The organism is Comamonas sp. JUb58 (assembly GCF_004364775.1).
GTDB lineage: Bacteria > Pseudomonadota > Gammaproteobacteria > Burkholderiales > Burkholderiaceae_C > Comamonas.
On record NZ_SOAL01000004.1, the window covers coordinates 171,342 to 282,188 of the forward strand.

Annotated in this window: 99 protein-coding genes and 3 pseudogenes (1 of these 102 cut by a window edge); 68 read left to right on the top strand and 34 right to left on the bottom strand. The window is 62.0% G+C overall.

From position 1 onward, the window contains the following. Positions 1 to 502: the 3' portion of a FecR family protein gene (locus EDF71_RS05730; RefSeq protein ID WP_166656457.1), read on the top strand. It extends 470 nt beyond the left edge of the window; 502 of the gene's 972 nt are visible here — the last part of the coding sequence; its start codon lies off the left edge, out of view; its stop codon occupies positions 500 to 502. 96 nt (positions 503 to 598) lie between these two features. Then, positions 599 to 3,067 carry a TonB-dependent siderophore receptor gene (locus EDF71_RS05735; RefSeq protein ID WP_133855636.1) on the top strand — a complete coding sequence of 823 codons (2,469 nt, stop codon included), beginning with the start codon at positions 599 to 601 and terminating at the stop codon, positions 3,065 to 3,067. A gap of 84 nt (positions 3,068 to 3,151) precedes the next feature. Here EDF71_RS05735 and EDF71_RS05740 read toward each other — a convergent pair whose 3' ends face one another. Continuing rightward, entirely contained in the window at positions 3,152 to 4,090 is a 939-nt protein-coding gene (locus tag EDF71_RS05740) for a LysR family transcriptional regulator (protein WP_133855637.1), read from the bottom strand. 104 nt (positions 4,091 to 4,194) lie between these two features. Here EDF71_RS05740 and EDF71_RS05745 point away from each other — a divergent pair, with 104 nt between their 5' ends. From EDF71_RS05745 to EDF71_RS05755, 3 genes are read left to right on the top strand one after another with little or no spacing between them, the layout of a single operon-like run. Beyond that, positions 4,195 to 5,259 (top strand): LLM class flavin-dependent oxidoreductase, encoded by a 1,065-nt coding sequence (locus EDF71_RS05745; protein ID WP_133855638.1) that lies wholly within the window; start codon positions 4,195 to 4,197, stop codon positions 5,257 to 5,259. 12 nt (positions 5,260 to 5,271) lie between these two features. Then, positions 5,272 to 6,066 carry a flavin reductase family protein gene (locus EDF71_RS05750; RefSeq protein WP_133855639.1) on the top strand — a complete coding sequence of 265 codons (795 nt, stop codon included), beginning with the start codon at positions 5,272 to 5,274 and terminating at the stop codon, positions 6,064 to 6,066. Positions 6,067 to 6,093: 27 nt separating this feature from the next. Further along, the gene (locus EDF71_RS05755) at positions 6,094 to 6,915 is read left to right on the top strand and encodes an SDR family oxidoreductase (protein WP_133855640.1); all 822 of its coding nucleotides are present in this window, start codon (positions 6,094 to 6,096) and stop codon (positions 6,913 to 6,915) included. A gap of 98 nt (positions 6,916 to 7,013) precedes the next feature. On the opposite strand, the gene EDF71_RS05760 is transcribed toward EDF71_RS05755, so the two are convergent. The 5 genes from EDF71_RS05760 to EDF71_RS05775 all read right to left on the bottom strand — a co-directional run bounded on the left by EDF71_RS05760 (position 7,014) and on the right by EDF71_RS05775 (position 11,592). Continuing rightward, complete coding sequence (locus EDF71_RS05760; RefSeq protein WP_133855641.1) at positions 7,014 to 8,096, bottom strand: asparaginase; 1,083 nt, start codon at positions 8,094 to 8,096, stop codon at positions 7,014 to 7,016. Positions 8,097 to 8,194: 98 nt separating this feature from the next. Further along, on the bottom strand, positions 8,195 to 9,127 hold the full coding sequence (locus tag EDF71_RS05765; protein WP_243854189.1) for an N-carbamoyl-D-amino-acid hydrolase: 933 nt from the start codon (positions 9,125 to 9,127) through the stop codon (positions 8,195 to 8,197). Continuing rightward, on the bottom strand, positions 9,124 to 10,560 hold the full coding sequence (locus EDF71_RS05770; protein ID WP_133855735.1) for a D-aminoacylase: 1,437 nt from the start codon (positions 10,558 to 10,560) through the stop codon (positions 9,124 to 9,126). The genes EDF71_RS05765 and EDF71_RS05770 overlap by 4 nt, the downstream gene beginning before the upstream one ends. A 46-nt stretch (positions 10,561 to 10,606) precedes the next feature. Continuing rightward, positions 10,607 to 10,804 (bottom strand): tripartite tricarboxylate transporter substrate-binding protein, encoded by a 198-nt coding sequence (locus EDF71_RS25620; RefSeq protein WP_347876662.1) that lies wholly within the window; start codon positions 10,802 to 10,804, stop codon positions 10,607 to 10,609. Next, complete coding sequence (locus EDF71_RS05775; RefSeq protein ID WP_347876663.1) at positions 10,801 to 11,592, bottom strand: tripartite tricarboxylate transporter substrate binding protein; 792 nt, start codon at positions 11,590 to 11,592, stop codon at positions 10,801 to 10,803. Before EDF71_RS05775 ends, EDF71_RS25620 begins: the two co-directional genes overlap by 4 nt. A 122-nt stretch (positions 11,593 to 11,714) precedes the next feature. Here EDF71_RS05775 and EDF71_RS05780 point away from each other — a divergent pair, with 122 nt between their 5' ends. After that, positions 11,715 to 12,692, top strand: coding sequence for a LysR substrate-binding domain-containing protein (locus tag EDF71_RS05780; RefSeq protein ID WP_133855643.1), 978 nt, complete (start codon positions 11,715 to 11,717; stop codon positions 12,690 to 12,692). A 17-nt stretch (positions 12,693 to 12,709) separates the two neighbouring features. On the opposite strand, the gene EDF71_RS05785 is transcribed toward EDF71_RS05780, so the two are convergent. Beyond that, positions 12,710 to 12,940: a hypothetical protein gene (locus tag EDF71_RS05785; RefSeq protein WP_133855644.1), complete on the bottom strand. Its 231-nt coding sequence runs from the start codon at positions 12,938 to 12,940 to the stop codon at positions 12,710 to 12,712. A gap of 172 nt (positions 12,941 to 13,112) precedes the next feature. Here EDF71_RS05785 and EDF71_RS05790 point away from each other — a divergent pair, with 172 nt between their 5' ends. The 4 genes from EDF71_RS05790 (at position 13,113) to EDF71_RS05805 (ending at position 18,800) form a co-directional block, all read left to right on the top strand. Beyond that, positions 13,113 to 14,504, top strand: coding sequence for a PLP-dependent aminotransferase family protein (locus EDF71_RS05790; protein WP_133855645.1), 1,392 nt, complete (start codon positions 13,113 to 13,115; stop codon positions 14,502 to 14,504). Between the two features lie 54 nt (positions 14,505 to 14,558). Beyond that, positions 14,559 to 15,098 carry an AAA family ATPase gene (locus EDF71_RS05795; RefSeq protein WP_133855646.1) on the top strand — a complete coding sequence of 180 codons (540 nt, stop codon included), beginning with the start codon at positions 14,559 to 14,561 and terminating at the stop codon, positions 15,096 to 15,098. A 703-nt stretch (positions 15,099 to 15,801) separates the two neighbouring features. Next, on the top strand, positions 15,802 to 16,803 hold the full coding sequence (locus EDF71_RS05800) for an IPTL-CTERM sorting domain-containing protein (RefSeq protein WP_166656458.1): 1,002 nt from the start codon (positions 15,802 to 15,804) through the stop codon (positions 16,801 to 16,803). A 464-nt stretch (positions 16,804 to 17,267) separates the two neighbouring features. After that, entirely contained in the window at positions 17,268 to 18,800 is a 1,533-nt protein-coding gene (locus tag EDF71_RS05805; RefSeq protein ID WP_133855648.1) for an FAD-dependent monooxygenase, read from the top strand. A gap of 22 nt (positions 18,801 to 18,822) precedes the next feature. Here EDF71_RS05805 and EDF71_RS05810 read toward each other — a convergent pair whose 3' ends face one another. After that, complete coding sequence (locus EDF71_RS05810; protein ID WP_133855649.1) at positions 18,823 to 19,221, bottom strand: hypothetical protein; 399 nt, start codon at positions 19,219 to 19,221, stop codon at positions 18,823 to 18,825. 35 nt (positions 19,222 to 19,256) lie between these two features. Further along, complete coding sequence (locus EDF71_RS05815; RefSeq protein ID WP_133855650.1) at positions 19,257 to 19,775, bottom strand: O-acetyl-ADP-ribose deacetylase; 519 nt, start codon at positions 19,773 to 19,775, stop codon at positions 19,257 to 19,259. 597 nt (positions 19,776 to 20,372) lie between these two features. On the opposite strand from EDF71_RS05815, the gene cobW reads away from it, so the two are divergent. The 4 genes from cobW to EDF71_RS05835 all read left to right on the top strand — a co-directional run bounded on the left by cobW (position 20,373) and on the right by EDF71_RS05835 (position 26,993). After that, positions 20,373 to 21,449 carry a cobalamin biosynthesis protein CobW gene (gene cobW / locus EDF71_RS05820; protein ID WP_133855651.1) on the top strand — a complete coding sequence of 359 codons (1,077 nt, stop codon included), beginning with the start codon at positions 20,373 to 20,375 and terminating at the stop codon, positions 21,447 to 21,449. Beyond that, a complete protein-coding gene (gene cobN / locus EDF71_RS05825; RefSeq protein WP_133855652.1) occupies positions 21,449 to 25,267 on the top strand; it encodes a cobaltochelatase subunit CobN in 3,819 nt (1,272 codons plus the stop codon). The genes cobW and cobN overlap by 1 nt, the downstream gene beginning before the upstream one ends. After that, the gene (locus EDF71_RS05830; protein ID WP_133855653.1) at positions 25,264 to 26,355 is read left to right on the top strand and encodes an AAA family ATPase; all 1,092 of its coding nucleotides are present in this window, start codon (positions 25,264 to 25,266) and stop codon (positions 26,353 to 26,355) included. Before cobN ends, EDF71_RS05830 begins: the two co-directional genes overlap by 4 nt. Positions 26,356 to 26,486: 131 nt before the next feature. After that, complete coding sequence (locus tag EDF71_RS05835) at positions 26,487 to 26,993, top strand: VWA domain-containing protein (RefSeq protein WP_208300995.1); 507 nt, start codon at positions 26,487 to 26,489, stop codon at positions 26,991 to 26,993. A gap of 491 nt (positions 26,994 to 27,484) precedes the next feature. Here EDF71_RS05835 and EDF71_RS05840 read toward each other — a convergent pair whose 3' ends face one another. Further along, the gene (locus EDF71_RS05840; RefSeq protein WP_133855654.1) at positions 27,485 to 28,366 is read right to left on the bottom strand and encodes an AraC family transcriptional regulator; all 882 of its coding nucleotides are present in this window, start codon (positions 28,364 to 28,366) and stop codon (positions 27,485 to 27,487) included. Positions 28,367 to 28,500: 134 nt separating this feature from the next. Between EDF71_RS05840 and EDF71_RS05845 the strand changes: the two genes are divergently transcribed. The 8 genes from EDF71_RS05845 to EDF71_RS05880 all read left to right on the top strand — a co-directional run bounded on the left by EDF71_RS05845 (position 28,501) and on the right by EDF71_RS05880 (position 39,407). Further along, complete coding sequence (locus EDF71_RS05845) at positions 28,501 to 29,244, top strand: SDR family oxidoreductase (RefSeq protein WP_133855655.1); 744 nt, start codon at positions 28,501 to 28,503, stop codon at positions 29,242 to 29,244. A 12-nt stretch (positions 29,245 to 29,256) separates the two neighbouring features. Next, entirely contained in the window at positions 29,257 to 29,661 is a 405-nt protein-coding gene (locus EDF71_RS05850; RefSeq protein ID WP_133855656.1) for a VOC family protein, read from the top strand. After that, on the top strand, positions 29,661 to 30,008 hold the full coding sequence (locus EDF71_RS05855; RefSeq protein ID WP_133855657.1) for a nuclear transport factor 2 family protein: 348 nt from the start codon (positions 29,661 to 29,663) through the stop codon (positions 30,006 to 30,008). Before EDF71_RS05850 ends, EDF71_RS05855 begins: the two co-directional genes overlap by 1 nt. 140 nt (positions 30,009 to 30,148) lie before the next feature. Then, positions 30,149 to 31,153 carry a saccharopine dehydrogenase NADP-binding domain-containing protein gene (locus tag EDF71_RS05860; protein ID WP_133855658.1) on the top strand — a complete coding sequence of 335 codons (1,005 nt, stop codon included), beginning with the start codon at positions 30,149 to 30,151 and terminating at the stop codon, positions 31,151 to 31,153. A gap of 436 nt (positions 31,154 to 31,589) precedes the next feature. Beyond that, entirely contained in the window at positions 31,590 to 31,925 is a 336-nt protein-coding gene (locus EDF71_RS05865; protein WP_133855659.1) for a hypothetical protein, read from the top strand. A gap of 368 nt (positions 31,926 to 32,293) precedes the next feature. Next, complete coding sequence (locus EDF71_RS05870; protein ID WP_133855660.1) at positions 32,294 to 34,441, top strand: TonB-dependent siderophore receptor; 2,148 nt, start codon at positions 32,294 to 32,296, stop codon at positions 34,439 to 34,441. 91 nt (positions 34,442 to 34,532) lie between these two features. After that, positions 34,533 to 36,692: a TonB-dependent siderophore receptor gene (locus EDF71_RS05875; protein ID WP_133855661.1), complete on the top strand. Its 2,160-nt coding sequence runs from the start codon at positions 34,533 to 34,535 to the stop codon at positions 36,690 to 36,692. Positions 36,693 to 36,734: 42 nt separating this feature from the next. After that, a complete protein-coding gene (locus tag EDF71_RS05880) occupies positions 36,735 to 39,407 on the top strand; it encodes a PepSY domain-containing protein (RefSeq protein ID WP_133855662.1) in 2,673 nt (890 codons plus the stop codon). Positions 39,408 to 39,569: 162 nt separating this feature from the next. Here the strand turns inward: EDF71_RS05880 and EDF71_RS24935 are convergent, their stop codons facing one another. Next, entirely contained in the window at positions 39,570 to 39,944 is a 375-nt protein-coding gene (locus EDF71_RS24935; RefSeq protein ID WP_166656459.1) for a hypothetical protein, read from the bottom strand. Next, a complete protein-coding gene (locus EDF71_RS05885; protein ID WP_133855663.1) occupies positions 39,941 to 40,894 on the bottom strand; it encodes a DUF6402 family protein in 954 nt (317 codons plus the stop codon). Before EDF71_RS05885 ends, EDF71_RS24935 begins: the two co-directional genes overlap by 4 nt. Positions 40,895 to 41,025: 131 nt before the next feature. Between EDF71_RS05885 and EDF71_RS05890 the strand changes: the two genes are divergently transcribed. Both EDF71_RS05890 and EDF71_RS05895 read left to right on the top strand, forming a co-directional pair. After that, positions 41,026 to 41,493, top strand: a complete 468-nt coding sequence (locus tag EDF71_RS05890) for a GNAT family N-acetyltransferase (protein WP_133855664.1) — start codon at positions 41,026 to 41,028, stop codon at positions 41,491 to 41,493. Next, a complete protein-coding gene (locus EDF71_RS05895; protein WP_133855665.1) occupies positions 41,490 to 42,014 on the top strand; it encodes a hypothetical protein in 525 nt (174 codons plus the stop codon). The genes EDF71_RS05890 and EDF71_RS05895 overlap by 4 nt, the downstream gene beginning before the upstream one ends. Positions 42,015 to 42,173: 159 nt before the next feature. On the opposite strand, the gene EDF71_RS05900 is transcribed toward EDF71_RS05895, so the two are convergent. The 3 genes from EDF71_RS05900 to EDF71_RS25260 form a co-directional block, all read right to left on the bottom strand. Beyond that, positions 42,174 to 44,537 carry a TonB-dependent siderophore receptor gene (locus tag EDF71_RS05900; protein ID WP_133855666.1) on the bottom strand — a complete coding sequence of 788 codons (2,364 nt, stop codon included), beginning with the start codon at positions 44,535 to 44,537 and terminating at the stop codon, positions 42,174 to 42,176. Between the two features lie 326 nt (positions 44,538 to 44,863). Further along, positions 44,864 to 45,403, bottom strand: a complete 540-nt coding sequence (locus EDF71_RS05905; protein ID WP_133855667.1) for an Ig domain-containing protein — start codon at positions 45,401 to 45,403, stop codon at positions 44,864 to 44,866. Positions 45,404 to 45,418: 15 nt separating this feature from the next. Further along, the gene (locus EDF71_RS25260) at positions 45,419 to 46,411 is read right to left on the bottom strand and encodes a collagen-like protein (RefSeq protein ID WP_208300996.1); all 993 of its coding nucleotides are present in this window, start codon (positions 46,409 to 46,411) and stop codon (positions 45,419 to 45,421) included. Positions 46,412 to 46,829: 418 nt separating this feature from the next. On the opposite strand from EDF71_RS25260, the pseudogene EDF71_RS25365 reads away from it, so the two are divergent. The 4 genes and pseudogenes from EDF71_RS25365 to EDF71_RS05920 form a co-directional block, all read left to right on the top strand. Beyond that, a pseudogene (locus tag EDF71_RS25365) lies at positions 46,830 to 47,026 on the top strand (transposase); the annotation flags it as partial. Between the two features lie 196 nt (positions 47,027 to 47,222). Further along, entirely contained in the window at positions 47,223 to 47,354 is a 132-nt protein-coding gene (locus EDF71_RS25540) for a hypothetical protein (protein ID WP_279586278.1), read from the top strand. A gap of 142 nt (positions 47,355 to 47,496) precedes the next feature. Next, a complete protein-coding gene (locus EDF71_RS05915; protein WP_133855668.1) occupies positions 47,497 to 47,970 on the top strand; it encodes a hypothetical protein in 474 nt (157 codons plus the stop codon). 24 nt (positions 47,971 to 47,994) lie between these two features. Continuing rightward, on the top strand, positions 47,995 to 48,504 hold the full coding sequence (locus tag EDF71_RS05920) for a hypothetical protein (RefSeq protein WP_133855669.1): 510 nt from the start codon (positions 47,995 to 47,997) through the stop codon (positions 48,502 to 48,504). A gap of 138 nt (positions 48,505 to 48,642) precedes the next feature. Here EDF71_RS05920 and EDF71_RS05925 read toward each other — a convergent pair whose 3' ends face one another. Continuing rightward, positions 48,643 to 48,837, bottom strand: coding sequence for a hypothetical protein (locus EDF71_RS05925; RefSeq protein ID WP_133855670.1), 195 nt, complete (start codon positions 48,835 to 48,837; stop codon positions 48,643 to 48,645). A 296-nt stretch (positions 48,838 to 49,133) separates the two neighbouring features. Here EDF71_RS05925 and EDF71_RS05930 point away from each other — a divergent pair, with 296 nt between their 5' ends. Both EDF71_RS05930 and EDF71_RS05935 read left to right on the top strand, forming a co-directional pair. Continuing rightward, on the top strand, positions 49,134 to 49,322 hold the full coding sequence (locus EDF71_RS05930; RefSeq protein WP_133855671.1) for a DUF3606 domain-containing protein: 189 nt from the start codon (positions 49,134 to 49,136) through the stop codon (positions 49,320 to 49,322). A 16-nt stretch (positions 49,323 to 49,338) separates the two neighbouring features. Then, entirely contained in the window at positions 49,339 to 49,590 is a 252-nt protein-coding gene (locus EDF71_RS05935) for a hypothetical protein (RefSeq protein WP_133855672.1), read from the top strand. A gap of 67 nt (positions 49,591 to 49,657) precedes the next feature. On the opposite strand, the gene EDF71_RS05940 is transcribed toward EDF71_RS05935, so the two are convergent. Beyond that, entirely contained in the window at positions 49,658 to 50,509 is an 852-nt protein-coding gene (locus tag EDF71_RS05940) for an oxidoreductase (protein ID WP_133855673.1), read from the bottom strand. Positions 50,510 to 50,604: 95 nt separating this feature from the next. On the opposite strand from EDF71_RS05940, the gene EDF71_RS05945 reads away from it, so the two are divergent. Together EDF71_RS05945 and EDF71_RS05950 are read left to right on the top strand one after the other, a co-directional pair. Beyond that, positions 50,605 to 51,564 (top strand): AraC family transcriptional regulator, encoded by a 960-nt coding sequence (locus tag EDF71_RS05945; protein ID WP_243854190.1) that lies wholly within the window; start codon positions 50,605 to 50,607, stop codon positions 51,562 to 51,564. A gap of 92 nt (positions 51,565 to 51,656) precedes the next feature. Further along, complete coding sequence (locus EDF71_RS05950; protein ID WP_133855674.1) at positions 51,657 to 51,983, top strand: DUF5713 family protein; 327 nt, start codon at positions 51,657 to 51,659, stop codon at positions 51,981 to 51,983. A gap of 443 nt (positions 51,984 to 52,426) precedes the next feature. Here the strand turns inward: EDF71_RS05950 and EDF71_RS25545 are convergent, their stop codons facing one another. Both EDF71_RS25545 and EDF71_RS05960 read right to left on the bottom strand, forming a co-directional pair. Further along, positions 52,427 to 53,629, bottom strand: a complete 1,203-nt coding sequence (locus EDF71_RS25545) for a FecR domain-containing protein (RefSeq protein WP_133855675.1) — start codon at positions 53,627 to 53,629, stop codon at positions 52,427 to 52,429. 26 nt (positions 53,630 to 53,655) lie between these two features. Then, the gene (locus tag EDF71_RS05960) at positions 53,656 to 54,198 is read right to left on the bottom strand and encodes an RNA polymerase sigma factor (protein ID WP_208300997.1); all 543 of its coding nucleotides are present in this window, start codon (positions 54,196 to 54,198) and stop codon (positions 53,656 to 53,658) included. A gap of 126 nt (positions 54,199 to 54,324) precedes the next feature. On the opposite strand from EDF71_RS05960, the gene EDF71_RS05965 reads away from it, so the two are divergent. From EDF71_RS05965 to EDF71_RS05975, 3 genes are all read left to right on the top strand, one after another. Beyond that, on the top strand, positions 54,325 to 54,852 hold the full coding sequence (locus EDF71_RS05965; protein ID WP_133855677.1) for a sigma-70 family RNA polymerase sigma factor: 528 nt from the start codon (positions 54,325 to 54,327) through the stop codon (positions 54,850 to 54,852). A gap of 1 nt (position 54,853) precedes the next feature. After that, positions 54,854 to 55,903 carry a FecR domain-containing protein gene (locus EDF71_RS05970; RefSeq protein WP_133855678.1) on the top strand — a complete coding sequence of 350 codons (1,050 nt, stop codon included), beginning with the start codon at positions 54,854 to 54,856 and terminating at the stop codon, positions 55,901 to 55,903. 135 nt (positions 55,904 to 56,038) lie between these two features. After that, positions 56,039 to 58,522 (top strand): TonB-dependent receptor, encoded by a 2,484-nt coding sequence (locus EDF71_RS05975; protein WP_133855679.1) that lies wholly within the window; start codon positions 56,039 to 56,041, stop codon positions 58,520 to 58,522. Between the two features lie 244 nt (positions 58,523 to 58,766). Here the strand turns inward: EDF71_RS05975 and EDF71_RS05980 are convergent, their stop codons facing one another. Next, a complete protein-coding gene (locus tag EDF71_RS05980; RefSeq protein WP_133855680.1) occupies positions 58,767 to 59,123 on the bottom strand; it encodes a PRC-barrel domain-containing protein in 357 nt (118 codons plus the stop codon). A 636-nt stretch (positions 59,124 to 59,759) separates the two neighbouring features. On the opposite strand from EDF71_RS05980, the gene EDF71_RS05985 reads away from it, so the two are divergent. After that, positions 59,760 to 60,074, top strand: coding sequence for a hypothetical protein (locus tag EDF71_RS05985; protein ID WP_133855681.1), 315 nt, complete (start codon positions 59,760 to 59,762; stop codon positions 60,072 to 60,074). Between the two features lie 241 nt (positions 60,075 to 60,315). Here the strand turns inward: EDF71_RS05985 and EDF71_RS24940 are convergent, their stop codons facing one another. Beyond that, positions 60,316 to 60,453 (bottom strand): hypothetical protein, encoded by a 138-nt coding sequence (locus EDF71_RS24940; protein WP_166656460.1) that lies wholly within the window; start codon positions 60,451 to 60,453, stop codon positions 60,316 to 60,318. 124 nt (positions 60,454 to 60,577) lie between these two features. Here EDF71_RS24940 and EDF71_RS05990 point away from each other — a divergent pair, with 124 nt between their 5' ends. Then, positions 60,578 to 61,003, top strand: coding sequence for a hypothetical protein (locus tag EDF71_RS05990; RefSeq protein WP_133855682.1), 426 nt, complete (start codon positions 60,578 to 60,580; stop codon positions 61,001 to 61,003). Positions 61,004 to 61,844: 841 nt separating this feature from the next. Continuing rightward, on the top strand, positions 61,845 to 62,588 hold the full coding sequence (locus EDF71_RS05995; protein WP_166656461.1) for an IPTL-CTERM sorting domain-containing protein: 744 nt from the start codon (positions 61,845 to 61,847) through the stop codon (positions 62,586 to 62,588). A 9-nt stretch (positions 62,589 to 62,597) separates the two neighbouring features. On the opposite strand, the pseudogene EDF71_RS25265 reads toward EDF71_RS05995, so the two are convergent. Continuing rightward, a pseudogene (locus tag EDF71_RS25265) lies at positions 62,598 to 63,285 on the bottom strand (IS5 family transposase); the annotation flags it as partial. Then, positions 63,285 to 63,632 (bottom strand): annotated as a pseudogene (locus EDF71_RS25380) (transposase); the annotation flags it as partial. The pseudogenes EDF71_RS25265 and EDF71_RS25380, both read right to left, overlap by 1 nt. 530 nt (positions 63,633 to 64,162) lie before the next feature. On the opposite strand from EDF71_RS25380, the gene EDF71_RS06015 reads away from it, so the two are divergent. The 5 genes from EDF71_RS06015 (at position 64,163) to EDF71_RS06035 (ending at position 72,527) form a co-directional block, all read left to right on the top strand. Next, entirely contained in the window at positions 64,163 to 64,735 is a 573-nt protein-coding gene (locus EDF71_RS06015) for a hypothetical protein (RefSeq protein ID WP_133855685.1), read from the top strand. A gap of 250 nt (positions 64,736 to 64,985) precedes the next feature. After that, positions 64,986 to 66,536, top strand: a complete 1,551-nt coding sequence (locus EDF71_RS06020) for an Ig domain-containing protein (RefSeq protein ID WP_133855686.1) — start codon at positions 64,986 to 64,988, stop codon at positions 66,534 to 66,536. Positions 66,537 to 66,921: 385 nt separating this feature from the next. Then, the gene (locus EDF71_RS06025; protein ID WP_133855687.1) at positions 66,922 to 70,473 is read left to right on the top strand and encodes a response regulator; all 3,552 of its coding nucleotides are present in this window, start codon (positions 66,922 to 66,924) and stop codon (positions 70,471 to 70,473) included. 6 nt (positions 70,474 to 70,479) lie between these two features. Next, complete coding sequence (locus EDF71_RS06030; protein ID WP_133855688.1) at positions 70,480 to 71,322, top strand: CheR family methyltransferase; 843 nt, start codon at positions 70,480 to 70,482, stop codon at positions 71,320 to 71,322. A gap of 74 nt (positions 71,323 to 71,396) precedes the next feature. Next, on the top strand, positions 71,397 to 72,527 hold the full coding sequence (locus tag EDF71_RS06035; RefSeq protein ID WP_133855689.1) for a hybrid sensor histidine kinase/response regulator: 1,131 nt from the start codon (positions 71,397 to 71,399) through the stop codon (positions 72,525 to 72,527). Between the two features lie 202 nt (positions 72,528 to 72,729). On the opposite strand, the gene EDF71_RS06040 is transcribed toward EDF71_RS06035, so the two are convergent. After that, positions 72,730 to 73,098 (bottom strand): response regulator, encoded by a 369-nt coding sequence (locus EDF71_RS06040; RefSeq protein WP_133855690.1) that lies wholly within the window; start codon positions 73,096 to 73,098, stop codon positions 72,730 to 72,732. Between the two features lie 514 nt (positions 73,099 to 73,612). On the opposite strand from EDF71_RS06040, the gene EDF71_RS06045 reads away from it, so the two are divergent. The 7 genes from EDF71_RS06045 (at position 73,613) to EDF71_RS24950 (ending at position 82,050) form a co-directional block, all read left to right on the top strand. Beyond that, entirely contained in the window at positions 73,613 to 74,245 is a 633-nt protein-coding gene (locus EDF71_RS06045) for a response regulator transcription factor (RefSeq protein WP_133855691.1), read from the top strand. A gap of 133 nt (positions 74,246 to 74,378) precedes the next feature. Next, positions 74,379 to 74,891: a sigma-70 family RNA polymerase sigma factor gene (locus EDF71_RS06050; RefSeq protein WP_166656463.1), complete on the top strand. Its 513-nt coding sequence runs from the start codon at positions 74,379 to 74,381 to the stop codon at positions 74,889 to 74,891. Between the two features lie 4 nt (positions 74,892 to 74,895). Beyond that, positions 74,896 to 75,915 (top strand): FecR domain-containing protein, encoded by a 1,020-nt coding sequence (locus EDF71_RS06055; protein ID WP_133855692.1) that lies wholly within the window; start codon positions 74,896 to 74,898, stop codon positions 75,913 to 75,915. Positions 75,916 to 76,010: 95 nt separating this feature from the next. Then, on the top strand, positions 76,011 to 78,605 hold the full coding sequence (locus tag EDF71_RS06060) for a TonB-dependent siderophore receptor (RefSeq protein ID WP_133855693.1): 2,595 nt from the start codon (positions 76,011 to 76,013) through the stop codon (positions 78,603 to 78,605). Between the two features lie 36 nt (positions 78,606 to 78,641). Beyond that, entirely contained in the window at positions 78,642 to 79,445 is an 804-nt protein-coding gene (locus EDF71_RS06065) for a nucleotidyltransferase domain-containing protein (RefSeq protein ID WP_133855694.1), read from the top strand. A 386-nt stretch (positions 79,446 to 79,831) separates the two neighbouring features. Beyond that, entirely contained in the window at positions 79,832 to 81,688 is a 1,857-nt protein-coding gene (locus tag EDF71_RS06070; RefSeq protein WP_166656464.1) for an IPTL-CTERM sorting domain-containing protein, read from the top strand. Positions 81,689 to 81,909: 221 nt separating this feature from the next. Continuing rightward, the gene (locus EDF71_RS24950; RefSeq protein ID WP_166656465.1) at positions 81,910 to 82,050 is read left to right on the top strand and encodes a hypothetical protein; all 141 of its coding nucleotides are present in this window, start codon (positions 81,910 to 81,912) and stop codon (positions 82,048 to 82,050) included. A 74-nt stretch (positions 82,051 to 82,124) separates the two neighbouring features. Here the strand turns inward: EDF71_RS24950 and EDF71_RS06075 are convergent, their stop codons facing one another. Both EDF71_RS06075 and EDF71_RS06080 read right to left on the bottom strand, forming a co-directional pair. Then, on the bottom strand, positions 82,125 to 82,454 hold the full coding sequence (locus tag EDF71_RS06075) for a DHCW motif cupin fold protein (protein ID WP_133855696.1): 330 nt from the start codon (positions 82,452 to 82,454) through the stop codon (positions 82,125 to 82,127). 14 nt (positions 82,455 to 82,468) lie between these two features. Then, on the bottom strand, positions 82,469 to 82,993 hold the full coding sequence (locus tag EDF71_RS06080; RefSeq protein ID WP_133855697.1) for a GNAT family N-acetyltransferase: 525 nt from the start codon (positions 82,991 to 82,993) through the stop codon (positions 82,469 to 82,471). Between the two features lie 90 nt (positions 82,994 to 83,083). On the opposite strand from EDF71_RS06080, the gene EDF71_RS06085 reads away from it, so the two are divergent. Beyond that, positions 83,084 to 84,004 (top strand): LysR family transcriptional regulator, encoded by a 921-nt coding sequence (locus tag EDF71_RS06085; RefSeq protein WP_133855698.1) that lies wholly within the window; start codon positions 83,084 to 83,086, stop codon positions 84,002 to 84,004. Positions 84,005 to 84,067: 63 nt separating this feature from the next. Here EDF71_RS06085 and gcvA read toward each other — a convergent pair whose 3' ends face one another. Next, entirely contained in the window at positions 84,068 to 85,057 is a 990-nt protein-coding gene (gene gcvA, locus EDF71_RS06090; RefSeq protein WP_133855699.1) for a transcriptional regulator GcvA, read from the bottom strand. Positions 85,058 to 85,244: 187 nt separating this feature from the next. Here gcvA and EDF71_RS06095 point away from each other — a divergent pair, with 187 nt between their 5' ends. From EDF71_RS06095 to EDF71_RS06115, 5 genes are all read left to right on the top strand, one after another. Beyond that, entirely contained in the window at positions 85,245 to 85,919 is a 675-nt protein-coding gene (locus tag EDF71_RS06095; protein ID WP_133855700.1) for a cupin domain-containing protein, read from the top strand. After that, positions 85,913 to 87,052 carry an FAD-dependent oxidoreductase gene (locus EDF71_RS06100; protein ID WP_347876664.1) on the top strand — a complete coding sequence of 380 codons (1,140 nt, stop codon included), beginning with the start codon at positions 85,913 to 85,915 and terminating at the stop codon, positions 87,050 to 87,052. Before EDF71_RS06095 ends, EDF71_RS06100 begins: the two co-directional genes overlap by 7 nt. Continuing rightward, a complete protein-coding gene (locus tag EDF71_RS06105; protein ID WP_133855701.1) occupies positions 87,049 to 88,074 on the top strand; it encodes an alcohol dehydrogenase catalytic domain-containing protein in 1,026 nt (341 codons plus the stop codon). The genes EDF71_RS06100 and EDF71_RS06105 overlap by 4 nt, the downstream gene beginning before the upstream one ends. Continuing rightward, on the top strand, positions 88,071 to 89,240 hold the full coding sequence (locus EDF71_RS06110) for an MFS transporter (RefSeq protein ID WP_133855702.1): 1,170 nt from the start codon (positions 88,071 to 88,073) through the stop codon (positions 89,238 to 89,240). The genes EDF71_RS06105 and EDF71_RS06110 overlap by 4 nt, the downstream gene beginning before the upstream one ends. 107 nt (positions 89,241 to 89,347) lie before the next feature. Continuing rightward, a complete protein-coding gene (locus EDF71_RS06115; protein WP_133855703.1) occupies positions 89,348 to 90,016 on the top strand; it encodes a DUF4375 domain-containing protein in 669 nt (222 codons plus the stop codon). A 63-nt stretch (positions 90,017 to 90,079) separates the two neighbouring features. Here the strand turns inward: EDF71_RS06115 and EDF71_RS06120 are convergent, their stop codons facing one another. Next, on the bottom strand, positions 90,080 to 90,601 hold the full coding sequence (locus EDF71_RS06120; RefSeq protein ID WP_133855704.1) for a cytochrome C5: 522 nt from the start codon (positions 90,599 to 90,601) through the stop codon (positions 90,080 to 90,082). A gap of 204 nt (positions 90,602 to 90,805) precedes the next feature. Between EDF71_RS06120 and EDF71_RS06125 the strand changes: the two genes are divergently transcribed. Both EDF71_RS06125 and EDF71_RS06130 read left to right on the top strand, forming a co-directional pair. Then, positions 90,806 to 92,053 (top strand): MFS transporter, encoded by a 1,248-nt coding sequence (locus EDF71_RS06125; protein WP_133855705.1) that lies wholly within the window; start codon positions 90,806 to 90,808, stop codon positions 92,051 to 92,053. Between the two features lie 415 nt (positions 92,054 to 92,468). Next, positions 92,469 to 94,613: a TonB-dependent siderophore receptor gene (locus EDF71_RS06130; RefSeq protein ID WP_243854191.1), complete on the top strand. Its 2,145-nt coding sequence runs from the start codon at positions 92,469 to 92,471 to the stop codon at positions 94,611 to 94,613. Positions 94,614 to 94,713: 100 nt separating this feature from the next. On the opposite strand, the gene EDF71_RS25385 is transcribed toward EDF71_RS06130, so the two are convergent. Further along, a complete protein-coding gene (locus EDF71_RS25385; RefSeq protein ID WP_243854196.1) occupies positions 94,714 to 95,010 on the bottom strand; it encodes a hemin uptake protein HemP in 297 nt (98 codons plus the stop codon). A 251-nt stretch (positions 95,011 to 95,261) separates the two neighbouring features. Between EDF71_RS25385 and EDF71_RS06140 the strand changes: the two genes are divergently transcribed. Next, positions 95,262 to 96,518, top strand: a complete 1,257-nt coding sequence (locus tag EDF71_RS06140; RefSeq protein WP_133855707.1) for an MFS transporter — start codon at positions 95,262 to 95,264, stop codon at positions 96,516 to 96,518. Positions 96,519 to 96,544: 26 nt separating this feature from the next. On the opposite strand, the gene EDF71_RS06145 is transcribed toward EDF71_RS06140, so the two are convergent. Beyond that, positions 96,545 to 96,808 carry a YlcI/YnfO family protein gene (locus EDF71_RS06145; protein WP_166656466.1) on the bottom strand — a complete coding sequence of 88 codons (264 nt, stop codon included), beginning with the start codon at positions 96,806 to 96,808 and terminating at the stop codon, positions 96,545 to 96,547. A 389-nt stretch (positions 96,809 to 97,197) separates the two neighbouring features. On the opposite strand from EDF71_RS06145, the gene EDF71_RS06150 reads away from it, so the two are divergent. From EDF71_RS06150 to EDF71_RS06160, 3 genes are all read left to right on the top strand, one after another. Next, a complete protein-coding gene (locus EDF71_RS06150) occupies positions 97,198 to 97,602 on the top strand; it encodes a nitroreductase family protein (protein ID WP_133855709.1) in 405 nt (134 codons plus the stop codon). 367 nt (positions 97,603 to 97,969) lie between these two features. Then, on the top strand, positions 97,970 to 99,235 hold the full coding sequence (locus tag EDF71_RS06155) for an FAD-dependent oxidoreductase (protein ID WP_208300998.1): 1,266 nt from the start codon (positions 97,970 to 97,972) through the stop codon (positions 99,233 to 99,235). A gap of 9 nt (positions 99,236 to 99,244) precedes the next feature. Continuing rightward, positions 99,245 to 99,559: a UBP-type zinc finger domain-containing protein gene (locus EDF71_RS06160; RefSeq protein WP_133855711.1), complete on the top strand. Its 315-nt coding sequence runs from the start codon at positions 99,245 to 99,247 to the stop codon at positions 99,557 to 99,559. Between the two features lie 61 nt (positions 99,560 to 99,620). Here EDF71_RS06160 and EDF71_RS06165 read toward each other — a convergent pair whose 3' ends face one another. From EDF71_RS06165 to EDF71_RS06175, 3 genes are all read right to left on the bottom strand, one after another. Next, positions 99,621 to 101,918: an FdhF/YdeP family oxidoreductase gene (locus tag EDF71_RS06165; RefSeq protein ID WP_133855712.1), complete on the bottom strand. Its 2,298-nt coding sequence runs from the start codon at positions 101,916 to 101,918 to the stop codon at positions 99,621 to 99,623. 19 nt (positions 101,919 to 101,937) lie between these two features. Further along, on the bottom strand, positions 101,938 to 102,384 hold the full coding sequence (locus tag EDF71_RS06170) for an antitoxin Xre/MbcA/ParS toxin-binding domain-containing protein (RefSeq protein ID WP_133855713.1): 447 nt from the start codon (positions 102,382 to 102,384) through the stop codon (positions 101,938 to 101,940). 114 nt (positions 102,385 to 102,498) lie between these two features. Next, complete coding sequence (locus EDF71_RS06175; RefSeq protein ID WP_133855714.1) at positions 102,499 to 103,539, bottom strand: cupin domain-containing protein; 1,041 nt, start codon at positions 103,537 to 103,539, stop codon at positions 102,499 to 102,501. 216 nt (positions 103,540 to 103,755) lie between these two features. Here EDF71_RS06175 and EDF71_RS06180 point away from each other — a divergent pair, with 216 nt between their 5' ends. After that, complete coding sequence (locus tag EDF71_RS06180; protein WP_133855715.1) at positions 103,756 to 104,271, top strand: DNA starvation/stationary phase protection protein; 516 nt, start codon at positions 103,756 to 103,758, stop codon at positions 104,269 to 104,271. A gap of 57 nt (positions 104,272 to 104,328) precedes the next feature. On the opposite strand, the gene EDF71_RS06185 is transcribed toward EDF71_RS06180, so the two are convergent. Continuing rightward, positions 104,329 to 105,063 (bottom strand): response regulator, encoded by a 735-nt coding sequence (locus EDF71_RS06185; RefSeq protein ID WP_166656467.1) that lies wholly within the window; start codon positions 105,061 to 105,063, stop codon positions 104,329 to 104,331. Between the two features lie 155 nt (positions 105,064 to 105,218). Between EDF71_RS06185 and EDF71_RS06190 the strand changes: the two genes are divergently transcribed. From EDF71_RS06190 to EDF71_RS06210, 5 genes are all read left to right on the top strand, one after another. After that, positions 105,219 to 105,599, top strand: coding sequence for a response regulator (locus EDF71_RS06190; RefSeq protein WP_133855717.1), 381 nt, complete (start codon positions 105,219 to 105,221; stop codon positions 105,597 to 105,599). Continuing rightward, positions 105,599 to 107,713, top strand: a complete 2,115-nt coding sequence (locus EDF71_RS06195) for an ATP-binding protein (protein WP_166656468.1) — start codon at positions 105,599 to 105,601, stop codon at positions 107,711 to 107,713. Before EDF71_RS06190 ends, EDF71_RS06195 begins: the two co-directional genes overlap by 1 nt. A 111-nt stretch (positions 107,714 to 107,824) precedes the next feature. Further along, positions 107,825 to 108,646 carry an alpha/beta hydrolase gene (locus EDF71_RS06200; RefSeq protein WP_133855719.1) on the top strand — a complete coding sequence of 274 codons (822 nt, stop codon included), beginning with the start codon at positions 107,825 to 107,827 and terminating at the stop codon, positions 108,644 to 108,646. A gap of 385 nt (positions 108,647 to 109,031) precedes the next feature. Then, complete coding sequence (locus EDF71_RS06205) at positions 109,032 to 109,247, top strand: hypothetical protein (RefSeq protein ID WP_133855720.1); 216 nt, start codon at positions 109,032 to 109,034, stop codon at positions 109,245 to 109,247. Between the two features lie 12 nt (positions 109,248 to 109,259). Further along, on the top strand, positions 109,260 to 110,465 hold the full coding sequence (locus EDF71_RS06210; RefSeq protein WP_133855721.1) for an MFS transporter: 1,206 nt from the start codon (positions 109,260 to 109,262) through the stop codon (positions 110,463 to 110,465). The last annotated feature ends 382 nt before the right edge of the window (positions 110,466 to 110,847 follow it).

Here is a 110,847-nt window from a genome sequence, read left to right on the forward strand (position 1 = left end):
CGGCGAGCTGCTGCTGAGCACCGGCCGCGACCCGGTTCAGCCCGCGCGGCCGATGGTCGTCGATGTGGCCCCTGGCCGGCTGCAAGCCCTGGGCACCCGGTTTGGGGTGCGGTATGCGGACAGCGGCGCCGTACACCTGGCCGTGTTCGAAGGCCGGGTGGCTGCGCAGCCGCGTGCCGGCAGCAGCTTGGTGGTGGCGGCCGGTCAGCAGGCCCTCGTCTGGCCACACCGAGTAGAGGCCCTGGGCAGCGTTGCCGCACAGGCCGATGGCTGGACCCGCGGCATGCTGGTGGCCGACAACATGCGCCTGGACGACTTTCTGGCTGAGCTGTCGCGCTACCGGCGCGGCTTGCTCAGTTGCGCAGCCGAGGTGGCCGACCTGCGCATCGTTGGCGCCTACCCCTTGGCCGATACCGACCAGGTCTTGCAGGCGCTGGCCTCTAGCCTCAACATCCGCGTGCGCCAGCCCTTCCCCTGGTGGGTGTCGGTCGAGGGCCTATAGAAATCTTTTCTAGAAAATAGCGCCCCGAGGTTCCCTTTGTGGTGATTGGATTGGCATGGGAAGTAACCAATCCGGTTTTCTTCCATCCAGCCATTCATGAACCGACTTACCGACCCGGCCAGCCTTGCCCAACGCCATCTCGTTCGCGCCCTGCGGGGGCGCCCCATTGCCATCGCCGTGGCCAGCTTGCTGGGAGCATCTGGCGTGTATGCGCAGACGCTGCACAGCTTCTCCATCCCACCAGGCCCCTTGGGCACCGTGCTCAGCCAGACGGCGGCCACCGCCGGGGTGCTGTTGTCGGTCGATGCCAAGTTGACCCAGGGCATCCACAGCCCCGGCGTGCAAGGCCGGTTCAGCGCTGAAGAAGGGCTAGCCCGGGCGCTGGCAGGCAGCGGACTGGCAGCGGTGCCCAACGCGGGTGGCGGCTACACCTTGCGCGCCGCACCTACCGCCGCCCCCGCACCCGCCAACCCGGCAGCCACCGCCGACAATAGCACCACTTTGAGCACAGTGGTGGTCAGCGCTGCGGCCCAGGCGCCAGCCACCACCGAAGGCTCGGGCGCCTACAGCGCGCGTGCCGCCACCATCGGCAAGACAGCGCAAGCCCTCAAGGACATTCCCCAATCGGTCAGTGTGGTGACGCGCCAGCGCATGGATGACCAGAACCTCAGCTCGGTCAGCGATGTTCTGGAAAACACCACCGGCATCATGATCAGCGAGGTTGCCGATGGTGGCCGCAACTACTATTCGCGCGGCTTCAAGATTGCCAATGTGCAGTACGACGGCGTGCCCTTGTCACGCGGCAATTACGGGGTGGGCAACAGCTTCACCGGCAATGCCGCCTACCTGGACCGGGTGGAGGTGTTCCGGGGTGCCCAGGGCTTGTTCGAAGGGGCGGGCCAGCCGTCAGGCTCCATCAACCTGGTGCGCAAGCGCCCCACCGCCGACAAGCAGCTCCTGGTCGAGGCCCGCGCCGGCTCCTGGAGCCACTATGGCGGCATGCTGGATGCCAGCGGTCCGCTCAACGACGAGGGCAGCCTGCGTGCCCGCGCCGTGCTCGATTACGACGACAAGGGCGGCTTCATCGACCACACCGATGAGAAGAACCTCAACGCCTACCTGGCGCTCGACTACGACCTGTCGGCCGACACCACGCTGGGCCTGGGCCTGGGGGTCTCGCGCCTGCGCTCCACGCCCTTCTTTGGCGGCTTGCCACGTTACAGCGATGGCCGCTCGCTGAACCTGAGCCGCTCCACCTTCCTGGGCGCGGACTGGAACCGCTGGGACCGCGACGAAACCCAGCTCTTTGCCGACCTGTCGCACCGCCTCAATGCGGACTGGCAGTTCAAGGTCGCGGCGGCCTATTCCCGCGAGACCAGCCTCACCACCGTGCGAGATTCCACCGGCGCCGTCGACCCCGTCAGCTTGACGGGCCCGGAAGGCGCGGCCTGGAACTACGACAAGCTGTCCAAGAACGCCGGCATCGACATGCACCTCAATGGCCGCTTCGCGCTGCTGGGCATGCCCCAGCAACTGACCGTAGGCGCCAGCCTGTCGCGGCTGCGCAGCAATGACCGCATCGCCTATGCCTACAACCTGGGCGCGATCGATGTGTTCAACCCCAATCCCCACGTGCCCAAGCCCCAGGACTTCCCCGATTCGCAGCGCCTGTCGCGCTATGAGCCGCATCTGCAAAAAGGCATCTACGCCCAGCTGCGCACGGAAATCGCACCCGCCTGGACCTTGGTCAGCGGCGGCCGTGTCAGCTGGTTTGAGAGTGTCTTCAGCACCCAGGCCGCCACCTGGGACAGCAAGAGCGAGCAGAAGAAGTCCGGCGAATTCACGCCCTTCCTCGGCCTGATCTACAAGCTGACGCCGCAATGGTCGGCCTACGCCAGCTATGCCGATGTCTTCATGCCCCAGACCACCACCGCCCAGGATGGCAGCACGCTCAAGCCCGTGATCGGCGCCAACTACGAGGCGGGTATCAAGGGCGAGTTGCTCGATGGCAGGCTCAATGCCTCGCTAGCCGTTTACCGCGTTGATGAAACCAACCGTGCCGTGGAAGACACCGCCGCCGGTCGGCTCTGCAACGGCAACTACTGCTACCGCGCCGCCGGCAAGGTGCGCAGCCAGGGCTTTGAGGCCGAACTGCAGGGCGCTGTCGCCCCCGGTTGGCAAGTGGCTGCCGGCTACACCTTCAACCGCAACAAGTACCTGTCCGATCCGGTCAACGAGGGCCTGACCTTCAACGAAGACACGCCGCGCCACCTGCTGCGTCTGTGGAGCGACTACCGGTTTAAGGGTGACTGGAGCGGGCTGAGCCTGGGCGCTGGCGTCAGTGCGCAAAGCGCGATGAGCAACAGCGTCTCAGGCGTGCGCCGCCCATCCTATGGAGTCTGGAACACGCGCATCGCCTACGACCTGAACCGCCAGTGGACCTTGGCGCTCAATGTGAACAACGTCTTTGACAAGGTCTACTACGAGTACGCCAGCTACATCGAGAACCGCAACAACTACGGTACGCCGCGCAACTTCCTGGTGACCCTGCGCGGCCGCTTCTGATCAGCGCTGGCCAGCGCGAAGTGCATCGGGCGGCCTCTCTGCGCAGAGGCCGCCAGATGCACTGTTGGCCGGCCGCTGCCCCCGTCAGTGCGGCGCGTTGGCGGCCGGCAGCGCAAAGCGCTGCGCCTCCCCCGCCACCTGGCTGGCGACAAAATCCAGAAACAGCTTGACCTTGGCCGGGATAATCGCCGAATCCACAATCGTGGCAAACATGCCCTCTTCAAAGGTGGTATTGCTCACCACATAATCGGGCAAGAGCCGCACCAGATTGCCCGCCGCCAAATCCGGATAGACGGTGTAATCATCAAGCAATGCAATACCTTCGCCCAATTTGGCCAACTCCAATAAGGCAATGCCATTATTGGTCAAATGACGCGGCGAGAATCTAATATCTTCCACCCCTGCATCATTCTTGAAATGCCAGATATGGTCTTTACCGGGCAAATAATAGGCCAGGCATTGGGCCTGCAATAAATCAGCGGGCTTGTGGATGGCTGGCATTTTATCGACATAAGCCGGTGATGCCACCAAATAGCGCTGGCTGTGGAACAGCATGCGCCGCTTGACCCCCGCCTCGACCGGCGGCGATATTCTGAAATCAATATCGATATTGTTCTTGACCAGGTCGACCTTGGTCTCGGACAGCAGCAGCTCCACCAGGATCTCCGGGTGGGCCTGGCGGAAGCGGGCTATCAGGCCGGGGAGCACGCGCTGGCCGAACATGGTGCGGGCATGCACACGCAGGCGCCCTTGCGGCGCGGAGCTGATGGCGGTGATGCTGGTGTGCGCCTGGTTGATGGTCCAGAGAATGCCTTCCAACTGGGCCGCGTACTCCTGGCCCGATTCGGTCAGCGACACCTGGCGCGTGGAGCGCAGCAAAAGCTTGACCTGCAGCCCATCTTCAAACTCGGTGATCATTCTCGACACGGCGGTGGCCGAGATGCCAAACAGCCGCGCCGTCTCTGAAAAACTGCGGGTCTGCGACACCGACAGGAACAGCTCCATCGCTCTCAGACGGTCCATGATTCCTCCAGATTGCGCAGTACTGAATCTCGAATTTCACGCATACAGATCTCCTGACCCCACCCCTAGAATGATTCCATATTGCCCATCATCAAGGAGACATCATGGAATTTGGCGTATTCATTCTGGCGCAGCAGCGCGGCTACCACCAGCGCTCTCAGGACGTTATCAACAACTCCATCGAACAAACCGTGGTGGCAGAACAAGCGGGTTTCAATACCGCCTGGTATGCCGAACACCATTTCAATAATTATTCGCTGTCGCCATCGCCATTAATGACCGTGGCCCATGCAGCAGCTAAAACCAAAACCATTCGCCTGGGCACGGCGGTGTGTATTTTGCCACTCTACCACCCCGCTCGCTTCCTGGCCGAGGTCGGCTTTGTCGACACCGTGTCCAATGGGCGACTCGAACTGGGCGTGGGCTCGGGCTACCAGCAATTTGAATTTGAACGCTTTGGCGTCGAGATCGCCAATTCCGGCGCGATCTTCAATGAGTTTCTCGACATTATTCCCAAGGCCCTGACCCAGAAAATATTCGAATACCAGGGCGAGTTCCTGAATATGCCACCCAGCTCCATCGCCGTGCGCTGCGTGCAAGACCCGATGCCACCGCTCTGGGTCACCTCGGGCAACCCGGTCACCCTGGGCCGGGGCGTGCGCGAAGGCCACAACCTGTTTGTCACCGCCCTGCTCAACGGCAACGAGGCCATTGCCGGCCTGCGCACCAAGCTGGAGAGCATTGCCACGGCCGAGGGCAAGGACCTGGACAACGATGTGAAGTTCGGCTTTCTGCGCTGCGGCTATGCCTCGGACAATGCATCGGAAATCAACGCCTACCTGGATTGCGCACGCTTTCAGCGCCGCATCTCGGAGAGCCTCAAGTTCCGCCGCGCCCAGTCCGAAGACGGCTACATGGTCAAGGAAGTGCCGACCGAAACCGACCCGACCTTCGAGCAGCTGCGCAAGAACCTGCCCGTCGGCTCGGTCAACGAAGTGATCGACAAGCTGCTCGAAGAGATCAGCATCCTCAAGCCCAAGCACATTGCGCTGCAAACCCAGCTGGGCGACTTCGACCAGAAGACCATGCTCAAGCAGATCGAGCTCTGGGGCGACAAGATCATTCCCGCCGTGAAAAAAGAAGTGGGCCAGGCCGTAGCGCTGGCTTAAGGAGACAGGGCCATGCGCGTTCACCTCAGCAACTGCGGCTCCATCAGCCTGATGGATGCCCACAATTTTCGGGCACTCGATGTGCTGATCGAACCCCAGCCCGAGCCCCAGCTCGCGCAGGCCCTAACCCGCATCGGCACGCGTGACGGCGACAGCCATGTCTGGCTCTTCCCCCAGGTGCTACGCTTTCTGGCCTGCCAGGCCGCAGACAGCGAATGGGACGCAGGCTTTGCCGCCATGCTGGCCTATGCGCAGCAGCACGGCTGGGTCAACGACCAAGGACAGGTGCGCGCGCACATCACCTTGGCCGCGGAAGACCAGGTCGTTTCGGTTGCCGACTTCAAGGCCGCGATGCGTGCCCTGCCGGCCGGCATCAGCGCCGTGACCACTGGCCAGGGCAAGGATGTCGCCGGCATGATCGTCTCCAGCCTCACCTCCATCTCGGCCGAGCCGCCGATGGTCGGCTTCTTTGCGCACAGCGCCTCGTCAATGGGCGATACCTTGCTGCAAACCGGCAAGTTTGTGGCCAATGTGCTGGGTGAGGAACACAGCCAGATCATCGCCAGCTTTCTGAGCCAGCCGCAGGGCGAGGCCCGCTTCAAGGAAGGCCGCTGGCACAGCAGCGAACACCAGTTGCCCGTGCTGAGCGATGCGCTGGCCAGCATGGAATGCGACATCGTCTGCACCCACACCCTGGGCACGCACAAGCTGGTGGTCGGCAAGATCCGCAAGTCCTCCTGCAACAGCGCGAGCCCGGTGGTCAACTTCAACGCCAGCACGCACAAGCTGGTGCCCTTGGCAGCCTGATTGCAGACCAGAAAGGGGCTTCGAAACATGGACTGGTTGCAATTGGACCAACGCATCTGCGTCGTCACCGGCGGCGCCAAAGGCCTGGGCGCCGGCATCGTGCAAGCGCTGCTGGCCAGCGGCTGCCGCGTGGCGGTGCTGGACCACGACAGCGATGCGCTGGCACAGCTCGCAGCCACCCATCCCGATGCCCAGCGCCTGCTGCCCATCCGCGCCGATGTCTCATCGCCCACTGCGGTAGAGTCCGCCTTTCAAACTTTGCAACAGCACTGGGGCGCGGGCCCCAGCGTGCTGGTCAACAACGCCGCCATCACCAGCGCCGCGCCACTGGCCGAGCTGGACCCTGCCGTTTGGGAGCGCCAGCTGCAGATCAACCTGGGCGGCTACCTGCGCATGGGCCAGGCCTTCTACCGCCATTCCGACGCCAGCCTGCCGCGCGCCATTGTCAACATCGCCTCGATCTCCGCTCAGAACGCCCAACCGCTGAGCGGCGGCTACAGCATGAGCAAGGCCGCCATTCGCATGCTCACCGCCCAGATGTGCCTGGAATGGGGCCCGGAAGGCATCCGCTGCAACACCGTCAGCCCCGGCCTGTTTGTGACCCCGCTGAGCGAGCGCTTCTACCGCAACCCCGACGACCGCGCCCGCCGCGAACAGGTCGTGCCGCTGCGCCGCATTGGCCAAATCGAAGAACTCGCCGAGGCGGTGGTCTTCCTCGCCAGCCCCCGGGCCAGCTATGTCCATGGCGCGGATCTGGTGGTCGATGGCGGTTTCAGCCATTCGCTGATGACGCATATTCCTCAGGCTTATGGGCAGGGGGAGTTGGGTGGCAGCCAGACGCCGTCTTGACTGGCTGGCCGAGCGCGGCGGCCGCCACTGCGAAGTCTGGTTGGTCACCAAGTAAGAGTGGCCCCTGAACAGGCCTGGTGCCAGGCAGCCAATGCCATTCAATACGCGTCAAAGATGCGTTGCAGCTCTTTCGGGTCTTGGGTTTTGGTGAGGGCTAGCATCAGTAGAATTCGCGCCTTCTGGGGCGAATGCATCATCGACGAAACAAAGCCCGCCTTGCTGAACTCCCCAGTGGGAGTCACGATACCGGTGGGCACGCGAGAGCCTACAACGACAGCGACGCCTTTCTTTTGCGCCGCCACCAAGCTCTCCATGATGGCAACCGGCATGTTGGCGTGGCCCGTGCCTGCATTGACAATGCCCCGCGCGCCAGCAGCCACGGCTGCATCCACCAGCACCCCGTCCGATCCCAGGGTCGTGTAGTTGATATCCACCCGAGGCAGACTGTCGATCTGCCGGATATCAAACTCGCTGTTGGACGTATGCCTCTTGGCCGGGCTGGAGATAAAGAATGGCTGCGAATTTTGCATATAGCCCAGTTCGCCACCATCGGGACTCTTGAATGTGCCTGTATTGGTGGTGTTGGTCTTCATCACGCCAAACGCGCTGCTGATTCTGTCGTTCATGCTGACCAGAACCCCTTTGCTCTGTGCCGCTGGGCTAGCTGCCAAAGCGACTGCATTGACCAGGTTCAGAGGGCCGTCAGCACTGATGCCGGTACTGGGCCGCATCGATCCCACCAAGACCACGGGCTTGTTAGTCTTCAACACCAGGTTCAAAAAGTAGGCGGTCTCTTCCAGCGTGTCCGTGCCATGGGTGATGACCACGCCGTCCACACCATCCGACGCCAATAGCTCGTGGGTGCGCTTGGCCAGTGTGAGCCAGTTGGCCATGCTGATCTTGGAGCTTCCCACGTTGAAAATCTGCTCGCCAGAGACATTGGCAAACTTCTCAATTTCTGGAACCGCAGACACCAGTGATTGGATACCCACCTGCTTCATGCCTGCACCGGGACCGTAGTCTGTCAATGCCAAGGTATCGGCACCTCGGCTGGCGATCGTACCGCCGGTCGCGAGGATCGCGACATTGGCTTTGGCAGCCTGCTGGGCAAGTGCAGGGGCAGCAGCCAGGGCGAATGCTGCGGCACTCAATACGCTTGTTGTGAATGTCTTGAGGTTCATAGTGAGAGTTGTGTGCGAGCGTTGAAGAAAAGGCATGGGCGCAGCCGTGCCTGGCGCAGGCCGTCAGGCCATGCGCCGGCAATAACGGCGATATGAGGCTAGGGCAGCGGATCGCCCGCGCCCACCCGGTCCACAATCAAGCGGTAGTGCTCAGGCCTGCGGTGCTTGGCGAAGTTGAAGACATGCTGGCGGAAATGCTCACCCAGCGTGAGGTCGGCGCTGACGCAGATGACCTCGTCCTCTTCGGTCAGCGTACGCGCCACGATCTCACCGGTGGGAGCAACGATCACAGAGCTGCCAATCATGTGGTGTCCATCTTCCGAGCCGCATTTGGCGGCGGCCGCCACCCAAATTCCATTCTGGTAGGCATTGGCCTGCAATGAAACCAAATGGGTAGTTGTGCGCAAATGCACCGGCTCATTCCAATGGATATTGAGCGACGGCGTGTTGTAGCCCAGCATGACCACCTCTGCACTTTGCAAAGCCATCACGCGGTAGGTCTCCGGCCAGCGGCGGTCATTGCACAGGCACATGCCGTACTTGACTGCATCGGACTCGAACACCCTGAACCCCAGGTCGCCAACATCGAAGTACTTTTTCTCCAGATGCTGGAATGGCGCCTCCGGCTTGTGCTCCACATGGCCAGGCAAATGGATCTTGCGGTACTTGCCGGCAATGTCGCCCCTCTGGTTGACCAGCACTGCTGTGTTATAGGGTCGCCCATCTTCCGCTAGCTCGGCATAGCCCAGATAAAAGCCCACGCCCAACTCCCGCGCTGCATCGAACAGGGGCTGAACATCGGCATTGGGCATCTGCGCTTCGAAGAATCTCGCTTGTGCTTCAGCTTCCTCCATCCAGTAGCGTGGGAAGAAGGTCGTCAGTGCCAGTTCAGGAAATACCACCATCTCAGCGCCTCTTGCCTTGGCTTCGCGCAGCATGGCTACCAAGCGGCGGACCACAGCGCCCCGGCTGTCCGATAGATGAACCGGCCCCATCTGGGCCACGGCCAAACCTAGTTTTCGTGTTGTCATTTTTCGCATTCCTTGTCTGCATATTGCTGGGGCGCTGGTCGGCGCAGCACTTGCCCTGGACGCGCTCCGGTGGGCTGATGGCCATCCCAGACCTGCCGCCCATTGACCCAGACTTGCTCGATGCCCTCGCTGGCCTGCACAGGCTCTTCGAACGTGGCCTTGTCCGATACCCGCTGGGGATCAAACACCACCAGATCGGCAAACCAGCCCGGCGTCAAGCGGCCGCGTTGGTCCAATCCATACTGCTCCGCAGCCAGGCCAGTCATCCGGTGGATGCCCTCTTCCAGCGACAGCAATCCACATTCACGCACCATGCGCCGCAGCACCCGCGTGAAGGTGCCCCACTGGCGTGGATGGGGGTGGGGATCAAAGGGCAGGCCATCAGAACCCACCATGGTCAGAGGGAAGCTGAAGATGCGGTCCACATCGCCCTGGTCCATCAAGAAGTAGATGGCACCCGCCGGTGACAGCCGCGCCAGCAGCGCTTCATCGTCCAAACCCCATTCCTTTTGCAGGTCGGCGAAATCCCGACCTTTGGCCTCGGGGCAGGCGCTCGACCAGGTGATCATGGTGCGGCTTGCCAGGCGCACGCGGTCGAGCCGCAGCATGGTGGACGTGGCCGGGTAAGGGTGGCAGTCCACACACACCGGTTGCATGCGGCTGGCCTCCTCGATCAGCGCCAGCGTCTCCGCCGAACGACCGTGGTTGCGCTCTCCCGCCAGTTTGTGGTGCGAGAAAACCACCCGGCAGTCTGCGTCGCGCCCCACGGCCAGCGCCTCTTGCATGGCAGGGACAATCGCATCCGCCTCATCGCGCAGATGGGTGGCATACACGGCCTGGCGGCCTCGCAAAGGCTGGCAGACTTGCAGCAGTTCCTGTGTGGACGCATGGCGTGCAGGCGGGTAAAAAGTACCGGTCGAGATGCCAAAGGCTCCGTCGTCCAACGCTTCGGTCAGCAAATCCCGCATCTGCGCACACTCTTCATCGCTGGCTTCACGCTGGTGGTCAGCCATCACCTTGACGCGCAAGGTCGTATGGCCCACCAGCGGAATCACGTTGACTGCCGCTGGCTTCGCCTGCAAGGCTTGCAACCAGTCGCCAAAGCGCTCAAAGCGAAACAGCTCGGGAGGCCCCAGCAGGTCCAGCGGCTGCGGCACGCTTTGTTGCACCAGCGGCGCCAGACTGATGCCGCAGTTGCCGGTGACCACCGTGGTAATCCCTTGAGAGACTTTGGGCACCATGTCGCGATGCACCAGCAGGTAGCCGTCATCGTGGGTGTGCGAGTCGATGAAGCCCGGTGCAATGGCCAGACCCTGGAGGTCAATGACGGTATCACCGGCTTGGGGCAGCACATCGCCTATCTGGGCAATGCGCTCGCCTTCCACCGCCACATCAGCACTGAACGCGCCTTGGCCAGTACCATCGATGACCATTGCATTCTTGAATATCAGCACGGTTGTCTTCTCTTTCCTGCGCTGATCAGTTCAGCTTTTCGATCTTGCTGGACTGGATGATCTCGGTCCATTTCTTGGTCTCGCGGGCGATCAATTGCTTGAAATCCTCCGGCGTGCCGCCTACGGGCTGGGCACCCAGGCCAAGGAGGCTTTCCCGCACGTTGGGGGTCTTCAGCACCTTGTCCAGATCGGCTGCCAGTGTCTTGGCTTGATCGGGCGTCATCTTGCGGTTGCCCACCACCCCCCCCCCCAGGAAACGATCTCGTAGCCCTTCACACCCGCCTCGTCCATGGTCGGCACATTCGGCAGCTGATCGATACGCTTGCCCAGTTGGGTCACGGCCAATGCACGCACCTTGCCGGACTTGATAAGCGGCACGGCTTCAGAGCTGTTGATGAACATATAGTCCAAGCGCCCGCCCATCAGATCCTGCAAAGCAGCTGGCCCGCCTTGGTAGGGAACAAAAACGGTGTCCAGCTTTTCCAGGTGGTTGAGCAGCTCCCCACTCATGTGGCCGGTGGTGCCAACGCCTGAAGCGCCATAGGAGAGCTTGCCGGGATTCTTGCGCGCTTCGGCCAGCAAATCCTTGACGGATTGCACGCTGGATGCGGCAGGAACGATCAGCACGTTGTAGAGGTTGAAGAGGTGCGACACCGGCACCAGGTCCTTGTCCACGTCATAAGGCAGGGTAGAAAACAGCGCGCGATTGACCGCCAGGGTGTTGATGTTTCCATAGCCCACGGTGAGCTCGTTACCCCGGATCACCTGCACCATGCCGATATTGCCCGCCGCGCCGGGCTTGTTTTCTACAATCACTGGACGGTGGGCGTTTTGCGCCCATTGGTTGGTGATGATGCGGCTCAGCACGTCAGGGGAGCCACCGGCGGCCGACGGCACCACAAAGTTAATGGCTTGGCTGGCGTTGCCCTGTGCAGCAGCCGGAACCGCTTGGGCAGCAAGCAGTGCAAGAGGCAACAGGAGGGCAAAACGGTTCAGAAGGCGGCGGTTCATGGCTTGGATCTTTCATGGGTCTAAATATTGCTTGCAGCGTAAGGGACAAGCCGAACTCACCCAAATTGAAAAATGTCGGTGCATTCACAAACAAAGTTATATCGACCACGGGTTAACACCAAATGCCAAGCCACTCACCGGACACCAGCCCAGCCGCCATTCGCCCCCGCGCACTGAACATGCGCCAGCTGGAGGTCTTCCACGCCATCATGACCACGGGCAGCATCAGCGGCGCAGCCTTGGCCTTGCATGTATCGCAGCCGGCGCTGAGCCGCGCGCTGGCGCACTGCGAAGCCCGCCTGGGCTATCCCTTGTTTGAGCGACTGGGAAGGAGACTGCAGCCCACGCCCGAAGCCCAGCGACTGCATGAAGAAGCACGTGATCTGTACCGAGGACTGGACCGGTTCAACAGCCTGGCCCAGCGCATCGGCCATGCTGGCGTGGACACCTTGCACCTGGCCTGCAGTGCCACCTTTGCCAACACCTTGATACCGCAGGCGCTGCAGCAGCTGATGCGTTACAGCCCACAGCTGCGCGTGGACTTTCGCACCGCCACCTATGACGAACTGCCGGAGTACCTGCTGTCTGCGCAAGCCGATGTCGGCGTCTCTTTGGTGGAATCGAACCACCCGGGCTTGAAATCACGCTTGCTGGGCCGCCAGCAGCTGCTATGCGTGCTGCCCCCGCAGCACCCGCTGGCAAACCGGCCTCTCATTGATCCGCTGGAGCTGTGCGACACCGCATGGATCGGCTACCCACCAGACACCCCGTTGGGACGCCTTTGCAGCGCAGCGCTAGGGATTGATGCCAGCTCCGCCAGCATCCAGGTGCGCTCGCCAGCCATTGCCCTCAGCTGTGTGCAGACAGGCTTGGGGGCCGCGATTGTCGATGCCTCATGCATCCCCCATCTCCCCCGTGGGGACATCGTCGTCAGGCCATTGACGAGCGATGTGTATTCCGACATCTGGACCATCACCTCGGCCCGGCAGCCCTGCTCGGCAGCGGGCCAGCAGTTCATCGATGCACTGCATGTGGTGCTGAAACAGCTGAATGTTTCCCAAGCTCAGCCGCCCAGAACCCAAAGCGCCGGCAACGCTTGAACCCCGAGGGTTCCGTCCTAAAACGCCAAATCCAAACCCATGGTTCTGACCAAGGTGAAAGTCAGCAGCCCCAGCAGCAGCAGCGCCAGCACAAAAATCGCCGCAACCTTGCCGCCTGCGCGCAGCACGGCACGCGGGTTGCCGCCCTTTTTGCCCTGGTCGTAATGCCACTTGATGGCAAAGAACATGCAGGTGCTGAACATGCTCAGCTTGAAGATGACGAAGACTACGGGGATCCAATCGATCATTTTGAGAATTTCCAGCCAATGACTTGGCACTGTCCGAGCCCCAGCAAAGCATGAGGCCACCACGCCAGCGATTGCCATACAAGCATGGGCCGCTGCACGTTCTGGTGCATATTACGCAAAAGCAATTTCCATACATGCGGACAAATTGTCCTAGCCATATCCATACATCACTATGCAAGAAGACGACACCCTCCCCTGGTTGCCGCGATTGGCCGCGCGGGGCGGGCCGCGCTTTTTGCAAATTGCCGATGCCTTGCAACGCGCTGTGGCCGATGGGCTGCTGAACCCGGGAGATCGCCTGCCAACCCAGCGCCACCTGGCCGCCCTGTTGGAGGTCGACCTGACAACCATCACCCGCGCCTACGACGAGGCCCGGCGCCGCAACCTGCTTGAAGGGCGTGGTGCACGGGGAAGCTATGTGGCGGCGCCCAAGGTGGAGCTGACGGCCGTGCTCGATTTGGGCATGAACACTCCGCCACCGCCGGCGGGCCTGGATTTTGATGACTTGCTCAAGCAAGGCCTGGCCCAGGTGTTGATGGGCGCCGACGCGGCCCTGTTGATGACCTACCACCTGGGCGGCGGCAGCGATGTCGACCGCCAGGCCGGCGCCCAATGGCTCAAGCCGATGTTTGGGCCGGTTGATGCCGAACAGCTGGTCGTCTGCCCCGGGGCGCAGGCGGCGATTGCCGCATCCATCCTGGCACTGACCGCACCTGGCGATGTGATCCTGGCCGAGCCGATGGGCTACCCCGGCCTGCGGTCTGCAGCGCTCCAGTTGGGGCGGCAGGTGATCGCCGTGCCAACCGACGAGCATGGCATGCTGCCCGACCGCCTGGAGCAGGCCTGCCGCCAGCACCAGCCGGCCTTGCTCTACCTCAACCCCACCTTGCAGAACCCCACCGCCATCACCATGCCGCTGGCCCGGCGCCGGGCGCTGCTCGCCATCGCACAACGCTGCAACATCCGCATCGTTGAAGATGACCCCTATTGGCTGTTGGCCGAAGCGCCACCGCCACCACTGGCCAGCTTGGCACCAGCGCAGGTGCTCTATATCTCCACCCTGTCCAAATGCCTGACACCCGGCCTGCGCGTCGCCTTTGTGTTGGTGCGTGACCCTGCCTTGCGCGAGCGCTTCCAGACCGCCCTGCGCGCCTTTGCGCTGATGGTCTCGCCGCTGTCGGCCGCACTGGCCACGCAGTGGATCTTGGGCGGCTCGGCCTATGGGCTGATGGAGGAGGTACGCAAAGAGGCCCGCCTGCGCCACCGCATGGCGCGCGATCTGCTGGCGGGCCGCTACAGCGGCGCGGGCGATGGCCTGCATGTCTGGCTCGAATTGCCCAGTTATTGGCGTTCCACCCAACTGGCGCGTACTGCAGAGCAAGAGGGCATTGCCGTCACCCCCGCCGAGGCTTTCGCCAGCGATGCGCCGGGCAGCAACCCGGTCAACGCGATTCGCATCTCCCTGGGCAGCATCAAGGACCGGGGACGCTTGCAGGCGGGGTTGCAGCGGCTGTCCGATCTGCTGGCCCGGCGGCCAGATGCCTTCACGGCGGCAGTGGTATGAAGCGGCAGCCAGACCTCGGCATGGCTCCGCGTGGCAAAAATACGAGGACATGACATGCGCTATTTGGTGATTGGCACCAGCGGGGCGGGCAAATCCACCTTTGCAGAAAAGCTCGCCGCCGCAACCCAGTGCCCCTGCGTCGAGCTGGATGCGCACTACTGGGGCGCAGACTGGCAAGCGGTGCCGCCCGAACAGTTCAGGCAGTCGGTGCGGCATGCCACGCAGGGCGAACGTTGGGTGGCAGATGGCAATTACAGCGCCGTGCGTGACATCCTCTGGTTGCGCGCCAGCCATGTGGTCTGGCTCAATTACGGGCGGCCTACCGTCTTCTCTCGCGTGCTCTGGCGCACGCTCAGCCGGGGGCTCATGCGTACGCGTCTGTCCCATGGCAACCGGGAATCGCTGCGCATGGCGTTTCTGTCCAAGGACTCGATCCTGCTGTGGTCGCTGACCACCTATGCCAAGAACCAAGCCAAGTTCAAGGCTCTGCGCGAGCAAGATACGTTCTCGCATCTGCAGTGGACGGAATGCACCCGGCCGGCGCAGGCGGATGCGTTTGTCAAGCGCGTCGCTGCGGCTTCAGACCACCGATAGTGCGCCCTGCCATCCTCGGCACCCAAGTCAAGCTGAACGGTTCACGACGACCCATGGATAGCGGCCCGATCCCGCACAAGATCTGCTGCTGATACATATTGAGATTTTTTATATTGATATTAATTATTCAATAAAACTACACAATGTGATTGATAGTCAATACAAGGGTCCTAGCACTGATTTTGTTCAACAAAAAAGCCGAAGGTAGAACAAACTGCGAGCACCTCTAACTGGGTGATCGATGATGAAAAATTCTATTGCTTTTGGCCTCACCGTTGCTTCTGTATGCATAGCTGCCCAATCCCATGCTGCACAGAACGAAGTCATCATGGACTTCGCAGGACAGGCGAACAACCTTCCTGCCTACACATCTGCCCTTGGAACCATGTCAGTGAGTCCCCCCGGTGGTGGCGGCTTTAGTGTTCCCGCAGGACATACCGCTTTTGTTACGTCGCCGGGCGGCGGTGTAACAACCGTATTCACGCCTTCCAGCACAGCAGTTCCGACGCGTATCGCCTTCTATGACCAACGCGCTTCGACCTATCGCAATATCAGTGCGAAGTGCCTCAACCCCGCAACCCTGGCGCTCGAAGCCTGCGATCTCGGAGACACTGCGACTTTCCCTCGGACAAACAATCCGGTATCTGCGGCACCTTATACGCAGACGACGGCCTATGTCTGGAATCCGGCACCGGACTACATTTTGCAGCCCTATACCCCGGGCTCGGGCAACATACAAAGCAATGGCGGCTACATCACCCTTCCGCCTTACGTGCGGGAAATTACCGTGACCGCTAAAGGCTCGGGGAATAACGATTTCTCCGGCACGGATATCTACTTTGCAGACGCACCCAGCGTCAGCAAGGCCTTTGCACCCGCTGCCGTCAACCCTGGCGGCCAGACCACCCTGACCATCACGCTCAAAAACCCGGACTTGGGTGCACCCATCCCCGGCATGAACGTGACGGATCTGCTGCCATCGCCCTTGAAAATCGTCAGCGCATCGCACACCTGTACCGGTGGCTCATTGAGCGCAGCTGCGGGCTCCAGCAGCTTGTCGCTGACGGGCGCCACCCTGCCTACCGCAGGCTGTGCCATCACCGCCGTGCTGGAGTGGCCCAGCGACTCTGCCAGCATCTCTGCCTGCTTTGCCACACCCACGTTGACCAACCGCATCACGCCACCAGCGCAGTTCAACACCGCCATCGGTCAGCTCAATACCGAAGCTGACGCCGAGCTGAGCTGCTCCTACACCTCACCGGTGGTCAACGTAGCCTGCACACCCAACGAATTGTTTGACTCGGCCAACCAGGTGTCCGTATGCACCATTTCTTCGAACGCACCAGCAGGCACATCTGGCTTGAATGTGAACTTAACACTGCCCGCCAGCAATCCACGCTACAGCTCGACCTGCGCCAGCCCCATCACCATCCCAGCAGGGCAAACCTCTGCCACCTGCAACATCGCAGCCACAGCCAATACCGTCGCGGGTGATGGCGAAGTCACTGCCAGCCTGGCCATTGCCGCGCCCAGCGATGTGAACGACTACACGATCGGCATCACTCCCGCCCAAGTCGTCATCAAGGACGATGACCAATCCGGGGGCAGCGTGGCCAAGGCCGTGCCCACCCTGAAAGAATGGGCGTTGATCGCCATGGCCGCACTGCTGGCCCTGTTCGGCGCCAGCCGCCTGCGCCGGCGTTAACCGCCAAAATCACACCCAAGGCCACCGCTGTGTGGCCTTATTTATGCCCGCTCCCTCTAGGGACCCTCTGCAAAACTCCCTGCCGTGGTCTGAACGCGGGCTCGGGCGATCCGCTGTGTTGTCTTTCTTGTCAATAGCGCGCTATTGACTGCAAAAGACGCCTTGCGCCTCATCCCGATCCGCGTCCATCCCGCTTGGCGAGGGTTTTGCAGAGGATCCCTAGGCTTGCCATTCGAACGCTCAGCAACAACGCAGCCGCCTCCAGCGCTATAATCCGCCCGTCGAAAAAGGCAGACTTGGTTTGGTAAGCCCAAGTCCTTCCCCACGGAAGCGCTGACTCTGCCCGCGCATGGGTCCCCACGACGAACTTGCACCGCATCTCCATGCGGCCATCGGTTCGTCCCAGGGGTTCTCAAGACAAAGAATCACTCCGGCCGAACGGTCAAACGAGAGAGGACATGTCCATGCCTACGATCCCCCCTTACGACGTCATCATTGTTGGTGCAGGCCCCGTGGGTCTGCTGCTCAGTTGCGAGCTGCGGCTCGCCCATTGTTCCGTGCTGGTGCTGGAGCAAGCCCCCGATCCGCATTCCCCCCTCAAGCAAGCGCCGTTTGGCATTCGCGGCCTCAACATCCCCTCACTGGAGGCGCTGCAGCGCCGGGGCTTGCTGGATGCCGTTACCGCCCCCGTGCACAGCGACAGCGCCCCTGCCGCATCGCGCCCCCACTGGATGCAGCATGCGCGCCGGCCCAGCGGGCATTTTGCGGGCATGCGGTTCTTCCAGGACCAGATCGACACCACCGCCTGGCCCTACCGCCTGCCCAGCCCCGCCAGCGAAAGCATGCCCACGACGATGGAGCGCCTCGAATCGGTGCTGGCACAGCGTGCGGCAGACCTGGGCGTGGAGCTGCGCCGTGGCGTTCGTGTGACAGATATTGCGCAGTGGCCCGACAGCGTGAAGCTGCAAGCCGCTCATGCGCAGCTACAAGCCAGCTGGCTGGTGGGCTGCGACGGTGGCCGCAGCCAGATCCGCAAAGCAGCGGGTTTTGACTTTGCCGGCACCGAGCCCGAGTTCACCGGCTACTCGGTAGAGGCCACGCTGGACGGCAGCGCCAACCTCAGGCCCGGCCGCCATTACACCGACACGGGCATGTACACCTTCCAGCCACCGGGCACGATTGCGATGGTGGATTTTGATGGTGGCGCGTTCCACGGCAGCACTCCCATCAGCGCCGAGCATGTGCAAACGGTGCTGCGCCGGGTCAGCGGCACTGATGCGACGGTTCAATCACTGCAACTCGCATCCACCTGGACCGACCGTGCCCGCCAGGCCACGAGATACCGCCAGGGCCGCGTACTGTTGGCAGGAGACGCCGCCCATATCCACTCGCCCTTGGGTGGCCAGGGCCTCAACCTCGGTATTGGCGATGCGATGAACCTGGGCTGGAAGCTGGCCGCCACCATCCACGGCAAAGCGCCAGCAGGCCTGCTCGACAGCTACACCGCCGAGCGCCACCCCGTTGGTGCCCAGGTGCTGGACTGGTCCCGCGCCCAGCTCGCCCTGATGCGCCCCAGCCCCGCCACGCGCGCCCTCGCCCACGTTGTGCGCGACCTGATCGCCACCCGCGATGGCGCCACCTATTTTGCCAACTGCGTCTGGGGCGCCACCCTGCGCTATGACCTGGGCGACCCCCACCCCTTGGTCGGCCGCAGCGCGCCAGACTTTGCATTGGCCGATGGCTCGACCCTTGCGAGCCAACTGCAGACCGGCCAGGGGCTGCTGCTGGACTTTGATACCGCGGCGCCTTGGCGCGATTTGGCGATGGGATGGCAGGGCCGTCTCCGCTATATGGCCAGCCGTGCCGCTGATGAACTGGGGTTGGCATCGCTGCTGGTCCGCCCGGACGGCATTGTGGCCTGGGTGGCTGACGGTGTGGCGCCGCCGGAGCCGGCCGCAGCAGCTATCCAGCGCTGGTTTGGACCGCCCCAGCGCTAAAGGGAAGTAGCTGAGCCGGATCTCAATCCGGCTCCGGCCAAAACATCTTTCTGACCTTGTCGTTGAAGTAAGGCAGCATCAAGGTCAACCCACCCATGGCATTGGCCAGAAAGTCCAGCACCTGCGCCCAGGAGGACTCGACCGACAGCCAGTTGTTGCCGACGATGAACAGCAGCCCACATGCGGTAGTGACCAGATTGAGCGCAGGTGCCCAGGGGCGAAAGCGCATGCAACCATAAAAGCCGGCGCTCCAGCCCAGGAGGATGAGGCACAGCAGCACGACCATCTCGCCCTCCAGCGCCATTGGATAGCGCAGCGGATGTTGTGACGACAGCAGCTCGGTCCTGAAATCCATGCGGATGGAGAGTACTAAAAGGAGGACGGTGGCGATGACGAGCAGGCGGTAGCGATTTTTGGTCATGGGGAGCAAGCAGAGGGAGCAGACTGGCCGGAGCCTCAGGCCGTGGGCGCATTCAATACCGCCTCATACTGCAGCAGATCCGCTGGCGAGAAGCAGCAAAAGACCACCTCCTCGATGGAGCTGTGCGGCGACAGGCTTTCCCGAACCGTGCGCACGGCCACCTGCACAGCCAGGGCCACGGGATAGCCATAGATGCCCGTGCTGATGCTTGGAAAAGCGATGGAAGTCACCCGCTTCTCCTCGGCCAGCGCGATGCAACGGCGGTAGCAAGCAGCCAGCATTTCCGGCTCGCCGTGGTCACCGCCCCGCCACACGGGCCCCACGGTGTGGATGATGTAGTCCGCATGCAGCCGGTAGGCCTGGGTCAGCTTGGCATCCCCCGTTTTGCAACCACCCAGCAGCCGGCATTCGTGCACCAGGTCCGGGCCTGCCGCACGGTGGATGGCGCCGTCCACCCCGCCACCTCCCAGCAGCGATGAGTTGGCGGCGTTCACAATCGCTCCCACATGGAGCTGGGTGATATCGGATTGGACGGCGTACAGACGTGTGGACATGGGCTGGCAACTCAATGGTGGAAACAAGCAATGGCCTGGCAAAGGACAGGAGGCCCTGCAACAGGACAAGCCTCTTTTATAGCAATAGACAAGGGCTTGTTGGCGCTTCGTGTCAGCCAGTGTCACAGATCAGCGAGAAGCCATGCCAGCCACCATGCTGGCGGCCGCAGTCCAGGCCCTATACGCAGTAGAATGGCCCGCACTTGTTCGCAAAGAAGCCGGTGACAATCCGGCACGGTCGCGCCACTGTATCGCTGCCGCAGGCCCCGGGCTCGCCCCGCTCCCTGCGCTGCCAAGTCAGACCTTTGTGCCAAGCCACCCCCGAACCAGCTCCCACCGGCATCCGCCCGCTGGTTTGCCTAGGACGCGCTTTTCCTGGAGTTCCCATGCAGACACCTGCCCCCAGCCGCCGCTTGGCGCTGCCCTTCCTCCCTGCTCTTTGGCGCACAGGCTCAGCCTTGCCGTTGGCCCAGGCCTGCGGCCGCTAGTCCGTTCGCGCATCCCCCGTTTGTTCCAGACTGCCGAGCGCAACGCGCCTTGCGGCCCAGCCCCAGGCTTGCCCGGCAGCCCCGCCCCTTTTTATTTGGAGACACCCCCATGAGCACTAGCCAGAAGATCCCAGCCACCATCGTCACCGGCTTTCTGGGCAGCGGCAAAACCACCTTGCTGCGCCACATCCTGTCCAACGCCAACGGCCGCCGCATTGCGGTGATCGTCAATGAGTTTGGCGAGCTGGGCATTGATGGCGAGATTCTGCGCGGCTGCGGCATTGGCTGCGATGACGACGGCGTCGAACAAGCCGGCCAGCTCTATGAACTGGCCAACGGCTGCATGTGCTGCACCGTGCAGGAAGAGTTCTACCCCGTGATGCGCAAGCTGATCGAGCGCCGTGGCGATATCGACCACATCCTCATCGAGACCAGCGGCCTGGCCCTGCCCAAGCCCCTGGTGCAGGCCTTCAACTGGCCCGAGATCAAGAACGCCTGCACGGTCGATGCGGTGATCACCGTGGTCGATGTGCCCGCCGCCGCTGCCGGCCAGTTTGCCGCCAACCCCGCTGCGGTCGATCTGCAGCGCAAGCAGGACCCCAACCTCGACCACGAATCGCCACTGCACGAGCTGTTTGAAGACCAGCTCATCTCCGCCGACCTGGTGGTGCTGAGCAAGCTCGACCAGGCCAGCGCCGCTGACCGCGCTGCCGTCGAGGCGCTGGTGCGCGAAGACATTCCGCCTGCCGTCAAGATTGTTGCCGCCGACCATGGCCGCATCGACCTGGATGTGGTGCTGGGCCTGTCCAGCGCGTCCGAAGAAAGCATCGAATCGCGCAAGGGCCACCACGAGCACGAAGCCGGCCATGTGCATGACGAACACGACCACGACGATTTTGACTCCGTCGTCGTGCAGCTGGGCGAAGTGGACCGCGAAGCACTGCTGGCCCAGCTGGCCGATGTGGTCGCGCAGCAGACCGTCTACCGCATCAAGGGCTTTGTGGCCCTGCCCGGCAAGCCCATGCGCCTGGTGGTGCATGGCGTGGGCAAGCGCTTTGACAGCTACTTTGACCGCCCATGGCGCGCCGATGAAAAGCGCGGAACCCACCTGGTCTTCATCGGTCATGACCTGGACGAGGCCGCCATCCGCGCCCAGCTCGCCGCCAGCCCGGTCGGAGCGCTCTGATGCATTTGCTCGCCGTCCAGCCCGGTGGTTTTGTCGACGACGAGGCCTTTGTCTCCAGCCTGGGGCAAAGCCCGGCCGACATCGTGATCCTGAGCGCCGCAGACACCACCCTGGCCCTGCTCGCTCAAGCCTATGAGCAGCTGCGGGCCGGCATGGACGGCGAGCAACTGCCCAGCGTGCGGCTGGCCAATCTGATGTACCTGCGCCAGCCCGCATCGGTCGATCTGTATGCCGATGAGGTGCTGCAGCATGCCAAGCTCATCATCATCGACCACCTCGGCGGCGAAAGCTACTGGCCCTATGGCACCGAGCGGGTCATGTCGCTGTGCCGCGCTCACAAGATTGCGCTGGCCATGTTCTCGGGCGACAGCAGCGAGGACCTGAACCTGCTGCAAAAAAGCACGGTGCCGCAGCAAGACTGCCGCAGCTTGTGGCGCTACCTGCGCGAAGGCGGCCTGGCCAATGCGCGCGAGCTGTTCCGCTTTGTCTGGCACGGCCTGCTGGGTGGCCCGCATGCGGCACTGCCGCCGCGCCCTCTGCCAGCAGTGGCTGTGTACCACCCCAGCAGTGATGAGGCCACGGTCGCGACTTGGCAGCAGCCGGGCCCGCTGCAGTGGCAGCCCGGCGCGCCGGTGGTCATGCTGCTGTTCTACAAGGCACACCTGCAGTCGGGCAACACCCAGGTGTTTGCCGACCTCTGCCAGGCCTTGCTGGACAAAGGTATGAACCCGCTGCCGCTGGCCTTGCAATCGCTCAAGGATGCCGGTTGCCTGGCGGCCTTGCAGGCGCTGTGCGCCAGCGAAGAGGTCGCACTGATCCTCAACACCACCGCCTTCTCGCAGGCCTCGCTGGATACGCCTGGCGACCATGCACTGGCGGGCGATATTCCCGTGCTGCAGCTGATCCTGTCGGGCAGCAACGAGCAAACCTGGCTGGACAGCACCCATGGCCTGCAGCCGCGCGATATTGCGATGCATGTAGCGATGCCCGAGGTCGATGGCCGCATCATCACGCGGGCGATCAGCTTCAAGGGCCTGTCGCACCGCAGCGATCTGACGCAGTCCGATGTGGTGCAGTACCAGGCCCACCCCGAGCGCATGGGCTTTGTCGTGGCGCTGGCCCAGCGCTGGTGCCAGCTGCGCCGTAAGCCCAATGCCGACAAGCGCCTGGCCCTGGTGCTGGCCAACTACCCCAGCAGCGAGGGCCGCATCGGCAATGGCGTGGGGCTGGATACCCCCGCCTCCGTGATCGAAATCCTGCGCGCGCTGGCGGCCGATGGCTATGCCGTCGATGCCATGCCGGCCGACAGCCAGGCGCTGATGGACTTGCTGCAGCAAGGCATCACCAATGCGCCCGATTCCTGGGCCACGCGCACCGCCTGGCAAAGCCTGAGCCTGGACGACTACCTGCAATACTTTGGCACCCTGCCAGCCGCCAACCAGCAGGCCATCACCGAGCGCTGGGGCGCGCCCGCGCAAGACCCGATGCTGCGTGAGGGCCGCTTTATGGTGTCCGGCCTGCGCCTGGGCCAGGTCTTTGTCGGCGTGCAGCCGGCACGGGGCTACCAGCTCGATGCGCTGGCCGCCTACCACGACCCGGACTTGGTGCCTCCGCACTACTACCTGGCCTTCTACCACTGGCTGCGCAGCCAATGGCAGGCCGATGCGATGGTGCATGTCGGCAAGCACGGCAACCTCGAATGGCTGCCCGGCAAGAGCGTGGCGCTGTCGGCCAACTGCTGGCCCGATCTGGTGCTGGGCCCCCTGCCCCACCTCTACCCCTTTATCGTCAATGACCCCGGCGAAGGCACGCAGGCCAAGCGCCGCGCCCAGGCCGTGATCATTGACCACCTGATGCCCCCGCTCACCCGCGCCGAGAGCTATGGGCCCACGCGCGATCTGGAGCGCATGGTGGACGAGTACTACGAGGCCGCCACCCTGGACCACAAGCGCGCGCAAATCCTGCGCAAGCAGATCCTGGCCCACATCGTGCAGCACGATCTGCACCAGGATCTGGGCCTGCAGGCCCCCGGCAGTGAAGAGGAAGAGCAGCAGCTGCTCAACCGCACCGATGCCTACCTCTGCGAGCTCAAGGAAAGCCAGATCCGCGACGGCCTGCATATCTTCGGCGTCTCGCCCGCCGGCCGGCTGGAGACCGACACCTTGCTCGCCTTGGCGCGCCACCCGGTGGGCGGTGGCAAGGGTGTGAACCAAAGCCTGGTGCGCGCACTGGCCCGCGACCTGGGCCTGGACTTTGACCCGCTGGACGCCGACTGGGCCGCTGCCTGGACTGGGCTGCGCCCCGCCGTACTTCAAGACCTTCAAGACCTGCAAGACCAGCCCTGGCGCCACCACGGCGACACGCGCGAGCGCCTGGAGCTGCTGGCCTTGCAGATCCTAGCCCCCGACGCCGCCCTGCCGCCCGCACTGGCCGAGCTGGCCGACGGCCACACCCAGGCCGTGCTGCGCCGGGTGCAGCAGGATCTGCGCCCGCGCCTGGCCGCCTGTGGCCCGCAAGAGCTGCAGCAACTGCTGCGCGGCCTGGCGGGGCGCTTTGTGCCAGCGGGCCCCAGCGGCGCGCCTACGCGTGGCCGGCCCGATGTGCTGCCCACCGGCCGCAATTTCTTCTCGGTCGATACCCGGGCCATCCCCACGCAAACCAGCTGGGGCATGGGCTTCAAATCTGCGCAATTGCTGGTGGAGCGCTATACCCAGGAGCATGGCGAATACCCCGTCACCATTGGCCTGTCGGTGTGGGGCACGGCCACCATGCGCACCGGCGGCGACGATATCTCGCAGGCCTTTGCACTGATGGGCGTGCGCCCCACCTGGGCCGATGGCAGCTGGCGGGTCAGCGATTTTGAAGTGCTGCCGCTGCATGTGCTGGGCCGCCCCCGGGTGGATGTGACCTTGCGCGTCTCGGGCTTTTTCCGGGATGCGTTCAGCAATGTGATCCGCCTGTTTGATGCAGCCGTGCAAAAAGTGGCGGCGCTGGAAGACGAAGACGCCGCGCAAAACCCGATCCGCGCCCGCGTGCTGGCCGAGGCCGCGCAGCTGCAGCAGCAGGGGCTGGACGCCAAGGCGGCGCGCCACCAGGCGGGCCTGCGCGTGTTTGGCGCCAAGCCCGGCAGCTATGGCGCCGGCCTGCAAGGCCTGATCGACAGCGGCCAGTGGCAAAGCGACGAAGACCTGGCCACCGCCTACCGCAACTGGGGCGCCTATGCCTACGGCCAGCACGATGAAGGCAGCCAGGTACCCGAGACCTTTGTGCGCCGCCTGTCCGAGATGCAGCTGGTGCTGCACAACCAGGACAACCGCGAACACGATGTGCTCGACTCCGGCGACTACTACCAGTTCCAGGGCGGCATGGCCGCTGCCGTGCGCCACTACAGCGGCCAGCAACCGGCCATGTACTTTGGCGACCACAGCAACCCCGAGTCGCCACGCATGCGCAGCCTGCAAGAAGAGATCAGCCGGGTGGTGCGCTCGCGTGCCACCAACCCCAAGTGGATCGAGGGCGTGCAGCGCCATGGCTACAAGGGCGCGTTCGAGATTGCCGCAACGGTGGACTACCTCTTCGCCTTTGATGCCACCGCCCGCGTGGTGCGCGATGACCAATACGCCCGCGTCACCGATGCCTTTGTCGCCGATGACACGACGCGCGCCTTTATGCAGCAGCACAATCCGCAGGCCTTCCACGGCATGTGCGAGCGCCTGCTTGAAGCCATACAGCGCGGCCTGTGGCAGGAGCCTGGCGACTACCCCCAATTGCTGGAGACCCATTTGCTCGACACCGAACACCTGCTGGAGATGCGATGAGCGCCCCCAACGATCTGCATTTTCCCTTCAGTGCCATTGAGGGCCAGGCCGCGCTGCAGCAGGCCTTGCTGCTGCTGGCGGTCGATCCGCAACTGGGCGGCGTGCTGGTGGAAGGCCCACGCGGCACCGCCAAATCCACCAGCGCCCGCGCGCTGGCCGAGCTGCTGCCCAGCGGCCATTTTGTGAACCTGCCCCTGGGCACGACCGAGGAGCAATTGCAAGGCGCGCTGGATCTGGAAGCTGCGCTGCAATCGTCTGCCGTGCAGTTCCGCCCCGGCCTGCTGGCCCAGGCCCACCAGGGCATCCTGTATGTGGACGAGGTCAACCTGCTGCCCGATGGCCTGGTGGACTTGCTGCTCGATGTCAGCGCCAGCGGCACCAACCGCATCGAGCGCGATGGCGTATCGCACCAGCATGCCGCGCGCATTGCACTGATCGGCACGATGAACCCCGAAGAAGGCCAGCTGCGCCCGCAGCTGCTGGACCGCTTTGGCCTGTTTGTGCGCCTGCCCAATGTGCCCGATGTGGAAACGCGCAAACGCATCGTGCGTGCCCGCATGGCCTTTGATGCGGACCCAGCGCAGTTCTGCGCCCAGCAAGCTGAGGCACAAGCCCGGCTGCGCGAGCAGATTGCCGCCGCACGCACGCAGTTGGCCAGCGTCGTCTGGCCCGATGCCGTGTTTGATGCCGTCGCACAGCTGTGCCAGCAATCCGGTGCCGAAGGCGTGCGTGCCGACCTGGTAATGCTGCGCGCCGCCCGCGCCCAGGCAGCGCTGGCGTGCCATGCCGAGGTGAGCCTGGCGGATGTGCAAGCCGTGGCTGAACTGGCACTGGCCCACCGCCGCAGTGCCGATGCGGCGCAGCCACCATCGCCCAGCGGCCAGGCCAATGATCCCAACGATCAACAAGACCAACATCAGCAACCGCAGCAGCAACCGCCCAACCAGGCACAAGCCAGCAAGGCCGACGCCCCCAGCAGCAACGCCAACCACAGCCAGCCCGATGGCTGGGGCGGCATGGCCGCTCCGCGCCACACCGGTATCGAGCCCGTCAAGGCCCTGCGGCCCTTTATCGCAAAAAAAGCCTGACGCGCCTCAGCCTGGCCGGCAAGGCCAAGCTGGGGCGCGCGCAGAGCACGCAGCGCGCCGGCCGCCTGCTGGCAACGGCCAGCCAGCGCATCGACTGGCCCCGCAGCCTGGCCGCCAAAGGCCAGGCCAAGTTGGCGCGCCCGCACCTGCGCTACCGCAAGCAACCCGCCGGTGCACAGCTGATGCACTGCGTGCTGCTTGATACCTCCGCCTCCATGCTGCGCGGCCAGCAGCTCGCCCGCGCCAAGGGCTATCTGCAGGCCATTGCCGAGCAGGCCTACCGCCAGCGCGACAAGCTCTGCGTGCTGGGCTTTAGCGGCGACAGCGCCTATGTGATCCAGGCAGGGGCCAAGGCCCAGGCCTGGAACGAGGGCTGGATCCGCCCGATTGCGGGCGGCGGCGGCAGCCCGCTGGCCAGCGCCATCGCTTTGCTGGAGCGCCTGCTGCAGCGCGCCCGCCGCCAAGGCCCCGTGCATGCCTGCGTCTGGCTGCTCAGCGACGGCCGCTTTGCCCAGGTGCCCGAGCGCCCCAGCTGCGCCGAGCAGATCACCGTCGTGGGCTTTGACCAGGGTGGCCTGCCCTTGCAGCTGAGCCAGCGCCTGGCCGCGCGCTGGCATGCGGATTGGATACCGGCTTGAGCCAGTGCCTTGCGCCGCCATAGCGGCTCATTGACCTTACAAATCCTCTAGGGATGCTCTGCAAAACCCTCGCCAAGCGGGATGGACGCGGATCGGGATGAGCCGCAAGGCGTCTTTTGCAGTCAATAGCCGTAGCTATTGACAAGGAAGACAACGCAGCGGATAGCCCGAGACCGCGTTCAGACCACGGCAGGGAGTTTTGCAGAGGGTCCCTTGCTGCATACAAATTGAGAACCGACGCTCACCCTGCTGTCGGTTCTTCATGCGTGTCGGTTCTCGGTGAGTTTTGAACTTTTCTCACTGAAGTTTGAACTCGGAGCGCTCTGAGCTCACCCAGAGTGCATGCCGGAGCGACTTTCAGCCTGTCGCGGCCCCTGAGGTTGCAGCGAGGCTGCTGTTGCACGTGGTCAGTTGAATTCACAGCCAGAAGCCGACATAGCGGAGAAAAAAATCTATAAACCGCAGATTGGCGGTTTCTGTGTTTTGTCTACTTACCTCAATGCTGTGGCCATCCGCACGGCGTCCTTCGCAGGCGGAAGCCCGAATGCACGAGCGTATTCTCGGCTGAACTGGGTCGAACTTTCATAACCGACTGCGTAGGCGGCAGTGGTCACGTTATGGCTCATTGCCAACAGTAGCGCCCGCGCTCGAAGTAGCCGGATTTGCTTCTGGTACTGCAGTGGGCTGAGTGCGGTTACCGCCTTGAAGTGGCGGTGGAACGCCGACACGCTCATCGATGCCTCTCCAGCAAGCTCTTCCATACGCAAGGGCTGGGCAAAGTCCTCGCGGATCCGTTGCACCACTCGGTTGATTCGCTCCAAAGAAGAGTCCGGCGTGGCGATGTCACGCAGCATCCAGCCCATCGGCCCTTGAAGCACGCGGTAAAGAATCTCGCGCTCGAAAGCGGGCGCGAGCGCAGGAATGTCGGACGGTGTCTGCATTAAACGCAGCATGCGGACCCATGCATCGAGCAACTGCGGCGTCACGGCTGCAACAGAGAAGGCCGTCGGCTGCTCTTCCCGTCTAGCCGTCCTGGGCACATCCGCCAACAATGCTGCAATGATGGGCTGCGTGAGGGTCAGGCTCACGGCGAGATAGGGGGCGCCAGACGGGCTGCTGCGCACCACACCTGCAGCCGGCAAGTCAATGGACATCACGAAGTAGGTCGCCGGGTCATAGTGGAGCGTTTGCCCACCCACAGTCATTGACTTGCTCCCCTGCAGGATGAGATTAACCATGGGGTCATACACAGCGGCCAGTTCATGCTCCGGTATGGCGCCCTGGACCATCGCCACGCGCGGTATTCCCGTCTCGGTCCGGCGGTTCTCCGCGTGGGCGGCCAACCGCCGAAGCTCGTTGAGTTGATCTTCCATGCTGCTATTGAACCTCTACCGCCGATCGCGCACAAGCTAAAAAGCAGAAATAGGCAGGAATCAAGTAGAAACGGGTGTGCGCTATTCGTGCCAAAAACATATCGTGGAGCCACTGAAATTCACTGGAGCCGAGTATGAAAATCATCGTCATCACCGGGGGCAGCAGAGGCATAGGCGCGAGCGCCGCCTTAGAGTGCGCCCGCCGTGGATTGGGCATCATCCTGACCTACAACCGAAACCCGCAAGCCGCCCAAGCTGTGGTGAGGAAAATCGACGCAGTCGGTGGTCAGGCTGTAGCGTTACCGCTCGACGTTGCAGACGCCGGTACGTTCCCTGCGTTTCGAGACACGGTGCTGCAGACGCTGACATCGACATGGGGTGAAAGTCGACTGGATGGTTTGGTGAACAACGCCGGGTACGGGATCTTCAATCCGCTGGATTCCGTTACCGAGGCGCAGTTTGATGGGCTGATGAACGTTCACCTGAAGGGCCCCTTCTTCCTGACCCAGGCACTGCTGCCGCTGCTGAAGGACGGCTCGAGCATCGTCAATATGACCAGCGCGACAACCCGGGTGGCGACTGCAGGTGTTGCGCCGTACGCCAGTTTCAAGGGCGGCTTGGAAGTTCTCACCCGCTACATGGCCAAGGAGTTTGGAGAGCGCCGCATCCGCGTCAACGCCGTGTCCCCAGGCGCCATCCGTACCGAGCTTGGTGGCGGGCTGAACGCAGAGTTCGAGGCTTTGCTGGCGGGCCAGACTGCACTTGGTCGGGTCGGTGAACCTGAAGAAGTGGCACGGGTCATCGCGACCTTGCTGACGGACGACGGTGCATGGGTCAACGCTCAGAACATCGAAGTCTCTGGTGGCTATATCGTCTGAAAGGAGTTTTCCATGCTCGACCACATCTTCCTCACGGTCAACGACATCGACCTATCCATCGCTTTTTACGAGAGAGTGCTTCCGCTGCTGGGCATCAATGTGCGGCACAACTACGATGGCAAGGATGGTCCACCGGGTCATCCCGACCTCAAAGGTTTCGGCGCCAATGGCCGTATGTTCTTCTGGTTGCGAGAGGGCAAGGCGGCCCCTGGTGCCGTGCATATCGGCTTTGTCGCCGACTCCGAAGAGACGGTGAACGAGGCGCACGCAAAGGCTTTAGCGGCAGGTGCGGCCGAGATTCATCCGCCTGGCCCTCAACTGCACTACGACCCGCGCTACTACGCGGCACAGGTTCGAGACCTCGACGGATACAGCCTCGAATTCGTCTACAAAAGCTGGCAACACGAGGCAGAGTGATGCCTTTGAGAAACGATAGCGTGCACACCCTGGCTGACACACTGATTGCTGCAACCAATGCTTTCGATGTCAATGGCGTGCTCGCCCTGTTTACGCCTGATGCGGTCATCGACGACCCATCTACCGGCCATAGGTTCGAAGGCCAAGCCGGAATTCGCGATTACATCGAGCGGTTCTTCATCGGCTACCACACGGTCACGCGCATCCTGTCCATCCAGTACCTCTCACTCAAGCAGGCGCTGGTGCGCGTCGACTTCACAGGCACCTTCGGCCATGAGATTGGCCTGCTGGAGCTGCACGTGGACGAGCGCGGACTCATTGTTCGCATTGACGCTGACCTGGAGTGAAGCCCAAGGTGCGTGCAGCTAGCCACGAGGCAAGCGGCGTGACCTTGGCAACTAATGCCTGCTCATGAATTTACAACCCGCTGGTTGCACCTGGCGGGCAATAACTTGGAGTCCTGCCGGCTGCGGCTAGAAACATTGCTATGAAGAAGCTGATGATTTATGGGGCTGCCGGCTACACCGGTGGCATGGTGGCGGAGCATGCGAGGGCTGCAGGGCTCAGCCTCGTCCTCGCAGGACGCGACCAGAGCCGCGCTGCTTTGGAAGCGAAAGCCGCAAGGCTTGGAGCCGAGACACGCATTTTTGATGTCAACAACGCGGAGGCCGTCGGAACTGCTCTTGAAGACGTGGCAGTGTTGCTCAATGCAGCCGGGCCGTTTGCAAGCACCGCCGAACCCCTGATGGTTTCTGCCATCCATTGCGGCGTTCACTATCTCGACTTCTCCGCAGAATTGGTCACCTACTGCCGCGCACTTGCTCTGGACGCGCAAGCTCGCGCAGTTGGCGTCATGCTTCTACCTGGAAGTGGAGGGAGCGTCGCGATGCTTGGCAGTCTCGCGGGGCACGTTGTCGCAAGGGCAGTGGCACCTCGGCAAATCAACGTCGCCCTGCATGTGGCGGGCGGGATGTCGAAAGGTTCGGCGATCAGCGCGCAGCAAAAAGTGGTTTCGCAGACACTGCGCCTGGTCGATGGCCAATTGGCCTCAGGTAGTCCTGAAGATGTTCGGGACTTCGACTTCGGGCGAGGACTGAAGTCCTCGTTTCCCGTGACGCTGCCGGACCTTTTGACCATCCATCACGCAACGGGCGTCGCCGACATCGACACTTTCGTTCATGTCTCTTCAAACGCCTTCCCGACGGGCGACGTAAGCAATCTTGCTGCAGGCCCTAGCGCAAAGGAGCGAGACGAGAACCGGTATCAGGCGGCCATTGAGGTCACCGATGCGGACGGTACCGTTTTGCGGGCTTTGCTGGATACGGTCAACGGCTACACCTTCACTGCCATCGCTGCGGCGGAGGCCGCTCGGCGGGTGCTCAATGGCGAAGGGAAACCAGGGTTCCAGACGCCCGCCGGACTGTTCGGGCACGGTTTTGCAGCGAGCATTGCCGACACCCGAATCACAGACCTTGAAAGCTCTCCGGCCTAACAAGTGGCGGAATCGCCGGAGAGGGTTTACTTCGCTGCGCGAAGCTGCAAAAGCATTTCTCTGCTGACATTGAAAGGCAGCTTTCACGGTCTTCAAGCTTTCCAAACGGATCGCAAGCCGCCATCGGAACAGCTCGACCAGCTGGCCAGCTAGGTAGGATCTTTACGCAAGCTGCCATCGACCAGTCCGTTCGTAGAACACGCTTGGCTTGGCCTGTAGGACCTTTGCAAGAGTGTGAGAATGACTGGATCAACCGTTATCACTGCTTCTGTAAATGTCCTTGATCTACAAGGACACGAATTTGCAAGAGCAATGAGCTCCTAGAGCTGAATGGCGCCGACAACCGCCAAGTTGCCATTAAGGCTGCAATACATCCAGTATTCGGTGCGCTGAACACCCCTCTCGTACATTGTCTCTAACTAGTCAGGCCCATTGCATGCGACCCAACACCCACTTCCAGATCGAGGTTGAGCGCTGCGGCGTTGAGCCGTTTCAGCTGGTTGCGAACGCCGCCTGCGAAGCCTCTGCCTTTGCCATCACTGAGGCCCATGTCCGGCCTGGACATGTGATCACCATCGCTTGCCTGGGTGAAGGCGTAGATTACGGAAACCTCATCATGGAGGTCTCCGCAGACGGCGATATCAACCTGGTTGCGCATGCGCATCGAGGGTTCCAAGTAAACGGGGTATCGCTGGAGCCAGCCTTGGCGGCATTGCGATTCTGGTTGCCGCTGCAGGAGCGAGATGCCCGTCTCGCATGGGAGGATCAGTGAGCCCAACCCATGCTTTCCACGAATCGCCTCTGGTCACTGCTGAACTTAGCTGTGGGCGAATTGCCGCAATGCGCTGCTAGCGACCATCAACGATGACGCCCGCTGCCGCCCTGCCCTGCACCCTGCTACGAGTAGGGAGATGCCCCGCTTAGTTGCCCCAAAGCAACATACATACATAGGCCACAAGTAGGTATTCACACTGGATCGCCGCTTTTTGGGCCGCAAGCGGCGCGGAATGTGTAGGACAAGCCCCGCTTTTAAATACAATTCGTTCTCATTCCTAACACCAATCCCCTGGCAAACCTCGCTGCGGCGCCCCTGACTGGCGCCGTTGTGCTGTGCCCGCCTCGTTTTTTGCTGCCTTTACCATGTCCGCATTCACCAGCACCTCGCGCAAGCCATCGGGCCCCCGTCCAGCCCTGAGCCAGATCACAGCAGCCGTCCTGATCAGCCTGGCACCCGCTGCCAGCGTGCTGGCCCAAACGGCAGATGCTGCGGCTGCAGCGCCTGCCGATGACGAGCCGGTCGCAGAAAGCACCTTGGAGACCATCCAGGTCTCCGGCGATCTGCTGGGCAGCGGTCTGCAGAACCAGCTCAAGACCTTTGCCGGTGCCCGCACCATCGTCGACAAGGACGTGATCGAGAACAGTGGCGCCTCCAGCATTGGCGACGTGATGCGCCGCATTCCAGGCGTGCAGAGCAGCGACAACTCCGGCACCGCAGGCAGCGCGGTGTCGCTCAATATCGGCGTGCGTGGCTTGACCGGCCGCTACTCGCCCCGCTCCACCGTGCTGCTCGATGGCGTGCCGCTGGCCGTGGCGCCCTACGGCCAACCCCAGCTGTCGTTTGCGCCGGTGAGCCTGGCCAATATCGAATCCATCGATGTGGTGCGCAGCGGCGGCGCGGTGCGCTATGGCCCGCAAAACGTGGGCGGCATCATCAACTTCAACACCCGCGCCATCCCCACCAGCAAGGACATCACTGGCGATGTGACCATGCGCTACAACGGCTTTGGCAAGGGCGGCGAGAACAACACGCTCTACAGCACCTTCCTGGGCTCGCAGCTGGACAACGGCCTGGGCTGGGCGCTGCTGTACTCGGGCATGACCGGCTCCGAATGGCGCAAGGACAGCGATGAGCGTTTGAACGACGTGGCGCTGAAGTTCCGCTACGCGCTGTCGGGTACCTCCGAGGTCTACGGCAAGCTGTCTTACTACGATGTGCGCTCCAACACGCCTGGCGGCCTGACGGTGGCCCAGTACAACGCCAACCCCTTCCAGAACACCCGCCCCACCGACATGTGGGACGGCGAGCGCAAGGGCCTGGACCTGGGCTATATCAACACCCTGTCGGACACGCAAGAGTTCGAGATCCGCGCCTACTACAACGACAGCTCGCGCTCCAGCCGCCTGATCAATGCCGCGCAGACCCAGATCAACTACCAGCCGCGCAACTACCAGACCCTGGGCATCGAGCCCCGCTACACCCAGCGTTTTGCACTGGGCAGCAGCACGCATGATGTGACCGTGGGCTACCGCTTCATCCGCGAGCGTGGTGACGACAACAGCAGCCTGCTGAACCTGTCCACCAACGTGATGGGCGCCACCACCTCGTTCGACAACGCCACCGATGCCCATGCCGGCTACATCGATGACCGCATTGCCATCGGCGCCTGGCGCATCACCCCGGGCGTGCGCTTTGAGCACATCAAGTCCGAGCGCGATGACCGCAGCGGCGCGCAAAGCTTTGACACGCGCAACAACAAGTGGCTGCCCTCGGTCAGCGTGTCCTACCTGGTCAACCCGGCCCTCACGCTGTTTGCCAACTACACCACCTCGTTCGGCCCGGTGCAGAACATCCAGCTGAACTCGCAAACCGCCGCCAACCCGCTGCGCCCCGAAGTGGCCAAGACCAAGGAAATCGGCGCCCGCTGGCAAGACAAGCAGTGGCGCGCCGAGGCCACGGTGTTTGACCTGCGCTTTGACAACCAGATCCTGCAGACGCCGGGCGTCGTGCCCGTCACCTTTGCCAATATCGGCGCCACCAAGCACCAGGGCCTGGAGCTGGCACTGGAGTACAGCTTTGACAAGGCCAGCGCGCTGGCAGGCACCACCGTCTACGGCAACTACACCTACACCAAGGCGATCCAGAAATCCGGCACCACCGCTGGGCTGGACGTGCCCTTCTACGCCCGCAACACCGACACCGTCGGCGTGCGCTATGAGCGCGATGCCTGGGGCTTCAACCTGTCGAGCACGCACCAGAGCAAGCAGTACTCGGACCTGGCCAACACCGAGGCCGAATCGGCCAATGCCAATGTGGGCCGCATCCCCGGCTTCCGCCTGTGGAACGCCCAGGTCAGCTGGAAGGTGCCGCAGTACAAGGGCAGCGAAATCATGGTCGGTGTGAACAACATCGCCGACCACCGCTACTACACCCGCAATGTCGACGGCAACCCCGGCCGCATGGTCGGCGCGCCGCGCACCTTCTACGTCCAGGGCCGCTACGCGTTCTGATCCACCTACACCCGGCCTCCTCTAGACAAGACCCGCAACACCTGATGCGGGTCTTTTTTGCCGATGGCCCCGCCTGTTTTGTGACCCTCTGATGACCCTTTCCCGCACCTCCGCCCACTCCGCTTCCTTCCACCCGCTGAGCTGCCTCAGCGCCGTCGCACTGGCCATCGCCGCCTGGCCTGCAGCCGCGCAAAACGCGCCCGATGCAGCAGCCCCCGCGCCGGCCGCCGAGGCCGTGCTGCCCCAGGTCATCGTGCAAGAAAAGGCGCAGGAAGCCGGCTACCAGCCCAAGCGCGCCACCACCGCCACCCGTAGCGATGCGGCGCTGCGCGATGTGCCCCAGGCCATTGCCGTGGTGCCCGCCCAGGTGCTGCAGGACCAGCAGGTGCGCTCCATCGATGAGGCGCTCTACAACGTCAGCGGCATCACCCAGGCCAACACCCTGGGCGGCACGCAGGATGCGGTGATCAAGCGCGGCTTTGGCTTCAACCGCGATGGCTCCATCCTGCGCGATGGCATCCGCACCGTGCTGGCCCGCAACCTCACCTTCACGACCGAGCGGGTCGAAGTGCTCAAGGGCCCCAGCTCGGTGCTCTACGGCACCATGGATCCGGGCGGCGTGATCAATATGGTCACCAAAAAGCCCCAGCTCAGCTCTGCCGGCCAGGTGGGCGCCTCGCTGTCCAGCTACGGCGGCGGCGGTGCCTCGGTCGATCTGACCGGCCCCATCGGCGAGCAAGGCCTGGCCTACCGCTTCATTGCAGACACCAGCGATGTCGACTACTGGCGCAACTTTGGCAAGAACCGCCAGACCGTCATCGCCCCGTCGCTGGCCTGGTATGGGCGCGACACCTATGTGCGCATGTCCTATGAGCACACCGACTACGAGCAGCCCTTTGACCGGGGCACCGTGATCGACAGCCGCACCGGCCGCCCGGTGGCCATCGACCGCCGCGAGCGCTTGGACGAGGCCTACAACCGCACCCTGGGCGATTCGGACTTCTTCACCGTGCAGGCCCAGCACAGCCTCAATTCGCAGTGGAAGCTCAACGCCGCCTACAGCTACAACCGCAACCGCTATGACGACTACCAGGCCCGGCCGGTGTCGCTCAACCCCACCACCGGCATCCTCACGCGCAGGCCTGATGGCACGCGCGGCGCGCTCAGCCAGCAGCATGTGGGCCAGATCAACCTGGAAGGCAAGCTGCAAGCGGGCGGCATGACGCACGAGATCCTGGCCGGCCTTGACGCCGAGGACAGCAATATCTTCCGCCGCGACATCATCCGGGGTAGCAACAGCGGCGGCTTCAATGTCTACGATCCGGTCTACGGCAACCTGCCCAATGCCACCACGATCGACGAGGCGCAAAGCGCCCAGAGCGACAAGATCCGCCAGCAGGCACTGTTCGCACAGGATTCGATCCGCCTGTCGCCGCAGTGGCTGCTGCAGCTGGCCGGGCGCTGGCAGCACTACGACCAGATTGCTGGCAAGGGCCGGCCCTTTGTGGTGGGCAGCGAGGCGGACGGCAGCAAGTTTGTGCCGCGCGCCGGCCTAGTCTGGCAGCCCAGTAGCGAATGGTCCATCTACGGCAGCTACAGCGAATCCTTCAAGCCGCAAAGCAGCATTGGCAGCGTCATCGGCACCCTGCCGCCCGAGACCGCCAAGGCCTGGGAGCTGGGCACCAAGTGGGAGTCGCCCGCCGGCATCACCGCCACCGCTGCGCTCTATGACATCCGCAAGCGCAACGTAGTGGTGAACGAGACCATCGACGGCCAAAGCTATGCCCGCGCCGTGGGCGGTGCCCGCTCGCGCGGCCTGGAGCTGGATGCTGCCGGTCGCCTGGGCAAGCAGTGGCAGCTGATTGGCACCTATGCCTATACCGATGCCGCCGTGACCGACGACCCGCAATACCAGGACAACCGCCTGGCCAATGTGGCCCGCCACACCGCCTCGCTCTTTGCCGCGTATGATTTTGCTGCCAGCAGCAGTGGCCGCTGGCGCGCCGGCGCCGGCCTGCGCCATGTGGGCCGCCGCGCCGGTGATGCCGCCAACAGCTTCAACAACGCCGGCTACACCGTGGCCGACAGCTTTGTGAGCTGGGAGCGCCCCTGGAGCGGCCGCGTCGTCAAGCTGCAGCTCAACGTCAAGAACCTGTTCGACAAGAACTATGTGAGCTCCTCGGGCAGCCCTATCTATGTGTCCTTGGGTGAGCGCCGCCAGGCCGTGCTGCGCGCGGTCGTCGATTTCTAAACTTGAGCAGTCCGACAGAATCAAAAGACAACAAAGACGAGCATGTGGAGTTTTAAAAATATCTGGTTCCAGATCCACTGGCTGATCGGCATCACCGCAGGCACGGTGCTGATCGTCATTGGCCTCACGGGCGCCACCTATTCCTTCCAGGATGAAGTGCTGGACTGGGCCAACCCGGGGACCGCCAGCGTGCCGGTGCAACAAAGCCCGGCGCTGAACCCGCCCCAGTTGCTGGCCGCCGTGCGCGCCAGCGGTGAGCAGCGCCGCATTGACCGCATCACCCTGTACGCCGAGCCCGGGCGCAGCGCCCAGCTCGCCTTTGCGCCGGAGAAGGGCGAGCGCCGGGGCCAGAGCGTCTACCTCAACTCCTACACCGGCGCCCAGCTGCCAGCCCAAAGCGGCCGCGAGTTTTTTGAATGGAACGAGCGCCTGCACCGCTGGCTGCTGCTTCCGCGCGACGATGGCAAGCCGATAACCGGCAGCCTCTCGCTGTGCCTGCTGCTGCTGTCGCTGTCGGGCCTGTACCTGCGCTGGCCGGCCAAGCCACTGTCCTGGCGCAGCTGGCTCACCTTCAATGTGCGGCGCAAGGGCCGGCCCTTTCTCTGGGGCCTGCACTCGGTCGCCGGCACCTGGGTGCTGGTGGTCTATGTGATGCTGACCCTCACCGGCATGTACTGGGCTTTTGATGCAGTACGCGCGCCGGTGGACCGCTGGATGGGCGCGCCCTCCCGCGCAGCGGCCCGGGCCGAGCAATCGGCCGCACAAGAGGCGGCCCGCAAGGCGCCGCCGCTGAATATCGAGCCCGCTACGCTGGAGCCCGCCTGGCAAGGCTTTACGCAGCTGGCCAGCCAATGGCAGTTTGCGCAGATGCGCCTGCCCCAGCGCGCCGACCAGCCCGTGCAGTTCAGCTGGTGGGGCGCCGACGCCCCGCATGACCGGGCACGCAACCAGCTGAGCCTGAGCCTGGACGGCAGCGTGCAGCGCGACGACCGCTTTGCCGACCTGCCCGCCGGCCGCCGTGCGCTGGCCGCCATCTACCCGCTGCACACCGGCACCTATTTTGGGATGACCGGCCGCATCATCGTCACCGTTGCGGCGCTGATGATGCCGCTGTTCGCCATCACCGGCTGGCTGCTCTACCTGGAGCGGCGCCGCAAATCCCGCGCCGCCGCCAAGGCCCAGCGCGCGCTGCTGGAGGGCGATGGCCCGCAGCCCAGCCCCGCTACCGGTGCCAACACCGGCGCCAGCATTGCCGTGGTCTACGCCAGCCAGGCAGGCCATGCTCAGCAACTGGCCGTGCGCACCGTCGCGCGCCTGCGCAGCGCCGGCCTGGCCGCACAGCTGCTGCCCGCCGCCAACCTGGACATGGCCCAGCTGCAGCCGCAGCGCCAGCTGCTCTGGGTGGCCAGCACCTTTGGCGAAGGCCAGCCACCCGACAGCGCCCGCCGCCTGGCGCGCCTGCTGCAGCAGGCCGAAGGCACGCCATTGGCGCACCAGCGCTTTGGCATGCTGGCCCTGGGTGACCGCCAGTACAGCCAGTTCTGCGGCTTTGGCCTGGCACTGGCGGCACAGCTGGAGCGCCTAGGCGCCCAGCCCGTGTTTGCGCCCATCACCATGGATGCCGAAGACGACAGCGCCTGGCAAGCCTGGCTGCAGGCGCTGGCTGCGCACTGGGGCGTGAACGCCGCACCCGCCACGGCGGCAGACAACGCCGCGGCCAGCGTGGCCGATTCCGATGCGCCCGACGCCCTCTTCCTGCCCGCGCAGCTGATCAGCCGTCACCACCTTAACCCCGGCAGCAGCGGCCAGCCGCTCTACCAGGTGGAGCTGGGCTTTGCGCCCGAGCAAGCACTGCAGTGGCAGGCCGGTGGCCTGGTCGAGGTCAAGGCCGCACATGCGCCCGCCCAGGTCGATGCCTGGCTGCAGGCGCAGCAGCTCGATGGCAACGCCGCCGTTCAGTGGCGCGGCAGCGCCAGCAGCCTGCGCGATGCGCTCAGCGCCTCCGAGCTGCCCACGCTCTCAGCCCCTGCCACATCGGCCCAGGCTGTGGCCGACCAGCTGCATCCGCTGGCCCCACGCAGCTACTCGCTGGCCTCCTTGCCGGCCGATGGCCGCATTCGCCTCTATGTGCGCCAAACCCTGCGCGAGCAGCCAGGCGCTGCCCCGCAGCTGGGCCTGGCCTCGGGCTGGCTCACGTCGCATGCGGCGCTGGGCAGCAGCATCGCGCTGCGCCTGGTCGACAATCCCGGCTTTGCGCCGCTGGTCGGCGATGCGCGGCCCGCCATCTTCATGGGCAATGGTTCGGGCTATGCCGGCCTGCGCGGTCACCTGCGCCACCGAATTGCGCAGGGCCAGTTCGACAACTGGCTGATCTTTGGTGAGCGCCGCCGCGCGCACGATTCCTATGCCGAAGACGAGGTCTGCGTCTGGCAGGCGCATGGCCAGATCGAGCGCGCCGACTACGCCTACTCGCGCGACGCCCGCGATGCCAGCCACCAGGCACCCGGCCAAGGCCCGCACCGCTATGTGCAAGATGCCCTGCGCGCTTCCGCCGAGCCCCTGCAGGCCTGGCTGGCCCGTGGCGCTGTCATCTACGTCTGCGGCAGCTATGACGGCATGGCCACCGGCGTGGACCAGGCGCTGACCGAGCTGCTCGGCGAAGAAGGGCTGAACGCCTTGATCGACGAGGGGCGGTACCGGCGGGATGTTTACTGAGTGGCGAGGCCGTCGCCGGCCTCCACACCCAAAACTAGACTCAAACAGGGCAGTGCTTTCAGGCACTGCCCTTTTTTCTTGCGCGTCAGGTTCACGGTGCTCGCTCAAGCTACGGTCCCCTGGTTGCACAAACGTGAGGTGCCCAGCTCAGGACACTGACGGCTACGGGAGCTGCGTTCTCAACCTGTCCCACCAAGTCGGCGGGATGCGGATGAGATGCTGTGCTTCATCCCCCCACATAAACTGCTCACAGGCTCCTTTCGGGCATATCCAGTGGGGACGCGGAAAATAATCATTATATGCAGAGTACTCGATTATCAACAGATTGCTCTCGCGATCTAAAATCTGCATCATATACAGCTCATCAATATTTAATATTTTTTCTCTTAAAAGATATATTTTTGCAATATATCTACCATCATCCGATGGATACTTCCAAATAAAAACTGCGTTTCTCCGCTCATAAATCTTATACAAGTTAAACGAAGCAATAGTCATTAACGCAAGAAGAAATATCGCTATCTTGAGTGACTTCATAGCATCGAAAACGAAATATCTACTTGTTCAACCTTAGAATCAGAAAATACTATGAAATCCATTCCTCTTCCGCTTTTGACTCTATAATCCCTTAATGAGCCATTGGTAAACATACTGCAGAATGGGGCTACCCCAAGTCGATAGACCTCGCTTTCGGTCCAACAGGCCAACCACTGGAAGCCTGAAAAATCAAAGACATCTCTGATATAAATCTCGACTTCCGAAATATAAATAAACCCGTCTGCCACCACCGCTTTACGAATCGCTGCCATCACATTAAATCTTCCCAATGCAGCTGTCAGCGCATCTGGCGTCTCAAATATACTTCCTTGCCTATACCTTTGAAATTGCCACTTGAAGTGCAAGCTCTTAATATCCAAATGGGAATTATCGATCATTAAATTTGTCTTCTCTGAAATCACCACATTTGCAAAATGTGACAAAATTCGTTTTTTTATCGCCTCTCGCGCTTTGGGCGTATTAAGTATTGCTTTCAACTGATTGATTGCATTGATCGCCCTCGGAAAGCTCTCCACCCACTCCATGCTAACTATTCCAGTACTGTATGCACCATATTCATCAGCAGATATACTACCAACTGCTGCTTCTTTAGTCATTACTTTAGCGGCCCCATTCAGCCAAAATTCCATCAGATTGGCGCCCTGATGCCAGCCTTTTTTACGCATCGTACTGGGTATATCCTCAGGCCCATACGCTAGCGATTCTGCAATTCTATTAATGTCGTCCACGCCACCGTTCATCATCGACGGCGAAAGGGGATGGGCTATCTCTCGCAAAGCGCCAAATTTTTCGGCAACATTGGAAAAATTGTGCATTCCCAGCGGACCGGGTACCCGGCAGTATCCAGCAACGCCATGGGCGCCTGGGGCATTCGGGTGGATGAACTCAGAACTATCCACCAACGACTGAAATTCCCTGAAGTAAGTCATGTGAATTCCTTTAAAAGGATCCAATGCTACTATCAAATAAACATAGTCAATAGTTTTTTACAACTTATATCAAAGGCCTGCAGCTAAGGCCGGATAAGCTGGTGCCCTTCTCCCTTCTGACTGCGTCCGCCATGCCTCCAACCCCACCCCCTCTCGCCATCCGCCCCCTGGTCGATGCCGACCTGGCCGCATTGCTCGTGCTGTACACCCATCTGCACCCTGCAGACGATGACCGCCCGCCACAGCCGGAGGTTCAAGCCATCTGGCAAGGCTTGATGGCAGACCCCGGCCACGTGTACCTGGGCGGCTTTGTCGGCGCCCAATTAGTCAGCAGCTGTGTGCTGCTGGTGATCCCCAACCTCACGCGCGGCTGCCGGCCCTATGCCTTGATCGAGAACGTCGTGCCCCATGCCGACCACCGCCAGCGGGGCTATGGCCGAGCCCTGCTGCATGCAGCCCTGGCGCGTGCCTGGGGCAAGAACTGCTACAAGGCCATGCTGATGACAGGCAGCAAGGACGAGAGCACCTTGCGCTTTTATGCCGACGCAGGTTTTGACGGCCATGACAAGCAGGCCTTCGTTGCGCGCCCTCACGCATGAAACCCACAGCCCCCATCGTCCTGGCGGCTAAGGTGTTTGCGCTGGGCTTCATCGGCCTGACGGTGTACTGCTCGGCGGTCTACCTGCTGCTGCGTGATGTTGTCGGGCTGCGCATGGTGTTTGGCGGGCTCTACCGCATGTTCATGTACCACGCCAACCATCCCTTCCAGTACATCGCCCTCTTCTGCGCGGTGTTTGCAGCCGGCTTGGCCTTGGTCTTGGGCTGCTGGCCCAAGGCAAGACAATGGCCGGCCTGGGTGCTGACGACCTTGGTGCTGCTGCTCAGCTTGCTGCTGGGTTCCGCCTTGGGTGGCGCGCTGTGGTCGTTGCACGATATGCAGGCGGGCTATTTCCCACCGGGCGATCGGCTGTGGCAGCATCTGTGGTGGGGCGTGGAGAGCGGCCTGTATGTGGGCTGGCTGGTGCTGCTGCTGTCGCTGCCTTTCAATGTGCTCTGTCTGCCGGCGTTTTATGGGGCTGGCCGCTACGGGGTCAAGCAGTTTCATCGGCACAAGCCTTAGCAGCCTGTTCAACCGCGCACTGGCCATGCAGCCCCATCGCTGCGCAAGGAGCTTCCGAATCTTGAGGCCTGGCGCGGATACATAAAAAGGCGTGGCACCCTCGGGTCCACGCCTTTTGACTTTAGGCATCCCAACCGTGGCGGGCTGCCTTCCCCGCACTTACCAATTCACCCGCGCCGTCAAGGTCACGTTGCGCGCATCGCCATACAGGCAGACGCCGGTGCAGGCCGACAGGTAGGTCTTGTCGGCCAGGTTTTTCACATTCAGCGCAAACTGCCACTGCTGGTATTGGTAGCGCACAGCGGCATCCAGCAAGGTGTAGGTGGGCATGCGCATGCGGTCTATCTCCTGCCAGCCGACATGGCGCACACCGGCGCCCAGGCTCAGGCCCGGCAGCGCGTCAACGCGGTAATCGGCCCACAGCGATGCCATATTGCGCGGCACCGATACGGGGGTCGTGCCCTGGTTGCCGGTGCTGCTGCGCGTCACCTTGGCATCGGTGGTCGACAAGGCCACCACCACATCCCATTGGCGCTTGATCTGGGCGCGGCCCTCCAGCTCCAGACCACGTGATCGCACCTCGCCGGTCTGCTGCAAAAAGCCCACATGGTCCGGGTCGCTGGTCAGCACGTTCTGCTGCTTGATCTCATAGGCCGCCAAGGTGACCGAGGCATCCATGCCTTTGGGCTCGTACTTCAGGCCAATCTCATGCTGCTTGCCGGTGGTGGGCTTGAAGGTACGGCCATTGAAATCCATGCCCGACGAGGGCTGGAACGAGCGGCTGTAGCTGTAGTACGGCGACAGGCCGTTGTCCATTAAATACATCACTCCCACACGCGGCGTGAAGGCATGCGAGTTCTCCACGATGTCGTCCGATATCAAATCCGAGCGCGCCCGGTCATAGCGCCCACCCAGCATCAGCACCCAACGCTGGTCGTACTTGATCTGGTCCTGCACATAGACGCCCACCTGGCGCATGGCTTCCTTGGAATAGGCGGGGGCATTCAAGCTGGGCTGCGCACCGTAGACGGGGTTGAACACATCGATGGCCGGCATGCTGCCAAACTCCTGCCTGCGCGCAAAACGGGTCTGCGCCCAGTCCAGGCCCAGCAGCAAGGTGTGCTCAAAACGGCCATGGGCCAGCTGGCCGATCAGCTGGTTGTCCACGCCCCAGCCCCGGTCCTTGTCCAGCCGCGTCAAACCATAGCGGTCCACCATGCGGGGGTTGGCCGCGTCCACCCGGGCCTGCACGCCGGCATAGGCGTTGTCGGCTTTGTGGTCATAGGCCAGCAGGTTCTGCTTGAAGCGCCATTGCGCATTCAGCCGCTGCTCCAGCAGATAGCCCAAGGTCGCACCTTTCACATCAAAGTGGTCAAAACCGGGCTCGCCCAAAAACGTGCTGCGTCCAATGCGCCCATAGGGGTTGGGCAGCAGGCTGCCATCCAGCGGCTTGCCCACGTCGTAGTTGGCGCGGCTCTTGTTCAGATTGGCCAGCAGGGTCAGCTCGGTGTCGGGGGTCAGTTTCCAGTCGATGGCGGCCGACAGCGACAGGCGGTCATTGCGCATCTCGTCGATCATGCCGTCCGCATCGCGCGCCAGCGCGGTCAGTCGGTAGCGCATGCGGCCGTCCTCGGTCAGCTTGTCGCTCACATCGGCGGCGATCTGCTTCTTGTTCCAGCTGCCCAGCTGCAGCTCTACCTCGCGCAGTGGCTCATCGGTGGGGCGCTTGCTCACCAGGTTGAAGACGCCGCCCGGCGCCGCCTGCCCATACAGAATCGAGGCCGGGCCTTTGAGCACTTCCACCCGCTCATAGGCATAGGGTTCGACCGCCCCGCTCAGCGAGTTGATCGGAAAGCGCGCACCGTTCAGGTAGAGCGGCGCCGCCCCGGTCACGTTGAAACCGCGCACGGTAAAGCCCGTACCAACATGGCGCATCGCCCCGCCCTGCAGCGGCATGATGCTCGCCGAGTACTCCAGCGCCTGGTCCAGCGAATCAGCGCCCTGGGCCACAATCTGCTCGCGCGGCACCACGGTCACCGACATGGGGGTCTCCGACAGCGGCGTATCCGTCTTGGTCGCCGTGGCGCTGCGCCGGGCCACAAAGCCACCCACGGGGCCAGAGGCGCTCTCGCGCAGCGCATCGGCCTGCACCGTCACCGGCGCCAAGGTGGTCTCTGCGCCGGTCTGCGGCGCGGCTGCCTCGGCCGGTTTGATCACTAGAGCCCGCCCCTGGGGCACCACCACCAGGCCACTGCCCGCCAGCAACTGCGCCAGCGCCTGGCGCGGCGCCATGCTGCCAGACACCGCAGGCGCCTGCTTGCCCGCCACCACCGCCGGGGCATACAAGAGCTGCAGCCCCGTTTGCTGGGCCAAGGTATTGAGCGCCTGCCCCAGAGGCTGGGCCGCAATCGCCACCTGGGCCGGGGCATCCGCCTGGGCCTGCGCCCCAACCGGCATGGCGCCAGCCACCAATAAAGACAAGGCCAAGGCCTGGGGAGCAAGAACACTGCGCGACTGCCGCATGGATGAGGTCTCCAAAATCACTACCCGGAAATAGGAAGCACTACAGATGGAGTCGCACGGGCGGGCAGAACCCTCAGGTCGGTTGCAAAAATATTTGGATTATTTTTGGAGGGCGGTGGTGCTGGGGTGACGGGATGGAGCGCAGCTTGCACCGGGGTGCAAGCAATGGCCAGCGCAGAGAAATCGTCCGTTTCACTACAACCCTCAGCGCCGGCGGCTTTGTGGACACCCGCCTAGGTGCCCACAAAGCATTCAATCTCACAGAGACACCATCGCCGGCGCGGGGCGATCCGTACACACCCTCGTACTGCACAACCAAGTTTGCGTTAGCGGAACCGGCGACGCCAGGCCCATAGTCCAAACAGGGTAGATAGCAGCACCAACCCCAGTGGCGTGCTGGCAGGCACTGGTTTAGGAGCAGACACAGGCTGCTGGGCAGTGATCACGATAGTGAAGCTGGCCGTGTCAGGTATCCCTGCAGCATCAGTGACGGTCACCTCGAAGGTGTAGCTGCCCGTGGCCGTAGGCGTACCGGTGATAAGCCCATTGGCGTCCAAGCTCAGCCCCGGCGGAAGTTTGCTGGGGTCCGGCGTACTGAATGTGTAGGGCGTTGTACCGCCAGTAGCGGTGATCTGGTAGCTATATCCGCTGGACACAGAACCACCCATAGGATTGCCATCCAAATCGGGCGTTGCCATCTGGCCATAAATGCCCGAATACACTGTGGCGCCACCTGCGCTGGTGCTGATGCCGGTGGCAGGCTGACCCACGGCGGAACTGACCAGCGTTTGAGCGTTGGCGCTACCTAGTAGGCAGAGAGAACAAAGAGCGGCTTGCAGTGAAACGAGAGGTCTTGTGCTGTTCATTATCAGCCCCTCGCCTTATCGGTGCATGGCCGTAAAGCACACCACCTCACCACTGGTATTGCTACCTGCGCTGGGATTAAATGGGGTGTTCAGCGTATTTACTTCAAATTTGAATGAATTACTGCTAAGTGCATACGCTCTCGTGCGGTTATCTCCGGAATCTTGATTGGTTTTAACATTAACCAATACAACATAGTCTTCGCTAGCAAATGCAGGGGAAAGTGGGATTGTGTACTCTACCCAACCATTACTTCCCCTCATGCTATTGCTGGAGGTCACACTCCCAATGCCGCTGGCACCTTTTAACTCGATTTCACCTGATGCGCCTTGCTTTTGGCGCAGACAGCCGAATGCCATGCGGCTAACGCCTTGGGTCACACCATTGGTTCCGTTGCTGCCATTCGCTCCATTGGTTCCTGCTACACCTTGTGGGCCTTGGGGGCCTTGTTCACCTTGGGGGCCAGGGTCTCCTTGTGCCCCTCGTTCACCTTGCGGCCCTGCACCTGCGGCAGTACAACCCCAAGAGCTACCGTTATAGCCCAGCACTTCGCCGCTGGTGCAGCTGATTCCGATCTTGGCTGCGGTGACGCTGCCATCAGCGATGCTCAGGGCGTAGGGAGCACTGGCCAGCGCAATGCGAGGGCTGGCTTCAGCTCCACCATTGACAGCCACAGCAAGGTACAGCGCTTGGTTCAATGGGGGCAGCGCAGTACCACTGCCAAGTGCTACCGAGAACGCGCCTTGCGACACATTAACGCCTGACAATGTTTCGTTCCACACCGCGCTACCGCCACTGGGGGCGTCGTAAAGACTCAAGACCAAGGTGGCCGATCCATTCATGGGCTGACCACTGGCATCAAGCAGATGACCTTGATAGCTGATTGTCCTAGGCACATCGGCTAGCGCTGAGGGGCTGGCTGCCAGTCCAAGACTGAGCGTCAATACTGCTGCCGAAACGGCTTTCAGAATTCTAGACGCGGAATATTGGTGTTGACGCAGTGATTTCATTTACTGACCCTCTTGGATGCACCTGTTTAAATGCGCAAGTGTAGGAATTAAATTTTATTTATACCATCCCTAGAAATAGTGAATTCAAGTCTATTCGCGCAAATTGAAAGATGACTTTCCAGGCCATAGATCCGACCATAGGAACACGAATAGCTTCGCCAAAATCAAGGAAAAAACTAATTGAACGGAATTCAGAAATAATTTTGCCTATCATTAGAAGTTTTATCGTAAATAAAAGCTCCGCACTGGATGCATTCGCTTCAGCCCATTAATTGATCTCAATGGATAATCAATACGGCGGCCAGATGTTATTTAAAAAAATCAGGAAAATGCCCCACCAGCCGCTGCAGCGCGCGGGATGAATACAGATTCAGCAAATGAGACTCCGCTCTTGAAACATGACAGCGTGGCCACTCCCACCTCAATAGCAGCCCCCAGCTCGGCCAAGAATCCGAGTGGCGAGCGAGATGGAAAATGCACGAGGGTAAGAAGGTCAACCAGTAGCACTTTGGGACGAAGTGCCACATCGGTGCTGATAGCAATTCAGGCTTGGTGCATACCGACGTCCCAACGCCAGGCAACGAGGCTGACTTATCGCATGCGCACAAGCTGCTGGCTAGGAGATTACGCCTTTGACAGCAGCGGCTATAACGGTGTGGGCAAGCGGGCGGAGGCGGAAAACGGGAAAAAGCCGTAAATACGGTTTGAAATCTGTCGGCAAAGCTGCGTAATAGCCGGCAAATCGGCATCGAGCTAACTGGCCGGTCTGAATTCAGTGGTTCTGCAGACCTTGCCTAACCAATATGTAGACATGGTGTTCGATGAACGAGGCACCCCGTCCCTTCGCAAGCGGGAACTCACTGCCGATGTGACTCAGGATATTCGCGGCGAGCGTGTCATCGGTGTCGGCGATGATCTCGGCATTGAGTTCGTCATCACCTAACGACGACATTTGTGATTCATGGTCCAAATCTAGACTGAGTGCAGCCCAGGGCCAGAAGACTGTGAGTTGCAATCTCCGCAGACTTCCGCAAGCGGCCAAGTTGTCTGCCCAATTCCATGTTTAGCTAGCGAGGCCTAATGCCATGAACCTCATTCTTGAAAGGTCCGACCGAGTGCCCTTCTACACGGACATGCGTCTGATTTTTGAAGCGACAGGCTTACGTTCCGCTGATTTTGATTGGTACGTCAGCGATATCGATACCAATAGCGGCAGCGCCCAGTTCTCAGACCAAGACAGGTGGCTTGCCGGGGTAGAACTGGAAAGCTTTTTGGCCAGCCATACTGTTCAGTTCATCTGGGCGGTGTTTAGCGCCTTTCCGGTTGGTTACCGCCGCCATATCGAGCAAGCCCCGTATGTGGATGGCAACCCGCTGTATTGGCAAGGGGTCGAGGTAGCGCCGCAGCTGGAGAATGCTTTGTTCGAGATTGTCTGCTGGGACAGCAGCGCAACCCTCTTGATTGGCCTTCCGCAAGAGGCTGAAGAGCGGTTCACGCGCATCTATCCGGAAACACGTGACCTGCGCATCGCTTCCCAACAGCGGCCGTCAAATATCTAGCCTTTAACTGCTCCGGGCAATCACATGCTTAACGACAAACACGATCTGTTGGTTCACTACGATGAGGAATCGCAGAAGCTCATCCTTTACTCCGTCAGAACTGCAGAGACGTCTGAGCTGCGCAAAAAAGAATTTGATGGGGTCGCTCCGGAAGTCGAGTACTTCCAATCCATGCCTGCCGAAGAGGCTGAAATGAAGTTAGGGCGTCTTGTCTTCTCATTGCTGGATCTCGGAGCATCTCGCAAGATTGGCATCCGAGACTACGAGACCGAGGCCGATGCTGCGCAGGCGCGCTTCGTGGAAGAGCTCGAAGAGCAAGTCAAGACCAACGACCCGGATGCGCAATACCAGCTGTTCATGCACTTGCATTCATGCGCAATGGCCAACTACTCCTTAGCGGATCTTTCAAGAGCAGAGTCCCTGTTGCTAGCGGCCGTTGCACAAGGGCATGAGGGAGCACTATCCAGCTTGGAAAATTGGCCCATTCTGAAGGCCATGGCGGAAAAGCGGATCAAACGTGGGCCCGAGGCCTAGCCATTCGTTGCCCCAAATCAGCTACAGAGCGCCCGCTTTAGGCTGTTAGCCAACAATTGGCACCTTTGCTTAACGCCTCAATGGCGGATGCACCAGCAAACCAGCGGCTTCAGACCTGCCCCAACCCTTCGCAAGCGCTCAGGACTCGCGTTCTCCCCAGTTCCCGCTCGTGATCGGGCGGGTCAGCTGGTCAATCTTGGCATCAATCAACGACAGCCGTGCTCTGGCATGCGCATCGTCTTGGGCGGCTTGCATCAATAGCTCGGCGCCCTCCGCCTTCAACGCCTTTAAATACGAGTCCGGCGTTCCACCCTCTTCAGCAGAATCTGACATGCTTGCCTCCCGCGTCTCTTGATCCACAATCGTAACTGTCCTGCAACAAAATACAAGCATTAAGCATACAAAAATAAGTTAAATCAATAACTTATTTCAATTTCGATTGCTCGACAATCGCTGCCATTTGTCCGGTCGGATTCATTTGCTTGCGCAACAATCTACGTGGTTCTAAGGCGGATCTGTAGGCATCTGCTTGCAATGGAATGGAGGCCACTCTGGCCCCTGCAGCGGCACGCAAGCTGGAGGATGTACCAAAGCGTGGCATCCCGAGCCATGTAAACAGGAGACCTTCCATGCCCGACGACAAAACCAAGCCCGGTGGGCAGGACCGCAGTCGCATCAACGTGAACGAAGACTACGAACTGCGAGACTGGTCGAAGAAGTTCAGCGTCAGTCCCGATCAGCTAAAGGCGGCCGTGAAGGCCGTAGGCACAAGTGCTTCGGCGGTTGAGCAGCACCTGAAGCAGTCCAAAAACTCATGACAACTGGAGCTACGCAATGACCCAAGCCAAAGAATATGCATCGCCTGCCGCTGAGGCGAGCGACATTGAGCAGCAACATGGCCACGGCGGCAATATGCGCGATGCTGGCCCTGGCGCTGAACTGCCGCCAAACCAGGCAGACGACCCGCTGGGAAGCAGCGGGCACATCAAGCGTTTGGAAGAAGTTGCACCGGATGCATTGAAGGAGCAATCAGGCAGCCCTGGTGCAGATATGGACCGGCAAATGGGGAATCCCGATAACGCTTGAGCCCATGGTCGACGATGGGCTCCATGGTTTGGAACTGCAGGAACCAGTCCAAGGCAAGCAATCGCGTTTAGCTCCCAACACCATCCGTCGAGCAACTCACCGCCTCCCATTGCGCCAACCCTGCCCGCATGGCGCCCAACTTGCCCCGCACCAGCTCCAGCGCATCACTGCCCAGCAGTAAATGTGCGGGCGGCCGCTCGGCGGCGGTGGCGATGCGCAGCATCACGGCGGCTGCCTTGGCAGGGTCGCCCAGCTGCTTGCCGCTGACGGCTTGGCGGCGCGCTCGCACCGGGTCAAACAGCGCGTCATAGTCGCCGATGCTGCGCGGTGCGCGCACCATCGAGCGGCCGGCCCAGTCCGTCCGGAATGAGCCTGGCGCAACGGCGGTCACGTCGATGCCCAGCTCCGCCACTTCCTTGCCCAGCGCTTCAGAGATCCCTTCCAGCGCAAACTTGCTGCCGCAGTAGTAGGCAATGCCCGGCATGGTGATAAAGCCGCCCATCGACGTGATGTTGAGAATGCGCCCACGGCGGCGGGCACGCATAAAGGGGAGAAAGGCCTTGATGACGGCGACTGCGCCGAAGACGTTGACATCGAATTGCCGGCGCATGTCCTCCAGCGGGCTTTCTTCCAGGATGCCTTCGTAGCCGTAGCCGGCGTTGTTGACGATGACGTTCACCGGCCCGATTGCCTTTTCCACGTCCTGGGCCACCTGCTCGACCGCCGCGTGGTCGGTCACATCCAGCTGCCGGGCTATCGCTTGGCTGGGGTGCATGGCCTGGAATGCCTGCGCGTCGTCGGCGCTGCGAACGGTTCCGATGACGCGGTGCCCTGCTGCCAGCGCCGCCTGGGAAAGCGCCCGGCCAAAGCCGCTGCTGACGCCGGTGATAAAGAAAGTTTGAGGGGATGAATCGCGCATGCTTGCTCCTGAAGGTACGAGGCCAAATGGTAGGCAAGCACGCGGCATCCAGAAATGGCGTACGCTATCCGGTCATTGCCTATTCCTACACGACGATGACTTCCACCCCCAGGCACCGCATGGCCGCCCAGCTGTCCAACTTGGCGATCAATGAGGGCTATACCCTGAGCCCGCTGCCCGGCGTGTGCTGGCTGCGCAGCAACCGCCCGCTGGACGTTACGCCGGTGCTGTACGAGCCGGGCATCGTCATCGTCTGCCAGGGGCGCAAGCGCGGTTGGCTGGGCGACCAGGAGTTTGTCTACGACGAGCAGCATGTGCTGGCCGTCGCCGTGCCTGTGCCCTTTGTCATGCAGACCGAAGCCAGCGCTGAGCGCCCCTTGCTGGCCATCTACCTGCGCCTGGATATGCAGCTGGCTGCCGACATCGCCATCCAGGTGGACGAGCAGCTGCCCCATGCAACGCCGACCACGCCGATCAGGTCGATCAGGTCGATCAGGCCGTCCAGCCTGGTGTCCTCCAAGATGAATGCAGCCCTCGCCGACGCAGTCACCCGCTTCTTGCAGGCCATGTCCCACCCGCTGGAAGCCCAGGTGCTCGGCCCCTCCATCCTGCGAGAGATCTACTTCCGCGTACTGACCGGTGAGCAAGGCGAAACCCTGCGTGCTTCACTCGCCGCGCAGGGCCGCTTCGGCCAAGTCGGTCGCGCCATTCAGCGCATCCATCGCGAGCACGCCAACCCGCTGACCGTGGCTATGCTGGCCAGCGAAGCGGGCTTGGGTGCAGCGGCCTTCCACAACCACTTCAAGTCCGTGACCCGCGTATCGCCGATGCAGTACCTCAAGTCCATCCGCCTGCACCAAGGGCGCTTGCTGATGATGCGGCGCGGCATGACCGCCGCCGCTGCGGCATCGGCTGTGGGGTACGAGAGCCCCTCCCAGTTCAGCCGGGAGTTCAAGCGCCTGTTCGGGCTACCACCGCAGGCGGAGGTGGAACGTATCAAGCTTGCATTCGCGCTCCCACCGCTGCCGGATGGGCCTTTTGTGAGTTCTCACTAGTTGCCCTTGATCGATGAATGGCAGCCCAGCACCTCTATCGCTGAAAATAATCACCGTTCGATTCAACCCGCCCCGCCTCATGAGGTGCCAGCATGAAAAAACTACCTGACAATTTTCCGTTTCTCCAGGACATGTACGCCGATAGCTACTTCCCCAAGGACCTCGTCGACAAGCTGCGCGATGCCATTCAGGAAGCCGCGCTTTTCATCGGCCAAGGCGGCCATTCGCTGGATGCGGTCCAGTCCCAGCTCGATCTGATGACCGAGAAGATCAACGATCTTCAGGCTGAATTTGAAGACCGGGGGAGCGAGATTGAGACCGCCGCCAGAGACTCGATTGGCACGACGGTCGAGGCCATGCTGAGCTTCTTGGAGGTGGACATTGATACCGAAGAAGCCATTCGTGCCCGGGACTGGTAAGCGGGGCTGATCCTGTCTTTCCAGCGGCAAGCCCAAAGCGGCCGTTGCATTCCATCGTTGAGCGCCTATTCCCGCCCGCACCGGGCCATCCACCTGTGAAAAGCAGATTTACTCGTTTCATACAGAAGCTTTCGACTCGGGTCACACCTGGGGGGATGGTCGCAATCGCTTTTGGATTGGTCATTGGCGGCTCGTACCTGCTCAGCTACCTCCTTCCCGCCCCAAGAGATGAGGTTCAAGCGTGCAGGGAACAGTGCAAACCCAAGCAGGGAAATTGGGTAGACGACAAGAACTACCCCATGTCGACCAGGGGGGGATACCGACAAATCTGCCAATGCTCTTGATATCGCTTGCTGAGGCCCTGTCTCTCGGGCAACCCGCCAATACGCCACCACTTCGATGGCAGTTCAGCACCGATCAAAGTAGCCTCGCCCTCCTCCACCTCAACGCGCCTTCACAATCTCCGTCACCCCACCTGCCGTCTTCAGCCGCACCGGCAACAGCAGCGGCAGCGCCTGGGCAAAGCTGCTAGCCTCGCGCAAATCAAAGCTGCCCCCTACTCGCATGGCGGCGACGGCCGGGTCACGCACTACCAGGCCGGTATCGCCATAGCGCTCAAACTCGGCCAGTGCCTGCGCCAGCGGTGCGTCCTGAAAATTCACCCGCCCTTTGCGCCAGGCGGCTACATTACCCACCGGCAAGGCCTGCGGCGCCTCCAGGCTGCCCTCGGCCTGCGCAGTGACCCGCTGGCCGGCGACCAGATCCACCGCTGCCGCCCCGGCCAGGGTCTGGCCCGCATTGCCATCGTCTCCCACCTGCGCCACCCGCACCCGGCCCGATTCCACCTCGACCACCGTCTGGCCCGCATCCAGCCCCGCCCGGGTATGCCGTACGGAAAACTTCGTGCCCAGCACCGTCACCTTGGTGTGGCCTGCCAGCACCTCAAAGGGGCGCTGTGCATCGGGCTTGGCATGGAACAGCGCCTGGCCTTCCACCAAGTTCACCTCGCGCCGGCCGCGGAACAGCTGCACCTGCGCCTGCGATACGGCATCCAGCAGCATCTGCGATCCATCGGGCAGCCGCACCTGCAGCGGCTGGCCGCGCTGGGTGGCGTAGTGCTCGCTGAACAGTGGTTGGCTGCGCCAGTACGACCAGCCCAGCCAGCCGCCGCCCACCAGCGCCAGCACGGCAGCGGCCATACCCAGGTTGGGCAGCCAGGGGCTGGCAGACCAGCGGCTTGCGCGGGGGCGTTGCGCGGCGGCGGGATGGGGCCGGGCCGCAGTTGTATAGGGTTCTGCGGGTTGTACGGATGGTTCGGTAGCCGCCTGCAGCTGTTCTTTCTCACGCTCTAGTCCAGCCCGCAGTGCATGCTGCAGCGCCTGGGGCATCGCGCGCAGCCGGCTGTGGCTGTGCTCCAGCGCAGCCAGCGCCTGCGCATGGGCGGGGTCGGCCGCCAGCCAAGCGGCCAGCGCGGCGGCCTGCTCGGCAGACAAGGGCTGGCCACTGCTGCGCCGCGTGGCCCACAAGGCGGCTTCCCATGCCAGCGCATCCTGCCCCGGCGCCAACGCGCCTGGCGCGCCCAATGCAGCCTCATCGGCAGCATCCTGGCGGTCAGCATCGGTGGTGATCGGGCGGGGCAAGGTCATCGCTGGGGGTTGTCGTCGTGCCGGCATCAAGGCTGCGGGCGGGTGGCATGCGGGGCGGTATTGGCTGGCTGGGGCGGCCCGCCTTGCTGCAGCAGCTCGCAAGCACGGCAGGCCAGGCGGCCACGGGCAATATGCTTTTCCACCATGCTCAGCGATATGCCCATGCGCTGTGCGATCTGGGCATAGGGCAGGTCGTCAAAGACATGCAGCATAAACGCTTCACGGCAGCGCAGCGGCAAGGCCTCGATAGCAGAGGCATAGGCGGCCATTGCCTGCGCGCTGGACAGAACGGCGTCGGGCTCCTCATGCGCGGGGCCCGGGGGCTGGGCCATTTCGTCAAGCGCGTGCAGATCTTCATGCGTGCGCAGCTGGGCGCGCCGGTACTGGTCCACCATCACATGGCGCGCCGTTTGGTAGAGCAGCGCGCGCGGCTCGGCAATCGGCGCGCGCGCCTGCTCCATCGCCAGCACCCGGGCGTAGCTCTCCTGCACGATGTCGGCAGCCGCATCGTGGTCGCGCACCTGGCGCAAACAGAAGTTCAGCAGTTCTCGGTAGTAGTGGAGGAACACGGGGCAAGGGCCCAACAAAGCCGATGGATGGCGCGATGCAATAACGCGAATGAATCGCATTATCCATAGATTGACTGCTGTTTACATATAATAAGAACCATTCTCATTGCGTCCATCCAACACACCATGCAGCCAGGCACCGGCATTCCGCACTCACCCTCCGTTGATCCGGTGCAGGCCCTGTACGAGGCGCACCACAGCTGGCTGGTGGCCCGGCTGCGGCGCAAGCTGGGCTGCGCCTGGGATGCGGCGGATTTGGCGCAGAACACCTTTGTGCGCGTGCTGGGCACCCAGCGCCAGCAACTGCAAGAGCTGCTGGAGCCTCGCGCCTACCTCACCACGATTGCGCAGCGTCTGCTGTCCAACCATCTGCGGCGCCGGCAGATTGAGCGCGCCTACCTGGATGCGCTGGCCCTGCTGCCCGAGCCCGTGGCCCCGCCGCCTGATGCGCAGCTGATGGTGCTGGAGACCCTGGTGGCGATTGACCGCCTGCTGGGCGGCCTGCCCGTCGTCGCCCGCAAGGCCTTTTTGCTGTGGCGGCTGGAGGATTTGACGCAGGAAGAGATTGCCCAGCAGCTGGGCATATCGCGCACCAGCGTGCGCCGCCACCTGGCCGCAGCGGCAGAGCGCTGCTATTTTGCGGACCAGGCCTGAGATGGGCACCCCCGACCACCTGCCCGGCGCGCTGCCGCTGGGCGCACAAGCTATGCCAGCTGCCATGCCATCCACCATCCCCCCAGCCGTGGCCCAAGCCGCCGTGCGCTGGCTGCTGGATCTGGAGCCTGGCGACAGCGTCATCGCCCGCCGCAAGCGCCAGCAATGGCAAAGCTGGTTGGATGCCGACCCGCTGCATGCCCAGGCCTGGCAGCGCATCGCCCAGGTCGATGGCCAGTTGCGCGGCGTGCCCACGGCGGTGGCAGTGCAGACTTTGGCATCGCCCGCCTTGTCGCGCCGCCATGCGGTGCGCCTGGCCGTGATGATCGGCGCCGGTGCCGGCGGCTTGCTGGCTCTGGGCCAAAGCCCGCTGGGCCAGCAGGCCTGGCTCAGCGCCAGCGCTGATCTGTCGACCGACACTGGCGAACAGCAGCGCACGGTGCTGGCCGATGGCACGCGTCTGCTGCTCAACACCGCTACCGCCGTGGACCTGCGCTACAGCAGCAGCGAGCGCCTGATCGTGCTGCGCGCTGGTGAGATCCAGATTGAAAGCGCTGCCGACCCCAGCCCTGATCCCGCCACTGGCCAGGCCCGCCCTTTGCGCGTGCGCAGCAGCCAAGGCTGGGCGCGGGCCATTGGCACCCGCTTTACCGTGCGCCAATATGCGGACGACACCCTGGTGCAGGTGCAAGAAGGCCAGGTAGAACTGCAGCTGCGCAACGACATGAGCCAGACCCTGCGCCTGGCGGCCGGCGAGCAAGGCCGCATTGCCGCACAGCAACTGCTGCGCGAGGCCGCCGCCCCCGCGGCCGACCTGGCCTGGACCCAGGGCATGTTGGTGGCCGACGATATGCGCCTGGGCGACTTTATTGCCGAACTGGCCCGCTACCGCCCGGGCCGCCTGCACTGCACGCCCGAGGCCGCAGCGCTGCGCGTATCGGGCAGCTACCCCTTGGCGGATACCGACAAGGTGTTAGCAGCGCTCAGCCGTGCCTTGCCCGTGCGCATCAGCAGCCGCACGCGCTGGTGGGTGACGGTCGAGAAAAGTTAGCTCTCTTACCCAGCCATCGCGCATTCCAAAAAAAAGGTGGCCAATTGGCCCAACCCGCGTGTCAAGTCCTGCAGAAGTGCCGCAAAACCCTTTGCGGCGCGCTGCAACCAGCTTGTACCAACCGGGACTCTCCGCATGCTCCGCCCTCGTTTCTCCGCCCCCGCCACGCCCCGTGGCACCGCGCTCTCCGCCCATCTGCTCTGCCTTGGCCTGGCCACCTGCGCCAGCCTGGCGGCATTGCCGCACAGCGCGCAGGCCCAGCCATCTGTTAGCGCATCCTCCAGCGCTCCAGCCGCCCGCAGCTACTCCATCCCTGCCGGCCCACTGGCCGCAGCGCTCAACCGCCTGGGGCAAGAATCGGGCACCCTGATCTCCTTCGCGCCCGATACCGTTGCCGGCCTGCAAAGCCCCGGCGTGCAAGGCGCCGCCGATGTGGGCCAGGCGCTCAGCAGCCTGCTGGCCGGCTTGCCGCTGCAGGCCCAGCGCGATGCCAGTGGCAGCTATGTGGTGCGCCGCGTGGCACAGGCCACCGCACTGGCTGCAGCGGCCGCAAGCGCGGCAGACGGCGCGCCCAGCATCACGCTGCCCGAGCTGCGCGTCACCGCCCAGGCCGAGCGCAGCGCTACCACCGAAGGCACCGGCAACTACACCATCCGCAGCACCGCCGCGGCTACCGGCCTGCAGCTGTCGCCGCGCGAAACGCCACAATCCGTCAGCGTGCTCACGCGCCAGCAGATTGAGGACCAGGGCATCACCAGCCTGGGCGAGGCCGCGCGCCACATCACCGGCATCTCGGCCATCAGCTCCGACAGCGACCGCACCGATCTAGATGCGCGCGGCTTCTACATCGACAACTACCAGCACGACGGCGTGCCCACCTTTGTCGCCAATGACTTTTTTGGCGCCTCGATGCTCGACCCCATCCTGTACGACCGCATCGAGGTGGTGCGCGGCGCCACGGGCTTGATGACCGGTGCCGGCAACCCCGGCGCCTCGGTCAACCTGGTGCGCAAGCGTGCCAGCAGCAAAACCTTCACCGGCTCGGCCACGGTCAGCCTGGGCTCCTGGAACGAGCGCCGCGCCACCCTGGACCTGAGCACCCCCTTGACCGACGACGGCCGCATCCGCGCCCGCGTGGCTGCAATGGCCGACGAGCGCGACTCGCACCTGGACCGCTACCACACCCGCAACCGTGCGCTGTTGGCCACGGTCGAAGCCGATCTGACCCCCGACACCACCGCCTGGTTCGGGCTGGAGCACCAGGCCAAGCGCCCCACCGGCGTGACCTGGGGCGGCCTACCCATGGTCTACCAGGATGGCAGCGCCGCGCACTGGCCGCGTTCCTTCAGCATTGGCGCCGATTGGACCGAGTGGAACACCACCAGCAACACCACCTATGCCGGGTTGGAGCACCGCTTTGACAATGGCTGGTCCATCAAGGCCAATGCCAGCCGGCTGGATGCGGACTACACCTCCAAGCTCTTCTACCTGCTGAACGAGCCCGACAAGAACACCGGTCTGGGCCTGGGCCCCTACCCCAACTACTCGCGCCAAAGCTTTGCGCAAAACAGCGGCAGCCTGCAGGCCACCGGGCCGTTTGATTTGCTGGGCCGCAAGCATGAGGCGGTTGTGGGCCTGACCGGCAGCCAGTCCAACTACACCTATGGCAACCATGCCTACACCGCCACCCCGGTGGGCAATATCTTTGAATGGGATGGCTCCTACCCCGAGCCCGTTTGGGGCGTCTTCCGCCCGCTGGGCGATGACCGCACGCGCCAGACCGCCGTCTACGGCGCGCTGCGCCTGTCGCTGGCCGATGACCTCAAGCTCATCATCGGCGGGCGCGAAACCCGCTGGCAAAGCCAGAGCCTGACGGAGACGCGCAAGCACAATGTCTTCACGCCCTACGCCGGTCTGCTATACGACCTCAACGCCACCTACACCGTCTACGCCAGCTATACCGATATCTTCCAGCCGCAGAACTACCAGGACACGCAAGGCCGCTACCTGGACCCAGTCACTGGCAAGTCGTACGAGGCCGGCATCAAGGCCGCCTACCTCGATGGCAAGGTCAACGCCTCGCTGGCCGTGTTCCGCATCGCCCAGGACAATGTCGCCGTGCAAGATGGCGACAACATGATTGGCGGCACCGGCAACCCGGCGTACCGGGGCGAGAAAGGCGTGACCAGCAAGGGCTTTGAGGCCGAGGTCTCCGGCGAGCTGGCCCGGGGCTGGCAGCTGATTGCCGGCTTTGCCCGCGCCGATGCCCGCGCTGCCGACGGCTCGCGTCTGCAATCGCAGCGCCCCAACAACATGGCCCACCTCTACACCACCTACCGCCTGCCGGGCAACTGGAGCGCGCTCAAGGTCGGCGGCGGCCTTACCTGGCGCGGCGGCACCTATGCCACCGCCACCACGTCCACCGATGTGGAAGCGCGCCGCGACCAGGGCTCCATCTCCCTCGCCAGCCTGATGGCCAACTACGACATCTCGCGCCAACTGTCCGTGCAGCTCAATGTCAACAACCTGTTTGACAAGACCTACTTCGACTTTGCCGGCAGCCAGATCTACTACGGCGCGCCACGCAAGTTCACGTTGACGGCGAAGTACGAATTTTAAAGCCGAGCGCCCACAAAAAAGCCCGCTGGATAAGCAGCAGGCTCGTCACATGGGGAAGTTCTGCATTCACAGTCCACCCATTCAAGGGGCTAAGACAGCCCCTGAGACTGGGCGTCCCCGACTGGGCGTCCCCGACTGGGCGTCCCCGACTGGGCGTCCCCGATAAGGCGCCGGGCCGCAGGCAGTACTGAAAGTACGACAAGGCCCGGTAACACCGTATCAGGGGTTGTGAGCCCCGCCCGGATCAGATCCAGGGGACGCCGTAGTATTCATTGACCTTTCGGCCATACGCATCGTCATATTCCTGCGTGGTTTCACGCGCATAACGCGGCGCACCTTCCAGCTGTTCCTTGGTCAGCGACACCACATAGCCGCCCAAACCGGTGTCGTACTTCAGCGTTTCCCAGGGCAGCGGGTATACATCGGTACCCATGCCCAGAAAGCCACCAAACTCCATCACGGCGTAACGGACCTTGCCGGTCAGCTTGTCCAGCAGCAGGCTTTCCACCGAACCCAGTTTGTCGCCATTGGGGTTGTAGACCTTGGTGCCTTGCACCTTGTCTGAAGAGATCACGCTCGATGCAGTATTAATCGTGTTCATAGGTTTCTCCTGTGTTGGAAAGCGGGATTGCAAAGAGGCCAAGTGGTCATCGCGTTTGCGCCATGTCTCGGCCTTGGATTCAATGCTAAAGACCAGCGCCAGCGGCCCGGGTAGTCATCGCCGTCCGATGACCGTAGGACGGGCCGCACCGGTTTTGCAGGACGAGAAAATGCCCTTACGGCGCCCGCCACTACCGCAGGCCCATTGCTTGCACCGCGCTCCCTGGCGCAGACACCGTTCAGAACACAAGGCGTCCTTTGCAGGTGCCGCTACGTTACTTCAGCGCAAAGGCGGCACAAGGAATCGTGCGAACGCCGCAGCGGCCCACTGCGCCAGGGTTGGCGGAAAGTGCTTGAGAACGCATCGGTCCAACGACCTGTCTGCGCCAGACTGGCGCCAGCGAATGCTGATGCAATCGCCAGGCAAATCTCGCGCACGGCTGCACAAACGCGGTAACCACAGACGCCTGCTGCGCAGCATGGCGCTACGGATGCTCTGCAAAACCCTCGCCTAATGGGATGGACGCGGATCGGGATGAGGCGCAAGGCGTCTTTTGCAGTCAATAGCCGTAGCTATTGACAAGGAAGACAACGCAGCGGATCGCCCGAGGCCGCGTTCAGACCGAGGCAGGGAGTTTTGCAGAGCATCCCTAACGCCAGCGCATTTACTGGCGTTACCAACGATGACAACACGCAAAACGGCTATACCTTTGCAGGTGGTTTTGGCATAGCGGGCGATGGCCACGCCGAGTCAACCGACAACGGAGCAACGTGGCATATGCAAGAGGGGACCCCTGCCTTTCGCATGACCGTCGTGCCTTTTGAGGACGTCGTAGTACCGCCCGAAGCACTCACGCCTACTCCTGGGCCAAGCCTGGGTGCTGTAGGCCTTGTCTCTCTGGTCAGTGTGATCGGCATTTTGGGCCTGCGCCGCACGCGCAAATCAGCATAAGCAACCACGGCAACGCCCCTTGCCTTGGTTGGAGCAGGGGCTAATGCGATTCCATTGGGCTTGCGTTGTGCAAAAGCCTTAAGTGAACTGACCGCCGTTTCCGCAGCAAAAGCGTTTGATGGGTTGGTGACAGTGCTGATCGATGTACTTCCCATCTGGAGCGCACCGCAAGTCATCAACGCTTGAATCCACAAGGGCAGCCAATTGGCCGCCCTTGTGGATTTCAGAACGACGAAGCGCTTTAAAACGGTACAAAGACCGCTATCAGCAAAAACACCAGCACCACCGCGCCAATGATGGCAAAACGCTTGTTGGCGAATCGCCCAGCGCGGGTGTGGGAATTGGTGGGCTTGGTAGGTTTGAGGTCTGGTGGGTTCATACCTGAGAATCTAGCTATCCGCTTGGCGCGCGCGCGTCAGACAAAGTACAGACTGCATGACAGCCCGCAACAGCGGGCTTGTCTGCCAGAGCCGCAGCATCGGCTGCCTAAAGAGGAATACAGAATGCGTGGTTGGATGATGGTGGCAGCACTGCTGGTAGGCTTGGCACAAGGGAGCGGGGCTTCTGAGGCAGCCGCCGTAGATGCACTGCCCCAACGCAGCGAACGCACTGGCGCATCGCACCAGGATGCCGACCAGCCCTTGGAACGCGAACGGGAACGGTCGCAAGATCAGGGCCAGGAAGAGAGACAAGAACAGAACCGCAGCGCCCCCCCCCGACGCATACTGGCGGACCCCGCCACCAGTTCGAGCAGCACGTCCGCCCCCGCGCAGCCGGTCTTTATCATCAGCTGCAATGCCAGCGGTTGCAATGACAACCAGGGCAACTTCCTCACCCGCTCCGGGCCCCAGCGCCTGGTGGGGCCCAAGGGCATCAGTTGCCAGCTGATGGGCGGCAACTGGCAGTGCAGCCCCGGCTCACTCCCCTGATTCGCAACGCCAGACAAAAGGGCTGGGGCGAGCAGCTAGAGGGTCCACTGCAATGCCTGACCAATCTTCCTTCGCTCGGAACAGTGCTTGGCTCAGGTTGCGCTGTGCACCGCGACCAAGGCGGCATTGAAAGCGGTTCTTTGCCGCAAGTCTAGATGCTTGTCCGCCAGTATGGCTTTGGCCATCGCCAACTTCTGCAATCCGTAGAAGGATGCCTCCAAGAGGCCATGTGCAGGGGTTGCGAATACACAAGGTGCTGCTCCCGCCTCGCATGGTGCAGATACCCTGATCCAACCTTGGAATGTTGGCAAAACCGAGAGGGCTGGCAGCACGTCATCGACCACGCGATCTTGGGGGCTAATTTGCAAAGAGGTACTACGGCAGCAGCAGGTACAAATAGAGCATCGAGTCGACTACAAACGTCAGATTTCCGATAGCAATGTGCGGTCGATAACAGTCGATGAGCACTGCCAGATCACGTCCTGTTAAAGAGGTCATTTGGCCATCTTCTCAATCCCAAATCCAGCAGCCACGCCCGAATTGCCTCATCTGTCGCTTATCGCGTGCGATGGGGCTGGGTGTCAGTGGTGCAGGATTTCTGTCAAGCGTCCTCTGCCACTACTTGCCAACAAAGCGCCAAACATTTAATTGATATTCAATAAACCTATCAACCTATGAAATTTCATTTTCACAACGAATATTTAAAAAATTACATTGATCCTTGATTAACTAGTATTGTTTAGCGAAGCCCCGCTATCTCAGGCTTACAGACGAAATGTTAAGCGCTTTGCAGAAATGCAGTACCAGCGAAAATTTTCATTCAGTTACAGTAGAAAATAGCATGCCAACTTTGATACGCGCCGTCTTTCGCAACTACGCCGCCGTTGGGCTGTTGATCTGCACCTCCGCCTGGGCGCCTTTGTCATCGGCACAAATTCCACCGCCACCATTCGTAGCGGTGAACAGCTTGCCCATCGATGAAGCGACCTCCTATCAGTTCGAAAGCCCCAACCAGCGCGGGCCAACGTTTCAGACAGGCACCATCCCCACGCGCATTCAAGAGATTGCTTTTGGCTTTGACTTGGGAGACTCGGTGACAGCAACACTGAGCCTGTACCAACTCGATAACACAACCAACCTGCCTACAGGATCTGCTCTGGCCTCCACGCCCATCAGCATGGTGGGCACCAGCGCAGCGACTGATGTCATAACCTACAACGCGACACAGTTGGGAGCCATTGCCACGACGACGTTGCAGTCGGGTCAGAAATACGCGCTGATTTTGTCTAACGCCAGCGCGTTTGCTGGAGTTACCAATGATGACAACACGCAAAACGGCTATACCTTTGCAGGTGGCTTTAGCGTAGCGGGCGATGGTCACGCCGAGTCAACCGACAATGGAGCAACCTGGCATACGCAAGGAGGAACCCCTGCCTTTCGCATGACCGTCGTGCCTTTTGAGGACGTCGTGGTACCCCCTATCACTGCTCCCACTCCCGTGCCAGGCTTGGGTGCAACAGGCTTGGTTTCCCTCGTCTCCATCATGGGCTTCATGGGCCTGCGCCGCGCGCGCAAATCCGCTTGAGCACCGCGAACACCCTCCATCCACGAAGCGTCCATAAATGACCGCAGCTGCCAACTTCAGCAGCGCTTCGTGGATGTCTGGCCGTCTTTCAAACCGGATTCGTAGTTTGCCAAAGTCTGCAAACTATCCGGGCTTTCTCTCCACCACCCAGCAGTGCATGCCCAATCGCTCGCTGCTTTCAACCCCACGTCTGCCGATCCGACTGGCAATGCTCCTGTGCCTCAGTTGATGGCGGCAACGTTTGTAGTCATAGCCCTTGTCGGCATGCAGCTTTGCAGGTCTTTTCGGAGGTTTCCTGACAAACCTGCAACCGCAGAGATCGAGTCCACACACTTTTTAAACATCTTGGAGTCAAGCCGATTGACCCCGCTGACCAAGATAACCAGCGGGATGCCTCTGGCATCTACGACGATGTGCCGTTTGGAACCAAGTTGCCCACTGCCCGCGGGGTTGGGACCCGTTTCCTGGCCCCCTGGGGCTTGGCATCGAGAAGCCATCAATACTGGCCCGGCTCCAATCAATCTGGTCATGCGCACGCAAGCGAATGGGCATGGATTGGTGCAACTGCTCCCAGACACCAGCGACGCTCCAATCGCGCAGGCACCGCCAGCAAATCATGCTGCTGCCGTACCCGAGGGATTGAGGAACGTCTTCCATGGAATACCGTGTGCAGCACAAACAGAATGCCGTTGAGGGCAACTGATGCGTGTCCAAAAGGCGGCGGAAGCGCAAGATGGTGCTCTCGTCGGGCATGGAACTGATGTCTGGATCAAGCCTGGCAAAGCTGGCAAACACCGGTGTGTCGTATAGCGCCGCTTCCACTACAGGGTCTGAGAGGTTGAATCACTGCAGCAGCAGGTGGATGCGCAGCATGGATTCGACTGCAAAAGCAGGCCTGCCAGTGTCTTTGGGCGGGCTGTGCGACTCGATGAGCGTTACCAGCTCATGCCAGGGAGCGACTAAATCCATCTCTTTCAAGAACTCAAGCTTGCACGTGCGTTTGGACTTCTTCATAAATCCGGTGGTCAGGCTCATTTGCTTCATCTGTGGATCATCCCATGCGCTGCGGCCATTTGGGAATTTTTCAGAACATCCTTAATCGCGGGATGCACAGCGTAGATAACACACAGGAAAACCTGAACGATCGCCAGGCCAAACTCCCCAAAAAACCACTTTTCTCACCTTAGAAATATCAATAAACAATTACCAATAACAAATACTATTGTCTGAAATTACAACCAATGTAAGATTTTAAAATTGTTTGTTATTGAGATACCTCAGATCCGACGTAAAAAAATTATTTCTCTTCGCTAACCAGCCTCATAACTCTCCAGAGGCCAACAGCCCAAAAACCAACACTTTCAGAGCTTCCATGTCTAGGCATTCAGCGCCAGGCCTCAATGCAGCGGTAAAGCCTATCATTAATATTATTATTGATTACATCAATAGTTGGCAATCGATTAAAAAGCCCAATAAGCCATAGAATTCCTCCTCATGCACCGGATATCTCCGATGCATCGGGTCATTCGTCGATGGTGAATGACTTGCTTCTGCGAAAAGAATGAGGAGAAACCGTGTTGAACACGAAGATGCTGGCTACCACCTTGGCGTTGGCTGCCTTAGGCCTTGTTACCACAACGGCCCATGCGCAGATCCAGCCTGAACTGGAATTAGATATTGAGCACCTGCAAGTGGACGAGGAGTTTTTTAACGTAGAGAACGTATCGAGCTTGCGCAACGCTGCAGCCACCCATACTGACTATGTTTGCCGCTCGGGTGGCGCCATTCCACACGGCTGGGCTGCTACCGGCAAAGCAACGGTTGGCGGTTGCGGAAACGCCGCTCAGTACGGCTTCAATGCTTTCCGGATCGTGCGCTTGGTGCCCGGCAACACCTATGCCATTTGCGGCAGTACACAGCCGCTACGCGCTGGATGGGTGATCCAGCAGTACGCCTATGGCGACGCCTGCGGTACACACAACTCCAGCGCCTACGTGAATCAAGTGGTGACCTACCCCAGCAAGGGCCAGACCTACACCGTCTGCACCGGCTCACCATTGCCTGCAGGTTTTTCCGTCCTGAACGCGCAAGTTCATAAAGCAGGCTGCCAGCCTTATACGCTTCATAACGCCATGACCATTCGGTAAGCACTGCCCAAGCAGTCATCTTAAAAATAAAATTTGACGTCTACAAATACGGATCAAGCATATTTTCACATGCATTAACAATCACAAAGACGCGTTCCATATACGCTCATTTTTAACATCAAGCTGTTTTCAAAGAAATTTGAGCACCGATAAAAATGCTGGTGCACAGCGCGCCTCTGTTTATGCACTTGGTTATCAGGCCAATAGCCGCGAGTAAACAATCGCGCTATTGGATAACGTCAGGAGATATATGAAAAAATTATTGAATGGTTTGTTAATATGTGCACCGCTTTTGTTAGCGGCCTGTGGCGGTGGTGGCGGCAGTGCCGGCGACACATCCCGCCAATACAGCATCAAGCTCACGGCGTCCAAAGCATCAGTCCCCGTGAATATCGCTTCAAGCTTGCCCGGTTACGGAAATGGGGACTTCTACCCCTACATGTCCACTATTTACATCCAGGCCCGTGCCGGCCACGGCCCCATTCCTAACCAAGAGAATGGTGCCTTTGCATGCAATATCATCTCGGGTCTCAACTCGGGCGCACTGTATTACCTGGACGGTAAGAGTGAAAACACGCAGGATGTAATCATCAGGGGCGAGACCGTCAAGGTTCCTGGCGCCTACCGCAACATTTCTCTGGGATCGAATGCGGGTGGCGCTTCATTCCACATCATCTCGCGTGACATCATCGGTGATGTGACGGTGCAGTGCAGCGTGAGCGACCCCCGCGACAAACAGATATACACCGACCGCGCCACCGTGCGGGTGGGCGGCGGGGGCTCTGCGACCCCCGCTACGGTCACCTTGACAAAGCAGACCGCCTATGTAGGCTCGCGTGACAACCTCAACAACCTGCCCAACAGCGTGGGGGTGCAGGCCATCCTCAAGAATGACAATCACCAGCCTGTCAGTAGCACGGGGATGACCAACCTACAGGTCAGCATAGTTCCCAATGCGGCATCAGACGGCGCTAGGCTCATGGTGGGCGGACAGACCCATAGCGGGTCGATGCAGCTCAGCACCGTCAATGGCATCGGTCAGTTCTCGGTGGCCAGCGGTCCTGCATCGGGCTCCTTGTTGCTGCGATTGACGGTCGATCGCGCTGACAACGACGTTGCCAACGGTCTCCAGGACCCGATCACCCAGTATGCGGTGATTCCAGTGGTGCATGCGATTGCCTCCAGTGCCTTGACCATCCCTGATTCGGAACTGGCCCTGACGGTGCAGAACGCCGAGCCTTACACCCATGCCTTGATCGCTGAAGGCGGCGTTGCACCGTTTCTGTGGTCCACCAATTCCATCTTGCCAACAGGCCTGAGCCTGGGCTCTGACGGACTGATCTCAGGCACGCCCAATGTGCAGAAGCCCGGCGCCTATACCGTCGTAGTGAATGTGCGTGATGCCAACGGCGCCACCGCACGCAAGACCTTGGTGTTGACCATCGTCGGTAATCTGCCGGACAACCCAGTCGCCTTCACCATCAACGGCTGCACCGGGTCGTCAGACGCGCCCTGCGAAATCACATCGGTGGAGGTGGGAAGCTCCTATACCTATTCGTTCTCGGCCACTGGTAGCAACGTGACCTGGACGCTGGAGGGGGCACCAGGCTGGATGCAGGTGGTCAGCCAAGGATCAATTGGCCGTATAGCGTCGGGAGCGCCTCTGACCTGCAGACAGGTGGGGACTTATCGCATGTTCGTGACTGCCAGGAATTCGGCCAATGTAGTGACCCGTGAAGTGACCTTTAGGGTAACGAGCACTGGAACCGCATGTCCCCCCCCCGTCGTCACACCACCCTGAGCATGGGCATGCTGCCTCTGAAGGTGTCTGACCCCAGTCCATCGCAGCGCAGGCATGGGGTCCAATGCTGAAAGGCCCAGAAGCCATTCCGGATAAAAACAACGCGTAGCTGTTTTTAACAGCGTAATTTTATTAACGATTCCTCTGGAGGGAGGAAGTGCTTCTTAGGAAGCCAACCCCTTGGGCCCGCATTGTGCGGGCCTTTTTTTACTTGGCGTCAGTGCCAGTGGCTCAGCCTGACCAACGCATCAACACCGAGACAGCCTGCCACAGGGCCTGTAGGAGCTCACTTACATCTTTGTAAACAATGGTACAAGTACAATTTGCGCGCTTGCCCACGCGTATTTTTTGTTCTGCACCTCGCTCCTACACCCGCCCTCCACCCATGCCCCAATCCCCTTCCACGCAGTCGCGCAGTCTTTTCCCTTTGCCGCTGCCCATGCTGCTGGGGTTTGCTGCCGCCGCCATTGCTGCACTGGTTATCGCCATCGTCAATGTGTACTCGGCCGATGTACGCGCCCAGGCGGTAACCAGCATTGGCCGCATGACGGCGGCGATGCGCCAGCTCAATGAGTTCTCAGCATCGCTCAAAGATGCAGAAACCGGGCAACGCGGCTTTTTGCTGACCGGTGACCCAGCCTACCTGCAGCCCTACCGCCGCGCGCAGGATGCGCTGGAGGGCCAGTTGCGCGGGCTGGCTGCCAGCAATGACAATGCGCCGCTGCGCCAGGAGCGCGTGCAGGCCATCGATACGCTGGCCCACCAGAAGCTGGCGGAGCTGGAGGCCACCATCGACCTCAAGCAGGCCGGCCGGGGCGATGAGGCGCTGGCCTTGGTGCGCACCGACAAGGGCAAGCAGGTGATGGACAACCTCAACAATGAGGTGGCCGACCTGTACCTGCTGCAAAACAACGAGCTGGATCTGCGCCGCCGGGCCTGGGAGCAGGCGGCCGTTACCTCCACCTACATCACGTGGGGCGGCTCGCTGGTGATGCTGCTGCTGGTGTTGGCGTCGGCCGCGGTGTCGATGCGCGAGTTCCGCGCCAAGGCGCGCCAGGCCTGGGTGTCTGACGGCCTGGCCGGTTTGAACCAAAGCTTGCAAGGCGATCACCGCCTGGAAGAAGTGGGCGCCCGCTCACTCGATTACCTGGCCACCTATCTGGGCGCCCGCGTGGGTGCCGGCTATGCGCGCCATGGCATGGATGACCGCTACCAGCTGTTTGGCGGCTATGCGCTGCCCAAGGATGCGCTGCAAGCGCACCTGCTGGCGGGCGAAGGCCTGGCCGGCCAGGTGCTGCGCAACGGCAAGCTGCTGAAGGTGGGCGGTCTGAACCAGGGCCACTTGAAGATCACTTCCAGCACCGGCGAATCGCAGCCGCTGGAGCTGGTGCTGGCCCCGGCCGTGGAAAACGGCAAGGTGCATGCGCTGATCGAGCTGGGCTTTGCCCGCCCGGTGACCCAGCCGGAGCTGGATTTGCTGGAAGGCGCATCCACCATTCTGGCCGTGGCCGTGCGCTCGGCGCTGGACCGCTCGCGCCTGGAGAATCTGCTGGAAGAAACCCGCCAGCAGGCTGAAGAGCTGACGGTGCAGCAAGAAGAGATGCGTGCCAGCAATGAAGAGCTGGAGCAGCAAAGCCAGGCGCTGCAGCGCTCGCAGGCGCAGATGGAGCAGCAGCAGCAGGAGCTGGAGCAGACCAATGTGTACCTGGAAGAGCAGACCCAAAAGCTGGAACACCAGCGCGAGCAGCTGCTGCGCGCCAAGGATGCGCTGACCGACAAGGCCCGCGAGCTGGAAGTGGCCAGCCAGTACAAAAGCGAGTTCCTGGCCAATATGAGCCATGAGCTGCGCACGCCGCTGAACTCCACCCTGATCCTGGCCAAGCTGCTGGGCGACAACAAGCTGGGCAATCTGACGGGTGAACAGGTCAAATACGCGCAGACCATTTATGCCGCCGGCAATGATTTGCTGGCCCTGATCAACGACATTCTGGACTTGGCCAAGATTGAAGCGGGCCAGGCCAATGTGGTGCTGGAGCCGGTGAACCTGAGCACTGCGATGCAGTCGCTGATTGAACCGCTGCGCCCACTGGCCCAGCAAAAGGGCCTGGCGCTGACCTGCCATATCGCCCCCGGTGTGCCCGCCTACGCCCAGACCGACAGCCTGCGCCTGGGCCAGATTTTGAAGAACCTGCTGTCCAACGCGATCAAATTCACCGAGCGCGGCAGCGTGAACCTGCAGCTGTCGCAAAGCCAGCCCGGTACCCTCACTTTCGCGGTGCATGACACGGGCATTGGCATCCCCGATCACCAGCAGCAGCTGATATTTGATGCCTTCCAGCAGGCCGATGGCAGCACCCACCGCAAGTACGGCGGCACGGGCCTGGGCCTGTCGATTGCGCGCGATTTGGCGCAGTTACTGGGCGGCCAGATTACCGTGCAGAGCACCCCCGGCCAGGGCAGCGTGTTCAGCTTTCATATGCCGCTGGTGCAAGCCGCTGCGCCGGCCGCCGAGGTGCCGATGGCGCCCAAGGCTGCTGACGCGCTGCGCGCCGTGCAGCCCGCGCCATTGAGCTCGCCCGTCAAGACTATTCCACCAGCCGCTGCGCCCCGCGCCATGGCGCCGATGCAGTCGAACACGGCTGTGGCTACGGCTGATGCGGCCACCGCAACCGCTACGGCAACCACCCAGGCCGAAGCCGCTGCCTTGGCCACCGCCGCCACCGCAGCAGCCACTGAGCTGGAGTTGCCCACCATCATCCAGGGCCGCCACCTGCTGGTGGTGGAGGACGACCCGCGTTTTGCCGACATCCTGCAGGAGCTGGCACGCGAGATGGGCTTTAGCTGCCAAGTAGCGCGCAATGCGGCCGATGGCTTGTCCGCAGCCGTGCAGTTTTTGCCGAATGCGATTGTGCTGGACATCAACCTGCCCGACTTCTCGGGCCTGGGTGTGCTGGACCAGCTCAAGCGCAACCCGAGCACGCGCCACATCCCCGTGCACATCGTGTCGGTGGCCGATTACTCGCAAGAGGCGCTGGTGCGCGGCGCGCTGGGCTATGCCTTGAAGCCGGTGCAGCGCGAGGAACTGGCCCAGGCCTTGAAGCGCCTGGAAGCCAAGTTCACCCAGAACATCCACCGCGTGCTGCTGGTGGAAGACGACGAGCGCCAGCGCGACAGCGTGCACAGCCTGCTGGGCAACAGCGATGTGGATGTGGTCTGCGCCGCCACGGCTACCCAGGCGCTGGAGTACCTGGCCCAGGGCACCTATGACTGCATGATCATGGACCTGAACCTGCCGGACATGAGCGGTTTTGCGCTGCTCGAACGCATGTCGGAGCAAGATGGCGTGTCCTTCCCGCCGGTGATCGTCTACACCGGCCGCGCGCTGTCGCGCGACGAGGAGACGCAGCTGCGCCGCTTCTCGCACTCGATCATCATCAAGGATGCACGCTCACCCGAGCGGCTGCTCGACGAGGTGACCCTGTTCCTGCACCAGGTGGAATCGCGCCTGTCGCCCGAACACCAGCAAATGCTGGCCCAGGCCCGCAGCCGCGAGGCCGCGCTGGAAGGCCGCAAGGTGCTGGTGGTGGAAGACGATGTGCGCAATGTGTTTGCGCTGACCAGCATTCTGGAGCCCACCGGCATTGCGGTGGCGATTGCCCGCAATGGCCGCGAAGCGCTGGAAGTGCTGGACCAGGAGGACCATGGCGTGGACCTGGTGCTGATGGACATCATGATGCCGGAGATGGATGGGTATACCGCCATGCGCGAGATTCGCGGCCGCGCGCCGTTGAAGCGCCTGCCCATCATTGCGCTGACCGCCAAGGCCATGAAGGACGACCAGGAAAAATGCCTGGCCGCCGGTGCCAACGATTACATCGCCAAGCCGCTGGACGTAGAAAAACTGCTGTCCCTGGTGCGCGTCTGGATGCCTAAATAAAGCCCCATGCCATTACGCAAGAAGGCCGAGATTGCCGAGATTGAGCAGCGCCTGCTGCTCGACGGTATTTATTACCGTTACCACTATGATTTTCGCGGCTACGCGCAGGGCTCGATCAAACGCGGGTTGGAGGCGGCGCTGGTCTCCTTTGGCTGCAAAACCCTGTCCCAATTGCAGGACCGGATCATGCATGACCCCTCGGCGTTCACCGCGCTCTTGGGTTATCTGACGGTGCAAGTCAGCGATATGTTTCGCGACCCGGCGTATTTTGCAGCGCTGCGCCGCGAGGTGGTGCCGCTCTTGCGCACCTACCCCTCGCTCAAGATCTGGGTGGCCGGCTGCAGCACGGGTGAAGAGGTGTACTCGCTGGCCATCCTGCTGCACGAGGAAGGCCTGCTGGAGCGCAGCCTGATCTATGCGACCGACATCAACTCGCAGGCGCTGCGCGTGGCCGAGCAAGGCATATTTGCGATAGAGCGGGCGGAATCGTTTTCAGAGAATTATCTGAAAGCCGGTGGCAAACACTCGCTGGCTGATTATTACACCGCCCATTACGGCCACATTGTGCTGGACAAAGAGCTGCGCAAAAATGTAGTATTTGCCGACCACAGCCTGGCGACCGACAGCGTATTTGCAGAAATGCACTTGATATCCTGCCGCAACGTCCTTATCTATTTTGATTCGGATCTGCAGAACCGGGCCTTTGGGCTGTTCAAGCAGTCTTTATGCCATCGCGGTTTTCTGGGTTTGGGCATGAAGGAATCTTTGCGATTTTCCAACCAGACATCCGCATTTGAAGATGTAGCGACTGTTGAAAAAATATACCAAAAGAAATCCAACATCGAATAATTAAAGAATATCCGCCCAACTGGTGTTGATGTACATACAGCGCACCGCGGGCCTAGCTTTTGACTTGTAGCTCCATGAAGACCATAGACGGCATCAAATGCCTCATCGTTGACGACATTCCGCAGAACCTGGTGGCCCTGGAGGCCCTGCTTCAGCGCGACGGCGTGCAGTTCCTCAAGGCCCATTCGGCACGCGAGGCGCTGGAGCTGCTGCTGCAGCACAACGACATCGCCCTGGCCCTGCTGGATGTGCAGATGCCGGAGATGAACGGGTTTGACCTGGCCGCGCTGATCCGTGGCAGCGAGCGCACGCGCCATATCCCGCTGATCTTCATGACTGCGGGCACGCATGAGCAAAACTGGCAGTTCCAGGGCTACGAAAGCGGCGCCGTGGATTTTCTGTACAAGCCCATCGACCCGGACATGCTGACCGCCAAGGTCAACATCTTTTTTGAGCTGCACCGCCGCAAGCAGGAACTGGCTCAGCAGCTGCAGGAGCGCACCGAGGCCCTGCGGGTGAACGAGATGTTCATGGCCGTGCTCAGCCACGACCTGCGCAATCCCTTGCAGACCATCAAGATGGCCGCGACCTTGCTCAAGCGCCAAACCGATGCCAGCAAGAATGAAGAGCTGGCCGAACGTGTGCTGGGCAACAGCCAACGCATGGCCCGCATGGTGGAAGATTTGCTCGACATCACCCGCATCCGCCAGGCTGGTGGCCTGCGCCTGACCCTGGCCGACATGGACCTGGCCCGCCTGTGCGAGGCCGCTGTGGAAGACGCACGCCAGTGCAGCTTGGAGCGCGTGCTGCACTACCAGACCGAGGGCGACACCCAGGGCCGCTGGGACGGCGAGCGCCTGGCACAGGTGGTCAGCAATATCCTGGGCAATGCGGTGAAGCATGGCGCCGCTGATGCGCCGATCAGCGTGCGCCTGGACGGCAGCCAACCGGGTGGGGTGCGGCTGACCATCGAGAACGGCGGCACGATTCCTTCCGCCCTGCTGCCCGATCTTTTCAAGCCCTTTCGCGGTGGCGAGCGCCAGCCGGGCCAAAGCGAAGGCCTGGGCCTGGGACTCTACATTGCGCAGCAGATTGCCCAAGCGCATGGCGGCAGCATCCAGGTGCAATCGGCCGAGGGACAGACCCGCTTCGAGATCCGCCTGCCGCGCCAGCCCTTGGCGCAAAACCGCCAGGCCATGCTGTAAGGACCCTCTGCAAAATTCCCTGCCGTGGTCTGAACGCGGGCTCGCGCGATCCGCGCCCATCCCGTTTGGTGAGGGTTATGCAGAGGATCCTTAACGCTATAGTTTTTATGGATTGGGGTTCTGATATGCCCCGGTGGTCCCAAAAAGCAGAAGGACGGTCAAACCGTCCTTCTTTGCATTTAGCGGGGTGTAAACCCAGCGCTTACTGCAAGGTCGCTGCGCGCTGGGTCTCGATCTGGCCGAGCAGGTCTTCCAGGTCTTCAATCTCAAAAGGCTTGAGCAGGGTGCGCACATGGGGGCCCCACTGTGAGGGGTAGTGGCCCAGGTCGTAACCGGAGCACAGCACAATCCAACGCTGCGGCGCGGCTTTGAGCAGGGTCTGGGCAAGGTCGGTGCCTGACTGGCCAGGCAAGCTGACATCGGTGACCACCAGATCAAACGGCGCCTGGGCATCAAGCTGCAGCGCTTCTTCTGCATTGGCACAACAAGTCACGATGCGGCCGGGCCCTTCCATGAGGCAGCCAATCGTCTCTCGTAACTCGTCGTTGTCTTCTATATAGACTATTCTCATTGCAAATCCAATAATAAAAGATTATTGCAATAGAAACTATTGCAGCCCGAGATTTGCATGAGGGAATTTATCCTTGTAGGACATTTTCTTTTTATGCCGATGGAATATACCACATCGGCGAATGAGCTAGATTCCATGCTAGCAGTTGACGCTCAAATAAGGGCTTTGCAGATTTGTAGTCCTACTCTGACAGCGGCCGTCCTACCCCACCCACAAACATTTTGCAAACCATCGTTAAACTGATCACTACGCCATTGAGGCTTGTGGCCAAGGCAATTACCAACCATTGAGGCGGGTCCACAACTTGAGCCACATCAAGAATTTTATAAATGAAATGAGATAGTTTGCAATCAGCAATTAGATAATCGCGCTTTTAATAATAAATGTTATGCAATGTGCGCAGGGGTGATTACCGAGGCCCGATAGGCCTCACCTGCAAGTTCCGCTAGTTTCGTTTTAAAAAAGACAGTGGGCATGTCTGGCAAAGCTGGGCTGCCGCTACCAAGGAAGACCAATGATCAACGTAGGACTTGTCGATGACCACGCCATCGTTCGCTCTGGCCTCAAGCAGTTTCTCGCGGATTTCGTAGATATCCGCGTCGTGGGAGAAGCATCCAATGGCCGCGAAGCCATTGATCTGGTGCGCAATGAATCGATTGACGTGCTGGTCATGGATCTGTCCATGCCAGGTCAAAGCGGTATTGACGCACTGACCATGCTGCGCGCCAAGGAGCCGGATATGGGCATCCTGATCCTGAGCGGCTACCCGGCTGAGCATTACGCGATCAACCTGATCCGCCAGGGTGTAAACGGCTACTTGAACAAGGAATGTGATCCGAGCGAAATCGTGGAAGCGATCCGCACCATCTCACTGGGCAAGCGCTACCTGACCCCGATGGTTGCCAACCTGCTGGCCCAGCAGCTGGGCCGCAAGGACGACGCCCCACCGCACGAGCACCTGTCGGAGCGCGAGTTCCAGGTCTTCCTGAAGCTCGCCCAGGGCGAAACCGCCAGCAATGTGGCCGAGCAGCTGTCGCTGAGCGTCAAGACCGTGAGCACCTACCGCACCCGCTTGATGGAGAAGATGACCCTGAACTCCAACAGCGACCTGACCTACTACGCGCTGAAGAATGGGTTGATCAGCTGATCGACCATCTCTAGCAACACACGCCACCTTCGGGTGGCGTTGTTGTTTGCGCCTTGGCCCTTTGCGTCACGCAGCCTTGCCAGCATGCATAAAATGCGATTAATTCTCATTTAATCTGCTTGATTCTGCGCGCATGCCCTCCCCGGATCTCCCCATCGCCAATGACCTGGGTGGCCTCTATGCCGCGCACAGCACCTGGTTGCAGGGTTGGCTGCGCAGGCGTATCGGCGATAGCTTTGTAGCGGCCGACCTGGCGCAGGACACTTTCGTTAGCCTGCTGGACCGCAGCACCCCGGCAGAGGCGATCCGCGAGCCCCGGCCTTTTCTGGCCACCATTGCCAAGCGGCTGATCGCCCACCGGCACCGCCGCCAGCTGCTGGAGACCGCCTACCTGGAAGCGCTGGCCTGCCTGCCCGAGGCGCTGGCCCCGTCGCCCGAGACCCAGCTGATAGCGATACAAAGCCTGCAAGAGATTGACCGGGTGCTGGACGGCCTGCCAGCCAAGGTACGCGAAGCCTTTTTGCTGGCCCACCTGGGCGAGCTGAGCTATGCCGAGATTGCTGACAAGCTGGCGGTCTCCACCAGCTCGGTCAAGCAGTACCTAGCCCGGGCCAACCGCGAATGCCTGTTCGCCATTGCCCTCTAACCCCATGCCTGCTACCACTACCCTGACCCTGCCCAGCGGCCGGGTGATCAGCCGGGCCACGGCCGATGCGGCGGCGGACTGGCTGACGGTGTTGATGTCCGGCGATGTGGGCGCTGAAGAACAGCAGCAGTGGACCGCCTGGCGCCAGGCCCATGCCGACCATGAAGCAGCCTGGCAGCATATCGAGGCCGTCACCGGCCGCATGAAGGCCTTGGGCCCGCGCCCGGCCTATACCGCGTTGACCGCCTATGGCGCGGGCCAGCCCGCATCTGCCGCACGGCGGCGCGCGACGCGGTTGCTGCTGTGGGGCGGGCTGGCTACCGGTGCTGGCGTACTCGCATCGCGCAGCGCCAGCTGGCAGGCCCAGGTGGCCGACTACCGCAGCGCCACCGGCGAGCAGCGCCGCCTGGCGCTGGACGATGGCACGCAGCTGCTGCTGAACACCGGCAGCGCGCTGAACCTGCGCTTTGGGGCCACGGAGCGCCGCCTGGTGCTGCTGTCCGGGGAGATCATGGTGACTACTGCGCATGCACTGGGCACCGCCGCCGACCCACGTCCCTTGGTGGTGGAGACGGCGCAGGGCAGCATCCGCTCGCTCGGCACCCGTTTTACCGTGCGCCAGCATGCAGAACGCACCGAGGTGGCGGTGCTGGAGAGCGCGGTAGAGATCCGCTGCTGCGATGGCGCTGGCAGTACGCGCTTGCTGCAGGCGGGCGAGCAGACCCGGTTCAGCCGCAGCACCATCGACGCACCCCGCGCAGCCGACGCGCAAGCGCAGGCCTGGACGCGGGGCCAGCTATTGGCGGATGAGCAGCGCCTGGACGACTTTCTGGCGGAGTTGGGCCGCTACCGCACTGGCTTGCTGCGGGTGGACCCGCAGGTGGCGGGGCTGCGGCTGTCGGGTGTTTTTCCGCTGGGCGATACCGACCGCATTCTGTCCACCCTGCCCAGCGTGTTGCCGGTGCAGGTACGCACGCGCAGCCGTTACTGGGTGACGGTGCTGCCGGCAGAAGCCGGGCTTTGAAAAAATATTTGCAGCGCAAACTGCCCGATTCGCTGGCTCGCGGCACCTAGCTCATGAGGGACCTGCATTTGCCCAGGCCCACCCAGAGGAACCACATGCCGACATTGCCACCCGCCCACCTTGCAGGGCGCCCCCACCCCTCCCCTATCGCGCTGGCCTGCCTGGCCTTGGCACTGGGCCTGAGCGCTGGCGCGCCCCGCCTGGCGAACGCGCAGAGCGGCGCAGCGAACCCCAATACGGGCAGCAACACCGCCGCCACGACCGCAGCCGAGCTGCGCATCGCCGCCGGCCCACTGGCCCCCGCGCTGCGACAGCTGGCCAGCAGCACCAACACCATGCTGAGCTTTACCGCAGCGCAAAGCGATGGTAAACAGACCGCAGGCCTGAGCGGCCGCCACACGGTGGCGCAAGCGCTTGCCTTGCTGCTGGCGGGCACGGGCCTGCAGGCGGTGCAGCTGGACAATGGCGCCTATGTGCTGCGGGCCACTGGCACGGGCAGCACGGTCAGCGCGACAGCGGCTGCAGCAGCCAGCGCCGATGCAGCGCCCAGCTACACCTTGCCGCAGATCACCGTGACCGGCACGGCCCCGGGCCTGAGCAGCAGCGATGGCCGCACCGAGGGTACGCAGTCGTACACAACGGGCAGCATGAGCACCGCAACGCGGCTGAACCTGTCGATGCGCGAGACGCCGCAGGCAGTAACCGTGATCACCCGCGAGCGCATCCAGGACCAGGGGCTGGCAACAGTGAATGATGTGGTGCAGACGGCGCCCGGCCTGACCTACCGGCGCTTTGGGCCTGAGCGCGCCTCGTTCTTTGCGCGCGGCATGTATGTGGACAACATCATGTACGACGGCCTGCCGGTAAGCCTGGACAGCTCCAACCTGTCGCAAGACCTGCTGGCCACCGACATGGCCATTTATGACCGGGTGGAGATTGTGCGCGGCGCCACCGGCTTGTCGCAGGGAGCAGGCAACCCATCGGCGGCCATCAACCTGGTGCGCAAGCGGCCTACCAAAGAGCGGCAGATATCGGCCAGCGTCAGCGCTGGCAGCTGGGACCGCTACCGCGCCGAGCTCGATGCCGCCGGCCCCTTGTCGGAAGACGGCAGCCTGCGCGGCCGCTTGGTGGCGGCCACGCAAGACTACGGCAGCTACAAGCGCGGCGAAAGCAGCCAGGGCCAGACCTTGTACGGCATTGTGGAGAAGGACCTGACCGCCAGCACCACCCTGACCTTGAGCGCGCAGCACCAGGAGAGCAAGCTGCATGGCAACGGCTTTACCGGCCTGCCGGTGGCCAGCGATGGCAGCGACCTGGGTCTGCTCCGCTCCACGTCGTACGCGAATGACTGGGAGCACTGGAACAAGACCACAAATTCAGCCTTTCTGGGTCTGGACCACCGCTTTGACAATGACTGGCGCCTGCACCTGTCGGCCTACTACGCACAGGCCGAGGTGGACATGCAAGGCCACTACCTGAGCCACAACCTGACCACCGGCCTCTACAGCCAGCTGGGCGCGCGCAATGCCCACGAGGAAAAGCAGTCGAGCATCAACCTGTATGCCAACGGCCCCTTTGCACTGCTGGGCCGCAAGCATGAGCTGGTGCTGGGCGCCAGCTACCGCCATATCGACTTTGATGGCAACAGCCGCCAAGGCCTGGTGCTCAACAGCAACCTGGATCTGCGCAACTTTAACCCCAGCGCCGTGGCCAACCCGCATATCCCGCTGCGCGACTGGATGGATGCCAAGGTGACCCAGCAAAGCCTGTATGCGACCACGCGGCTGAACCTGGCCGACCGCCTCAAGCTCATCGTGGGCGGCCGGGTGGACTGGTTTGACTACCGGGACACCGTCAACACCTACCCCAACTTTGCCGCTAACACGCCGTCCGTCAGCGCCCACAACCGCTACGAGATCGAACACCGCCTGAGCAAGTACGCAGGCCTGGTCTACGACCTGAACGACCAGCATGCGCTGTACGCCAGCTACACCGATATCTTCAAACCGCAGAACTACCTGGATGCCAACAACCAGTTGCTGAGCCCGGTGGTGGGCCGCAACTATGAGGTCGGCGTTAAAGGTGAGTACTTCAACGGAAGCTTGAATGCCTCGGCCGCCGTCTTCCGCATGGACCAGCAAAACCGGGCTTACCGCGCCAGCGACCAGACCCAGTGCACCAGCTACCCTGCCACCACCTGCTACGCCGCCGCCGGCGAGGTGCGCAGCCAGGGCGTGGAGCTGGAGCTGCAAGGCGCCATCACGCCGAACTGGCAGCTGGGTGCCGGCTACACCGTGGCCATTGCCCGCTACCGCAAGGACGCCACCGCCGCCAATGTGGGCGCGCTGTTTGACACCGACACGCCCCGGCATTTGTTCAAGCTCTCGACCATGTACCGCCTGCCCGGCGCCCTGCAGGGCTGGCGCATTGGCGGCACGGTCTACCGCCAGGGCGGTATCTACAACAAGGGCACCACGAGCAACGTGCCCTTCAACATCCGCCAGGATGCCTATGCCATTGCCGACCTGGTGATCGGCTGGCAGGCCACGCCACAGCTGGACCTGCGCCTGAACATCAACAACCTGTTTGACAAGACCTACTACAACGCCTTGTCCGGCACGGCGACCTTCCCGAGCAATGTCTATGGCGAGCCGCGCAATGTGATGCTGACTGCGCGCTACCAGTTCTGAGGCCGACGGCTAGGCGGTTGCGCTATCCTGCCCCGCATGACCAGCGCAGCCTGCAATACCTGTCCCAGCACCATTGACCTATTCCCATCGCCACCGCTGCAAGCGGCGTTCGTGGCGTTGGTCGATGATGCGTTGGCCAGCTTGCAGCAGACGCTGGGCCCGCTGCTGCACAGCGTCTACCTCTACGGCAGCGTGGCCCGGGCGACGGCCACGCCTGGGGTCTCTGACCTGGATCTGAGCTTGGTGTTGACCCGGGCACTGGCAACCGACGAAGCCGCTTTGCTGGAGCAGCAACGCCTGGCGCTGCAGGCGCGTCACCCGGAGGTGAGCAAGGTCGATTTTGATATCGGCGTGTTAGCCGATGTGCGCCATCCCGCCAACTTGCATAGCTGGGGCTACTGGCTCAAGCACGAATGCCGCTGCATCCATGGTGCAGATCTGGGGCTGCAGTTTGCGGCCTTTGCGCCATCTGCTGCGGTGGCGCGGGCGGTCAATGGCGACTATGTGCAGGTACTCCAAGGCTACATCGCAGGCATCGCTGCGGCGCAGGACCTGGCGAACCTCCGGCGGCTGCAAAAGGAAGCCGCCAGAAAACTGGTCCGCGCCACCAATGTGCTGCGCCCTGCCGAGGGCGGCGACTGGCCCCGGTCGTTGGAAGACTATGCGCGGTACTTCTCGGAGCGCTTTCCGGACATGGCCGAGCAGGCTGCGTTCTTTTTGCGGCAGGCCAAGGCACCTAACGCATCGGCGGAAGTGTTCAATGCGCAGTTGGATGCTTTCTTGGGCTGGATGCAAAGCCAGAGCAAAGCATTGGCGCCCGGAAAGTTGGACCGCTTATAGCTATAGCCGAGGATTCCAGGCGACGGGGCTGAAACCTGGCACATCCACAGCTTCTCTACATTTGTAAATTTTGTCAGTAGATGTTATTTTTGTTTTAAAATCTGCTGCTTCGAGTTGTCCTCCCACTTGCCGGGAGCTCCCCCAAGGGATCCTCCAGAGGGGCACACCATTTTGGCCAAACATTCCCTTCATCGGACCTAGCGCCAAGCTAGTTCCGCGCACTTACCTCACTCAATACCCCGATACAGAGCGACTCGCTTACTGGTGTGCGAGGGGAATCAGCCGCTCCAACCCATAGAAAAAAACTCCTATGGAGTGTTTTGTTTTTCAAGCAACTTATAAGATCTATGAAAAAATTGTCTTTGGCGGTGGCGTGTCTCACTGCCATGAGCGCCTGGAATATCCAGGCCAGTGAGCTCAGCCTTTATATTTCCCAACCCGTTCGCAACGCTGCTCTCAATGCCGCGGTTCCGGATGGCGCCCTGCCTTGGTCAGAGTCATATAACCAGGCTTACACCATTGAGACATTCAACGGCGAGACCCTGGGCGACAAAACCACCGGCAACTGGGCCATCGGATCGTATGAAGTCGCTGCAGGCGGCAATACCAATGTGGCCAGTGCCAATGTGTACGGCGGCGCAGGCACTGGCACGACGGTGGGCAGTGGGGGCTCCAACTTCCTCAATGCCGGAACGACTGGAACGCCTGAAGGCGTGACGGTGACCTTGACCAACCCGGCGCGCTATGTCGGGTTCTGGTGGTCCGCAGGCTCCAATGGCAACAACGTAGAGTTGCTCGATGAGAACGACAATGTGCTGACGGCGATGACCACCGACGGCCTGATGACGTTTTTGAATTCGCCCGATAACCTCACCATGAAGGCCTTAGACGGCACCACCACCTACGCCCGAGCCCAGTACAACGGCAATCCATTCGTGGACGGTAACGGTGGTGAGCCCTATGTCTATCTGAACTATGTGCTGAAGGACACGACAGGCTTCGGTTCCACCGCCATCAAGAAGATTCGCTTCTGGGGCGCTGGCTTTGAGCTGGACAACATCGCCGTGCGTGAAGAAAAGCTGCCTGGACTGCCGGCAGAAACCGAATTGCCTGGCAGCTGGGTGCCGACAGAGATCAATAACGTCTTTGAGGACCCCCCAGCCACCGCTGACGACACGGCCAGCACACGCGTCAATACGCCTTCAGCGGCACTGGATCTGACTGCGAACGATCCCTATGTGCCAGCGGGCAACACGGTCACGCCGCAGGCATCGTCTGCCAACGGAGGCACGATTGCCGCTGACCCCGCCCATCCTGGGAAGTTCATCTACACGCCTGCCACGGGCTTCAACGGCATCGATACCTTCAGCTACCAGGTGTGCCTGGCCGCGCCCAACCAGGCCAAGTGTGCGGCGTCCACGGTCACGATGACCGTGGTGGCTCCTGATCTGACCATCGACCTGAGCGCAATCGCCCCCAATGCCACCGTCGGCGTGCCTTACCAGGGCACATTTACCTGCACAAACGTGGGCAATGCGGATGCGCTGACCGAGACGACCTGCACCACCGGTCCGCTGCCGGAAGGTCTCAGCGTCCAGGCTTGTACCGTGAGCCCGGACAACAGCGCCTGGGCCGCAGGCAACCGCATTGCGCAAGGCGCTGTCGTGACCTGTGAAGTGGCGGGTACGCCCGCCAATGTGAAGAAAACGACAACGACCACAGGCACGACCACCACCGCGGGTGACCGCGACCTTCTCAACAACGCTGCGACCCGGGACATCACGGTCGTGGGTGTTCCCAATGTCGTCGTCGACCTGGGCGGTTTGCCATCGACGGGAACGGTCGGCTTACCGTACAAGGGCAGCTACACCTGCACCAACCAAGGCAGTGCCGACCAGGCGGATGCCAGCTGCGTCGTTTCTGGCCTTCCCGCGGGTATCAACCAAGATCCTGGCGCTTGCAGCATCGTCACGCCAGCAGCCCCCGCGCCCACCAGCTGGACATCGCCTGGCGCCATTCCCGAAGGGGCCGTGGTCACCTGTTCCGCTGAGGGCAAGCCGGCGGAGGCGGGATCGTCGTTGGTCAGCGGCTCTGGCGTTGAAAGCAAGGCGAGCAAGGACATCAGCATCAGTGCCGCTCCTGTGGCCACCCCGGTTCCATCGCTGTCTACCTGGGCGCTGATGGTGCTGGCGGGATGCTTGGCCATGCTCGGCATGGGACGCGCACGCAAGCACGGTATCTAAGCCAAGCTCTGCGTTCAGACAAACGCCAGTCAGTGAAATGCTGACTGGCGTTTTTTGGTTATTTCGCTTGAGCCTTCCGCGCAATGTCGCTCCGCTGAACATGCATGAGGGAGGGCCAGTTGCCCTTCTCGCAACGGTTATACAGATGTGCGCTTGCGGAGCTTAGCTTCGGTATCAGGGCTGGCCTTGGTCTTGAGTGCAGCGCAGTCGATGGACGCCTTGTGCTTGAGCCAGTTCAAAAAGACCTGCAGGACCGGTTTGACAACACCTGCTACAACGCCTTGTCCGGCACGGCCACCTTCCCGAGTAATGCCTATGGCGAGCCACGCAATGTGATGCTGACTGTGCGTTTCCGGTTCTGAGCCGCTGCTCCAAGAGATGTTCTGACGCCACCGCGCTGGACCTGGTTGATGGGCAGAGGTCTGTCAGCCTCGACTCAATCCACAATAAAGAGCTTGGCTCCGTTGGGGGATGTTGAGCGGTGTGGCTCGGCGTTATCGGCCACCTGGTAGCTCATGCCTGGCGTGAGGTTGAACACGCGGCCATCGGCCAGCTCGGTGATGAGCTCACCTTCCAGGCACAGCAGCACATGGCCCTTTTCACACCAGTGGTCAGACACATAGCCGGGGGTGTACTCGACCATCCGCACGCGGATATCGCCAAAGCGCTGGGTGCGCCAGAAGGCCTGGCCCGCCTGGGCGGAATGCTCGGTCGGCTCGATGGCCGACCAGTCGGTGGTCACGAAGGCCATGTCTTTCATCTGCATGGTGGCTGTCCTTTTCAAGCAAGCGAAGGGGTGGGAGTCAAAGGCATGAGCATTTCATGCCAGGACATGCCGCCGTGGTCGGAGGGGGATGGCTTCACATATTGGTAGCCCATGCGCTGGTACAGGCCCACATGGCGCTCCTTGCACATCAGGTGGATGCTGGTCTTGCCGCGCGCTGCCATCGCTTGCACGAAGACGGACATCATCGTGTGAGAGTGGCCTTGGCCTTGGTAGGCCGGGTCCAGCACGACGGACATGATGACGACGTTGGGGGCAGCCGGGTCGTGGCCCACCAGTTCCTTGAACGCCTCATCGGACATGACCACCTCGTAGGCGCAACCACTGTTGATAAAGCCGATGACCTGGCCATCCAGCTCCATGATCTGAAAGCCTTCGGGGTACTGGGCAATGCGGGTTTTGATTTTCGCCAGCGTGGCCGCTTCATCCCCCTCATAGGCGGAGGATTCGATCTGGAAGCAGCGCTCAGCATCAGCGGGCTGCGCGTTGCGAAAGCTTGGAATACGAGAGGTCTGAGACATACACGAGAGCAACAAATGAACGACAAGCCGACATGGTAGGTCTTTTGCAACGCGCATATACTGCATTTTCTTCAGCATATAGTGCAGACCATGCATGATGCTCTGCGACAGCTTGATCTCAACCTTTTGCTGGTGTTCGATGCCCTGTACCGGCACCGCAGCGTGGTGGCGGCGGCCACCGAGTTGTCTATCAGCCCCTCGGCCTGCAGCCATGCGTTGGCCCGCTTGCGCGGCGCACTGGCCGACGAGCTGTTCATCCGCGAAGGTGCGGGCATGCAGCCCACCGCCAGAGCCCACAAGCTGGCAGAAGGTGTGCAAGATGGCCTGCGGCTGCTGGCCAACAGTTTGGGAGAGGGGCGCGCCTTCCAGCCATCGACCAGCAAGCAGACCTTTGTATTTGGCGCGACCGATTTCACCGCCTTTGCCGTGATGCCGCGCCTTATCGCTGCCATTGAGGCCGCTGCACCACGCATTCGCACCAAGGTGGAGCCGGTGCGCAGGCGCGATGCGCTGGACGCGCTGGTGTCAGGCCGGGTGCATTTTGCGTTGGGCATTGCCGACGCGCATGCCACCAGCCACCCTGAGCTGGAGTCGCTGCGCTTTTATGAAGAGGACTATGTGGTGCTGGCCCGCCAGGGCCACCCCCGGGTGCGGGACAAGCTGGCACTGGAGCAGTATTTGCAGGAGCGCCACGTGGCCGTGCTGCCCTGGGAGACAGAAGCCAGCGTGATCGACGCAGCCTTGCTGCGCGCCAAGCATGCACGCGATGTGGCCTTGGAGCTGCCCCATATGCTCGCCGTGCCGGTCATCATCGCCAGCACGGATTACCTCGCCACCCTGCCGCGCAGCTTGGCGATGCAGGCCGCCGACAGCTTGCCGCTGCAAGTGTTGCCGGCGCCCTTTCGTACGCCCCTCTACAGCCTCCATGTGTTCTTCCATCAAAGGCATGCCAGCAGCGCCAGCCAGCAATGGATGCTGGCCCAGCTCCAGAAGGCGCTGGCGAGCCCTTGAGACCTGCTCACCACTCGCTTTTTTAGGCTCGGCATCGCCTGGCCGCGCGCCGAACGGGCGCCCTTATGCAGAGGCGCGCTTGCTGAGCTTGGCCTTAGTCTTTGTCTTGGTCTTAGGTATGGCCAGGGTATTGAGCGCCGCGCAGTCGATCGATGCCTCGTGCTTGAGCCAGTCCAAAAAGGCCTGCAGGCCCGGCTTGGCGGCGGCCTCTTCGCGGTAAACCGCGTAGTAGGCCAGGGGCGAGAGCACCGCGATGTCGGGAAACAGCCGGACCAGGCGGCCGGAGGTCACGTCGTCACAGGCCATCACGCTTCGCGCCAGCGCGATGCCCTGGCCATCAACGGCCGCTTGCAGCACGGCGGCCGAGTTGTTGATGCGGTGGCCGCGATGGACGCTGGCCTGGCCCACACCCGCATGGGCAAACCAGGCCGCCCAGTGGACATAGTCCTGGCTGCCTTCGCCGGTCATGTCGTGGATGAGGGGGTGTTGCAGCAGGTCTTGTGGCTTTTGGAACTTGTGCGTTTTGGCATAGGCGGGCGAGCAGACCGGGAAGACCAGCTCATCCATCAGCTTGTCTGCCACCAAGCCGGGCCAGCGCCCTGCCCCATAACGCACGCCGACATCGATGTGCTGCGCGACAAAATCCACCAGGCGTTGGCTGGTGTCCATCAGCAAGTCGGTATCGGGCACCTGTGCGGTAAAGCGCTCGATGCGCGGCAGCAGCCACTTGGCCGCAAAGGCCGGGCTGACGGTGAGCTTGATGGCCCCATTGGCCACTGGCTGGGCCAGCTTGCTGGCCCCCAGTTGCAGGCGCTCAAAGCCGGCGCGTATATCGGGCAGCGCTGACAGTGCCAATGCGTTGGGTACCAGCCGCTGCCGGCCACTGCTGGCACGGGTAAACAGCGGTGCACCAATGCTCTCCTCCAAGCTGCGCACCAACTGCCCTACCGCTGCCGAGCTGACATGCATTTCCTCCGCCGCTGCCGAGAAGCTTTGGTGGCGGGCAGCGGCTTCAAAAGCGCGCAGCGCGTTGAGGGACGATAAAAGGCTCATGGGAAATATTTTCTTTAACGCTGGCAAAGAATAAAGCGTTTGTCAGGCGGCCAACAACCGAGAACAATCCCGCCATCCTAGTGCTTTGTGGGGCCGGTGGAAAGTTCGGCCATCTTTGGCTGACAAAGACCAGATTTGCCAGCTAAGCGCTGCCCGCACAGCCCCATCTGCCCCACAGCCTTCTGCCATGCATATCCACGCCGATCTGAACCAAGCGGTACACATCACCCCCTGCGACTACCAATGGACGCCTTCGCCACTGCCCGGTGTCGAGCGCATGATGCTGGACCGGGTGGGTGCCGAAGTGGCCCGCGCCACCAGCCTGGTGCGCTATGCGCCGGGCTCGCACTTCTCTGCCCACCAACACCCGGGCGGGGAGGAGATTCTGGTGCTGTCCGGCGTCTTCTCCGATGAAACCGGCGACTACCCCCGTGGCTGGTACTCGCGCAACCCACCGCAGTCGGCGCACCGGCCGCACACGGAGCCCGGCGCGCTGATCTTTGTGAAGCTCCAGCAGATGCGCCCGGATGACACGGCGGTGGTACGCATCAATGCGCTGGACCGCGCGAACTGGCACCAGGCCGATGGGCGCGATACCTGTCTGCTTTTTCAGAACGACGAGGAGCGGGTCTACACCGAGCAGCTGCCCGACCAAGGCCGCCTGCTCTGCGATGCCAGCGGCGGGCTGGAGCTGCTGGTGCTTGCCGGTGCGCTGGTGGTGCAGGGGCAGCATTACCCGGAAGGCAGCTGGCTGCGGCTGCCGGCCGGTTCGCAGCCGCAGATGGAAGCGGTGGGCGACACGATGGTTTTTGTGAAGACCGGGCACCTGGCCGCCCTTGCCCGCCGTGGTGCCCCGTGCTGAGCCGCACCTCTATCGCCATTGTGGGCGGGGGCTTGAGTGGCCTGTATGCCGCCTATTTGCTGGAGCAGGAAGGCATTGACTATGTGCTGTTGGATGCCCAGGACCGCAGCGGCGGCCGCCTGCTGGCCGCCGACCACCAAGGCGCCCGGGTGGACCTGGGAGCGACCTGGTTCTGGCCCGAGATACAAGCGGAGCCGTGGGCCTTGGTGCAGGCACTGCAGTTGCCCACGTTCAGACAGCCCGAGGCCGGTGACTTTCTGATCGACGCATCGCCACATATGGCCCCCAGACGCATCAGCGCTGGCACGCAAGAATCCACCGCCTCCATGCGCATGGCGGGCGGCCTGGCCGCCTTGGCCGATGCGCTACGCGCCCGGCTGCCCAGCGCCAGATTGCGGCTGGGCCATCGGGTATCGGCCGTGCATCGGCTGGAGAGCGGCGCTGTGCGCATCCACGCCATCGGCGCACAGGGGCCGAGGGAGCTAGAGGCCCACCAGGTACTGCTGGCCTTGCCGCCCCGGCTGGCCGTTGACAGCATCGCCTTTGCGCCGCCTTTGCCTGCAGCGCTGGCCAAGGCCTGGGCCGCTTGCCCCACCTGGATGGCGCCGCATGCCAAATATGTGGCGCTGTACCCCCGGCCCTTCTGGCGCGCGCAAGGCCTCAGTGGTGCGGCCCGCAGCTATGCCGGGCCGATGGCGGAGATCCATGACGCATCGCCCCTGCAAGGGGCGGGGGCGCTGTTTGGCTTTATCGGCATCCACGCCAGCGCGCGCCGCCAATTGGGCGAGCAGGCGCTGCTGGCCCATTGCAGGCAGCAAATGGGCCGCTTGTTTGGGGCCGAAGCGCTGCAGCCCAGCGCCGAATGGATCAAGGACTGGTCGCAGGATGCCTACACCGCCAGCGCGGCCGATACCGAAGGCGCGGGCGGCCATCCCACCGCACCCGCCATGGCCGCCCATGAAGGCCCTTGGCAGGCTTGCCTGCTGGGCATTGGCAGTGAATGGTCCGCGCAGTTTCCCGGCTATGTGGCCGGCGCGGTAGATGCCGCGACGCATGGCGTCCAAGCCTCGCTCGCAGCAGCCACCCTCACTAAAGAACAAGCTGGCACGGCAGTTAAGAAGGAGACGCCATGACATCGACGTACCACGCAATGCAGCGGACATCCCCCGGGGTGCTGGAATGGGTGGAACGCCCACGGCCCACGCCGGGCGCTGGCGAAGTGCTGATTGCCGTGGAAGCCTGCGGCATGTGCGGCGCCGATCTGGCAGACGTGCATGCGCAGCGCAATGGCCCGCGTGTGCCGGGCCATGAGGTGGTGGGCCGTATCGCAGCGCTGGGCCCGGATGTGCCGCCCATGTGGACCTTGGGCATGCGTGTAGGTGTGGGGCGCCTTGGCGGCCATTGCAATGCCTGCAGCCTGTGCCGGCAAGGGCTGTTTCAGCTTTGCCGCAACCAGCAGGCGGTGGGCAGCAGCTGCGATGGCGGCTATGCAGAAATGATGCTGGCCCGGGCTACCGGCCTGGTCGCCATACCGGAGGCCCTGGACAGCCTGCAAGCCGCGCCGCTGCTGTGCGCGGGCTTGGCCACGTTCAATGCCATGCGCAAGTCGGGAGCCCTGGCGGGCGATCTGGTCGCCATCCAAGGCATTGGCGGCCTGGGCCATCTGGCGCTGCAGTATGCCCGCAAGATGGGCTTCAGGGTGGTGGCGGTGGGCCGGGGCACGGACATTGCCGCCGACGTGCGGGCACTTGGCGCGCACCACTACATCGACACCGACCACCAAGACCCGGTGCAGGCGCTGCAGGCCATGGGTGGTGCGCAGTTGCTGCTGACCACCATCACGGACAGCGCAGCTGTATCGCAACTGCTGCCCGCCTTGGCGCCGCAGGGCCAACTGCTGGTGCTGGGTGTGGGCAAAGAGGCGATCAGCGTATCGCCCGGCTTTATCGTCTCCGGCGAGCGGGCCATGGCCGGCTCCATTACCGGCAGCCCCTATGACGCCGAGAAGACACTGGACTTCAGCCTGCTGGCGGATATTCGCCCTTGGATCGAGACCATGCCGCTGGAGCGTGCGCCCGAGGCCTTGGCCCGCATGGCATCAGGCCAGGTCAAGTTCCGCATGGTGCTGACGATGAACGCAGGAGAACAACAATGAATATCAATCCTTCGGTAGCGCGCCTGGCGCTGGCGCAGGCGCTGTCGGGCGCCAACACCACGGTGGTGTATGCGACGGGCGCGATCATCGGCCATATGCTTGCACCCCGGCCCGAGCTGGCGACCTTGCCAATCACGATGTTTGTGGTGGGTATGGCGATCTCCACCCTGCCGGCGGGCCAGGTGGCACGGCGCTATGGGCGTGCCCGGGCCTTCCAACTGGGCAACCTCAGCGGGGTGTTGATGGGGCTGATCGCGAGCCTGGCGATTGTGCAAGGCTCGTTTGCGCTGTATTGCCTGGCTACGCTATTTGGCGGCGCCTATGCGGCTGTGGTGCTGAGTTTTCGGTTTGCGGCGGCCGAATGTGTATCGCCGGAGGAGAAGCCCAAGGCGCTGTCTACCGTGCTGGCAGGCGGCGTGCTGGCCGGCGTGGTGGGGCCGCAGCTGGTGAGCGCCACGATGAATGCCTGGCCGCCCTATGCCTACAGCCTCACCTATATCTGCTCGTCCATCGTCGCGGTGCTGTCGGCCCTCGTGCTGCGGGGCGTGAAGTTCCAAACCATCCAGCCACGCAGCGGGACGGCAGTGGCCCGGCCGCTCGGCCCCATCGTGCGGCAGCCGCAGTTTGTGGTGGCCCTGCTCTGCGGCACCGTCAGCTACCTGCTGATGAACTTCATGATGACCAGCGCACCGCTGGCGATGGAGCTGTGCGGCATCTCGCGCACGCATTCCAACTACGGTATCGAGATGCATGTGATCGCGATGTACGCGCCGAGCTTTTTTACCGGCAGCCTGATCAAGCGCTTTGGCGAGAGCCGCATCATTTTTGCCGGCCTGGTGCTGACGGCTCTGGCTGCCATCACCGGACTGGCGGGCATCAGCGTTTCGCATTTCTGGGTGGGCCTGGTGCTGCTGGGCCTGGGCTGGAACTTCGGCTTCCTGGGAGCTTCGGCCTTGGTGCTGAAATGCCATGCGCCCGAAGACGGCCCGCGCGTGCAGTCGCTCAATGACTTTGTCGTCTTCGGCGCAATGGCTGTGGGCTCGTTCGCATCGGGCAGCCTGCTGACCACCTGGGGCTGGGACTGGGTGGTTGGGCCGATGCTGCCACTGGTGCTGGTGGCGGTGTTGTCGCTGGGGTGGCTGGCGCGGGTGCGGCCTGGTAAATAAGATCTGCAGCCTGAATTGCTTGTCCGGTTCATTTCTTAAGGGATGGGCTTCTGGTTTTACACTGGCGCGCTGTGGGAGCACAGGTCTGCGCCCCGGGAAGGCCATGCATGAAGCTCGATGGGCAAGCCGTTGTGGGATCTCCGATCGCCGATGTGATCTTTGAAGAAAAGCGCGTGCTGCTGATGCTCGATGACGGCCGGCAACTCGCCGCACCGCTGTCCTGGGTGGAGCCCAAGGTGGTGGCGATGAACGCGCAAGAACGCTCGCAATGGGTAGCGACCGCGGACCGACGCGGCGTCAACTGGCCCAGCGCTGGCCAGACTTCGGCTGACGGCGCGCTCAATGTCTGGACCTTGGAGCAGGATGCGCTGTTTGAAGCGGCGCTGGCGGAGCTGAAGGCCTTGGACTGGAAGGCGGACCAGCTAGGCAGCCGCAGCCGGGCGCTGGTGGCCCTGTGGCGCCTGGTGGCCGATGGCTATAACGGCGGGCTGCTGCAGTTTCTGGGCAACTGGGGCATGGCCGAGATGGATGCGGTGCTGGCTGCACTAGCGGAGATCCAGGCCAGCGCGACGCTCGATGTGGTGACGGAGTTCTGGCGCCTGGTAGGCCCCATTGCCCAGTCCGAAGAGGTCAACTCCATCGATGATGTGTACCGCGCCGTGGCGGGTGATCTGTCAGGGCAGATCGAGGAACTGGACGAACAGTTCTGGGAAGCAGCGGAAGAACTGGTCAAGCAGGTGCCAGCGTTTTTTGGGCCCGCGCCGTCGGCCAGCTGATTCGCGACCAAGCACAAACCAACAGCCCTCCACTTGCATGTAAGGCTGTTGTGCGTCTGGGCACTACTTGTCGTTATTGGCGCTCAGGTTGTCCAGCAGGTCATCGAGCGACTTGAATTCGATGGTCTCCACGCCGTCGTTCTCGTCGATCGAGATATCTTCCAGCGCCAGCTCCTCGCAGAGCTGCGCGCGCACCCAGCAGTGCGGAAACTGCTTGGGCGCGACAAAGGACAGCAGCACCGCATCGGCAAACACGGCCACCGAATGCAGGCTCAGGTCATCGCGCAGGTCGGTGAGCTCTTCGACCTCGTCTTCTTCTACGGCCTCTTCCACTTCCACCGCGATATCGTTGATCAATTCCTTCCATTGGTCGGCCGGCATGGCCAGAAAGCGCTGGGTATTGGCGATCAGGGCCTCCACATCCATCTCGGGGTTGTCGGCCAGCTCCGGGTCGACATTCACATGGATATCCGCCCCCGCAGCCTGAAACCGCACGCTGCCAACCACAAAGCCATCGTCGGCTTGTACGTCGTTGAGAAGCTGGCTCGCTGCAATGGCGTCTCGAAGATGGGCAATCTGGGTCATGGGGCCGTCCTTGCGTTGAATGGAAGGGCCATCATAAGCGGCTACTTTTGAAAGCTCTACCGTAGCGACGAATGACTGTCATTCGGCGAACTGGCAGGAACTCAACATTTCTTGTCCTGCTTGCGCGATTGCGCCAGCGCATCTTCCCTTACGCTTGCCGGTTGCTTGATCTCTTCGCCCTCCCAGGTTTGCCTGCCCGACGCCATGACCGCTGATACCGCCACCCTCAACCCCTCACCTGCCCTGGCTGCTGCACCCGCAGCCACTGCAGATAGCCAGCAGCACGGCTTTTTATTGCCCATCGTGGGCGGCGCGGCGCTGGCCCACCTGCTCAACGACATGATCCAGGCGATGCTGCCGTCGATCTTTCCGATGCTCAAGGCCAGCTTCTCGCTCAGCTTTGGGCAGATTGGCGTGATTGCGCTGGTCTACCAGGTCACCGCATCGCTGCTGCAGCCGTGGATTGGCATGTACACCGACAAGCACCCCAAGCCCTACCTGCTGCCCTCCGGCATGGGCATGACCTTGATCGGCATTGGCCTGCTGGCCACTGCGCACAGCTACGAGATGCTGCTGGTGGCCGCTGCGGTGGTGGGGGTCGGCTCGGCCACCTTCCACCCCGAGGCCTCGCGCATTGCGCGCCTGGCATCGGGCGGCCGCTTTGGCACGGCGCAGTCCACCTTCCAGGTGGGTGGCAATACCGGCTCTGCGATTGGCCCGCTGCTGACAGCGGCCATCGTCATCCCCCATGGCCAGCCAGCGATGGCCTGGTTCATGGTGGTGGCCCTGGTCGCCATCTTTGTGTTGTACCGCCTGACCATCTGGGTGCGCCACAACGGCAGTGCCAAGGCCAAGAGCCTGGCCAAGAACCATGCGGGTGAAGGCCTGAACCGCGCTGGCGTCATCCGCGCCGTCACGGTGATCTGCATTTTGATGTTCGCCAAGTTTGTCTACATCGCCTCCTTCACCAACTACTTCACCTTCTACCTGATCGAGCGCTTCCAGCTCAGCGTGCAGTCCAGCCAGCTGTTTCTGTTCATGTTCCTGGCCGCCGTGGCAGCGGGCACCTTTGCCGGCGGCCCGGTGGGTGACCGCATTGGCCGCAAGGCCGTCATCTGGATCTCGTTCCTGGGCGTGGCACCGTTTGCGCTGGCCCTGCCCTATGTGGGTCTGGTGTGGACGGCCGTGCTCGCCATCGTCATCGGCCTGGTGATGTCTTCGGCCTTTGCCGCGCTGGTGGTCTACGCGCAAGAGGCCGTGCCTGGCCGCGTGGGCCTGGTCTCCGGCTTGATGTTCGGGCTGATGTTTGGCATTGGCGGCGTCGGTGCCGCTGGCCTGGGTGAGCTGGCCGATGCGCATGGCATCGTCTGGGTCTATGGCCTGACCTCGTTCCTGCCGCTGCTGGGGCTGGCGACGGCGTTCTTGCCGGATACGCGGAAGAAGCGCCAATAAGGTTTGGAGGAGCATCCAGCATCGGGTGCAAAGGGCTGGTTGCCCAGTCCCTTCAGCTTTCCGTGGCAGTCGCGGGCCTGCAGCCAGTTTGCATTTCGGCTTCTGGCTGCCGCCTGCAGAATCGTTTGGACATCGGCAGGATCAAAAATCGGCATGACGCCAAGATGCCCCTCGACAGCTTCGCCAAGCGATCGATGGCGACCAGCGCCAAATCACGGCATCCCTGCCGCAGCCAGTCCCCGCAGATGCATTCCTCCTCCCCTTCCCTCCCAGGGTAATCCCCCAAATACAACAAAAAGTTGCAAACTCAATAACTGATGAATACGATTGAGAATGATTCTTGTTTGATTTTCATAACATCGTCACTCTCATGTCACATACCACGCAACGCAGACTCCAACCGAATCGGATCGTGATGGCTCTGATGGCGGCAGCCGCCACAGCCAGCGCATCTGCCCAACAAACCCAGCCCACGCAGCAAGGGCAAGAGGCAGGCAGCACCGCAGAGACAACCGCCAGCCCATCGGTCAACCTGCCCCAGGTAACCGTGCGCGACCGCTACGAGCGCGAAGACCTGCCCGCACTCGCCCCCGGGCGCAAGGCGGCCAAGGGTGCGCGGCTGGGCATTCTGGGGGCGACCTCGATCATGGAAGCACCCGTCCACGTCAATGCCTACACCCGTGAGCTGGCCGAGGACTGGTCGGCGCTGTCGCTGCAGGATGTGCTGGAGAACGATGCGGCGGTGGTCTTCACCACCAACAAGGGCCACTTGCTGCAGAACTTCAACCTGCGCGGGCTGGATGTGACGGCGATGGACATAGCAACCAATGGGCTCTACGGCATTGCACCGGCCAACTCGGTGCCGATCGAGATGTTTGAGCGGGTCGAGGTGATGCGCGGCCCCAATGTGCTGCTGTCTGGCATGCCACCGCTGGCCAGCGTGGCCGGCTCGGTCAATATGGTGACCAAGCGCGCACTGGCCCAGCCGATTGCCGACCTGACCGCCACCTATGTCTCCGATTCGTATTACCAGCTGCATGCCGATGTGGGCAAGCGCTTTGGGCCCGAGCAGCGCCTGGGCCTGCGCTTCAATGGTGTCTATGGATCGGGCGATATGGGCGCCGAGGACGAAAAGCAAAAGCGCAATGTGGGCGCGCTGGGCCTGGATTACCTGGGCGACAACTACCGCCTTTACCTGGATGTGTACAACAGCGTCAACAAGATCGACGGCGGCAGCCCCGGCATGTTCAGCTTTTTGGGCAGTGCAGCGATCCCTGGCGTGGGCTATCTGCTGTCGCCACCCGATGGCGATGTGAACCTGTTCAAAGGCACGCATGGCAAGTACGACAACAGCGGTTTGCTGGCCCGGGCGGAGTTTGATTTCAACAAGAATTGGCAAGGCTATGTGGCAGCCGGCGGCTCGGAGGCCGAAGGCCAGGGCCTGCTGTTTGGCACGCGTGCCATCGTGACCGGGGCTGACGGCACCACGCGCGGCGCGATCTACAACGTGCACACCAAGTCGGAGCGCCGCACCGCCGAGGCGGGGGTGATTGGCAAGTTCGACACCGGCAGTGTGCAGCACCGCCTGCAACTGTCCTTCAACATCCTCAAGCACAAGGAAGGCACGGTCAACACGGCCTGCAACTACTGCTACACCACCAATATGTACCGGCCGACCGAGCCGACCTTCCCAGCCGCGCCGACCTGGAAGGACTACACGACGGAGAACGAATTCCGCTCGTTCGCGATTGCCGACACCATGGGTTTTTGGGATGAAAAACTGCTGCTGACCCTGGGCCTGCGCCACCAGACGGTGAAGACGCCGCTGGTCAATGGCGTCGCCTCCAACTACAGCGAAAACCGCGTCTCACCGATGGTGGCCGCCGTGGTGCGCCCCTGGGGTGACAACATCGCGCTGTTTGCCAACTACACCGAAGGCCTGGAGCCCGGCCGCACCGTGGGCACCGGTTTTGCCAACCAGGGCGACACCCTCGCCCCCATGCAAACCAAGCAGGGCGAAGTGGGTGTGAAGCTGCAAGCGGGCGAAACCACGCACACCTTCAGCGCCTTCCAGATCAAGAAGCCCTCGATCGTGACGAACAGCGCCAACTTCCAGGTGCTTGATGGCGAGCAGCGCCTGCGCGGTCTGGAATGGAGTGCCTTTGGCAAGCTGAGCGAGACCGTGGCCTTGCTGGGCGGTGTGGAGTACATCAAGTCCAAGCAGATCAACACCGGGCTGGAGAACTATGGCGTGCCCAAGCTGCGCACCCGCATTGGCCTGGATTGGGACACCCCCCTGCAAGGCCTGTCGGTGGGTGGGCGCCTGTTCCACACCGGCTCGCAATGGGCCGATTCGGGCAACCGCCTCAAGGTGCCATCGTGGAACCGTATTGACGCGGTGGCCCGCTATGCCACCAAGTTCGGATCGACGCCTGTGCGCTTCAACGCCAGCGTAGAGAACCTTACCAACAAGAACTACTGGATCGGCATGTTCAACGATGGCTTTGTGATGCCGGGCGCGCCGCGCACCTACCGCCTGTCGGCCACCGTGTCGTTCTGATCAGCACAATGGCTCTGGCCATGGCCGGAGCCCACAAACACCACAGCCCGCTGGCAATTGGATGCCAGCGGGCTGTGTCTTATCAGCGGTGTGGAGCGCTTTACTTGGTCAGGATCAGCTTGCCCAGCTTGGTGGCCTGCAAGGTGTAGACCGAGCCGTTATGGGCGATCTGCACGGTCTTGTGGCCGGCCAGCAGACTGGTGCTGTCAACGCTGCGCACCTGCAGGTTGGCATCGTTCAGCGGCCGGAGCTGCAGCGCGATGGTGAGTGGCTCGGCAGCATGGGACTCGGCCTCGCAGGCAGCGGGCGTAACGGCTGCGTCCTGCGGCTGTGGCACAGCTGGGCGGCGGAGTTGCAAGGTACGGCGGGCGCTGGTGGCGGCATGCAGAGTGGTCATGGTGGCGCTCATGGCGGGTTGGAAGGTGGTCAGGCAGATGCAGACAGCTGCACCCGAAGGATGGAAGAAACGCAGCGGAGATATTCAGCACCGCTGCCCATTTGCCCCCGCAACGCCGGGGCGTTCGCAGCGCCGCAAACGGCGCGCATGGCGGGATGACGTTCATCACAAGAGGGGCAAATCACAGGGACCGAGTCTATCATTTAATGAGATTGATTATCATTTAAAAACCATGTTATCGAAGGAGTCTGATGTCCGTCCCGTCCACCTCGGCAAGCACCGCCAACCCCTCTGAAGCGCCAGCCTCTACGGCGCCCACACTCCGTTTCAGCATGCGGCCGCTGATGTTCGAGAACTTTGTCTGCACCTTGTCGATGATGTCCTTCGTCGCGCTGATCGGCCCCATCGCCCGGCTGCTGGGCCTGGCCCCCTGGCAGGCCGGCATGGCCGTCACCGTGGGCGGCCTGGCCTGGGTGCTGCTGGCCAGACGCTGGGGCGCCGCCAGTGACCGCTGGGGCCGGCGCCCTATCCTGCTCCGGGGCCTCGGCGGCTTTGTGGTCTGCTATGCGCTGCTGTGCAGCTTTATCGTGTTTGCCTTGCGCAGCCAGCCGCCCGTGTGGCTGGCCTTTGCCGGCCTGGTGCTGCTGCGCGGCATGGCCGGCGGCTTTTATGCGGCTGTGCCTGCCACCGGTGCAGCACTGGTAGCCGACCATGTACCCGGCCCTCAGCGCGCTGCCGCCATGGCCACCTTGGGCGCCGCCAGCGGTATCGGCATGGTGGCCGGCCCCGGCGTTACCGGCCTGCTGGCCGCGCATAGCTTGGAGCTGCCGCTGCTCATCACCGCCGTGCTGCCCGCCTTGGCTTTGTTGGTGCTGTGGCGCTGGCTGCCGCGCAGCGAGCAGCATGCCAACGCGGCCACCGGCCACCTCAAGATCAGCGACCCACGCTTGCGCCGCCCGATGGCTGTGGCCTTTTGCGCGATGTTCAGCGTGACCATTGCCCAGGTCGTTGTGGGCTTCTTCGCGCTGGACCGTTTGCAGCTGGAAGCCAGCGCCGCCGCCCGAGCCGCCGGTATTGCACTGGCCGTTGTCGGTGTGGGCCTGATCCTCGCACAGCTCGCCGTGCGCAAACTGGGCTGGACGCCGCAGCGCCTGATCCGCGCCGGCTGCGCCCTGTCTGCGCTGGGCTTTGCATCGCTGCTGCTGGCCAGCAGCCCCTGGGCACTGTGGGCAGGCTACTTTGTCGGCGCCGCCGGCATGGGCTGGGTCTTCCCCTCCGTCATGGCATTGGCCGCCAATGCCGTGGGCCCGCATGAGCAAGGCGCCACCGCCGGCACCGTTGCTGCAGCCCATGGCCTGGGCATGATCCTGGGACCGCTGGTGGGCACCCTGGTCTATGACCTGCACCCGGGCGCACCTTATTTGCTGGTGGCGGTGCTGCTGGTCTTGGTAGCGCTGTGGCCGGCGCGTGGCGCGGTGTCGGCGCTGGAGGTGGGGCGGGTGGGTTGAGGCCCTGCTGTCTGACATTTAGCGGTTCATTTGCGCTGCCTGGCTGCAGCCAGCTTGGCCTCCAGGCGGGCAATCACCACCTCTGCAGAGATGCCAGCAGCAGCGCTGTTGTGCCGCGTGGCGGCTAATCCCTGCTGCAGCCATCCAGCCTGTGCTTGCCACTGCTGGATCTCTCGGCGGACAGCTGTCTCGACAAAAGACGCCAGGCTTTCGTTCTGTTCCAAAGCACGCTCCACCTCATCAAGTAAAGCGGGTTCGACGCAGATGGATGGGATGATGGCGGTCTTCATGGGGAGATCGTAGAGTGCGGGTCTGTCGGTACTCATTGATCTTGCAAATTTTTTCACTGCATGCAAATTGGGAACCGACTGTCAGGTCTCCGCGAGCTTTGAATTTTTCTCACTGAAGTTTGAACGCGGGGCGCTTTGGGCTCAACCATAGGGGGCCGGGGCGGCTTCCAGCCTGTCGCCGGCCCGTGAGGCTGCTGTTGCGCCTGGTCAATGCCAAGGTAGGATGGCGGCTAACGGCCAGAATCTCTCGTCCGGTAGGTAGCCGTGAGCGGCAGGTCTAGGCCTCATGAGCGGTCTGTTGCCGAGCGCTAATTTGATAGGAGAGCGCCACAAAATTCAGGTGCGAATTAGCGATCCATCGCGTTTACCAACAATGGACCCTCGCCCAAATGTTCACCGATGCGCGGTCGCACCATCACTGGAGCGACCGGCCGGTGTCGGACGACGACCTGCATGGCCTGTACAAGCTGGTCAAGTGGGGACTCACCAGCGGCAACCTCCAGCCGGTGCATATCGTCTTCGTCCGCTCCGAGGAAGGACGCCGCATGCTTTTCCGGGCATTGGAAGGGATGGGGAGCAACCTTGAGCAGGTCAGAGCCGCGCCGGTTACGGCCACCGTGGGCCAGGATGTCCGGTTCTACGACGAAGCACCACGCCAGTTTCCGCGCACGAACTTCAAACCGATGTTCGAGGCCGACGCTGCGTTTGCCGAGTCCATCGCGTTCCGCAGTAGTTCACTCACGGGGGCCTATCTCATGCTGGTCGCGAGAAATGTGGCAGCAAAGCGGCGTTAAAGCCAGCAAATCGGCATCAAGCGAACTTGCCGATCTAAATTCAGTGATTTGCCGACCATCCCTATACGAAAACTGGAAAGGTGCAGAACCCTGTTGAAGCTGTCAGCTGCCTGCCCATGGCATTCTTGCATTTGAAACAAACTCACGCTCCCGAAGAAACGCTCCTGAAACGTCAAACGCCGACAGTCCGGAAACGGGCTTCCGTTAGCGCACTCTCCGTTTTTGGATGCGCGCAATCAGTCGCCTAGATGTGGACCTGTTCTCAGCCATCTAAATGAGCGGCTGGAAGCCGGCGTAACACGATACTGCCACTTCAACAAGCTCCCAGAGGCCGAATTTGAGCCTCCGGGACCAGGGGAGTTTTATGATGAGTACACATGCATCCACCACCGCTGCAGCTGTGCGCCTGCTAGGCGCCCCCAATTCACCTCGCGCGTTCGAAATCCGCGATTTTCTGAGCCGAAGCGTGGTCGCCTACCAGTGGATTGAATTAGACGAAGCCTCGGCCCGAGCCCTACCCGGTATCCAAGGCTTGGACGATCCAAACCTGCCTCTGTGCGAGTTCCCTGATGGCACGCGCCTGCTAGGTGCCACCGTGCCGGATATCGCGCAGCGGTTGGGCTGGGTGCGCACGCCCCGGCTGCGGCAGTACGATGTGTCAATTTTCGGCGCTGGTCCGGCTGGTCTGAGCGCGGCAGTCTATGCTGCATCAGAGGGCTTGAAAACGATACTGGTGGAGCGCCAAGCCATTGGAGGCCAGGCCGGTAACTCTTCACTGATCGAGAACTACCTAGGTTTTCCACATGGGATTGGCGGTGCAGATCTGGCAGAGCGTGCTCGCCAACAGGCAGTACGTTTCGGCGCAGAGATCTTGCGCCTGAACCATGGCGTGCACACGCTTTTCGTGGATGGATGTATCCAGGTAGACCTTGCCGATGGCACTCAGTTGCGCGCACGCTCAAATATCTGTGCCACGGGCATCACCTGGCGTCGTCTTGGCCTGCCTGGCGAGGACCGTCTGCTGGGTGCGGGAGTGTTCTATGGGGCGGGCTCCAGTGAAGCGCCGATGTGCGCCGGCGAGACGGTCTACGTCGTAGGCGGCGGCAATTCGGCCGGACAGGCCGCCATGCACCTCTCTCGCTATGCCAAAGAGGTGGTCATGTTGGTGCGCGGCGAGCGCCTGTCAGACACGCTATCCGACTATCTGCTGCGCAAGATCGGCAGTACACACAAGATTCGCGTGGTAAGCAGTGCCGAGATTACTGCACTGGCCGGCGACCATCGCCTCCAACAAATCACGGTGCGCGACCGGCGCGACGGGCGGGAACAGTCACTGCCGGCCAGCCATGTCTTCGTCTGCATTGGAGGATTACCGCGCACCGAGTGGGCTAAAGACACGGCCATCGTGCGCGACGCAGCCGGCTATCTGGTAACGGGACCTGATCTGATGACGGAGCCTGGAAAGTACGCCCAATGGCCGCTGGAACGCCCACCTTTTCACCTGGAAAGCAGTGTGCCCGGCTGCTTTGCCGCTGGTGATGTGCGCCATGACTCCATCAAGCGCGTTGCGTCCGCCGTTGGCGAAGGCGCAATGGCTGTAGCTTTCGTCCATCGCCATCTCTCAACCCTATAAGGACACTCCATGAGCCACCCCAAGACCTGCACCCACACGGATAGCATCCATCATGTGGTGCCCAGCGCCAAAGGCTGTGAGGAATGCCTGAAGATTGGCTCCCCCTGGGTGCATCTGCGGCTGTGCCGCAGCTGCGGCCATGTAGGCTGCTGTGATGATTCACCACACCGCCACGCGCGTGCGCACTTCCAGCAAACCGGCCACCCCATCATCGAGGGCTACGACCCGCCTGAAGGCTGGGGCTGGTGTTTTGTGGACCGCGTGGGCCTGGACCTGGGCGACGACACCACACCGCAGATCGGCCCGATTCCGCGCTACGTCTGATCATCCACCGCAAGCCAGCGGACCAGGCAGCAGCGCCCGGCCCGCTGTTGCATGTGCAGTTTCAGACCGCTGCACGCAGGCGCACCGGCACCGATTTGTACGACGGTGTGCCGCTTTGCGGATCGCGGTGGGACAGCGCGATCAACACGTTGGCTTCGGGGTAGTAGGCGCCGGCCGAGCCGCGCGGGATGTCGTAGGCCACGGCAGTCAGGTTGCGCAACACGGCACCCGACTGAGGTGCTTCGCCGGCGAAAGCTACGGCTTCCAAGTCCACCCGGTCGCCTGCCACCAGGCCCTGCTCCGCCAGGTCCTGCGGGTTGAGGAAGACCACATCGCGTCGCCCGAAAATGCCACGGTAACGGTCGTCAAAGCCGTAGATCGTGGTGTTGTACTGGTCATGGCTGCGCAGTGTGGTCAGCGTCAGCACACCGCTGACGGCTGCAGTGCGCGCATCCTCCTCGATGCCCGGCATGGTGATAAAGCAGGCTTTGCCCGAGGGGGTGTGCCAGACACGTTCGGCCGGCCCCACAGGCAGGCGAAAGCCGCCTGGTTGGCGGATACGGGCGTTGTAGTCATCAAAACCGGCAAACACACCCTCGATGCCATCGCGTATGCGGCCGTAGTCAGCGACGAAGGCATCCCAGTCGATGCCATAGCGCCCGGCCAGCACGGCCTTGGCCATACCAGCGACGATGGCCGGCTCGGAGCGCACCTGGTCCGACGGCGGCGGCAACCGGCCTGTAGACGCATGCACCATTGACATGGAGTCCTCCACCGTGATGGACTGCACGCCGCTGGCCTGCAGGTCCAGTTCGGTGCGACCCAGGCAGGGCAGCAACAGGCTCTGGCGCCCCACCAGCAGGTGCGAGCGGTTGGGCTTGGTGGCAATGTGCACGGCCATGTCCAGCCTTTGCATGGCCGCAAAGCTGCGCAGCGGGTCGGCCATGGCCACGGCCAGGTTGCCGCCCAGGCACATCAAAAAACTCGAGCGGCCGTCGGCGATGGCTTCGATCGCCTCCGCAGCGTCATGGCCACGTGCCTCGGGCGGCACAAAGCCATACACCCGCTCGATGCCCTGGCGCAGTGCCAGCGGTGCCTTCTCATCGATACCGACCGTGCGGTTGCCCTGCACGTTGGAATGGCCGCGCACCGGGCAAATGCCCGCACCCGGGCGGCCGTAATTGCCGCGCAGCATCAACAGGTTCGAAATCTGCTGCACGTTTTCGGTGCCTCGGCGGTGTTGGGTGATGCCCATGCCAAAGACGATGATGGCGCGCTCTGCCTTGCAGTACAGCTGTGCCACCTGCTCCAGGGCCTTGCGCTGCAGGCCCGAGGCCCGCTCCACATCGGCCCAGTCCGTGGCATGCAGGTCTTCCAGCAAGGCCTCGATGCCCTGGGTGTGCTCGGCGATGAAGCGGCGGTCAAGCAGTCCCGGCCCGCCAGCGGCCAGGTCGGCGGCATCCAGCTCCAGCACCGCTTTCATGACGCCCTTGAGTGCAGCGGCATCACCGCCCACCTTGACCTGAAGGTAATCGCTGGCGATATCTGTGGAGCTGAAGGTAGCCATTTCAAGCGGATCCTGCGGCGCGGCAAAGCGCTCCAGCGCACGCTCGCGCAGTGGGTTGAAGACCACGATGGGCGCGCCGCGCCGCGCCGCCGCATGCAAGGTGGTCATCATGCGTGGATGGTTGGTGCCGGGGTTGTGCCCCATCGAGATGATCAGGTCCGCCTGGTCAAAGTCGTCCAGCGACACCGTGCCCTTGCCGATGCCAATGGACTGGGGCAAACCGACACTGGTGGCCTCGTGGCACATGTTCGAGCAGTCGGGAAAGTTATTGCTGCCATAGGCACGCACGAACAGCTGGTACAGAAAAGCTGCCTCATTCGAGGCCCGGCCGGAGGTGTAGAACTCCGCCATATCGGGCGATGGCAGCGCCTGCAGCACCTCGGCGACGCGCGCAAAGGCCTCGTCCCAATCGATCGCCACATAGCGGTCGCTGGCCGCATCGTAGGCCATCGGCTGCGTCAACCGGCCGAGGTCCTCAAGGTCATGGTCGTTCCAACTGCGCAGTTCGGTGACGGTGTAACGCTGGAACACCTCGGGCGTGGCGCGCTTGCGCGTCGCCTCCCAGGTCACGGCTTTGGCGCCGTTCTCACAGAACTCGAAGGTTGAGCTGTGCTTGGGATCGGGCCAGGCGCAGCCGGGGCAGTCAAAGCCATCGGGCTGGTTGTTGCGCAGCATGATGCGCGTGCCCGAGAGGGCGTTCATCTGGCCGTGGATGGCTTTGGCCACCGCAGCCAGTGCGTCCCAGCCACCGGCTGGATGTTCGTATTTGCGGATACCGGAATCGTCGTGCATAGGGGTTGCTCCTTGGCGCTCAGTTGTTGCAGGCAAAACGCAAGGCGCGGGCAGCGTCATGCACACGGCCAAAATCGGTCGCCAGCAATTGCAAGGGGGACGCGTTGTCGAGCCAGGGGTTGGGCTGCACAAACCAATGGATCCTCTCCTCCTCGTCCAACAACTCGGCCAGCTCAGCCAGAAGCATGCGCACAGGTGGTCGCACACGGATATCGCCACGCTCAAACTGGAACACCGGCAACCAGTGCTGCCCAGCCCACTGCAGCCCGATCACCTCACCCGCCGCAATGGCGCGGCCCAGCGCCGACAGCCCGCTGGACGGCCGCCGCGCTGCGATCTCCGAGCCGGGCGCCAATCCTCCAGACACGCGGTAGGCGGCCAGCAGGTCGAGAAAGCGTATGTCTTCGTTCTGCGATAGCTGCTGAGGAAAGGGGGCAGCGGCAGCGAGAGCATGGTGGGTAAGCATGAAAAATCTCCAGTGCAAGTTTCTTGGGGACAGATCACCATGCTGCAAGCGCTCGCTTGCAGCGCAGTTTCAAGGGTGCGCCCCCTTGTTTCATCTGTAATTTTTCTCAAGCCATCAGCTGTCCAACGGATTGCTGCGCGCCACGATCAGCGGATCTGCCGGTGTGAAGGGCAGGCGAGGCAAGCTGGCCACCGGTACGCCGAACGTAGCCGCCAATGCTGATGGTGACAGCGACGATGCCGCAGCACGGTAGCCTACATCTCCGGGCGTCGGTTGGTCAAAAAAGATCAGGAAATGAATCTCCTCACTGCCAGTCACCTCAATGTGGTGTGGATAGGCGCGTGGGATGAAGTAGACATCTCCGGGCTGCAGCTGGTAGGTGTCAACGCTGCCGTTGGGATCCAGGATGGTCATACGCGCGTTGCCCTTTTCGATGTAGCCCATTTCTGAAGTCAACGGGTGCCAGTGCGGTTCCCGCATGCCGCTTGTCTCGACGCGCAAAGAGTACATAGAGATGTTCTTGAGCACAGGCCAGAAGGTATCGCGCGCTAGCCGTGCAGAGCCTGCCGCCGATGACACTGGGGCCGACTGCGCCTCGACGTCAAACCGATGGGCATCGCCAAAGCCTGCGGTGTCGGGAATGGTGGGTGGCCCTTCACGCCGAGACAACGCTGCACCTTTGCCCTGACCCTGACGCAGAGCTGCCATGTCGGCAGCTGGCAGATCAAACGTATTACCCAACACGGCGTCGCTCATCACAGCGAAAGATTCGCGCAGCGAGAACTCAGCGGGCCTTTCGTGGCGAAAAGCTGCGATCAGCACAGCGTCGCTATCACCGATGTTCTCCAGCGTGTGCAGTGCACCCGAAGCGATGTGGAACATCTGGCCAGCGCTCACCTCGAAGCGGGCAAACTGACTGCCGCTGTCCAGTACCGACACAAGCAGCCTTCCACTGATGCAGTAGGTCAGTTCGTTGGTGTTGACATGCCAATGCGGTTCACGCAGGCTGCCGGGCGCGAGCACCAAACGCTTGATGGACAGGCCGTTCAGGATTGGAAAATTGTCAGCGTTCAGGGCGCGTATGCTGCCGCGCTCCGTGGCATAGGAGGGCTGGCTGGCCCACAGGGAACGGACATGGCGTGAAGAAGAGGTCATGGCGAAACTCCGGGTTGGTGAATGACACCGTTGATCGTCTAGCCATCGCATTACCTCTTTACTTCAGGCTTCCTTAATCGGCGTTTCAGCTGAAATGCGGAGAAAGCAAATCTGAAATCTCGCAGAAATCGGCTAAAGCCAAAGTACATCTCATGGACCAGGCGGCATCGGCCGGCCCTTTCTTACTTTTCCGATGTAACTCTAAAAGGTGATTCCATGAACGCAACTACCGATCTCATCGCCCGTCGCCAAGCCCCTTTGCATACGCCAACGACACTGGGCACCGATGCGCGACGCGACATCAGCGGCGGTCTTGCCGCATTGCTCGCGGACAGTTTTGCGCTGTACCTGAAGACAAAGAACTTCCACTGGCACATGTCGGGCCCGAACTTCCGCGACTACCATCTGCTGCTGGACGAACAGGCAGACCAGATCTTTGCCATCACCGATCCGATTGCCGAACGCGCACGCAAGCTCGGCGGCACTACACTTCGCTCAATCGGGGATATCTCGCGCCACCAGCGCCTGCTGGACAACGATGCGCCCTTTGTCACCCCAGCCGACATGCTGGCCGAGCTGCGTGACGACAACGCACGTCTAGCCGATTACATGCGCGCCACGCACGCTACCTGTGACAACTATGGTGATTTCGCGACCACCAGCCTTTTGGAGGTGTGGATCGACGAGGCCGAACGCCGCGCCTGGTTCCTGTTCGAGAGCAGCCGCGCCTGAGATGTGGGAGGATGCGCGGCGACCAGATGCACATGCAGGGCGCGTGCAAGTCTCGTCTTAGTGCAGCACTTGCACCTGGGCTTCAAACACATAGCCCGCGCCGCGCTCCGTGCGGATCAAGGTCGGCGCCGAGGCATCGACCTCGATCTTGCGTCGCAGCCGCAGAATCTGGACATCGATGGAGCGGTCGTAGACTTCCGCGCCATGGAGGCGCGACAGCTCCAACAACTGGTCGCGTGTGAGCACGCGCTGGGGTTGCTCGCACAGTGCCAGCAGCAAGTTGAACTCGCCATTACTGAGTTCGACCCGCTGCCCTTCGGGTGATTTGAGTCGACGCGCGAGCAGATTCAATTCCCAGCCCGCAAAGCGATACGCACGGCGTTTACCGTCGCGGCTGACGGGCGTGACATCCTGCTGCTCCCGGGTGCGCCTCAGCACGGCCCGAATACGAGCCAGCATCTCGCGATTGCTAAAAGGCTTGGTCACGTAGTCATCGGCGGCGATTTCCAGACCCATCACCCGGTCAGCTTCGTCCTGCTTTCCCGACACGATGATGACGGGAAGCCGGGTCTGCTCACGCAGTTGACGCGCCAGCTGCATACCGTCCTCGCCGCCCAGACGAAGGTCAAGCAGCACCAGATCGATAACATGCTCTTGCAAAACCGACCTCATCTCTTGCCCTGTAGCTACCGTAGTGACCTGAAACTCGTTCTCCGTCAGGTACGAATACATCAGTTCGCGTAAGGCAGGATCGTCATCGACCACCAGGATGTGAGGGGCTGCAGAGTTCATGCTCATAAGCTTAACCGATGACAATATTCAAGTTTCTACGGCTCCATTACAGATGAAACATTCGAACCCGTTTATGACATAAATGCGGCATCCTGGGCGGATCAAATAGCGCCTTGCGCTCCCCGCAGCGCCCAGTAATAACAAAGGACGGATCCGTGTCCAAAATCATGGTTATCGACGAAGATAGCGCCATGCGTGTACTTATCTCAGAATGGCTGACCAGCGAAGGGCACGAGGTGCGTTCGCTGCCCCGGCATGACAGCCCAGGTTTGGGCTTTACCCACCCGGCACCCGTGGACTTGGTCGTGCTCGACCTTCCTTATCAGCGCACGATTGGCGGCGCGGCAACGCACGCCGTGAAGGCCGCGCAAGCGGCTTATCCACAGGCAGCCGTTGTCGGCATATCGGCTCAACTCACACGTAGCTTGGGTGCCCAAGCCGATATCAGCCGTGTGCTGGGCGTGAGTTGCCTGCTGGCCAAGCCCTGCAGTCGCGAAGAGCTGGTCCGCGCCGTGGCAGACGCCCTGGGCAGATGATGTCTAAGGAGCGGCTGCGCCATCGCATCGTGGCACTGGGCATCGTGCTCGTGATGGCCTTCGCTGGTTCTGCCATCTACGATGGATGGCGTCTGCACCAGCAAATCATGTTCGCGACCGAGCGCGAGCTCGGCAATCTGGCGAAGGCCCTGGCCGAGCAAGGGGCACGCAATCTTCAGGCTGTCGATCTGCTGCTTCGCGACACAGGTGAGTGGTGGGAGACGAACGGTGACACCTTGTCGAGTGAGGCGGTGTCGGCAGCACTCGCAGCTCGGGTTGTGGGGGTATCGCAGGTCAATGTATTGACGCTGGTCGACCGCCATGGCATGCAACGCCATCGTTCACGCATTACCGGCGAACCCTTTGCCGATGTCTCCGACCGTGCCTACTTCCAGAGCCAGCGCGAAGCTACGACCGATGGACTATTCATCAACGAGCCGGTGGTCACTCGCACCGATGGCCGGCCCGCGCTGGTGGTGTCTCGCCGCCTTATCGATGATGACGGGCAGTTCGACGGTGTGGTGACCGCCATCGTGACACTGGAAGAGCTCAAGGGCGCCTACACCGCCATCGAACTGGGCGAAGGCAGTGCGCTGCTGCTGACCTTGGACGACGGCACGCTGGTGGTGCGGCTTCCTGAAGAGCCAGGCTTTCAGCCAGGGGTTCAGCGTTACCCAGAGTTGTCGCGATTCAAAGGTGCGCCGCTGATCGACCGCTCGGTGAGTCCGGTTGACGGCCGCGTCAAACTGGTGGCGGCCATCGGTGTGGGCCAGCGGCCGCTCACCCTGACCATCACCCGCGATGAACACGAGGCCTTGCGCCCCTGGTATGACGAGTTGCGCAGCGCCATACTCCGCACACTGCTGCTCGCCGCGCTGGTGGTACTCACCATCGTCGGTCTTCTGCGACAGTTGCGCCGGCTTGAAGCAGGCGAGGCTGAAAAGGCCGCGCTCGAAGCCCGCCTGCAGAAGGCCCAGCGCTTGGAATCGCTCGGCACGCTGGCCGGAGGCATTGCTCATGACTTCAACAACATTCTGGGCGCCATTTTGGGGTTTGGCGAAATGGCACAGCAGCACGCCGCACCCGGCAGCGACATGAGCCGCTATCTTGACCGAGTGATGCAGGCTGGCGCACGAGCGCGCGTGCTGGTGCGGCGCATTCTCGACTTCAGCCGCAGCGGCGTGGCCGAACGGCAGCCGATACACCTGCAGACCGTGGTGGAAGAAGCGCTGGCTATGCTGCGTCCCACGCTGCCTGAGACCATACGGATTGACGCCCTGCTCAATGCGGGAACGGCCGCCGTGATGGCTGACAGCACGCAGCTGCACCAAGTGGTAATCAACCTTTGCACCAACGCTGGTCAAGCCCTAGGCGACTCCGGGGCGATTGAGGTGCTGCTGAAGCGCGATTCAACCAGTCTGCCCCAGACGCTGCTGCACGGCGACCTCGTCGCTGGTGACTATGTGTGCCTGGTGGTCACTGATACAGGCGCTGGCATGTCTCCAGAGGTCCTGCACCGTGCCTTCGACCCATTCTTCACCACTAAAAAGGTTGGAGAGGGAACAGGCTTGGGGTTGTCAATGGTGCATGGCATCGTCACCGACATGGGGGGTGCCATCGACATCGTTACCGAGCCTGGGCGCGGCACCCGCGTGACTGTCTGGCTGCCCCTGTGCTGCGAGACCCCTGCGCCTTCCCCACGGACGCATCCCAGTTGGCCCCATGGCAACGGACAGACAGTGCTGGTGGTGGACGACGAGCAACCGCTGGTCGAGCTGGCGGAGGAGCTGCTGGCGGAGTTGGGCTACGAGCCTGTCGGCTTCAGTTCCAGCGAAGCTGCGCTGGCAGCCTTTTTGGCCGACCCGCATCGGTTTGACGTCATACTCACCGACGAAATGCTGCCCGGTATGCCTGGAAGCGAATTCACGTTGCAAGTGCTAGCGATACGTCCTGAATTGCCAGTGATCTTGGTGAGCGGCCATGTCGACTTAGCGCTGGAGCGGCGAGCGCGAGAGGCGGGTGTAACAGCTTTGCTTCACAAACCACTGGCGTTGCAGGAGCTGGCCGAATGCTTAGCTCGCACGCTGCAGCGCAGCCCCCACAGTCCTCACTAAATATGGATCATTGCGACTTCGGTTTCAGCTGAAATTTTTCACCCGCTTGTTGCAATGCAGCAGCAATGCGCGGCGCGCACAGTCAAGGCTTCAACAACGCGGAGTCCTTCCATGAGCACTTTCACCACCACCGACGGCACCCAGATCTTCTTCAAGGACTGGGGCACTGGCCAACCCATCGTGTTCAGCCACGGCTGGCCCCTGTCCTCGGATGCTTTCGAGGACCAGATGTACGCACTGGCCTCGCAGGGCTTTCGCTGCATCGCCCACGACCGCCGTGGCCATGGCCGTTCCAGCCAGCCCTGGACGGGCAACGACATGGACACCTATGCCGACGACCTGGCCGAACTGGTGAAGACGCTGGATCTGCACGATGCCATCCACGTCGGCCATTCCACCGGTGGTGGCGAGGTGGCGCGCTACATTGGCCGCCATGGCACATCGCGCGTGGCCAAGGCCGTGCTGATCGGTGCTGTGCCGCCACTGATGGTCAAGACCCCAGCGAACCCTGGCGGCACCCCGCTGGAGGCCTTCGACCAGATTCGCGCCAACGTGCTTGCTGACCGCTCGCAGTTCTGGAAAGATCTGAGCATGCCGTTCTACGGCTACAACCGCGCCGGTGCCAAGGTGTCCGAGGGCGTGCGTGAATCCTTCTGGCTGCAAGGTATGGCAGCAGGTATCCCGGCCTCGTACTTCTGCGTAAAGGCATTTTCTGAGACTGACCTGACTGAGGACTTGAAACAGTTCAATGTGCCGACGCTGATCCTGCACGGCGACGACGACCAGATTGTGCCGATTGCCGATTCCGCCGAGCTGTCAGCCAAGTTGGTTAAGGGTTCTGTCCTGAAAGTCTATGCCGGCGCACCGCACGGCATGTGCACCACCCGCAAGGACGAGGTCAGCGCGGATCTACTTGCATTCGCCAAGGGCTAATCGCACAGCCGAGCGCATCGCTTGAACCGCTTTTGCGGCCAACGGCAATGCGCTCAGCGTTGTAGGTGACGTCCTGGCAGCCCTGGCGGTCGAAAGCCAGTATGAAAATGAGAAGGGCGAGTGGATCCGACCCTATCTGCAGATTCCCAAAACTCAGATCTGAGCGAAACCTGCACACAAGTATGAACTTCTCGGGCGCAGCATGCGGCCCGGAAAGGATACCGGCGTGGACTGGCTTCAAATGCAAACGCGAGACCGGTTCGCGCCGCAGTTCCAGCGCCTGTTCGGTGATATCCGACCCGTTTCTCCACGCAATTCTCGACCTGCCGGCACTGCGAATGGTAGTAGTACGAGCCGTTCTTCTGGACGACACAGCCTTCGTTCCATGCTCCCATACCGCTGGGGAAATCACGATGGCAGCAGCCAACGCGGTGACGCTGGGGTAGACGCTGCGCGACTGCACGACATCTCCGCTGATCTGGCGCAATGGGAAACCACACTAATGCACAAAGGCATTTATATCACTGGCTACGGCATTCGTTTAGGCGATCAGATCACGGATATTGCTCATCCACCGCAGCGCCCTAAGCAATTTTTTTAAGGAGTGAATTCCATGTCACATACTTCCTTGCCTGCAACGCAAGAGCAGTCATATGCAACCGGGCTGCCCTTGCCCTTAACTCTTTTGCTCGCCAGCGGAGCGGGTCTTTCGGTGGCGACCTTGTATTACAGTCAGCCCATGCTGGGAGTACTGGGTGGCGATATCGGCGCATCCACCCAAGCAGTAGGATTTCTGCCCACACTAACCCAGTTAGGCTATGCGCTGGGCATCTTCTTTCTAGCACCGCTGGGCGACCGACACGACCGACGACGGATTATTCTAGCCAAGGCCGCAGTGCTATTCGCCGCGTTATTGCTAGCGGCATTGTCGCCATCTCTGCCCACGCTACTCGCAGCCAGTTTGGTGGTAGGCCTAACTGCCACGATGGCTCAAGACATCGTGCCCGCAGCAGCGACACTCGCACCCGAAAGACACCGGGGCAAAGTCGTGGGTACTGTGATGACGGGGCTGCTGCTGGGTATTTTGCTGTCGCGTGTTTTGAGTGGTTTCGTGGCCGAACAATGGGGCTGGCGCGCCATGTTCGCTGCCGCTGCGGTAAGCATCGCACTGATCGGTGTGGCCGCATGGCTGCAGTTACCGAGATTCACGGCTACTACGCAGTTGCCCTATCCAGCACTTTTGCGCTCGCTAAGGACGCTGTGGAAACAGCACGCCGCCCTGCGGCGCGCCACCATGGCGCAGGGGTTGCTGGCGGTAGGTTTCAGCGCATTTTGGTCCACGCTCGCCGTCATGTTGCATGGCGCGCCTTTTCACCTAGGAGCAGCCGCAGCCGGTGCGTTCGGGTTGGCAGGAGCGGCGGGCGCACTAGCCGCCCCAATAGCTGGACGCATCGCAGACCGCCGAGGCCCGCAGATGGTCACTCGCTTGGGGGCTGGTCTGGTAGTGGTGTCGTTTGCTGCGCTGGGTCTGGCAGGAATCATCCCACCTGGAGTGCAACTGTGGCTGTTGGTGGCTAGTGCCATCGGGTTTGACCTGGGCTTTCAAGCTGCGCTGATTGCACACCAAACCATTATTTACGGACTGGATGCAGGCGCACGCAGCCGGCTCAACGCGGTGCTCTTCACCGGCGTATTTGCTGGTATGGCGACAGGCTCAGCTCTGGCAGCGCTTTTGTTCGCTCAGTTTGGGTGGATGGCAGTGGTTGCCTTAGCTACAACTACCGCGCTGGCTGCCTTCGCTCTACGGTTGGCTCGATGATCTTGTCCGAGCGCAGGAATACTCGGAAGCAGCAAACTGTCCAATCCCCTGCTCCACAGTTCGAGAGCTAGGCCAAATGTTCGATTCGCCAAGTAAAGAAATTTGATGGCGGTTATGGTCGCCTCGAAGTTGGTCGGGATGATGACGGTTGACAACCTATGCCAATCCCGGCGCACAAAGAGAATGACGCCTGTGTGAAGGAAAACATCCTCCAGAGGACTAATCAAGTGACCGCTCTCGGTTAGAGCAGACCCTGCCTAGGGATCTTGCGAGCGACCGCTATGGGTTGTGAATTCAACTGGTCAATGCAACACAATATCTGCCTAAGGCTGAAGGAGTGTTTGTATGAAGCAAAGACCGCGGATTTACTACACCGAAGCTC

What these genes read in the sequence shown, in the direction of transcription:
- EDF71_RS06180 (WP_133855715.1), top strand. Translation starts at nt 103,756, where the DNA reads ATGAACGCAACTACCGATCTCATCGCCCGTCGCCAAGCCCCTTTGCAT.
- EDF71_RS06040 (WP_133855690.1), bottom strand. Translation starts at nt 73,098, where the DNA reads ATGAGAATAGTCTATATAGAAGACAACGACGAGTTACGAGAGACGATT.
- EDF71_RS05970 (WP_133855678.1), top strand. Translation starts at nt 54,854, where the DNA reads ATGGGCACCCCCGACCACCTGCCCGGCGCGCTGCCGCTGGGCGCACAA.
- EDF71_RS06175 (WP_133855714.1), bottom strand. Translation starts at nt 103,539, where the DNA reads ATGACCTCTTCTTCACGCCATGTCCGTTCCCTGTGGGCCAGCCAGCCC.
- EDF71_RS05940 (WP_133855673.1), bottom strand. Translation starts at nt 50,509, where the DNA reads ATGCGCGATTCATCCCCTCAAACTTTCTTTATCACCGGCGTCAGCAGC.
- EDF71_RS05745 (WP_133855638.1), top strand. Translation starts at nt 4,195, where the DNA reads ATGGAATTTGGCGTATTCATTCTGGCGCAGCAGCGCGGCTACCACCAG.
- EDF71_RS06115 (WP_133855703.1), top strand. Translation starts at nt 89,348, where the DNA reads ATGAAGCTCGATGGGCAAGCCGTTGTGGGATCTCCGATCGCCGATGTG.
- EDF71_RS05770 (WP_133855735.1), bottom strand. Translation starts at nt 10,560, where the DNA reads ATGGTCATCGATGGTACTGGCCAAGGCGCGTTCAGTGCTGATGTGGCG.
- EDF71_RS05775 (WP_347876663.1), bottom strand. Translation starts at nt 11,592, where the DNA reads ATGAACCGCCGCCTTCTGAACCGTTTTGCCCTCCTGTTGCCTCTTGCA.
- EDF71_RS05795 (WP_133855646.1), top strand. Translation starts at nt 14,559, where the DNA reads ATGCGCTATTTGGTGATTGGCACCAGCGGGGCGGGCAAATCCACCTTT.
- EDF71_RS25540 (WP_279586278.1), top strand. Translation starts at nt 47,223, where the DNA reads ATGGTGTTCGATGAACGAGGCACCCCGTCCCTTCGCAAGCGGGAACTC.
- EDF71_RS06165 (WP_133855712.1), bottom strand. Translation starts at nt 101,918, where the DNA reads ATGCACGACGATTCCGGTATCCGCAAATACGAACATCCAGCCGGTGGC.
- EDF71_RS05750 (WP_133855639.1), top strand. Translation starts at nt 5,272, where the DNA reads ATGCGCGTTCACCTCAGCAACTGCGGCTCCATCAGCCTGATGGATGCC.
- EDF71_RS06025 (WP_133855687.1), top strand. Translation starts at nt 66,922, where the DNA reads ATGCCCCAATCCCCTTCCACGCAGTCGCGCAGTCTTTTCCCTTTGCCG.
- cobN (WP_133855652.1), top strand. Translation starts at nt 21,449, where the DNA reads ATGCATTTGCTCGCCGTCCAGCCCGGTGGTTTTGTCGACGACGAGGCC.
- EDF71_RS06130 (WP_243854191.1), top strand. Translation starts at nt 92,469, where the DNA reads ATGGCTCTGATGGCGGCAGCCGCCACAGCCAGCGCATCTGCCCAACAA.
- cobW (WP_133855651.1), top strand. Translation starts at nt 20,373, where the DNA reads ATGAGCACTAGCCAGAAGATCCCAGCCACCATCGTCACCGGCTTTCTG.
- EDF71_RS06140 (WP_133855707.1), top strand. Translation starts at nt 95,262, where the DNA reads ATGTCCGTCCCGTCCACCTCGGCAAGCACCGCCAACCCCTCTGAAGCG.
- EDF71_RS05785 (WP_133855644.1), bottom strand. Translation starts at nt 12,940, where the DNA reads ATGATCGATTGGATCCCCGTAGTCTTCGTCATCTTCAAGCTGAGCATG.
- EDF71_RS06160 (WP_133855711.1), top strand. Translation starts at nt 99,245, where the DNA reads ATGAGCCACCCCAAGACCTGCACCCACACGGATAGCATCCATCATGTG.
- EDF71_RS05885 (WP_133855663.1), bottom strand. Translation starts at nt 40,894, where the DNA reads ATGACTTACTTCAGGGAATTTCAGTCGTTGGTGGATAGTTCTGAGTTC.
- EDF71_RS06195 (WP_166656468.1), top strand. Translation starts at nt 105,599, where the DNA reads ATGTCTAAGGAGCGGCTGCGCCATCGCATCGTGGCACTGGGCATCGTG.
- EDF71_RS25260 (WP_208300996.1), bottom strand. Translation starts at nt 46,411, where the DNA reads ATGAAATCACTGCGTCAACACCAATATTCCGCGTCTAGAATTCTGAAA.
- EDF71_RS06050 (WP_166656463.1), top strand. Translation starts at nt 74,379, where the DNA reads ATGCCCTCCCCGGATCTCCCCATCGCCAATGACCTGGGTGGCCTCTAT.
- EDF71_RS06030 (WP_133855688.1), top strand. Translation starts at nt 70,480, where the DNA reads ATGCCATTACGCAAGAAGGCCGAGATTGCCGAGATTGAGCAGCGCCTG.
- EDF71_RS06110 (WP_133855702.1), top strand. Translation starts at nt 88,071, where the DNA reads ATGAATATCAATCCTTCGGTAGCGCGCCTGGCGCTGGCGCAGGCGCTG.
- EDF71_RS05845 (WP_133855655.1), top strand. Translation starts at nt 28,501, where the DNA reads ATGAAAATCATCGTCATCACCGGGGGCAGCAGAGGCATAGGCGCGAGC.
- EDF71_RS05875 (WP_133855661.1), top strand. Translation starts at nt 34,533, where the DNA reads ATGACCCTTTCCCGCACCTCCGCCCACTCCGCTTCCTTCCACCCGCTG.
- EDF71_RS06095 (WP_133855700.1), top strand. Translation starts at nt 85,245, where the DNA reads ATGCATATCCACGCCGATCTGAACCAAGCGGTACACATCACCCCCTGC.
- EDF71_RS05900 (WP_133855666.1), bottom strand. Translation starts at nt 44,537, where the DNA reads ATGCGGCAGTCGCGCAGTGTTCTTGCTCCCCAGGCCTTGGCCTTGTCT.
- EDF71_RS06070 (WP_166656464.1), top strand. Translation starts at nt 79,832, where the DNA reads ATGAGCGCCTGGAATATCCAGGCCAGTGAGCTCAGCCTTTATATTTCC.
- EDF71_RS05860 (WP_133855658.1), top strand. Translation starts at nt 30,149, where the DNA reads ATGAAGAAGCTGATGATTTATGGGGCTGCCGGCTACACCGGTGGCATG.
- EDF71_RS05840 (WP_133855654.1), bottom strand. Translation starts at nt 28,366, where the DNA reads ATGGAAGATCAACTCAACGAGCTTCGGCGGTTGGCCGCCCACGCGGAG.
- EDF71_RS05975 (WP_133855679.1), top strand. Translation starts at nt 56,039, where the DNA reads ATGCTCCGCCCTCGTTTCTCCGCCCCCGCCACGCCCCGTGGCACCGCG.
- EDF71_RS06045 (WP_133855691.1), top strand. Translation starts at nt 73,613, where the DNA reads ATGATCAACGTAGGACTTGTCGATGACCACGCCATCGTTCGCTCTGGC.
- EDF71_RS05915 (WP_133855668.1), top strand. Translation starts at nt 47,497, where the DNA reads ATGAACCTCATTCTTGAAAGGTCCGACCGAGTGCCCTTCTACACGGAC.
- EDF71_RS05735 (WP_133855636.1), top strand. Translation starts at nt 599, where the DNA reads ATGAACCGACTTACCGACCCGGCCAGCCTTGCCCAACGCCATCTCGTT.
- EDF71_RS05920 (WP_133855669.1), top strand. Translation starts at nt 47,995, where the DNA reads ATGCTTAACGACAAACACGATCTGTTGGTTCACTACGATGAGGAATCG.
- EDF71_RS05830 (WP_133855653.1), top strand. Translation starts at nt 25,264, where the DNA reads ATGAGCGCCCCCAACGATCTGCATTTTCCCTTCAGTGCCATTGAGGGC.
- EDF71_RS24935 (WP_166656459.1), bottom strand. Translation starts at nt 39,944, where the DNA reads ATGAAGTCACTCAAGATAGCGATATTTCTTCTTGCGTTAATGACTATT.
- EDF71_RS05925 (WP_133855670.1), bottom strand. Translation starts at nt 48,837, where the DNA reads ATGTCAGATTCTGCTGAAGAGGGTGGAACGCCGGACTCGTATTTAAAG.
- EDF71_RS25385 (WP_243854196.1), bottom strand. Translation starts at nt 95,010, where the DNA reads ATGACCACTCTGCATGCCGCCACCAGCGCCCGCCGTACCTTGCAACTC.
- EDF71_RS05895 (WP_133855665.1), top strand. Translation starts at nt 41,490, where the DNA reads ATGAAACCCACAGCCCCCATCGTCCTGGCGGCTAAGGTGTTTGCGCTG.
- EDF71_RS05810 (WP_133855649.1), bottom strand. Translation starts at nt 19,221, where the DNA reads ATGACCAAAAATCGCTACCGCCTGCTCGTCATCGCCACCGTCCTCCTT.
- EDF71_RS05950 (WP_133855674.1), top strand. Translation starts at nt 51,657, where the DNA reads ATGAAAAAACTACCTGACAATTTTCCGTTTCTCCAGGACATGTACGCC.
- EDF71_RS06200 (WP_133855719.1), top strand. Translation starts at nt 107,825, where the DNA reads ATGAGCACTTTCACCACCACCGACGGCACCCAGATCTTCTTCAAGGAC.
- gcvA (WP_133855699.1), bottom strand. Translation starts at nt 85,057, where the DNA reads ATGAGCCTTTTATCGTCCCTCAACGCGCTGCGCGCTTTTGAAGCCGCT.
- EDF71_RS06055 (WP_133855692.1), top strand. Translation starts at nt 74,896, where the DNA reads ATGCCTGCTACCACTACCCTGACCCTGCCCAGCGGCCGGGTGATCAGC.
- EDF71_RS05935 (WP_133855672.1), top strand. Translation starts at nt 49,339, where the DNA reads ATGACCCAAGCCAAAGAATATGCATCGCCTGCCGCTGAGGCGAGCGAC.
- EDF71_RS06150 (WP_133855709.1), top strand. Translation starts at nt 97,198, where the DNA reads ATGTTCACCGATGCGCGGTCGCACCATCACTGGAGCGACCGGCCGGTG.
- EDF71_RS06080 (WP_133855697.1), bottom strand. Translation starts at nt 82,993, where the DNA reads ATGTCTCAGACCTCTCGTATTCCAAGCTTTCGCAACGCGCAGCCCGCT.
- EDF71_RS05890 (WP_133855664.1), top strand. Translation starts at nt 41,026, where the DNA reads ATGCCTCCAACCCCACCCCCTCTCGCCATCCGCCCCCTGGTCGATGCC.
- EDF71_RS05790 (WP_133855645.1), top strand. Translation starts at nt 13,113, where the DNA reads ATGCAAGAAGACGACACCCTCCCCTGGTTGCCGCGATTGGCCGCGCGG.
- EDF71_RS05760 (WP_133855641.1), bottom strand. Translation starts at nt 8,096, where the DNA reads ATGAACCTCAAGACATTCACAACAAGCGTATTGAGTGCCGCAGCATTC.
- EDF71_RS25620 (WP_347876662.1), bottom strand. Translation starts at nt 10,804, where the DNA reads ATGACGCCCGATCAAGCCAAGACACTGGCAGCCGATCTGGACAAGGTG.
- EDF71_RS05765 (WP_243854189.1), bottom strand. Translation starts at nt 9,127, where the DNA reads ATGACAACACGAAAACTAGGTTTGGCCGTGGCCCAGATGGGGCCGGTT.
- EDF71_RS05850 (WP_133855656.1), top strand. Translation starts at nt 29,257, where the DNA reads ATGCTCGACCACATCTTCCTCACGGTCAACGACATCGACCTATCCATC.
- EDF71_RS06035 (WP_133855689.1), top strand. Translation starts at nt 71,397, where the DNA reads ATGAAGACCATAGACGGCATCAAATGCCTCATCGTTGACGACATTCCG.
- EDF71_RS05995 (WP_166656461.1), top strand. Translation starts at nt 61,845, where the DNA reads ATGCCAACTTTGATACGCGCCGTCTTTCGCAACTACGCCGCCGTTGGG.
- EDF71_RS06120 (WP_133855704.1), bottom strand. Translation starts at nt 90,601, where the DNA reads ATGACCCAGATTGCCCATCTTCGAGACGCCATTGCAGCGAGCCAGCTT.
- EDF71_RS06155 (WP_208300998.1), top strand. Translation starts at nt 97,970, where the DNA reads ATGAGTACACATGCATCCACCACCGCTGCAGCTGTGCGCCTGCTAGGC.
- EDF71_RS06205 (WP_133855720.1), top strand. Translation starts at nt 109,032, where the DNA reads ATGCTCCCATACCGCTGGGGAAATCACGATGGCAGCAGCCAACGCGGT.
- EDF71_RS05815 (WP_133855650.1), bottom strand. Translation starts at nt 19,775, where the DNA reads ATGTCCACACGTCTGTACGCCGTCCAATCCGATATCACCCAGCTCCAT.
- EDF71_RS05980 (WP_133855680.1), bottom strand. Translation starts at nt 59,123, where the DNA reads ATGAACACGATTAATACTGCATCGAGCGTGATCTCTTCAGACAAGGTG.
- EDF71_RS06170 (WP_133855713.1), bottom strand. Translation starts at nt 102,384, where the DNA reads ATGCTTACCCACCATGCTCTCGCTGCCGCTGCCCCCTTTCCTCAGCAG.
- EDF71_RS05865 (WP_133855659.1), top strand. Translation starts at nt 31,590, where the DNA reads ATGCGACCCAACACCCACTTCCAGATCGAGGTTGAGCGCTGCGGCGTT.
- EDF71_RS06020 (WP_133855686.1), top strand. Translation starts at nt 64,986, where the DNA reads ATGAAAAAATTATTGAATGGTTTGTTAATATGTGCACCGCTTTTGTTA.
- EDF71_RS06210 (WP_133855721.1), top strand. Translation starts at nt 109,260, where the DNA reads ATGTCACATACTTCCTTGCCTGCAACGCAAGAGCAGTCATATGCAACC.
- EDF71_RS05965 (WP_133855677.1), top strand. Translation starts at nt 54,325, where the DNA reads ATGCAGCCAGGCACCGGCATTCCGCACTCACCCTCCGTTGATCCGGTG.
- EDF71_RS06145 (WP_166656466.1), bottom strand. Translation starts at nt 96,808, where the DNA reads ATGAAGACCGCCATCATCCCATCCATCTGCGTCGAACCCGCTTTACTT.
- EDF71_RS05870 (WP_133855660.1), top strand. Translation starts at nt 32,294, where the DNA reads ATGTCCGCATTCACCAGCACCTCGCGCAAGCCATCGGGCCCCCGTCCA.
- EDF71_RS06105 (WP_133855701.1), top strand. Translation starts at nt 87,049, where the DNA reads ATGACATCGACGTACCACGCAATGCAGCGGACATCCCCCGGGGTGCTG.
- EDF71_RS06060 (WP_133855693.1), top strand. Translation starts at nt 76,011, where the DNA reads ATGCCGACATTGCCACCCGCCCACCTTGCAGGGCGCCCCCACCCCTCC.
- EDF71_RS05855 (WP_133855657.1), top strand. Translation starts at nt 29,661, where the DNA reads ATGCCTTTGAGAAACGATAGCGTGCACACCCTGGCTGACACACTGATT.
- EDF71_RS06085 (WP_133855698.1), top strand. Translation starts at nt 83,084, where the DNA reads ATGCATGATGCTCTGCGACAGCTTGATCTCAACCTTTTGCTGGTGTTC.
- EDF71_RS05805 (WP_133855648.1), top strand. Translation starts at nt 17,268, where the DNA reads ATGCCTACGATCCCCCCTTACGACGTCATCATTGTTGGTGCAGGCCCC.
- EDF71_RS05905 (WP_133855667.1), bottom strand. Translation starts at nt 45,403, where the DNA reads ATGAACAGCACAAGACCTCTCGTTTCACTGCAAGCCGCTCTTTGTTCT.
- EDF71_RS25545 (WP_133855675.1), bottom strand. Translation starts at nt 53,629, where the DNA reads ATGACCTTGCCCCGCCCGATCACCACCGATGCTGACCGCCAGGATGCT.
- EDF71_RS06075 (WP_133855696.1), bottom strand. Translation starts at nt 82,454, where the DNA reads ATGCAGATGAAAGACATGGCCTTCGTGACCACCGACTGGTCGGCCATC.
- EDF71_RS05755 (WP_133855640.1), top strand. Translation starts at nt 6,094, where the DNA reads ATGGACTGGTTGCAATTGGACCAACGCATCTGCGTCGTCACCGGCGGC.
- EDF71_RS05780 (WP_133855643.1), top strand. Translation starts at nt 11,715, where the DNA reads ATGCCAAGCCACTCACCGGACACCAGCCCAGCCGCCATTCGCCCCCGC.
- EDF71_RS05930 (WP_133855671.1), top strand. Translation starts at nt 49,134, where the DNA reads ATGCCCGACGACAAAACCAAGCCCGGTGGGCAGGACCGCAGTCGCATC.
- EDF71_RS24940 (WP_166656460.1), bottom strand. Translation starts at nt 60,453, where the DNA reads ATGAACCCACCAGACCTCAAACCTACCAAGCCCACCAATTCCCACACC.
- EDF71_RS06065 (WP_133855694.1), top strand. Translation starts at nt 78,642, where the DNA reads ATGACCAGCGCAGCCTGCAATACCTGTCCCAGCACCATTGACCTATTC.
- EDF71_RS06125 (WP_133855705.1), top strand. Translation starts at nt 90,806, where the DNA reads ATGACCGCTGATACCGCCACCCTCAACCCCTCACCTGCCCTGGCTGCT.
- EDF71_RS06185 (WP_166656467.1), bottom strand. Translation starts at nt 105,063, where the DNA reads ATGAACTCTGCAGCCCCTCACATCCTGGTGGTCGATGACGATCCTGCC.
- EDF71_RS05880 (WP_133855662.1), top strand. Translation starts at nt 36,735, where the DNA reads ATGTGGAGTTTTAAAAATATCTGGTTCCAGATCCACTGGCTGATCGGC.
- EDF71_RS05945 (WP_243854190.1), top strand. Translation starts at nt 50,605, where the DNA reads ATGACTTCCACCCCCAGGCACCGCATGGCCGCCCAGCTGTCCAACTTG.
- EDF71_RS05990 (WP_133855682.1), top strand. Translation starts at nt 60,578, where the DNA reads ATGCGTGGTTGGATGATGGTGGCAGCACTGCTGGTAGGCTTGGCACAA.
- EDF71_RS05740 (WP_133855637.1), bottom strand. Translation starts at nt 4,090, where the DNA reads ATGGACCGTCTGAGAGCGATGGAGCTGTTCCTGTCGGTGTCGCAGACC.